The following is a 115,343-nucleotide window of genomic DNA, read 5'->3' on the forward strand; positions in this document are numbered from 1 at the left end:
TGGCCAAGAGCACTGTACCTGTTAAGAGACCAAGTCCGAGGTCTGTATAACCTGAGCGCGGCAAAGAGGACAAGGCTTTTTTGATCTCATTCTTTTTATCTTTCACGGAGATTGCTGTTAAAGCCTTTGTTTTGACAATTTTGTGATTATAGGCAACAAAACCTACCCTTGTACGATCCGCATTGCTCATATCCATAAATAGCCTGACTACTTCTGCTGCTATCCCTTCTTTATCCGTATCCCTCATGGAATAACTGGCATCCAATACAAACATGGCATCATTACCCCGATTAGGATCAGCCTTGGCTAAGGCTTGGGGAGCTTCTAGCAGGCAAGAGAAGGCGATCCCTAAAAGCAAAGCGCATATGGCAAGATACATGGTGGAATTACGCATGGATTTCCTCATCTTGACTTTTTACACATCCTTTTACAAGATATGATCTCAAAATAAGAATCGGTCACATTGTCCTAAAAATGAAGAGAAAAAATGGAAAACAGGAAAATAGAACCAAAAAAAGGTGGAAATAATTGATTTTCACAACGTAAAACAGGGAATGGAGGTAATAAGTACCAATTTAAATTTTTTGAAAACGGAAAATAAAGGCATAAAGTCCTGATTTTTTTAAATGATTGACAGTGACGAAAAGAGTTGATTAATATAAATTGCGAAAGGCGATAGGGGAATTATGGTAAAAAAATAGATTAATCTGGGAAATTGGATAGATTAATCCGGTAGAAAATGGGTTAATTTTACAATTAAGTTAAATTAATGCTGTTTCGTTAGGGCCGATTATCCCTTATGATTAAGACTTTTTATGCACGTACCATTATTCACATGTAGGTCTACTTTTTGTACATACCTCAGTGAAACATAGAAAGGGGCAGATTATGGACATTATTTATCAAACCAACCGAACGATGCTTTTTGAAGAAATAAATCCAGAGAAGCTGGATCTAGTCACCATTGTAGGCGATGTCAAAGGCATAGATAGTCTAAGTGACGAGAAGGTAAAAGAAATCAATCAGCATCTTCTTGTTAAAAATTTCGATGAATTTTTGGACAAGTTCGAACCGACTGTTTATTCGTTTTACAATGCAGCGAACCAAAAAGTGATGTACACCCTCAAAAAACCAGAATCAATCTCAGAGGACTGCATCACGGAAATTAAGGTTAATCAGCATAATGATTTTCTGAAAATGCTATTTACCTTGATTGATACGAAGCGCAGTCAAGGAATTACCAATGTAGACTTTAAGTTCGAAAATTTGTTAGATATGATCTCTCCGAAAAAGGTCATGGACGATATTAGACAGGTTCGCAAAGAGATTCATTACATGTATAACGAGTACGAAAAATTGGATGATGGCGATCCAAAGAAGCTTGATATGGGTGACAAGCTCAATAGCATGTTTGAAGAGGCAAGTCAGAACTATAACAATGTCATGGCGATGCTTCCTCTAGCGATCGAGGATATTAAAACAAGGCTCTTACTAGGCGGTTCTGCTGAGGAGAACAAATCTGAGGCGATCCAAATCGGAATGCTTACCATTGGGGAGAGCGGTGAATTAAAGATCATCGAAGCACCTAAAAACGATAGCAATGAGCTTATGTTATTGGATGATAATACCGGTACTGGCTTGGTAACGGTTTTTGAAGAGGATTATGAATCTATTACGGAAACGCCTTCTTCTTACGTAAGAGACTTAGTAGTTCGCACTTTCTGCCCGCTACCAGCGGTTCAGTCGGAAGTGGATATGGAGACCGAGATCCAAAACTATAATACATATCTTGAATTCTACAAAAACGCAAAGGACGATTTTGTCAAAACGGTAAAACCGCTTGTGGAGAAAATTCTTGGTGTGAAAATGTTCTTTGATCAATATGCTACCAAGAATAAAGGGATGATGCCTACTCTCCTTATTACAAACACAAAGCTAGATATGTTAGTTAAGAGCAGCAATATTCCACGTTTGGAAACGTACCTTAACACTGTGAACTCCAAAAATGATTTCACAGATACTATCTGGTTCGGTATTGTTCCGTCCGTTGAATTAGAGACCGCTGGCCGAGTAAAAGTAAGCCGTGAGCGTTTCAAAGGAAACGAGAAGGTTGTTAAGCAGGACGGAAATACCTTGGAATCACTATCAATGCTTCTGAATGTAGTGAAAGAATACAAGCTGCAAGTCTTCTTTAGCTTTGAAACAGGTGAGGAGACCACCTTTAATAGCATGGCTACAGCCGGTATTGATAGATATATCGACAAGTGTAATCCGCTTATTCGCAAGGACTATAGTGAATTTGCGATACCTTGTGTACCTAACTTCACAGTCATTCCAAAGGATAAGTCTGGTGTAGTAATTGACAGTCGAATGCTGCAAACCGATTCAGGTGCGGAGCTTTCAAAGGAAAAAGAAGACATCTTAAAGCTCTGGATTGAAGGAGTTTATATTGGCTCTTCTTATGTGGCAGCAGGTGTGGTAGCTGCTTATCAATGCCCTGATTATATGCGCGAGCTATTTAAAAATATTAATAAAGAGTATCCAGGCGTACGCTTTGATATTGAAGCTGGAGATAACAGTTTACGCGCAGTCACTACAATGGCGAAAGAAATTTCAGGTTTTACTAACAACATCAAAGATTCGATTAACCGTAAAAATTTCGGCTTTGTCTTCTCATCAGAGAATGCACAGCTTCAAGAAAAGGATATTAAACGCATTACGGTTTACAAAGCAAGAAGCCTTGCTTTAGCCGAGGATGGTTTCGATCCTATTTATAAAACTCTCGTGAGTACGTATATCGAACGTATTCTTCGTTTCCAAACTGGAGACTTCAAACACGAAAATATCGTGAAATTCTTCAGTAACAATCCGAGCAGCCAGAAGAGCAAATGGATGAGTGGACGCGGGTACGTCAATTCCATCGTTCAGGATGGAGATGATATTAGCTACATCATCGATGATAAGAGCAATTTGTGCCACATTGATTTGGTCTTTAATGGAAACGTGAAGAACCTTGAAGTGATGATTACCAAGGGCACAACTCCTGTGAAATCGTGATGTCCTTTCTAAAACGTATGGTAGAGGCTGTCTTACAAAAGATTGCCTCTATACATAAATCTCCTCGTCCTAAATTGGGCGTGAGAGCCATTTTTTCTAATCCTAAGGAGGTTTTATTTATGGGTTTTCGACTAAAAGTTGAAGGTGCAGAAACAATTGAACTAGGTATGGATAATATCCAAACAGTTAAGTATGAAACTGACACTCCAGATGATTCCAATGCTAGATCAACAGATGTAGGAACTACGCTACGCATGACTGGTAAAATCATTACGTCTACTGATGGTGACAGCGCTGACGATACGATGAAACTAGCTCTGTGGTCTTTAGTTCCTGCTGAAAAGGCGGATTGCTACAGAAAAGTAACATTAGAAGTAATCTCGGCTGATCAAGTAGTGCGCAAAATCCACATGCCAAATGCTTTCGTGGTAGATTACACAGAACGTTTTGGCGATACAGAAGGTGTTGGAGAATTCACTCTATACATCAAACAGAAAAAAGACAAAACCGAATTTACCAAAATTGAAGGCGGCTATGCCGTTTAATAGATAGTCTTGTAGGCTATCGGAGGAGGATAAAATTTTAAGAGGTTCAAAGCCTCTTAAAATTTTGTCTCATCCGTTAGGGGGAAAAAGATAATGAAAAATTACTATGACATACTTGGTGTTTCCAAACATGCCTCTGAAGCGGAATTGAAAAAAGCGTACCGACAATTAGCAAAAAAATATCACCCGGATGTGAATCCCGGGAGCAGTGAGGCGGAACAACGCTTCAAGGAAGTACATGAAGCTTATACGGTGTTAAAAACCGAAGAGTCACGGAGAGCGTACGATGCAAAATTAGATCAGCGGACACAAAAGAGGGCTACATCCACCCAAGGGACAGGCCAGAAATCGACCCAACGTAGAACAACACAAGGATATCAGGGATTTGATCCCAGAGATATGGAGCGTAATTTCTCACAATTCTTTGGTTTTAATCCAAAAGATAAAAAGGGGAATCTTCATAAAAACGGATCAGCTTCTAAAAATCCTCTGGATGCCTCAGCGATCTTTCAGAGCTATTTTGGACCGCGAAAAAAATAAGGTGGAAGTGCTTGCTCCTCTCTTTGTAGGTGATTTGATGTCAGTGGACATACAACTTTCAAGGTATGGAGCCTTTTTTCTTTGCAAATAACGATCGGAATGGAAAGGAAAAACACCAGTCTATGGGGGATAGAAATATGCAGGATCAAACGAAAAAATACCGTTCCATTTGGGTCATAATCATTGATGTGCTGCTCTTTGTCATTGCAATTAATATCTTATATTTTGCGTTTTTCATTCAATCAGACCCGGTAATGAAATGGATGGTTAGTCTGTTAGGAATTTCTTTCATCATTTTTGGTATTACTGCACAAAAAAATCAGAAGCAACTGCCTAAGCAATCAAACAAGCAGCAAACAGGTATTACAAAATTAGTCCTACTGGATGAAGACGGCGAAAGAGTTAAAGAGTGGTTGATACAGGGGGAAACCTCTTTGGTGATCGGAAAGAACACCCGCAATGGCGAGGTTGATATAGATCTGTCAGATACGGAATACGCATCGCTTATCAGTACCCACCATGCGGTGCTTAACCACGTTGGAGGGACTTGGTTCATTGAGGACAACGATTCTCATAATGGGGTCGGCATAAAAAAGGCGAATAGCAATCGAACGAATAAGGTAGAAATCGAAGCAAGACAACAGATTGATATAAATGATCTCATTTACATAGCAAATACACGTATCTTAGTGAAATAAAGGGTTGCTACTAATCACTTGGGGGATGACCAAACATGAGTTTAACGAGATGTACGAATGGCCATATGTTTAGCACAAGAAAACACGGTAATACATGCCCCTATTGCAACATTGTTGTAGAGCAAGCAGCACGGGCAGAAAACAAGAGTCAGGTGCGCCCAGTCGATGAAGAAAAGACCATGCCTTATTTGGGTGAGACAACGGGGATTGAGCCTGTAACAGGCTGGTTAGTCTGTATCGAAGGACCTCAGCAGGGACAGGATTACCGAATTATGGCGGAAAAGAATTTCATTGGACGCTCTGAGGAGATGCATATTCGCATTATTGGTGATAATGCCATCTCAAGACGCAATCATGCGGTAATTGTCTATGACCCGAAAAAACGCAACTTTTTTCTACTGCCCGGAGATGCGTCTGGACTTGCTTATCACAATAATGAAGCTGTTTTTTCCCCAGTGGAGCTAACAGCGTATGATGTCATTCAGCTTGGTCAAAGCAAATTTATCTTTATCCCGTTGTGCGGCGTCCATTTTGAATGGGAAACCAAATGAGGGTAGGTTGATGAACATGCTGGAGGGACAGGAACTCGCGACATATTGTTTTGTGCTAGCTGGGTTTACGTTTATGTTATTGCTCTTTATGATACGCCAGAATCTGATGGCGCCTGTTAAAGAACCGGGCATTCAGATTGGAAACGGGCAAACGATCGGCAATCGAGATGAACAAGACGACTATTTTTCGACAGCAACAACTCCTATTGGCACACTAGCTGTTTTGGCGGATGGGATTAGTGGGCTTTCGCATGGACGGATGTCTAGCACTCTGGCGGTTACGCTCTTTATGCGGGAATTTTTGAATCTGGATGATGTACAAGACATTACTTCTTTTTTTACAAAAGCTGCTCGTAAAAGCAATGCTGAAATCCTGCAACAAATCGGGGGATCAAATGGTGGTACGACGCTTGTAGCAGCCGTGGTAACCGAGGATAAGCTCTATTGGGGCGCTGTAGGTGATAGCAGCATCATGGTGTTTCGCAATGGGGAATTTATCAAAATGAACCATAAGCACATCTTGGAGTCTGTGCTGGAGGAACGCTATCTGTCAGGGGAGATTACCAGGGAACAAGCAACAAATAACCCGATGGGCAAGCGACTGATCAATTATTTAGGCTATGAGCAGTTTCAAAATATGGAGATTTGCAACGAGCCGTTTCTGTTAAAAAAGAAAGACAAGGTTATTTTGTTAAGTGACGGTGTGTACAACACGCTCTCTGAAGTGGAAATGGAGCAGATTTTAATGAATGCCGGCTCTCCAAATGATGCCGCAGAAGAGATGGTGGCAGAGATTGAACGCAAGCAATTACGCAATCAAGATAACGCTACGGTCATTATTTTAGAGCAAGGCTGGTAAAACGAAGCGACTGGTTAGGCCTTTGGTAGCGAAGGAGAAGCGGAGGTACGGATGAGGAAGGAAAACAGCAATTTTCAGACCAGTTTCGTTTCCGAAGCAGGCACTTTTATAGAGAATCGGGATTATTTTGCTTTTGTAGAACTAGATGATGTTGCTTGTTGGGTCATTGCCGATGGGATTGACACGGATCAAGAAGTGAAAAGTGCGGAGATGGCAGTGCAAAGTATTTTACAAAGCTTTTTAGATAAGCCCACAATGTCTCGGCGCAGACTAAAAAAATACATACTCAATGCCCATCACTGGCTAAAAGAAGAAAGTACAAGAGTCCGATTAAAAGCTAGCATTATGATTGTCGTTACCGATTATAGCAAAATCATTTGGGCAGTGGCGGGTAATGCTAGATTGTATCATTTTCGACATGGGCGCTTGCAAACAAGGAGCCATGATCAGTCACTTGCTCAGCAGATGGCTGATGAGGAGCAAATCTCTTTCGCAGCAATAGACAGACATGAGGAACGTCATAATCTACTTTCTTATTTAGGGAAGCCTGATTTTTTTGAACCATATGTATCCAAAAAGATCGTACTCTCTGATGGAGATGTGATGATGCTTTGTACGCCCGGAGCTTGGGAAGAGGTTAGCTGCCAAGAAATGCTGGAAGCCTTAGAAGAAGCAAAAGGTCCGGAAGAGTTGGCCGATCAACTGGAGGAAGTGCTATTAAGCAAACAAAAGCAAGTGATTCATAATTATACGATAGCGGCTATTTATGCGAATAAAGTGTTTAAGGAAGATCCGAAAAAACATTGGAAAAGGATTAAAACAGCCTTATTTATCGGCATACCGGTTCTTCTGCTTGTAGGCGGATTAGTGTATATGAAGGTCCGTGCAGCAGAACGCTTTGCAGAAAATGTTGCTAGCATTTATGAACATGAGAAAAATGCGGACGCCTATGTTTCAGAAAAGGACTACGATAAAGCGCTCCTAGAATACAGTGAGGCGCGAAATGCTGCCAAGCGGATAGATGACAAGATATACAGACAATTGTTGAGCAAAAAACTAAAAATTACTGAGTTAATCGTAAATGGAGATAAGTTTGTAAAAGACGGGAAAGTAAAGCAAGCGCAGGAGAGCTATAAAAAAGCTTTGGAAGAAGCGAAGAATCATAAGGAATTTGATAAGAAAGAGATTCAAGAAAAGCTGGATCAAGCAGAGAAAATAGCTCAGGTGCAGCTTTTGGTTAAGGAAGGCGATTTACGCGCTAGCAGTGAGGATTATTCAGGCGCCATGGAGATGTACCAACAGGCCAAGCTGGCGGCAATCAATGCTTCCTATACTGAGGGCCAAAAAGAAATCAAGTCGAAAATAGATGAAACGCAGCTCAAACGTATCGGGGTGGAAAAAGGTACACAACAACTAGAAGGCGAGAAAATGGAGAAGGATGGAGATCGTTTTCTGGCGGAGAAGGATTTGGAAGGTGCGCTAGGCGCTTACTTACAGGCCCAATCCATCTATCAGGAAGCTGGAATGATGGAAAAAGCTCTAGGCATAGAGCGCAAAATTACCAAGGTGGATGGTTTATTAAATCCGTTGCCCGTGCCTGCAATAAATGGGGGAGATCAACCTGCTAACGGCAATATTCTTGCACCAGCCACAGGACAAGCATCTGGACAGACACCGGCAGCGCCTGTGAAGCAAGGCTCAGGGGCAGTTTCTACACCAGCAACTGGACAACAGTCCGGACAAGCAACACCTCCACCTGCAACAGCTACACAGCAATCACAATCGGTACAGCCTCCACAGCAGACAGTACCAAAAACAGCCGAGTCATCGCCACCGTCCGTCCCAACTCAGATGGATCACCAAACAAAAGAATCACCTCAGCATTCCCAGAAGGAAAGCTCTAAAACAGTTGAACTAGAGCAAGGTAACAAGCAGGCTCAAGCACCGCACACACCACCAAGCGATGAACAAAAACCAACGTCAGCTGTGACTAAGCCGCACCAGTAAGTTCTGACGGAAAGGAGGCTTCCCATCAACATGAAAGATATTATTCTGGATCGCTTAAACAAGCTGGAGGACTTAGAGCAACGCCGCCTGCTAAAGCAACTCATGACCGGCGTCTTCGTCAATCTCGTTGAATATCAGGAAGAGATGAACAAGAAATTGGAAAAACGGGTGTTTGGGGAGCTGGAGGATCAACAGGAGAAGCATGATGTGTACGTCACCATTTGCTCCAAGGATGACTGGGACCCTATCCATGATTTTTTGTACCCGATGCTGCCTGAAGATACATTGAATAGAACATGTGATATGAATGGTCTACTTACCCAACTGAAAAACAAGGAAGAAGCAAGGCTGTTTACACTTTTCCTACAATGTGATTATCCGACGATCAAACCGCTTTTAGATACGAAACATGTTTTTTCAGGCAAGCTGACTACAGCTTCTAAGACCAGATCAATTCATGTACGGCTAGAGCAAAATCGTACTTATATGCAACAAATCGAACAGCTCTACACGGTTTTTCAGAAGAATGGTGTACCGTGGAAGACTGTAAACAATCCTTATGCTTATAAATTTTTTGATGTTGTCTTAACAGGCTGTGATGAGGAATTGGATGAAACAGAGGAGATTCTCGAAATTACGGTCGATCTAGGGGAATGGGAGAGCTATAAACAGCTAGACAAAATTCCGCTATGGAATATTCAGCGTCTTCAGCTTAAAAATAGTGGATTTCCGACCCCGGCTATGGATCGGGTTAATTTTGAGCATGTCTTGTCATTGCGGAAAACAGGCACCGAACATGGATATTTGGTGGACGGAGAAGAGGAGAATATCCGCTACATCAAACGGACTCATGACGAGCTGACCATTGTTTCACCTCAAGAAAAGGCAGGAATATGGGATGTATTGAAAATCATGCAGCCGGTGGAATCTAAAATTGGCAAAATGGAATATCCGCTTGTTTCGAATAAGCGCATCGATAGTTTCATGGCTCGATATGCTAGGAAACAGGCGATGATTGTACGGGCAAAGGGAGAAATCATTCGAATTGTTCACTCGTTTGAAGCGGCGGAAATGCTGAAGCTGGTAGAGGTTGATATTTTGGAGGCTCAAAGGGCAAGAGGGCATACCTATGAGATGAATCCTTTTATCAGCGACAATGTTAGGGTGGAACAAGATAAAAAAATGATGCGTCTGCGGTTCCAGCATCGATCTACCCTAGGTCATACCTCCTTTATTTTACATGATCTCATGAGCTTTCTCGTTTCAGAAGTACAGATGAGCTTTCCTGAATACAAGTGTGAAGGAGAATGGGCTTGAATTACATTTGGGATTTGCTGATAAAGGCGGAGCGATCCGGTATAGAGAAAAAACGTGTCCAGTTTGCTTTGGCCAAGGTCTTTTCACCCTACATGGAGCTTAGTCTGGAAAATCTGAACGCAAAAGAGATTGACCAAATTGTTGAAATCAATCCCTACTATCGTTTCTACGAAATTTTTCGGGATTTATTTGACCCAAATATTGAGACGGATGTAGAGCTTCGCAATAACTTGTTTGATGTTTTGATTCATTTTTTAGCAGAAATTGATCTTATGCAGGGCATGAACAAACGGGAATATTACATCCGGTTTCTGCAACAGGATTTGGAGGCGGGTGTGTTTGGAAGCAGTGTGAAGGACAACATTTACTTGTTTACGAAAGAGGAACGGGAAATGATTGCTAGCAATCTATTGCGTCTGTATGAGACGGGTGAAGCTGTGTATTTATTAAAGGACACAACTAAAAAGGTATTTACTCGATCCACGATATACGCAAATTGCGAGGAAAAGGATGAACTGCTGTTTTATATCGGTCAACCAGAAACACCGATCGCCCGAGCTAAGATTGAATTGATTAAGGATTTGTTTTTGCCAGTTCGTTTTTCCACGGAACTATACTGGAGCTATCATTTTGGCATTATGGAAGTGGAAGAAACGATGCAAGTGGACTACATCGCTCTTTACTGACCGACAAGCAAGGAGGACAGAAACAATGAACGGATATTCGTATAGATTGCATACGGACAAAGGGCGAGATAGAAGTCGCTTACTGATCAGATTTTCGCGAGAAGAGCTGGAGGACATGACCACCTTCCAGTTGCGTAACATTTGTTATACGGAGCGATTAGTCGAGGGGATTGCCAGTAAGCTCGATCGGGAGGCTTTAATTGATACCATCCTAAAATTCCGTGGAGCAGCAGACAGCCTATTGATTCGGGGCTTTCACAAGGGGGGCTTTCAGCGAATTGAGGATGCGATCCATACTTATTTAAAAACCCCTTTATCTGATCAGGTAAGCATCAAGGTTCCAGCCAAAATCTCTTTGTATCGTGGACTCAAGGTAGACAAGCTAGATCAATATTTAATAGAAGCGATCGGTTTGCAGGAGTCTAATGTGCTACTGATTAATGACAGCATGGAACTGTGTGGAATTCTGCATCTGAAAAAGGACGAGTCGCAACCAGGGCTTTTTTACTTAGCAATGGATCGCAATGCTGAGCTGCGGAGAACGGCTAATCAAAATTACAGCCTGCTGTTTTTCAGAAAGCAGGATTCGGAATACCTGTATAGAGCCTACTATCAGGATGGTCCTTTGTTGCCAGCTAATCTGCACTATTGCAAGGTTCCTGTGACCGACTTGGAAATTTGCGAGGTAGAGGAAACGAATGCTGTGCTGGCGATCGATTTCGGGACATCTAACACAACTGCTGGAGCCTATCTGGATAGGGGATATATTTCCACCCCGCCAAGTCATGATTTGTTAAATGGACGAATCCGTCTGAATGAGATTAATTATGTAAAATTTCCTGATGAGACAGAGCAAACAACTGATTGGGTCGCGGTTGTGCCAACCATCGTGAGCGTAGCAGACTGCCGAGATCAAGAGAATATCCAGTATCATTTCGGCTATGAAGCGCTTTCTCATCGCAAAAAGAATGGCTTTAGCAGTCAATCCTCTCAATTCCAAGGTCTAAAAAGATGGGTAAATGCTTACACAAGGACAGAAGAAGTAGTGGATATGGAAGGCAACACTGCTTATGTCAAACGAAGCGACATCCTACGCGGCTTCCTGACCTATATTGTGGAGATGGCGGAGCATCAGTTCAAATGCCGCTTCACTCACTTGCATATTTCAAGTCCCGTTAAATTAAAAACGCAATTTATTGAAATGTTTCACGAGATTTTACCTCAGTACCAGATTGAAGCGAAGGATGCATTGGATGAAGGCATGGCGGTACTCTACAATACGATAGCTGATCAGATTGAGAAGAAACGATTTCTGGATGGCGAGGAATATAAGGCATTGGTCATTGATTGTGGAGGGGGTACGACTGATCTGTCCTCCTGCCGGTTTTCCATTTTAGATGGACATATCTCCTACCAGATTGATATACATACGACCTATGAGAATGGTGACACCAACTTTGGCGGCAATAACATCACCTATCGCATTATGCAATTTATGAAGATTGCTTTTGCCAATTACTATACAAAAAGGCGAACAAACACAGATATTGATGAGTTGATTCCTATCCCAGCTACCGATTTATATCGCTATGTGGACGAATATGGTGTAGGAGCTGTCTACGAAACTTTTGAGGCCAGCTATCAAGAGGCAGATCAAATCATTCCGACACAATTTAGGCTCTACGAAAATCGTTCACGTGAAGAATACCACCGCGTGCGCAACAACTTTTACTTCCTATGGGAACTCGCTGAAAACATGAAAAAAGAGTTCTTCCGCAAAACTGGTATCCTCCGAAATAGATTCCAGCCTATTAGCAGCGAGGATTCAGACAATGATTTAAAAATCACCAAAATCAATCGATGGTTTTTGTCCACACTTCATCAGGGAGCGTTTCGCGAGGAGTACGAATTCCCTAACGTGGTATTTACCATCAGGGAAATTAGTCAGCTCATCCGCGCAGACATTTACGAGATTGTGCGCAAGTTTTTGGATGAATACTACCAGGATGGCCGTTTACAGGAATTCTCCATTATTAAATTAACAGGTCAATCCTGCCGTATCGATGTGTTCCGTGAAGCACTAAAAGAATTTGTGCCGGGGCGCAGTATTGAATTTAAACAAAAAATAGAGGAAACGGGCAAGGTATCCGATCTTAAGCTGGCATGCTTGCGTGGCTCTCTTCGTTATTTGAGTGCTAAAAAATCAGGATTCATTGAGGCGAGCATAACCAACCATGCTCCAATCATTCCTTATTCGGTACGTGCATTTACCCATAATCAGCATGAAAAAACATTAATCAACAGCTTAGAGCGAGCCAATCAGGTACAAGGCTTCATTTCACGTCCGATTGCTGTTAGGGAGATTCAGTTCTATTTAAAGGATGCGAAAGGCAATCCGCGGCATCATTACGTGTTTATCAATCAGCCTGAGAGCTACAAACAGATGATCTATGAGCAGATCGCCAGCATCTATCCTGGGAAAATCCCGCAGGACGATACAGATTCGATCGTGAATGGGGAAGTTAAATTCTTTGTTTTTACAGACGAAAAGAGCTGGGGCTTTTACGTAGTTCCCGTTGCAAGGCAAAATGAACAGCTTTATCTCGGTAAGAAACAGTTCTTTGCGTTTGAAAACGACCTGTCTGAGCTGGATTTCTTTGATGGCCTGAAGTAAGTGAATGAGGAATCGGACAAGACGAAATCTCTTGTCCCTTTCAGACAGCTTGAAGCAGCACCCACGGCATGCATATAGGAGGTCGTCACTTGTTTACCCATCTGTATCCTAATTTTAATAAAGGACGCATTTTAAAAACGGACATGCTTGCCAATCTTCGGGATTATCCTCGCGATTTTCTCGATATTCAATACAAAGAGTATTCAGACGGGATTATTACTGGATCAGACATACGTATTGGAGAGCAACGTATCACGATTACACCCGGAATCGTGAAGCATTCTGGGCGTTTGTATGTATTAAAGGAAGAGCATGAGCTTATATATCACGCCACCAATCGAGAAACTGTTGTCAAAATCAGATTTCATGAACAGATGACAGACAGCGACTTTACGATCAGCAATTCTGAAATTGTACTGGATGAACGGGTGGAGCTTGGTCAGAACGAACTAGAATTAGGGCGTTTTAAGCTAAAGGAAGGGGCCAAGCTACGCTCGCATTATCAGAGCTTTATTGATTTGGCTACGGAATACAACACGTTTATCACCATTCATGTCCCCTATGCAAGTGAGTCCCAAAGCACGCTTGCTCCAAGCATCATGCGCTATTTTGCTAGAGAGCTAGTTCAAGGAACGAATCTGACAGCGTTTGATATTAGTTTTGCTCTGCTATGCCTTAACGAAGGAACAGTCAATCGCGAGGTCATTCTTACCTATCTCGCTAACCGATTGGGAACGGGGTATAAGGAGTATAGCAATGAACAGATTCATAAATATTTAGGGCGCATTTTAGATGAAGGGAGAGGGGCCGGCAAAGCAAGAGCCGATTTGCGTCAGGGCGGTTTTCAGCGAATGATTGTGGACTGACAAAAAAGCGGCTAACAGGTGAAAAGGCACACCGCGACATGCATGGACAAAGAAAGGAAGGTGACTGTTATGGAGCATATGGACGAGAAGATTATTGCGATGTTACAGGAGCAGGATGAGAAAAAGGACGAATCAGGACCAGATGCACAGTCAAAAAATACGCAGGAACTCGATCCCAAATGGGCGTACGATCTGCGAAAATCGTTAGTCAAGATTGACGGTGAGATGATTTCATTTGCAGAGCGTCGTTTATTAGAGGATAAACTAAGCATCCCGATGCCGAAAGCATTTACCCCAATGTCGCCTGAGACGGCGGCATTAAAATACCCTTCAGAACGCAGACCTACCCTGATTTATACCAATAGCACCGGTTCCATTAATGTAGCGATTAACCACACCCAAACCAGATTGACTGATGCTGAAATGAAAGAGTTTACTGCAGCGATGGTGCATTTGTTGCGGAAGACGCAGAAGCTTCTTCAATGGCACGGAGATGATGTAGTGGAAGTGAATGGAAAGCCGATCGGCTACTGTGAATTTTTGACCCCAGCCTACAATGTTAATCTTTATAATTTTATGTTTTTTACTGAGCTAGATGGCAAGGCTTTGCTATGTACGTTCAACTGCACAGAGGATGAGATGAACGACTGGCGGCTTGTAGCGCGAGGCATGATGGAAGCGGTAGTTATCCATAGTGACCACAGAGGAGGAGAGGAAGAGTGAGCTCAACGGTAATCGCATATCACAATCTTCAGGTTTCCCCTTATCAATTAGTCAATCTGCAAGAGCTAGTCATGATCAAAACCATCAACGAGCATGCCAAAGTTAGCTTTACAGGTATTGTGCCAGAGGAGCTAAAGGATAGCTACGTGGAAATGACGCAGGCTGAGACGCCGATAACGATTAGCCAGATTGACGAAAAGGGCGGAAGTACGCCTATCTTTAACGGACTCGTACTGCATATTGAAATTAAAGCAGTGCGGGGCATCTATTATATGCAGGTCGAAGCGGTCTCGCATTCCTACAAGCTGGACATAAAACGTAAAAAACGTTCCTTTCAAAATAAAAATATGACTTATTCTGCTCTGATCAAGCAGATTGCTGCCGACTACCCTGGGCTGGACGTGATGGACAGTATATCTAAAGGCGGTAAGCTCGGAGAATTTACCATGCAATATGACGAGACGGACTGGCAATTCCTTAAGCGAATGGCTTCTCGATTTAACGCAGGTCTTGCTCCAGCTTCCATTTTTGATAAGCCTAAGTTTTATTTCGGAATGCCAGAGGGTGGCTCGAAGGGAAAATTGGAGGACTATCACTATAGCGTAAAAAAACGCATGTCTGCTTTCCGCCATTCCTCAGAGAATCATATCCCGGGTATTGAGGAGAATGATTTTATCTATTATGAAGTGGAATCGGACAGAGTGCTGGAGGTAGGACATGGGGTACAGTTCCTAGGCAAAACGCTGTTTGTGGCCCAAGCCTATACCGAAATGAAAAAGGGATTATTAAAGCATGTTTACACGCTTTGCACCAAAAAAGGAATGAGCCAAAACAAACTGTTTAACTCGAAAATCGTCGGAGCCTCTGTGCAAGGAAAGGTCATTGAGGTTGCCAAGGACACGGTGAAGGTGCACCTCTCGATCGACGAAAGCCAGAATAAAAGCGAAGCGCATTGGTTCCCTTATTCATCCGTTTATACGGCAGAAGGAAACAGTGGCTGGTATTGTATGCCAGAGCTTAATGACCATGTACGCGTCTATTTTCCCGGCAATAAAGAAAGCGATGGGGTTGCTAGCAGCTCTGTTCGTCAGGATGTGGGAGAGGCGCAGCATAATAAGCTAGGCAATCCGGATATTAAATATTTCCGTACACCAAATGGCAAGGAGCTCATGATGAGCCCTAGTGAGATTGTAATCACTGCTAAGGACGGTGAGATTTTTATCAGGTTAAATGATCAGGATGGTATTCAGATCATGAGTAAGAAAAAAATCAAGATCATCTCTCAGGAAGACATCATGATGGACTCCGAGAAAAAAGTGATTATCTCAGCTAAGGAAGAGATCAGCATAACCTGCAAGGAAAGCAATATCAAGATGGATGGCAATACCATGATCATGGGGAATGAGACCAAGACAAACTAGTGGCCCTAGCTTTTATGAAAAGAGGAGGGGGAGAATGGACAGGACAGAAGCGATGCCGCATTTTATGACGAATGTAGTGGAGCCTGCAAGAGTGCTAGCATTGATGCGTCTGGAGAAGGATTTTCAGACACATAAAAATACATTAGCCACAGACTGGACAAGCGATTTTCAACGGATTTGCCATCAGCTAGGCACCGAGCAGATGCGAAAAAACAAACCGTTACTTGGGCATCTTACCTTTTCGTTGTTGCGAACCGAATTGGCAGTAGGGCGGGCGATTTATTTAGTGGAGGCGACCGATAGCTCCTGGTTTTTCGATCGGAATCCTTGCCAAACAGAATATGATGCTAGCTGGGCATTACGGTATTTAGACCAATTGAAGGACGAAATCAACAGCGGTAGAAAGGCATATATGGGCGCTATTACGCTACCTGATGTGGAGCAAATAGTCTTGAGAGAAGCGGTTCATTTTCATCAGTATGTAATTCAGTTGGCTAGATTTGCCTTGCCTACAGCGATTCAATCTCCGGAATTTGCAGCGTTATCCACAGAGGATATCGTTGAAGTACGTGTTGGAGAATACATGGATGTTAGCGAGGTCGTGTATAAAATAGATCGGCGAGTACGGGATGCCCAATCGGTTAGGGAGTGGATCGATGAAGGCAGTGAACAAGAATATGCCTATGAGGTTTTCGACCAGTTGGATTTGTCTAAGGGAGAATATTCCGAGCTGGATTTTCGCTATTCACGTTTTGAGCATAGTGATCTATCCGACGCTCGGTTGAAGGGTTGTGTACTCCTCGGCACAAGGTGGAATCATTCGCGACTAGTCCGGGCAGATTTCTCTTACAGCCTGCTATTTGGAGCTAATTTTGATCATAGCGATCTGTCAGGGGCAGACTTTGGGGGAATCCAAGCTTCTAAAGGATTGCTGGAGCCAGATAGTTGGGAAATGCCAGGCTTTTGGGAAATTTCCTTTGCTGAAGCCAACTTGTCAAAGGCTAGCTTCGTCGATGCCCAATTAGCAGAAGCCCAATTTCGTAAAGCTCATCTTGCGGGCGTGAATTTTGCTGGAGCTGATTTGACAAACGCCAACTTCACAGATGCTCATTTACGTGAAGCGGTGTTTGTTGGGGCTAGCGTAGCATCTGCTGATTTTACTGGAGCAGATGTAGATGGGGCCTCCTTTTCGGTAAAAGATCGAGACAAGCTCAACTTAGATGAGCGACAACAAGCCGCTGTTTTGTGGATAGAGGCAGAGAGCGAGGAGGCATATCTACATGAGCTATTTTATTCTGTCCCAAGATAATCGCCTACTAGACGCTGTAGAGCCTACGGGACTTACCGAGCTGCTAACCAAAGAGCTGTTAACTGAGGAGAAGGTGCATCTTTTAGATGAATTGGTCTTACAGGTTCCCATTCAGCGAAGAGAGCATGTCACTTACGTAGACTTTATTCAACGCCCTATTCCGTTGCTATCTGATCGCCTAAAACAGCTAGTTGTCAAATATGTGCCCAAAATGCTGTGCAAGGCTGTTGTACTCGCAGATCGGGAGCAGATGAGGCAGGATTTGTACTGGGTGTTTGTGCCCCCACGTATCAACTGCTTATCAGATAGGGCTGAGTTTTATCAGGACAATACAATAAAACGCCTCATATTAGATCAGAACAAGATTGGCAGACGAACATTTTTTCAGATAGATGGGATTCGTGAAGAGCATCTTGTAGTGAATGTAGGACTGGCGGAAAGTATTCTGCGCCGAGATTTTACAGGCATCCAGCTTCAAAAAGTCGAGCTGGAGGCTCATAGAGAGGATGAGATGTAAATGGCCATAGAAGACGTGGAAGTAGAAGGTGGAGAAGGAGCCAAGAAAAGCTATGTGGTAGCAGGAGCCATCCTCACCTGCACCTTTGGCACTCAAAAAAGTCGATTGAAAACGCCCCTAAGCCACGGGGTATTTATTAAAGACAAGGCGCAAATGAACATTAATGATTTTGTGCCAAATGTAAACATTATGCCCTTTGGCAGATGCGGTAATCTAGCTAATCCAGAGGTAGCAGCTGCGACGGAAGCAAATGGCGGCTATTTAAAGCGCATGCCATGCATGCCGATCGTAACGATGCCGTGGATTGGGGGCAAGGAGGACAAGCTGATCGAAGGTGCGCCCGTTCTACTCAACGATTGTACCAACATGTGCCTACATTGCGGCGGGCAAATAAGCATCATCGATGACGGACAGGAATTGGACTAAATCTAGAAGAGACCATACCACCCATCGGGAGGGGGGATTGTGTGTGAAAACGACAGCTAAAGTAGCGGGATATGGAAATATTCAAGTAGTATCTCCCTACGATATACAAACGCTGCAGGATTTACAGCTAGTCAAAGAAGCAAACGACCACGCTAAGCTATATCTGACCGGAATCATTCCGGAAGAGAAGAAGGATAGCTACATCGCAATGGCCACAAGTAGCGATACCATCGAGGTCAACGAGGTAGAGGATGGTCGAGTGGTCAGGAATCTATTTACAGGACTCGTAGAAAATATCGGAGTTCGAGCTGTTCGTGGCATCTACTATATCGAGATAGAAGGCATCTCGCTGACGAGCCAGCTCGATATAAAAGAGAAGACCAGATCCTTTCAAGATAAAAACATGACGTACACAGCTCTGCTAGATTTGATTTTAAAGGATTATCCAGGATCAGACTATCTCGATTACGCTACAAACAATGCAACATTAAAAGGCTTTACGCTGCAATATAAAGAGACAGATTGGGCGTTCATTAAGCGAATGGCGTCTCGTTTTGGTGCGGTTTTATTACCAGAAACAAGCTCTAAAACACCGAAGTTTTCACTTGGAGTTCCTGATGGGAAATTAGGACAACTGCAAGACTATCACTACGGTGTAGCAAGATCACTAGACAGGTACACGGAAGCCACCACGGGATATGGCAGTGAGCTAGATGAGACGGCTTTCACTCACTATACGGCAGAAAGCGGACAGTATTTTGCATTAGGGGACAAGGTGCTATTTCAGGAGAAGGAGCTGACCGTCGCGGCATCTTTAGCGCGCTTTACCGAAGGCGGCTTGCTCTATACCTACACCCTTTGCCAAGAGGAAGGCGTTTTGCAGAATCTGATTCGAAATGAACAGCTAACAGGTGTCTCGCTGGAAGGAAAGATTATTGAGATTCGCAGAGATACCGTCAAGGTGCATCTCGATATCGATAAAACCCAAGACAAGGGCAAGGCCTGGTGGTTTCCGTATTCCTCCGTCTATTCAACAGAAGGAGCTGACGGCTTTCACTGCATGCCGCAGGAGGGAGACGCTATCCAGGTTTATTTCGCAACCAGCCAGGAGGATGGAGCGGTAGCGATGAGCTCTGTTCGCAAAACAGGGCAGGATTCTCCAAAAATGGGCGATCCAAGCGTGAAGTATTGGGGGACCAACTTTGGCAAGGAGATGAAGCTAGGCGGCTCTGATTTTGTGCTCACTGCCAAGGACACGAAAGAAGGCAAGATGTTTATTAAGCTGGATGTAGAAGACGGCATCGAGATTCACAGCGATAAGGCGATTATGTTTTCCGCGGAAAAGGATTTGGAGATTGAGACAGATACCAAATTCGAGATTAAAGCGCAGGAAGCCATCTATCTGCTGTGTAAGGAAAGCAGTATTGTGCTGGATGGGGAGACGGATATTCAGGGAACGGTGCTACAGGTAGATGGTTTAATTAAATCGCCTGTCTCAGTGGCTGACCTAGAACCGGAGCCAGAGCCTGAGGACCCGGCACCGCCGCCACCGCCTCCGGAGGAAAAGAAAGGCTTTTGGGATAATCTGTTGGATGGTGTTCAGTTGGCGCTAGATGTAGTAGGGATGATACCTGGTGTCGGTGAAATTGCTGACCTTGCCAATGCGGGCATATCGCTTGCTCGTGGAGATTATGAGGGAGCGGCTCTATCATTGGCGGCATGCGTTCCGTTTGCAGGATGGGCAGCGACAGGTACGAAGTTTGTCAAAAAGGGTATGAATGCATTTGAGACAGGGAAAAAAATTGTTAAAGCAGCAGAGAATGTAATAGATACGACCAAAACTGCAATGAATGCGATTGGAGAAGTCGTGGGGAAAGTGTATACGTCGGCTCGAAATGTCATCGCAAATGGTATAGACAAGGTAGCAGATGCAGTTAAGCTCATGAAACAGCAGATGAAGAGCACGGTTATGGCAGCGAAAAAAGGCTTGCAGAAAAAGGTAGCTTCGATTAAAAAGAATCTGAAGCAAGGGCTGGATAATCTGAGAAATAAACTTCCTGGAACATCGAAAGAATTTGTGACTCCAGAAGGAATTAAAGTTAATATTAAAGAAGTAAAAGATCAGGCACATAAGATTGAGCTACCTAAAAACGAGGTTCAGCAGAATTACCTGAAGGTCATGAAAGAAATGGAAGAAGAGGCTGCTGCGAGAGCGGCTAAGAAATCGAAAAAAACTAAAACGGACTATGATAAATTAAAAGATAGGTTAAATGAAAGATATAAAGACTTTGCTTCTAAAAAGAATCAGACAGTTCCACAAACAAGTGATAAACTACTTCCAAATGAATTAAAACATGGTAAATTTGGCGAGTTGCCTAATATTTCTGGTGATAACCTTACGGGACACCATATGCCATCAAATAAATATATGAAGGAAAAATTTGGGCTGGATAGAGATGAAAGTTATGCAATGTTTTTGGAGCAAATTTACCCTGGAGTTGGTGGAAGACATAGAAGAACATATACTTATGGTTTAAATCCAAAAACTAGAACAGAAGATTACAACCTATATATGGATCTGTCTCCAAGGGATACTTTAGCGTTTGATGTAAATGACTTAAGGCGAATCTTGAAAGAGGATGGTCTTTATAATAAACAAACTAAGAAAAAAATAAAAGAGTATATAGATTACTATAGGGATTATAAGGTAGATAATAAAAAAATCTTTGAAAAACCATTAAAAGATTAGTAATACAGGAGGAATAAAAATGTCATTTGAAAACCATATTGAAACTTTGTATAAAATGCGTTTTTTAAATAATGAAGGCGATGATATTGATTTATTTACAAGCTTACTTAATGAACTAGCGTATAATGGTAATAATGAAGTTATTATAGATCTCTGCACTATTTTTGAAGATGATATTGAAGAGCCATCTGCTGCTGACGACATAATTGAAACTATTTTTTATATTGCTAATCGCAATGGTTTAGACGAAGGATTGTACGTACTAGCAAAAGGTATACCAAAAATGATACCACAAGCAAAAGGGTGGGCTAAAACTCTTTTAAAAACTATGATGAATGGAGATAGATTTATTAATCCTTTTATTAATGCGTTAAAGAAAATAGATATCGTCACAAAACAAGATATTACTGAAATGTTAATTGAGATAAAAAAAGGAGGATATGCAAAAAATAGTGAGAATATAGATAAGATCTTAGCGCAGATAATTGAATAAAAAATTAAAATAAATTATTGATGGGTGGGACTATGGAGACTTTGCCAAAAATTATCTTAGGGATTCCGGGACACTGGAAGAGTAGAGATGAATTCAAAGAGGCACTAACTCGAAATGGTAATGGTTATATTTATATGGGAAGCCATATCGGATGTTTAGAAAATCCTGATGAATTCTACGAGGTTGATATAAGTGATTATAACCCGTATATCACAGAAGCGATCGAAGTAGGTGGGCATGGATTATTCAGTAAAGAAGATATAAACCAACTTAAAACACATAATAGCGTAATATATTTAATTGGAGACGGGGGGAGTATTGACAAGGTTCTAAAAATAATGGATGTTGCAAGTGCTCTTCTTAATGCTGGTGGTATTGCAGTAAATGTTGAATCTTCTGGAAGAGCTAGGACGAAAGAAGATTGGTTGGATATAACCAAGAGTAAGGAAATATCAAGAGTGTTTACTGCGTTTATCCAGATGTCACGTACGGAAAATGCCTATTATACTACTGGAATGCATTGTTTTGGTTTTTGTGATGTAATTACTTCGACAGAAGGTATAACAGAAATGGAAGTCGCCAATCTATTTAAGTTATTCTGTTTATACATCTTGGAAGAAAATCCAAAAATTAATGATGGTGAGACTTTTAGTTTAGACTTGAATTCCCCATTTTATTTACTGAAACAGGGAAAATGTACAATGTTTGAGGAGGACGATCCATTTTTTAACCCATATGGAGTATGGCACATGTTGCGTCAGCATAGACCCAAAAATTAAAATGTTAGTTAAAAATTTCTTTTAAATGAAACCCAAATAATTGGACTAGGGACTGCCCCCCGTTTGTAGGACAGGGATCAAAACACCTTACACGTTTAAGCAGCCAGTCGTCGGAATTCAACCGGCGACTGGTTGTTTAGTTTTGTTTGATTCGAATTGAGTTATAGTAAGAGATATATTCTCGAACGGTCTGTTCAACGATTGTCGTCGTACTTGAGTTAGTATAGTTTCATGGATACCTCTTAGTTAAGTCCTTACAATGAAAACAAGAGGAGATGAGTCCGGATGGAACACAAAAAAACGAACAAGAGATACAATGAAGATTTTAAAAGAACAGTGGTAGATCTTTATCACTCTGGTTACTCTGTAAAGGAATTATCTAGCGAATATGGTATTTCAGAAGTCACCATTTACAAATGGATCAAAGAATTTACTCCTCTCGGAGAAGCAGGACAATCTATTGCATTTAAAGAGATCGCTGCTATGCAGAAGGAAATGCTTCGATTGAAACAGGAAAATGAATTCTAAAATGGCCATATTCGCGAAAAAGTAGAAATTGCAGAACTGAATCAATTTATTGCAGCAAACAGAGAAAAGTACTCTGTACAGACTATGTGTGAGGTACTCAATCTTTCCAGAAGTACATACTATCAATTCTAAAAGAAAGAGCACTCTACACGTCATAAAGAGAACCAACTGATTACAAAGAGAATGATTGAAATTTATCAGGATAGCAAGGGACGTTATGGTGCTCCCCAAGATTCACTATCTTTTGAATAGAGAAGGCTTTTCTATTAGCCAGAAAAAAGTGCAACGATTAATGATTAAGGCCGATATTCGATCCATTACGCGTAAGAAATTCCGCCCACAAGGAAGCAAAGACAGAGTTATGGAGAGACCTAATCTACGTCAGCAAGATTTTAAAACAACATCTATTAACGAGAAATGGGTAGCAGATATTACGTTATATTCATACTCTTCGGGATGGTTGGTGTTATTTGGCATCTGTTCTTGATCTACATTCTAAAAAAATAATAGGGTACTCTTTTTCACGTCATATGACAGTGGATGTAGTTTTGCATGCATTAAAAAATGCCAATGATACTCAAAAACCCGCAAGGAATTTGGTACTTCATACTGATTTAGGTGCCCAATATACGAGCAAGGATTTCACGCAATATGTTAAGCAACTTCACATTGTTCACTCATTTAGCAGAAAGGGCTGTCCCTATGACAATGCCTTTATCGAATCGTTCCATGCCATTCTGAAGAAAGAAGAAGTAAACCATGTGACTTACATTGATTATGAATCCGCAAAGCTTGCGCTTTTTACATATATAGAAGGTTGGTATAACCGAACCCGAATACATGGTAGTCTAGGCTACAAAACACCTCAAGAAGTAGAAGACTTGCAAAGAAAAGCATCCTAGTACTTAACTTAGTTGTGTCCAAGATATTGACTCAAATCCATAGATCATTATATATTTATGGTTTATTTACTTGTAGGAGGATTATTCTTGTGAGAGATAATTTGCCGAAGTTTAAGTATCACTCTAACGTATACAAACACGGTATTTTTGAGCAAGTACCTAAACAAAATTGTTCAGTTTGTAACAAAGAAACGACATATATTTATTCTGGTCCATTTTATTCCGTTGATGACGTGAATAATATTTGTCGATGGTGTATTTATGATGGAAGAGCTACTATGGAGTTTAAAGGGGTTTTACAAGGTGCGGTAGAATATAAAGATAAGCTATTGTCTGTTTCTTTTAATGATGAAAAAAACGAGTATATGTATTTTATGGGATATGATGAAGTTGAGCCTATACATGATGACAACTTAGAAGAATTGCTCTTCCGTACGCCTAGTTATATCTCTTGGCAAGAACCGCAATGGCTAAGTCATTGTAATGAATTTTGTTCATTTGTTGGATACCTGGATATAAGTGAACTAAATACGATGAGAAATGATTTACAAGAAGAGATAAGTCTTTTAGAGGAGAATTATGGATTATCTGTTGACCAATTAGGTGAAGATATAGGATTATACTTGTTTCAATGTAAAAAATGTGGAAAATATAGATTACATTCTGATCATACCTAATAATGAGACCCGAATAATGGATATTAACAAAGCTCTTATTCGGGTTTTCTTATGTGCAAATCATACGTATAAAGTGGTTTTATGGAAAAACAAAAAGGTATGCTTTTCATTGTAAAGCAATTACAAATAGCGATTGTCCCAAATTATAATGACTTTAATGAGTTAACCCAAAGACATCTCAAAAAGTGATTGAAATGTCCCTATAAGATGAAGCACCGTTGGGTAAAATTCTTGAAATGAGGTCAATGCCTTTTGAAAAAGAAATTCGATATAAGAAGAATTTTATACAAAATATTCGGAAAAAATTATTCGAAAAGGTACACGGTTCAAATGGAAAAAATGGGTAAAATTAGCTCTGCTTCCATTCAGATTAGGTTGTCGATATAATCGGCAACCTTTTGTAATGTGCAAGACACTTTCATTCCAGGCTGAAACGTTTCTTATATCAAGATATTATCCCCGACAGATCTCTATACTATCGATAACCCCGAGTCGATTAGAACAACTCGTGGCTATTTCACCGAGACGCAAAACGAACTCATCTCCCCTCACCAATTCAATGATATACATATCATTTTCCTAATAAAAAAACAAAAAAACTGTAACCATTTCCCGCTTGGTTCGACTAATAGAGGTTAAAAAAAGGGAGATATTGAGGAGAGATAAGATGAATACCTCCAAAAACAAAACGATGTCAGTACAACACAGATTTCTATCAATTGCTTCAGTCATAACACTACTTTCTGTACCGATCTCACCGGTTTTGGCTATAGATACGAAGACTACTGGGAAAAAAGCCACCTCTACACAAGGGGAGAGCACCCACCAAGCTGATATCAATCGTCAGGTAAAGAATGTGATAGATAAGCTGACGCTAGCCTTTCCCGAAATCAAGGAATATAAAAATCAGAAGATTGATCTTACAAAAAGGTGGAGTAAATTAATCAACGTAGAATTAAGCAAAAATGGTGTGGGTAACACGCCAATCGTCCATATTCAATTAGACAGACAAACCGGAGAATTATTATATTTCGGCTTTTTTGAACGAACAGAATATCCCAAGGGGACAAGTGTTTACACTTCCTTAAAGGGATCAGAAAAACAAATCACCGATGAAACAGCTAAACAACAAGCAGCCCTTTTACTAGAAAAATTGTATGGAGAAAAGGCAAAGAATTCCGTACCTATTTCTATATGGAGAGAAGTCAAAAAAGAAGGGGAAGGCAAGCTAATTTCAGCTAAAACCCTGCCGCCAGTCGTTAATTTCCGAATCAGCCTTCCAAATAAGAAAAATCTAGCAACTTACGTTTCGGTGCATTTCGGTGAAAATGGTAGAATTGAAAGCTTGAATGCTGCAACAAAACCAATTTTATTCGATAAATGGTATGCGGCTGACCTCGAAAATCGGGACATGCCAAATGACGAGCTGACAAAGCCGGCACAGGCTATGTTTGATCGGATGCACGTACTTTACCCGGAATTAAGAGAGTATCATGTAAAAGAAATTAGCCTATCTACATATAATACTTTTTATGATATTTATTTTAAAAGGTCAAAGACTGATAAAAAAGAAGAAGTCAGAATGCAAATAGACGAAGAAACAGGCAAGCTTGTCTATTTGCAGTTTGAAAAACGACCGTCAGGCAAAGGCGCATCCCCAGAGCTGGCCAAACAAAAGGCATTTGATTTCGTAAAGCGTGTCCAAGGAGGCAAAGAAACAAGCTACACAGTAGGAAATATCATCACGCCGGGAAGAAATGGGGTAACGCTAGTCATCCTAGATGGTTCAGCTCCTGAAAAAGAGCATTATGCCTTAGAGGTAGGGGCAGACGGTAAAATATACGGCTTCGATGGCTAATTGTAAAAATGATCAGTTAAATAAACAGCGGTAACCAAACGTTAGGAATAAAGCTAAGTACAGAGCTGCTTAGGTAAGCCTTATGACAAAAGCATTAAACAAAATCAGAGTAGCAGGACACTCAGCAATTGTTGCTCTTGTAGCCTGGGAGACTTATCAACAAAGAGATTTTGAATGGAGGAACTGCATTGTATGGCGAAGATGTAAAACAGCAGGTGCTGTTCATTTATGAGCAGTATTATTTGGATGTCTATCATTTTCTGCTCTATTATACTGGCAATCAAAATGATACAGAGGATTTGACACAGGAGGTTTTTGTCCGTGTAATCCGTGCCTTGGAACGCTATGAGAGCAGGGCAAATATGAAAACGTGGCTATTTGCGATAGCAAAGCACATTGCTATTGACTATCATCGTAAGAAAAGATGGAAAAGTCTGTTTTCCATTGATGTGCTTAAAAAGCATGTGTCTTCAGACGGTTTGCCAGAAAAAGAAGTAGAAAGCTGGGAGGAGGAACAGGAGTTGATCCGAGCGATCCAGAAACTCCCACAGCATTACAGAATGGTTGTCATACTAAGAGGAATTCAAGGATACAGCGTCAGAGAAACCGCCTCTATCATGGATTATTCGGAATCACAGGTGAAAGTGACCTTGCATCGAGCCTTAAAAAAGCTTGAAAAGGAATTAGCAGGACGGATCGGAGGGGAGCTGTACGATGGATTGGCAAAAAGATAAGGAAATGCTTGTTCGCTTAAGAAGATTACATACAAAAAACAAACCAAGTAAAGACTTTGTGGAAACGTTACGTGCCCGGCTAGAGTATCAGGCGAATGTTGCGGTGCACAAGAGAAGCCGATTATTTCGGCCCATTCAATACGGACTGGGATTAGCAAGCGTATTCGCACTTCTATTGTACCTATTTGCACCTTCAATGAATAAAGAGGCTTTGCCACCTATGTCCAGCTACCCTACAAAACAGGAGTTTATTGCGAAGCCCCCTGTTGAGATATCAGAAAAGCAAAAACAACAGCAGGAACAAAAACAACAGCCCGTATCGAAGCAACCGATTTCTCTAAAGGATTCCCCTACCCAGAAACAAACGACTAAAGGAAAAGAACAAAACGATGTGACAACTCCAAGATCAGCAACAAAAGAGAATAGAAAAGAAACGAACAATCCTACCCCGAAGGAAAAGGCATTGACCTATTTGCAAGAGCTCGGTGGCGAGGATGTAAAGGATTATCAAATAAATCCAGTACTGTCTGCTCCAGCACGCGGATACATTTTTATGAACCGGATGGTAAATGGAATCCCCTTTTTGGCAGACAGTTATAAAGTGGAATTAGATGAATCAGGGCAACTAAAACAATCAACCATTACAAAAAACACAGATACGAATCTGAAATTTCCATTGCCACAGCAAGCCATATCTAAAGCGAAAGCAACACAATTATTTATGAAAAACATGAGACTAGTTTACCAAGGAGATGAACAACCGCGTCTTACCTATGAATTTAATTTTTCAGGCTATATAGATGCAATCAGTGGACAAGTAAGAGAAGCGAAGGAAGAAGAGCAAGGTCAACAATCTAGTAAGCCTATTCCGATCGCAGCCCAGAGTAAAAAACTAACTGCTAATAGCCCAGAGGAGGTTGCGAGAATCCTTCAACAGGAATTTGGCATCGCTGTATTTGGACCTTATGCGACAGATGATGCTGTATCTACGGAGAACTACAAACAATATTCCTGGCAAATGGAAGAAGGAAAAATACTTAAGGTTGAGACCCTTGATGGACAAATAATGGGATTTAGGATTAATTCACCGGATATAAAGGATCCGAATGCTTCTACCAATGCGATTCACAAGGAATTAGCTGGAACGGCAACGAGGATCATCGAAAGATATATGGATGCTAATACGAAGGAGCTTCAATTGATAGACGTTAAAAAGGCAGGTTTGACTCAAACCTATCGATTTATAAGGTCGCATCAAGGAATACCCGTGATTAACCAAAGCTATTCGGTAACGCTTGATACCATAACAGAGAAGGTAATTGGACTTCATCTAGGCTACAGCGTGCAAGGCTCTGCTGCACTACCGGACAAATCGAAAGCAATGACACCAGAAGCTGCTGCTGCTATTTACTTGAAAGAACGGCCGCTATCTTTGGTCTATATCATGCTAGAGGATAAGAAGCAACAAAAAGTAACTCCTCACTTGGTGTATCAGATATATTATCATGACACACCTAGGCTATATGTTGACGCGGTGACTGGTGAAGTAATTTAGATAGTAAGGTGATGTTACCTTCTATACCCGTTTTCTTGTAAGTTCGCGTTCTTTCTCCTATAATTAAATACGATAGTTTCTTTTACGAGATAATTGCATTCTTTATGTCAGATGGAGGAAAGCAGTCCTCCCGTTCAAGAGGCGACACCATCCCTAATCCGTCTGTTTGAAGGATTAGGGATTTTTGGTACATATGATCGATTAAAATCAAGTGAAGAGAGGATATTTCCATGAACAAAATGAAACATCGTCTAACAGCATTGCTAACAGTGTGCTTAGCTGTTTCGCTAACTGCGTGTTCCGGTGAAACAACGCCAAAGGAAGGAGTAAAGCCTTCACCAAGTCAAAACCAAGCGACTGATTCTGCAACGGATCATCAGGCGTCGGATGCTTCTTTAAAAACCGTCTATCCGCTTAAGGTAAAAGATGTGACGGGAGAAGAATTCACCTTCGAAAAAGCGCCGGAGCGTATTGTATCAGTATCGCCTGCCGAAACGGAAACCTTATTTGCACTTGGACTTGAGCAACAAATTATGGGTGTTTCTGACTACGATGATTACCCAGCATCAACGAAGGATAAACCGAAAATGGGAAGCATTATGGCACCGAACGTTGAATCTATTTTGGCTGCCAAACCGGATATTGTCTTTACAGGAATTTCAATGAAAGAGGAAACAGTGAAGAAATTCCGAGAGCTTGGCGTAAAAATCTTTAAAGTAGAACCGAAGACGTATGATGACGTGATCGCCAATATTGAGTTGTATGGTAAAATCACCGATCATCAGGCTGAAGCAAAGAAAACCGTGGACGAGCTACAAAAGACTCGTGACGAGATTTTAGCTGTTGGTAAAACGATCAATCAAAAAAAGAAAGTTTATCTTGAATTTTCTCCTGGCTGGACGGTTGGTAGCGGAGAATTTTTGAACCAAATGATCGAGCTTGCTGGCGGAATAAACGTAGCTGGTGACACGAAAGGCTGGGTACAAATTAACGAAGAGACTATTATAAAACAAAATCCTGATGTAATTCTTTACACACAGGGTGTGGTAGACTCAAAAACCAACCAATCCTTAGAGGATATTATTCGCTCTCGTAAAGGCTGGAGTGGGATCGAGGCGATTAAAAACAACACAGTCGTAGGACTTGACCAAAATATCATTAGTCGTCCGGGACCTCGCCTTGCTCAAGGTCTGAAAGAAATGGCGAAAGCAATCTATCCTGATAAAATTAAGTAAGTGGGGCTGACCTCTAGGATGAGTACAAATAGCACTTACGGACAGATGAACGGGAAAAAAAGAATGGCAGCAGGAGCAGTGGGAATAATACTGCTCCTGCTGTCTGTTGTGGCTAGCTTGGCCATTGGTTCGGTTATGCTGCCGATGGATGAGATAACCCGCATTTTACTACACCAAATTCCTGGAATGCATTCCGTTATTCCCGTTACATGGGATGAATCCTCTACACAGATTATGCTAAACGTAAGATTGCCGAGGGTAATCCTGGCTTTGTTAGTCGGAGCTTCGCTTGGAATAGCGGGAGCGGCGTTTCAAGGTGTTTTACGCAATCCTCTAGCAGACCCTTTTACGTTAGGAGTATCCTCGGGTGCTTCAGTTGGGGCGGCGATACTTATCTATTTTGGCCTGCAATATGCTTGGTTAGGGCAATGGACAGTGCCATTGACTGCCTTTGTGACTGGAGTTTGTACATTAGTGATTGTGCTACAGATGGCAAGAGAAAACGGAAAGATTCCTATTGAAACCCTGATTTTATCCGGGGTAGTCATGCAAGCATTTCTAGGCTCAATCGTTTCATTTCTTGTGGCAATGTCCAAGCAGACCATCAATGAAATTTTATTTTGGGTGATGGGAAGTTTAGCTATGCGAGGCTGGTCCTATACGGGAATCCTCTTGCCATACCTAGCTATGGGACTTCTTGTTTTATTTGCATATGCTCGTCCCTTAAATATGCTTGCCTTAGGAGAAAGACAAGCGGGACACCTAGGCTTGCATGTAGAAAGGACGAAGTGGATTGTGCTATTGGCAGCCACTCTCGTAACGGCAGCCGCTGTATCCGTGTCAGGTGTGATCGGTTTTGTCGGATTGGTCGTTCCGCATCTGCTACGGATGATCATAGGAGCTGATTATCGTTTATTGATTCCTATGTCTGCTTTAGGTGGTGCTGTTTATGTGTTGTGGGCAGATACCATCTCCCGCACGTTGCTTGCTCCGACAGAAATACCGCTTGGAGTAGTAACAGCCTTTATTGGTGCACCGTTCTTTGCCATGCTACTGATCCGCAATAAACGGAAACGTAGGGGAGGATGATTGCTGATGACGAACAGAGGACAACAACAGGCAACAGCAGATAAACAACAGCAAAGCCGCGGCTTTTCCCGACACTTCAATAGCCAGCAGACCTTGCAAAAGGATCAGAATGCTCCGGTCATTTCAGTCTGTGATGTCTCACATCGATATGGAAATCAAGCGGTTTTACATCAGGTGAGTATTGAAATTCAAGCGGGTGAGTGGCTAGGTATTATTGGACCGAACGGTAGCGGTAAATCTACCCTGCTATCTTTGATGTCACGAGCGGAGACACCATCTGCTGGACAAATTCTTGTATATGGAAAAGAGATTACGTCATATGGGAGAAAAAAATTGTCCCAGCATATGGCTGTCCTCCAACAGGAAACAATTCCTCCGATTCATTATACGGTTCAAGAAGTCGTAGAAATGGGACGTTTTCCATATCAATCCTGGTGGGGAACAGAAGCAGAGGATAGCGGACCATTTATTGATAGTATCATGGAACGATTGCAATTAAAGAGGTTGGCAAACAAAAGGCTAGATCAATTAAGCGGCGGACAACGACAGAGAGCTGCGTTAGCTAAGCTCATGGCTCAGTCGCCAAGCATCGTTTTGTTAGATGAACCTACTACTTATTTAGATATTCATTATCAAGTGCAATTCATGGATGTAGTGCAGGAATGGCAGCGGGAGTGCGGGGTAACGGTCGTGTCTGTTTTACACGATCTGAATTTAGCTGCTCTTTACTGTGATCGGATTATTGTACTGCATGATGGAAGGATTTCGGCTGAGGGAACACCGACGGAAATGATGACCACGCAGCGACTTTCTGACGTTTTCCAAGTAAACACAGCGATTATCCGGCATCCTCAAACAGAGCGGCCTCAAGTGCTAGTTTGTCCGAAACAGCAAGCAGAAAAGCTGATAAATGAATAGGCACATCATAAGGAAACCCCCAGCAGAGTTGACGGTCTGCTTGGGGGTTTTTGTCTTATTTCTTTTGATATACGCAAACAACCATCTTCACAAAATACTCGCGGAACAAAGATGTTCTTGCTAAATTCGCTACCACATTGCGCAAAGGGATTTCCTTTTCATACACAGCAGGGTAGTGAACGCCTTTTTGAATGTTGCGGAAACGTCTGATCGTCATGCGATTGATATACGAGAAGTACTCGGAACCATCTGGACGTTTGCTGATACGAAAGCCTAAACGATCTTTCCCGTCTGGCAAATCCTGCACGAGCTTACGATACGCATCAATCAGGGTTTGTTCAGAAAAGAAGGAGTGAACCCAAGGGAATCCGATTGCATCTGACAAGTGAGCGCCGTAAGGATGATAATACGGTGGGAAGTTAATGTAGAGATGGCCGCCCTTTTTTAACACACGGAAGCATTCCTCCAGCGTTTTCTCTGGGTTATCTACATGCTCCATCGCATCGTTCATAATAATTGTATCGAACGTCTCGTCTTCAAATAACATTTTGGATGCATCGCCGGTCATGAAGGAAGCGATGTGATCCAGGCCTTTTTCCCGAGCAAAGGCATTACCTTCTTCTGCATAATGAGGGACAATGTCAATTCCGATAATCTTTTCTGGGCCAAATGTAGCGTAGTAGCAGGTTTTACCACCACCGCCACAGCCGATATCTAGCACGGTCTTATTTTTGAACATTTCTTCCTGAGAATGGAATGGCAGGAAGAATTGAATGGTCTGATCACCCTTGCGAAATTGCCATTCGGTATAGCTCATTTTACCGTCATTCGCTAGATTGAACGGATGGACCGGCAAAGGAAACATTTTGTTTAATGCGATAAGTAATGACGAAGAGAGTGACAAGGTATTTTGCCTCCTTACAAACAAACGACAGTTATTTCTTGCTGGCTAACGCTTGTAATACGAGCTCACTACTTTTCATAGCTTCCGCTTTGAGCAAGTCAGCTTTTTCACGGATGATGGCTTGCTCCCGATCTAGATGTTGCATGCGATCGTCAAGTAGTGTAAGCAACTGCTCTGATGTTAAATCCTTGATATGGCCCGCACAGGTCATGCCTGCACGTTCCACAAAACGATCAATTTTAGGATCATAGGAAATCCCGATAAACGGAATGTGAAGCATACAAGCAAGGATCAAAGAGTGAAGCCTCATCCCCACCACGTAATCTGCTTGCTTGAGGATGCACATAATGTCATGAAAAGAGACATGGTCCTTGAGCATTGCCGCACCCTTATGCTGCATCGCCTTCAGAATATCCTCAGAAGGGGCGATATCGCTTGGAAAATGCATGGGTAGAAACAAGACGTTCCAACCGCGTTCCTGATAATAATCCGCGGCATCGGCAATCACCTGTTTGAAACGCTCTTCCGTTTTCCAATCACGAACAGAAAAGATCACAAGCGGTCGGGATGAATCTTCGAACATGGGTGATATCAGCTCGGCCCCTCGTTCATCCGAAATGTCCTCAGGATGAATAGTGAGGGCAGGGTCCGCTGTAACATATAACGGAGCCTTGGTTACCCCACAAGCTTTAAAATCTTCACCTGATTCATGATCGCGTACAGTAATGACATCTACATGATTCACGACTGTTTTAATCATGGAACGGCTAAAGGATTTTAGGATAGGACCGAAGCCTTGCGCATAAAATACGACGGGCTTGCCTAATAATTTGGCAATGGTAACGATCCCGAGATAATAGAGTACACTGCGGGGGCTGGTAACGTCCTGCATGAGTGTACCGCCACCCATTACCAACAGGTCGCTTTGCTTTAATTCTCGCACAATCGTGGAGAGCTTCCAACGATTATGGGCGGATATCCCAAATAGCGATGTTGTCCGCTCAGGCGTATTTGACAACACGGATAGGGAAATATTCGGTTGTTCTCGTCTGAGCGAGGTAATGATTCCATATAACACAACATCGTCCCCGGCATTATTAAAGCCGTAATATCCGGAGATGAGAATTCGCGACATGAGAGAACCTTCTTTCTATTCAAACGTACTGGTAACGTAACTGATAAGTAGTATACAATCATAAGTGCCATTTTTCTAAATTGGGCACATCCTCAAGTATAATCGAGAGGCGATAGGTAAGTAAAGCGAAGGAGACACCAACTACATAATATAGTAGATTCCTGCGGCAACTAACAATACACTAAATACGATAAAGCTGATCATTACATACAGGATGCCTTTGTTTTTTCGTCTTCGATAGAAAAACTCATCAAACATCGTGTAGACCCCTCTCTTAAACACGCTCTAATACCGTTCATATTACCATGTCTACACTAGGATACGCTAGATTTTTGGAAGAAAGGAACTTGTTGCATGACAAAATATTGGATGAAATATACGCTTTCCCTACCAGGAGAATTAGAGGAGATATTTTCCTATACCATTATGGAAACCGAATACACATTAGGATGGATTGAACCTCAAGTAGAGGTCATTACGACTAACAACGGATACGATTATGCAGAACTGACTGAGAAACCGATGACGGCCTATTTGTTTGAGCCATTATCTACTACGGAGCAGGAACAGACAGTTCGACTGCAGAGATATCTTGATCAATGGGAAGGCAGAATTAAAGTCACAGCCACTGAACAAGTAGAGGAGGAGAATGAATCGTGGAAAGATGAGTTTACCTCCGTACAAGTAGGAGATTGGCTAATAGCTCCCTCATGGGAAGATGCACAGGTGCTAGAGCAAGCAGAGCATGTGCTCTACATAGATCCCGGTGCTGCCTTTGGAACGGGCTATCATGGAACAACACAGGATATTTTACGGTTTTTACAGGAGAGCGAATTAACTGGCAAAACCATTTTGGATGTAGGAGCAGGTTCAGGAATTCTCTCTATTTTCAGCTTGTTAAATGGAGCCGCATATCCTGTCTATGCCGCAGATATCAACCCGGAGACTGATTATCAGCTAAAGCAAAATCTGGCTCTCAATCAATTATCTGATCAATCTGTGAAGGTGCTGATAGGTGATGCATCCGTCGACGATCATCTATTATCCTTGGAAAAATATTTTGATTTTATCTTCATTAATATTGGCGGAGAAGAAGTGATACAAATGCTGCCGCTAGTAAGACGTACCTTTAAGCCTACTGGCCGCTTAATCCTATCAGGAATAGTAGAATGGATTTTGCCAAAAGTAGTAGAAGCCTATGAACAAGCAGGATTTTATGTGATGGAACAAAAACAGAGCGAAGAATGGGTGACACTCTTATTGGAATTGTGCGACAATAAAGGAAAATAGTTGCATTCCAAAGGAGGAGTAGCATGGCAGAGCCTATCGTAATTGTCGCAGCAAAACGGACGCCCATTGGTACATTTGGCGGTATGTTTCAGGATGTGTCAGCACGTAAATTAGCTGAACTAACGATTCGTGACATCATGGATACAACAGGGATCGACCCCAAAGAAATTGATGAGGTTATTCTAGGAAATTGTATTCAACGTACAGATGAGCCGAATATTGCGAGAACAGCTCTTCTAGACGCTGGTCTGTCCCAGCAAGTGACAGGATTGACTGTTCAGCGACAATGTTCCTCCGGTATGCAGGCAATTGTTTCAGGTCTGCAACAGATAGCTTTGGGAGATAGCGAAGTTGTAATCGCGGGCGGTGTGGAGAACATGAGTCGTGCTCCTTATATCTTGAAGCAGGCCCGTTTTGGCAAAAGGCTCATGCATGGTGAAATGACAGACGCTTTATGGGAGCTGCTTACAGACCCGCATCACGATATTTTAATGGGGGAAACAGCGGAACGTTTGGCGGATCGCTATAAGATCAGCCGGGAGGAGCAGGATGAAATAGCTTATTTGAGTCATCAGAAAGCGGCGCATGCCACGAAAGAGGGGCTTTTTAAGGACGAAATCATCCCGATTGTTTTGAGCAAAAAAAATAAAACGAACACGCTCACCGCAGATGAGCATATTCGCCCAGACATTACGCTCGATGCCTTAGCTACCTTAAAGCCAACCTTTCGTGAGGAGGGAACGGTTACAGCGGGGAATGCTTCAGGCTTAAATGATGGTGCATCTGCCGTGCTGTTAATGAAAGAGAGTAAAGCTAAAAATCTTGGACTTACCGTACTAGGCCGAATTGTATCTTATGCATGGGCCGGAGTCGAGCCTGACTTAATGGGATATGGACCAGTGCCAGCGACACAAAAAGCCTTGAAGAAAGCAGGGCTTCGTTTACAAGACATACAACTGATTGAGGTTAATGAAGCATTTGCTTCTCAGTATTTGGCGGTCGAAAAGCTATTGGAATTGGATCGAACCATTACGAACGTAAATGGCAGTGGGATATCGCTTGGTCATCCAGTCGGCTCAACAGGCTGTCGCTTAATCGTCACCCTCCTGCATGAAATGAAACGCCGCCAGTTACATAGAGGGTTAGCTACTTTATGTGTAGGTGGCGGACTGGGTATGAGTATGATTGTTGAACGATAAAATGAAGCGAAGGCTGGGAGGGGATAATCCTGAGAGCAGATTAGACTTGGTAGCTATTGCATAAATCGTGCATTTTTTGAACATAGTATAAAGGACCCTGTATAGGGTTCTTTTTTGTATACACTGTGATGAGGTAAGGGGAAGATCAGATGCAAGTCAAGCAAAAGGAAACCGTCAAAAAAGTGATCGTCATTGTCCTTTGCGTCTTATTTTTAGCGTTATTAGCCTATCTAGGTTCTGCTTTTCAACAATACAAGCAGATGACGCAAGATTGGTATGAGCCGCTTCCTCAGGTGAGCGGCTCTTCATTTCCACACAACACCTCCATTTTGCAGACGCCAGGGGTTCCCTTGGATCAGTCCCCCAATCTTACAGCCGAAGAGCTTTATCACAAAGAACAAACCCTTCAGCCCTTTAGCATGATGCTAATCGGTACGGATAGTCGAAAAGGGGAGCGGGCACGCTCTGATACCCTGTTGATAGCTACCATTAATCCCATAACGCAACAAGCACAATTGATCTCAATTCCTCGTGATACCTATATAAAAATTCCGGGTAAAGGCTTTGATAAAGTAAATCACGCTACTGCCTTTGGCGGACCGGCTCTGTTAAAAAAAACCTTGGAAGACTACTTATCAATTAAGATTGACCGTTATGCCACGATTGATTTTGATGGCTTCCGAAAGCTTATTGATGAATTGGGCGGTGTAGAAGTAACTGTCAAAAAACGTATGAAATATACTGACCCTAGTGATGGAACCAATATTGATCTATATCCGGGCAAGCAGGTTTTGAACGGGAAGCAAACGTTAGATTATGCACGCTATCGCAAAAGTGATGTAGGCCATGAAGATAGTGACTACGAACGAATTGCTCGTCAGCAGGAAATTATCCGAGCCTTAGCTAATAAAGGAGGCTCCATGGATGCATTTTTAAGGGCTTTTAAATTAATGGAGATCTTAGGCAAACATATTAAGACAGACCTCACACAAAATGAAATTTCCTCGTTGCTTGTCACCTACTATGATCCTAAACAAAATCACATCACGACAGAAACCATTAGAGGACGTGATGAACGCATCTGGAATCATTCAACACTTGGCTGGTACTATTTGGTTTCTTCCGACGAGAGAGAACGAATCCAGGAAAAAATAAAAAAAGTATTGAGTGCGAAAGCAGAAGAATAAATAGAGATGATGCTCTCTTATTTTTATACAGCTAAAAATAGGAAAACGAGAGATGTGGGGGAGGAAAGGCATAACTATGAGTTGGAGCAGTCAATTCTGTTTCGTTTTGCCTTTCCTGGCTGGAAAGATTAGTAAAAAAATCTGGAAAAGTCTATCTATTTAGAATAAAATAGTCAAATAAGGAGAGATTGTGAATGTGAAGATGGGAAAGATGAGGTATCAAAGGTTGGAGGGAAAGCGATGTTAATTGCCAAGCCTTGGTTATCTTGTTACCCAGCAGAAGTCCCCGCTACAGTGGAATACCCCCGTGTTCCATTGACGTACTTTTTAGAAAAATCAGCACAAGATTATCCACAAAATTATGCTCTTTCTTTTATGGGAAAGCGCATGACCTATCAAGAATTGCTCACCCAATCCTATCGTTTTGCTCATGTATTACGATCGCGAGGCGTACAAAAGGGAGATCGCATTGCCATAATGCTTCCAAATATTCCACAAACCATAATCGCTTTTTATGGAGCGATGTTTGCTGGAGCGGTGGTTGTTATGACCAATCCTTTGTATACAGAACGTGAATTAACGCACCAGCTAAACGATTCTGGTGCAGCTGCCATAATCACCCTCGATCTTTTATACAACCGAGTGCAAAATGTGAGGTCAAATACCAAATTACTTCATGTATTTCTAACCAGCATACGAGATTTTTTACCCCCTATGAAGAAAGCGCTTTACCCGATTGCCCAGAAATTTGATAAAAAAGCGGTGCCAGTGCCAGCCATTCTCTATCAGGATGGGGTAGAGAATTTTGTGCGTGCTCTAAAACAGGCACCAACGGATCCTATCCATATTGAAGCAAATTGGGAGGAAGAATTAGCCCTATTGCAATATACAGGTGGAACAACAGGTCTTGCCAAGGGAGTGATGCTTACCCATCGAAATCTTGTGGCAAACGCTGTTCAATGTAAGGCTGTTCTTTACAAAATGAAGCAAGGACAAGAGAAAATTCTGGGAGTCCTCCCCTTATTCCATGTTTATGGGCTGACTACCGTTATGAATTGCGGCCTTCAGATGGGCGCAGAAATCTTACTTGTTCCCCGTTTCGACGTTAAGCAAATTCTACAATTAATACAGAAGGAGCGGCCTACAATCTTTCCAGGGGCTCCTACGATGTATATCGGTCTGATTAATCATCCAGACATTAAACAATACGATTTGTCCTCTATTGAGGCCTGTGTCAGCGGTTCGGCTCCCTTGCCTTTAGAGGTACAGGAGCGATTTGAAGAAATTACAGGCGGAAAGTTGGTAGAGGGCTACGGTTTAACCGAGACCTCTCCTGTTACCCATTCAAATAACCTGTGGGGAAGACGCATTAATAGCAGTATTGGGCTTCCATGGCCAGACACTGAAGCTTGTATTATCGACCCAGCAACAGACGAAGCAATGCCTCCAAATCAAATTGGTGAACTGGCTGTTCGTGGTCCGCAGGTCATGAAGGGGTACTGGAATCGTCCTGAAGACACGGCTATGGTTCTTAAGGATGGCTGGCTGTTGACGGGAGATATAGCATATATGGATGAAGAAGGGTTTTTCTACATCGTTGATCGAAAAAAAGATATGATTATTGCTGGTGGATTTAATATCTATCCGCGTGAGGTAGAGGAAGTTTTGTTTGAACATTCTGCCATTCAAGAGGCTGCGGTAGTCGGTATACCAGATCCATATCGGGGAGAGACAGTGAAAGCCTTTGTTGTACTAAAAGATTCCTATCAGGTAACGGAGGAGGAATTGAATGCTTTCTGTCGTCAGCGATTAGCTAGTTATAAAGTACCGCGTTCCTATGAGTTCAGGGAAGAATTGCCTAAAACGATGGTAGGCAAGGTACTTCGCCGTCATTTGCAAGAAGAAGAAAAGAAGCGTATTGAATTAGAAAGTACAAGTAAATTGGGGTAAATCAAGAAAATGTGTCTAAAATGCGACAAAATTAGACATCTGAAACGATTTCAGCACTTTTCTATCTAGGAAGAATTGCCTATCTATTCAAATAGAGTTACAATTATAGCAACGGTTTACCCTGACATGGGGTAAGCCGTTTTTTATTTATCCAATGCTTGACAGAGCCGGTTCTGTATTATAAACTTTTCTTGAATGAATATTCATTCATTTCTAACAAAAAATAAGGACATCTAAGAAAGTAAAATGGAGGGTAACATGGCCAAAAAAACGGGGGAAAAGTATCAAGCCATTATAAATGCAGCCGTCACGGTGATTGCCAAGCACGGTTATCATAACGCGCAGGTATCGCGGATCGCGAAAGAAGCCAAGGTAGCGGACGGCACCATTTATCTCTATTTTAAAAACAAGGATGATGTTCTTATCTCGTTGTTTAACGAGAAGATGGGACAGTTTGTAGAGAATTGCCGCGAGTTGACTTCTCAGGCTCAAGATGTTTCTGAGAAGGTGCGTATCCTCATTCAGAGTCATCTCAGCCAATTGGCGCAGGATCATAACTTAGCGATTGTGACACAAATTGAGCTGCGTCAGATTAATCCGGAAGTAAGTCAGGGTATTGGAGAAGTATTAAAATCATACTTTAACCTGATTGATGCAGTCGTTCAGGAAGGAATGGACTGCGGTATCTTCCGTTCAGATATTGATGTACGGATGGCACGCACAATGATTTTTGGTACGTTGGATCAGACGGTAACCTCTTGGATTATGAAAGAATGTAAGTATGATCTCGTCTCTCTTGTGGATCCCATTCACAATCTCTTCCTAAAGGGACTCTGCAAAAACTAGACCCCATTCAACCTAGGAAATCTCCATACAGCATTTTGCAAAAGGTCTTCATTATTTCACATCAATAAAACTTGTAAAAACACTTTTGTATAGGGATTTCCTCTGATACAATGTTGCCTAGGTTCTATTTTGTACAAAGCTGATCGGGCGCTCATTCACTCGTTCGGTGTAAAAGGGGGACAAAGCATGTCGTATCCAAATCTTACGCTTGTAACAGAAGGAACTATCGCTATATTGACGATTAACCATCCGCCAGCGAATGCGTTAAATCAAGCTACACTCACCAGTTTGGCTCAGGCTTTGGATGATTTGGAGCAAGATGATCAGGTAAAAGCCATTGTTATTACTGGCGAAGGGCGCTTTTTTATCGCAGGTGCTGACATTAAAGAATTTACTGCACTGGCTGAACAGAGTCCGCAGCAGGTGGCGGAGCGAGGACAACAATTGTTTCTGCGAATGGAGACCTTTTCTAAGCCGATCATTGCTGCAATAAATGGAGCTTGCCTAGGCGGAGGATTGGAGCTTGCCATGGCTTGCCACATCCGTTATGTAGCAAAGGAAGCAAAATTAGGCTTGCCTGAGCTTAATTTGGGACTAATCCCTGGATACGGTGGTACGCAACGTTTGCCGCGTCTGATTGGACGAGGAAAAGCTACACAACTCATACTGACTTCCGATATGATTGATGGAGAAGAAGCTCTTGCGATTGGTTTGGCAGAAGCTGTTTATCCAGTGGAACAGTTATTGGAAGAAAGTAAAAAGCTAGCTCATAAAATTTCAGAAAAGGGTGCGATTTCTGTCAAATACGCACTGGATGCCATTCACAGCGGTGTTGAGCTGGGATTATCTGCTGGAATGAAACGTGAAGCTGAATTGTTTGGGCAGGTATTTACTACTGAAGATATGAAAGAAGGCGTAACTGCTTTTCTTGAAAAACGTAAACCGCAATTTTCCAATCGATAGGAGGTTTCAACCATGAAAATCTTAGTTGCGATGAAGCAGACCTTTGACACCGAAGAAAAGATCATTATTCAGGACGGACTCATTAGTGATGATGGCGTAGAAACGATTATTAATCCTTATGATGAATATGCCATTGAAGAGGCAATCAAGCTACGAGATGATCTTGGCGGCGAGGTTATTGTAATGACCGTAGGCAAAGATGGTGCCGAAAAAGAGTTGCGCACCGCTCTAGCTATGGGAGCCGATCGAGCAGTGCTAGTAGATGATGAATCATTATTTGGTGATGAATATACAACAGCAAAGGTACTAGCGGCCGTTGCCAAAAAAGAAGGATTCGATCTTATCCTAGGTGGACAAATGGCTGTGGATTCGGGCGCAGGTCAAGGTGGTCCTCGTTTAGCTGAAGAGCTATCTATCAACCATGTTTCAACAGCGGTGAAAATTGACATTGAGGGTACGACGGTCCGCGTAGAACGCGATGTGGAAGGAGACACGGAGGTAGTCGAAACCTCCCTGCCGGTCCTAATCACGGCACAGCAAGGCTTAAATGAACCGCGTTATCCATCATTACCAGGCATTATGAAGGCGAAAAAGAAACCATTGGATCGTCTGTCCGCAGATGATTTGGGGCTTACAGCAGAAGAGGTAGCAAGTAAAACCGAGATCGTGTATCAATATGTACCGGAAAAGAAAGAAGCAGGTCGTATCTTGTCAGGTGATATTCCAAGCCAAGTGGCTGAATTAGTGCAACTACTGCGTAACGAAGCAAAAGTGATCTAAGGGAGGACTTCCAAATGGAAAAAGTACTCGTACTAACTGAAGCACGTGATCATCAATTGCGTAACGTTTCCTTGGAGGCATTGGCTGCCGCCCAGATCATAGCAGAGGGTGGCGAAGTAGTAGCTGCTGCATTTGGCAGCGATGCAGATACATATGCCAATGCGCTGGGTGAATACGGAGCGACTAGCCTTTATGCAGTAAAAAATGCAACATTGGACCAATATGCTCCAGATGCTTATGCACAGGCTTTGGTAAAGGTCATTCAAGAGGTGAATCCAGACGCTATCGTAGCAGGGCATACAGCGATTGGACGTGATATCGCACCACGAGTTGCTGCTCGATTAGGATTGGGTCTGATTTCAGATGTGACTAGTGTGGAAGCAGGTCCAGTTTTTACACGACCTATTTATGCAGGGAAAGCCTTTCAAAAGCGTATCTTCTCCGATGACAAAATATTCGTAACGATCCGCCCGAACAACATTGCGCCAGGCGAAGCAAAGCCAGGACAATCCGCTACAGTGGTCGCGGTAGACGTAGAACTAAAGGATCTACGCAGTGTTATTAAAGAAGTCGTTCGCAAAACATCTGGCAAAGTAGATTTATCTGAAGCAAAAGTTATTATCTCTGGTGGTCGCGGCGTGAAGAGCAAGGAAGGCTTCCAGCCGCTAGAAGAACTAGCTGAGGTTCTAGGCGCAGCAGTTGGTGCTTCCCGTGGAGCTTGCGATGCAGATTATTGCGACTATGCACTGCAAATTGGTCAAACAGGTAAAGTGGTAACACCTGATTTATATATCGCTTGCGGAATTTCTGGGGCTATTCAACACTTGGCAGGAATGTCAAACTCCAAAGTGATTGTGGCTATCAATAAAGACCCAGAAGCTCCTATTTTCCAAGTAGCTGACTTTGGAATCGTGGGTGACTTGTTTGAAGTAGTACCGTTGCTAACCGAGGAATTTAAAAAGGTAGTAGTGGGTTAAAACATAACAAATTTGATTGCTTAGACTACGGTCGCTTGAGATGGGACCGTAGTTTTTTGCTTTTGTTGGGAAATTATTTTAGGAAATGGATATGCCGATCATTTCACATAGTCAAACGCTACAACATATTAAGGAACTAATGGATGTAACCTGGACAGATTGTGTTTTGGATAAACGTATTAAACTCGGAATTGAAATACCGTTTTGTGCAAAGGCAATCAAAAGGAACTGGGAATGAATCGAGATACCACACTGTGTTTACCTGAGCTTGCATTTGAAAGTCGAATGACGATTGATTTAGGTGGGGTCGGCTGTGTGATTGAACATGTGGGTGGGATCATTCATCTGATTCCAGTCTAATCTATATTTCTGAAGAAAAAATCTTATTGTAGGCGATTGCTTGTATCCAAATATCTATGCGAGCAAGTGGAATTACACGATTGAGAAATCACGAAGATTAGTAGAACAGCTTGAAAAATATGATGCGGACATTATTTTTCTATCTCACCAAGAGGCCCCTTTAACGAAAGCCGAGTTTGAAGAAGAACTTCTGCTGCTAAAAAATACAGCTTTTCTCGGCGAAAAGTTCCAGGGCGATCAGGAAAAATCAGGAAAGAGATGGCGGCACACCTCCAAAGAGAGTTTAACTGAGGATGAGGAAGAAACGATTTGCTTTTTTGTTCATGGATTTGAGCAACTGTAACGAATGGATTCAACCATTTTGTAGCAGGATAAGATAGAAATAGGAATTATTTTTTCAAAGTATAATGAAAGTATTTTGAGTCATGGTCAATTTTGGCTATAGATGATATACTTTCAGAAGGCTTTAAGTTATTTTTTAAGAGTAAAGGAGGATTTTATCCTATGGCTATTACAAATGCAACCGATCAATCTTTTGCACAAGATATCGAACAAGGTACAGTATTGGTAGACTTTTGGGCTCCATGGTGTGGACCTTGCAAAATGATCGCTCCTGTGCTTGAGGATATGGATAAAGAAGTAGGCGAAAAGCTTAAAATCGTGAAAGTGAATGTTGACGACAATCCAGAATCTGCTGGTAAATTTGGCGTTATGTCCATCCCAACTTTGATTCTTTTCAAAGACGGTCAACCTGTGGACAAAATGGTTGGATTTAAACCAAAAGATGCTTTGATGGAAACAATCAACAAACATCTGTAAGATTGCTGAAAAGAACAAGTGCCGTCTGAGTCGAAATGTACAGCATGCGTTCTAAAAGCCCGGCTCCTGAAAAGGGGTGCGGGTTTTTTTGTTTCCCATCCCAATCTTTATAAGTAGGAAAAAGAGAACAAGTGTGCTAGGATAAAGGATAGGCGAAAAAACTTTGGATTCGGAAGAAATGGATTGAGTACATACTACTAGGAAGGGAGAACGCGACGTGAGTCAGATCAAAGATAAGCTTGCGATATTGCCGGATAAGCCAGGCTGTTATCTAATGAAAAATGCGAATGGCGACATTATCTATGTGGGAAAAGCTAAGGTATTAAAAAATCGCGTTCGTTCCTATTTTACTGGCAGTCATGATGGCAAAACTCAGTTATTAGTAAATGAAATTGCTGATTTTGAATATATTGTCGTCTCTAGCCCGATTGAGGCGCTTATTTTAGAATGTAATCTGATCAAAAAATATGATCCTAGGTACAATATCTTATTAAAAGATGATAAGACATACCCCTATATTAAAATTACCAATGAGGCGCATCCGCGTTTGGAGATCACGCGTCGCCTTTTAAAGGATAAGGCGAAGTATTTTGGACCGTATCCCAATGCGACCGCTGCCCAAGAAGTGAAGAAGCTGCTGGATCGTTTATACCCGCTGCGTAAATGTAAAAATATGCCGAAGCAGGTATGCTTGTATTACCACATGCATCAATGTATGGCACCCTGTGTGTTCGAGGTGGATAAGGCGGAGAATCTACGCATTGTTGATGAGATTGCTAGATTCCTAGATGGCGGCCATAAGGCGACGAAGGAAATCTTAACAGAGAAAATGATGATGGCTGCCGAGAATTTGGAGTTTGAACGAGCAAAGGAATTTCGTGACCAAATTCATAATATTGAAGCAGTCATGGAGAAGCAAAAGATTACATTGACTGATACAGTTGACCGCGATATTTTTGGTTATCATACCGATAAGGGCTGGATGTGCGTTCAGGTCTTTTATATGCGGGGAGGTAAACTAATCGAGCGTGATACAAGCTCGTTTCCTTTTTACGGAGATGCTGTAGAGGATTTCATGTCGTTTGTAGCGCAGTATTATTTTGACAAACAGCAAGCTCTGCCAAAAGAGATTTTACTGCCTGAGGAAAGTGAGCCGGAGCTGATCTCGGAATGGCTAGGAGTAAAAGTGCTGACTCCAAAACGAGGGAAAAAGCATGAATTAATTGATATGGCAAACGAAAATGCTCGCATTGCCCTAGCTGAGAAATTTGCCCTATTAGCAAAGGATGATGCCCGTACTGTGCAGGCTGTCCATAATTTAGGCAACATTATGGGAATAGGAACCCCTCATCGTATTGAGGCCTTTGACAACTCTAACATACAGGGAACAGAACCTGTCTCGGCCATGGTTGTCTTTACCGATGGGAAACCAGACAAGAAGGAGTACCGAAAATATAAAATAAAAACAGTAGAAGGCCCTGATGATTACGGTTCCATGCGAGAGGTTATTTTACGTAGATATTCTCGCCTGTTAAAAGAAAATCAGCCATTGCCAAATCTAATTGTGATTGATGGAGGCAAAGGTCAAATTAGTGCGGCGATGGATGTGTTAGAAAATGAATTAGGGCTGTTCATCCCAGTCTGTGGACTCGCTAAGGACGAGAAGCATAAAACAGCGATGTTACTCTATGGTGACCCGCCTATGCCTGTAGAGCTTAAGCGGGACAGCCATGAGTTTTATTTGTTGCAACGCGTCCAGGATGAGGTACACCGCTTTGCTATCACGTTTCATCGTCAGGCACGTTCGAAAACAATGCTTTCTTCACAATTAGATGAGATACCAGGTATAGGAGAGAAGCGACGGAAGAAGCTGTTTCAGCATTTCGGCTCATTGAAAAAGATGCGGGAAGCAACAGTGGAAGATTTCCGCCAGCTTGGCATTGGTGATAAATTAGCAAGAGATATTATTACGCACTTAAGAGGATTGAAGGATGAGAAATGAGCTTATTTCTTCATAATTTTGTGTAATTGCTTTTTTACAAGCAGCTCTATGAATCTCCAGGGTAATATTTTTTTACTAAAGAGTAAGCTTTTGATGCTTTTTCCAACCGGATAACGGAAGGACGGATTAGAAGCTTTTACAATACGTAATACGGTGTGGACTACTTCTTCTGGATCGCCAGAGTGCATGGCGTTGTGCTTGGCTTGCTGTTGCAAATACTCTAAAAAGGTATGATAGGGAGACTCAGGTGAGAAAGCTGCTGCTTCTATGCTTTTTTCCCATATATCAGTTCGATATGGCCCAGGCTCTATTAGGACCACCTTGATGCCAAATGGGAGCATTTCTAAGCGTAGGGATTCACTGAAGCCTTCTAGTGCATGTTTGGAGGCGGTATAGGGACCAAGCATAGGGAAGCCAAATTGTCCGCAAATGCTGCTCATATTGATAATGAGACCGCTCCTTTGCTCACGCATGGGCTTTAAAACCGCTTGAGTGGTGGCTACCGCTCCAAAAAAATTGGTTTCAAACTGATTGCGCCAGTCCTCTAGGGGGATTTCTTCAGTAAAACCGCCAGTCGCATAGCCAGCATTGTTAATCAATATGTCTATCTTGCCAAATAGTTGTAGCGTTTGGTCGATGGCCTGCGCAATACTATCTTGTTTCGTAACATCTAAGGGGATAATGTGTAAACGATCCTCAATGCTACGGGCTGAAGCCTCTTGAAGAAGAGGCTCTTTTTTTGTTACATCACGCATTGTGGCGATTACTTGATAGCCAGCTTCTGCAAGAGCTATACTAATTTGTTTTCCAAAGCCGCTTGAGCACCCAGTGATAAGAACAACAGACGAGGTGGATTTTGAGTTCAAATGTACAGAGGAGGGAGCTTTATTGTCCGTGTATGCCTCGGTTTGGTTCTGCAAGGTTTTATTATCTTTCATTAGAAAGCCTCCTTTCATATCCTTTTAAAAAGATACGAAAACTATGCTCATTGTATCACGCTAATATCTTCTTATATCCCTTAACAAAAAGAATTGTAACTGAGAAAGTAACGTGATATAATTCTGAATAATCTCATAAGCAACAACCTCACTTCCCTATACAGGAGTGAGGTAGAGGCGCAAAAACCAAGAGTACCCTCCGGAGATATGGGAATCTATGATGGAGCTGGGGAAGGGGAATTTGCCGAAGTGTGCACGCGATACCCAAGCGGTGCATGCTGGGCTTACGTTGAATAAGCGTAAGACTGTCATTTGCATGTCCTACCCGTCATGCAAATGGAGAGCTATCTCACCGGGCTGCTAGAGCTATTATTACTTGCTTTGGCATTTCCGTGAATCAGGGGAAGGAGGGACCGTGTATGTCCAGTTAGGGCAACGACTAGGTATTTCCTTTGTCGTTGCCTTTTTTGTATCTTCAATTCGTAAAAAGCTTTCATTATAAATGAACCAAGGAAGGCATATGATCCAGACTAGCAGAATATACCAGAGGAGAGATTCAAAATGGAAATTGTGGTGCAAAAATACGGGGGAACATCCGTAGGCTCTGCGGAGCGTATTCAAGAGGTAGCACAGAGAATTATCCGTTATAAGGATGCCGGGTATGCCATGGTGGTTGTGGTATCTGCTATGGGAAAAACAACAGATGTGCTTGTCGATTTAGCAAAGGAATTACATGAGAGCCCACCTGCTCGTGAAATGGATATGCTGCTTGCCACAGGAGAACAGGTTTCCATTGCGTTACTTAGTATGGCTCTACAGAGCAGAGGGTACGAGGCTGTGTCCATGACAGGCTGGCAAGCTGGCATTTTAACGGAAGAGAAGCATGGAAAGGCACGCATTAGTACGATTAACAGTCAACGGATTGAGCAAGAATTACAGCAGGGGAAAATTGTCATCGTAGCAGGTTTTCAAGGAGCTAGCGAAAACGGAGAAATTACAACATTGGGACGGGGCGGGTCTGATACTACAGCGGTAACAATTGCGGCTAGTCTCCAGGCTACCTGCTGTGAAATCTACACTGATGTATCAGGGGTATTTACAGCCGATCCGCGCATTGTTTCTCGTGCACAAAAGTTAAGCTCCATTTCATATGATGAGATGCTAGAATTAGCAACTCTAGGAGCTGGTGTATTGCATCCGCGTTCTGTGGAAAGTGCAAAAAAACATCGAGTTCGACTTGTGGTTCGTTCCAGTTTTACAGAAGAAGAGGGAACATTGGTTGAGGAGGAGACAAACATGGAGTTAGGCAAAGTAATCAGCGGAATAGCTCATGACAAAGATGTAGCTTCTATAACGGTTATCGGAATGCCTGTAAAAGTAGGCATGTTATCTTTATTATTTAAAGCATTGGCGGACGCTTCTATTAATGTAGACATCATTATTCAAAGCACCTATCATGACAAAGCAAATAATGTTTCCTTTACGATCTCCGCTGATGATTTACATAGAACGCTGGAGACCTTGGCGGCTCATCAGGAGGAGTTAGGCTTTGAGCATGTGGAATATGAATCTGGCCTTGCAAAAGTTTCAATTGTAGGAGCTGGTATGATAACCAATCCGGGGGTGGCAGCCGATATGTTTAGTCATTTATCCAGCCAGGATATTCTCATTCGGATGGTATCTACCTCTGATATTAAGGTATCTTGTGTTATCCCAGCAGAAAAAGTTGCGCAAGCTGTAGCTACACTGCATACGGCGTTTGGATTGGATGTTTCTGCGGATGCTGTCGTATACGCTTAATTTGTTTTAGATAAAACAGCATGTAGAGTGCTTCAAATGGACAGGGATAGGATTGGATTAATCAAGGAGCCTGGTGGAGAGACTTCCACCGGGCTTTATGTGTTTTTTCTGAATTCTATTGACAAATAGTACACTTTTTCAAATAATGGAGGGAAAAACTTTTGGAGAGGGAATTGCCAAATGATCCGAAAACTAACAGAAGCAGATTATGAAGCATTTATGGAATTGGTATCAAAAGAGAGAAGCTTGAACTTATTTCTTATTGGTGATGTCGAAAATTTTGGCTTCTCTACCCCTTTTCAAGAGTTATGGGGAGAATGGTCAGCGAGTGACCAGACAAAACTCTCTGCGGTGCTCCTGCGGTATTATCACTCATACGTATTTTATGCTTTGGATAGGTTTGATATGGAAGGGTTCAGTGAAATTATCCTTGCTGACAAGAAGCTGGAGGTTTTATCAGGAAAACAAGATTCTTTGCAGGCCTTTGCAAGCCATCTGCCGAAGCATGAGATCAAAACTACCTATTTTGCAGAATTAGAAGATGACTCTCGATTATCTCAGGATGACATCAAGGGATTTGAGGTAAAAAAAGCCACCGTTCATGATGTAAAAAAAATCGTCAGCCTACGTGATCAGATTCAAGAGTTTGGCAGATCTGCTGATGCAGAAGAAGCATTGAAACACACACTGGAAAGCGGTACGGGGAGAACCTATTATGTCGAGGTGAACACAGAAACGGTAGCCTGTGCTTCGACAACAGCCGAGTGTTCGATGGCTGCCATGATTGTTGGTGTTTGTACTCATCCCATTTATCGCAAGCGGGGGTATGCTAGTGCTTGCATGGCAGCGCTGTGCAGGGATGTTTTAGCGGAAGGGCGAAGCTTGTGCTTATTTTATGATAATCAAGCGGCTGGAGCTATTTATAAACGTTTGGGCTTTCAGGACATTGGAATGTGGACGATGTATCAAATAAAAAGAGAAGAATCCTTTTCATTGAAATAGATTGACAATTCTTACTCGAAAGAAGTATGATAAACATAATTATATAGAAATCTCTTATCAAGAGTGGTGGAGGGACTGGCCCGAAGAAACCCGGCAACCCCGCAAGAAGCGGAGAGGTGCTAAATCCAGCAGGCACACATGAAGTAGTCTGGCAGATAAGAGCGGGTCTAGTCGATACGATCAAACCCCTCTTCTCCGGAAGAGGGGTTTTTTAGCACATAGGTACCTGCACTTTAGGGCATCAAGTGGAAATAGGAGGAATTGCATTGAGAAAAGCAACGATTCACAACCTAGAGTTGGAATGTGGCGAGGTGCTCCGTCAAGTGGAAATCGGTTATACAACAAGCGGTACGTACAACTCTGAGCAATCGAATGCAATTTTGGTTTGCCACGCATTAACTGGAGACAGTCAAGTGGTAGGTGATGGTGAAAAGCCAGGCTGGTGGGATGGGCTGATTGGGCCAGGAAAAGCAATTGATACCAATTATTATTACGTGATTTGCACAAACGTCTTAGGTGGCTGTTACGGAACAACAGGTCCTGCAAGTATGAATGCGGAAACTAAAGAGCCATATGCAACTCATTTTCCTGTTGTGACGATCCGAGACATGGTACGCGCCCAATACAAGCTCATTGAGCAACTGGGGATTTCTCATCTTTATGCGGTCATTGGCGGTTCGATGGGTGGTATGCAGGTTTATGAGTGGGCGGTTGAATATCCCCAAATGATGGATGTAGTGATCCCAGTGGCTACCTGCGCTCAGTTATCAGCTATGGCCATTGCTTACAATGATGTGGCAAGGCAAGCGATTTGTAATGATCCAGATTGGAATAATGGACATTATTATCCTCAGTTAGGTCCTATTCGCGGGTTGGCAACAGCGCGTATGGTTGGCATGATTACATACCGGACAGCCGAATTATTTGAAGAACGATTTGGCAGGGCCCATCAAGGAACCGTGCATGCCGACTTAGTGGATACCACATTTGAAGTGGAAAGCTATTTACGTTATCAAGGCGATAAGCTCGTGCAGCGCTTTGATGCAAATAGCTATCTGTATCTCCTAAAAGCAATGGATACACACGATATTGGTAGGGGAAGGGATGGGATTGAAAACGCATTGTCGCGTATCAAAGCCAAGGTAGTCTGTATAGCTATTTCCAACGATTTGTTGTATCCAATTCCTCATCAGCTTTGGCTATCCTCTACGTTAAAACAACAGGGGAAGGATGTTGATTTTTTTGCAATTGACTCCGTATTTGGACATGATGGTTTTTTAGTTGAAATGGATAAAATGGCTCAGCTAGTAGGGCCTTATTTTCCTGTAACAGTAAAAGAGCAACAAACATCATTGATTGGATAACCAGCTTATCAGATGATGAAGAGAAAGCAGACAGGTAGGAAACCATGACAATGACAACTAGTAATGATGTAAACGTATATAAGAGCTCTGCACGTAAAAACAGGTTGTTACCCTGAGATAACAACCTGAATGTGTGCAGTTGGTTCTTTTTTTTTGTCCTTTCCCAGAAGAGTGAGTGTGGCATTTGACTCACGCTCTAACCACTTGCCAATAGATCCGGCAATAAAGCCTGTCTCAAACTGTAGGGTGCGTTCTAGTCGATTTGTAGTCTGCATGGTAAGATGAGGATGTGTCAGGAGATATTCAATTTGTCCAGCTGTACTCAAGGTTAATTCCAGCTTTCCTAAGCCGAGCTGGATGAAGGCTAATATCAGATCTTCTGCCGCATCTATATGATAGGTCTCACCTATCTCTTTCCCCATCCAATAAAGAATAGGAGCTTCGCAATCTCCCAGTAATTCCTGAGTGACTACATTTCGAAAAAAGAGATGACCGGCAAAAGGCATGTTCATTTGTTGCATGCGCTGACGATCATATACTGAAAACTCAGGTAAAAGCTGTTGTAGGATATCAGTAGCTTGTCTCACTCTTGCTCGTCCTCCTTTTGTGTATGATTTCTATTCTATGAAAGAAAAAAACAATTATGCTAAGACTAGGGAAATGATAGGAGTAAATGAGGGATGAGTCAGATATATCTGATAGATACGTGGTCATAATAAGAATAAATGACAAGAAAAGCTAGGAATGATATAGATTACAATTAATCTAAGAATGTATTAAGTCTATTCAATTGCTTGACGCTACTAAGAGGTAGGAGTACAATTGGTTTTGGTCACATAATTTCCAATCTTTATTCTTTATTTAGACACAACTCGTTTGCGCCCGCGGTTTTTTATGCGTTGGATTGACAGACTTTTGAAACCATTTCGCAAACTGGAAACATTTTGTGTTTCCCTATTGAGGGGTTGGTTTTTCGTGAATAGAGGATGTTCTTCCAAAGTGGAAGCGGAGCGGAACATGTGTCTTGCTTGAACCTGCATGGTGATGGCATAGGTATTGTAAGATAACATTTTCCACACATCAATGAAGGGGGGACCCAAGGCATGGCAAGTAAGAAAAACTTCGCTTTGCACAAGCTTCACACTCTACTCGGGTTGTTTCCGATCGGGTTGTTTTTACTGTTCCATTTAACGGCGAACTTTCAAGCAACCAAAGGGCCGGAAGCATTTAACGAAGCGGTTGGCCTAATTGAAAAGGCACCGTTCTTATTGTTTTTGGAATTTGCATTCATTTATCTCCCACTGTTGTTCCACGCCATTTACGGTCTATATCTTGCATTTCAAGCAAAACCGAACAATGGCAACTACTCGTTTTTCCGCAATCAAATGTATCTCTGGCAGCGTATTACAGGTGTTTTCACGCTGATTTTCGTAGCGTGGCATGTATGGCAAACACGTATTGCCAAAGCACTTGGTACTGTCGAAATTAACTATGACCTCATGCATGATATTTTCACTAACCCAGTAATGATAGCGTTTTACGCTGTAGGTGTTCTATCCGCTGTGTTCCACCTTTGCAATGGTGTATGGTCGTTCTTAGTGCATTGGGGCATTACAGTAGGGCCGCGTTCACAACGTATGGCAACTTATTTCACCATGATCCTGTTCGTAGCATTATCCTACGTAGGCTTGCGTGCCGTATTCGCATTCGTGTAAGAGAAGGGGGAATAAAACATGGCGAAGGGTAAATTAATTATTGTCGGCGGTGGCCTAGCTGGACTAATGGCGACAATTAAAGCAGCAGAAAAAGGGGTAGCCGTAGAACTTTTTTCCCTAGTTCCGGTTAAGCGCTCTCACTCAGTCTGTGCGCAGGGCGGTATTAATGGAGCTGTTAATACCAAAGGGGAAGGCGACTCTACTTGGGAACACTTTGATGACACGATTTATGGCGGTGACTTCCTAGCGAACCAACCACCAGTAAAAGCAATGTGTGATGCTGCACCTGGTATCATTTATATGCTAGACCGTATGGGAGTTATGTTCAATCGTACTCCGGAAGGATTGCTAGACTTCCGTCGCTTTGGGGGAACGAAGCATCACCGTACTGCATTTGCTGGAGCAACCACAGGACAGCAATTACTGTATGCACTAGATGAGCAAGTACGCCGTTATGAGACGGAAGGACTTGTGAAAAAATATGAGTACTGGGATTTTCTCGGCGCAGTTCTTGATGATGCGGGTGTCTGTCGTGGGATAACTGCACAGAGCATGCGTTCAGGTGAAATTAAAGCCTTCCATGCGGATGCAGTTATCATGGCGACTGGTGGCCCTGGTATTATCTTTGGTAAATCTACCAACTCTATTATTAACACAGGTACAGCGGCATCTGCGTTGTATCAACAGGGTGTTATTTACGCAAACGGAGAATTTATCCAAATTCACCCAACTGCTATTCCTGGCGATGATAAACTACGCCTCATGTCTGAATCAGCTCGTGGAGAAGGCGGCCGCATTTGGACGTATAAAGATGGGAAACCATGGTACTTCTTAGAGGAGAAATATCCCGCATACGGAAACCTTGTGCCACGCGACATTGCGACTCGCGAAATTTTCCATGTCTGTGTAGATATGAAATTGGGTATCAACGGTGAAAACATGGTGTATTTGGACCTGTCTCATAAAGATCCAAAGGAATTGGATGTAAAACTAGGCGGTATCATTGAAATTTATGAAAAATTTGTTGGGGAAGATCCACGAAAAGTACCAATGCGCATATTCCCAGCAGTTCACTATTCCATGGGCGGTATGTGGGTAGATTACAACCAAATGACAAATATCCCGGGCCTTTTTGCTGCAGGTGAGTGCGATTATTCTCAACATGGCGGTAATCGTCTGGGTGCGAACTCGCTGTTGTCTGCTATTTATGGCGGTATGGTTGCTGGTCCGAATGCAATCAATTACATCAACTCGTTGGATAAGCTCTCAGATGATCTTCCAAGTAGCTTATTTGACAGCTATTCCAAGCAAGAACAAGAGAAGTACGACAACATCTTAAAAATGGACGGTACAGAAAATGCGTACGTAATCCATAAAGAGTTGGGCGAGTGGATGACTGATAACGTAACAGTGGTTCGCTACAATGATCGATTGCAAAAAACAGATGATAAGATTTTGGAGCTCATGGAGCGCTACAAAAACATCAACATTCAAGATACACAGCAATGGAGCAACTCTGGAGCACAGTTTACACGTCATTTGTGGAACATGCTTGTTCTAGCTCGTGCCATTACAATTAGTGCCCTAAAACGTGATGAAAGTCGCGGCGCACACTACAAGCCTGATTTCCCTGAGCGTGATGACGATCGCTTCATGAAAACAACAATGGCGAAGTATAATCCAGAAACAACAGCGCCAGAAATCTATTATGAGGATGTAGACGTTTCCTTAATCAAACCACGTAAGCGTGACTATACCAGTGATAAAAAAGGAGGGAAATGATCATGGCTGATCGTTTAATCCATCTGATCGTTACCCGACAAGACACACCTGATTCCACGCCTTATAAAGAAGAGTTTAAAATTCCATATCGTCCAAATATGAACGTAATTTCAGCGTTAATGGAAATTCAACGCAACCCGGTTAACTCTCAAGGGCAGAAGACTAAACCTGTCATTTGGGAATCTAACTGTTTAGAAGAGGTGTGCGGTGCTTGCTCGATGGTCATTAACGGAAAACCACGCCAAGCCTGTTCCGCTCTAATTGATAAGTTAGAACAACCAGTGCGTATCGAGCCGATGAAAACGTTCTCTGTACAACGCGATTTAACTGTAGATCGCAGCCGTATGTTCGATGCTTTAAAACGGGTGAAAGCATGGATTCCGATCGATGGTACCCATGATTTAGGACCAGGACCACGAATGGCGGAAGCAGATCGCCAATGGGCATACGAACTATCTAAATGTATGACCTGCGGTGTGTGTTTAGAAGCATGTCCGAACGTAAATGATAAATCTCCGTTTATTGGTGCATTTGCCATTTCACAGGTGCGTCTGTTTAATGAGCATCCGACAGGAAAAATGAACAAGCATGAGCGTTTAGATTCCCTGATGGAGGAGGGTGGAATTAGCTACTGCGGTAACTCGCAAAACTGCGTACAGTCTTGCCCGAAAGGCATCCCGCTTACTACTTCCATTGCTCATATGAACAAAGAGACAACGAAGCATGCTATTAAATCCTTCTTCTTCTCGTAAGAAGATGCCTTCTTACCTTTTTATACGACATGAATTCAGAAAAAGCCTTCTCAATAGTGAGAGGGCTTTTTTTTATTTTGAAAAAATTGGTAGTATGCTTTCCTTCCCTTGTAATGGTACGGGTGTATACCCATAAGCTTCCTTTGGCAAACTGATGAAGATACTACATGAAGAATTTTCACCAGGAGGGGGCTGCGTATGAAGAAACAAATGATCAAAGTGCTTGTTACCGGTGCAGTTGTACCGTTGCTATATTATCCGGTCAGTTACGTTGGAGCAGATACCGTTTTACATAACCACAAGACGATTGATAACACGCAGCAAATCATTTCACGTGAACAAATTCAAAAGGATATTCGGGAGGCGACTAGTGCTTCTTTTCCAAAAAAAGCAGGCGGTCATTCCCCGGGCAATCTTTTTAACATGCTTCAGAATCAAGCAAACGAATGGAATGCCTTGAAGCATGTGATGAAAGGAGAGTCTGTGGCTAAAGCTGGAAAATCTACTTTGTCGATGATCGAGGCAGATAGAGCCTGGCAGGAGTTGGGTGTAAAAGGGGAAGGGATGCTGATTTCCATTGTGGATACAGGCATTAATCATAAACACCCTGATTTTCCAGCACCTCACGATAAACAAGCAGCACAAAAAAAGTCTGGAACATCGCAAAAGGTTATTACCGGATATAATTGGGCTGATCGCAATCAAATAACTCAAGATGTAGGGGAATCTCAGCATGGTGTGCATGTAGCGGGAATAGTAGCTGGAAATGGCAAAGTAAAAGGGGTTGCACCCGAAGCTCAATTGCTTAGCGAAAAAGTTTTTAGCAATTATCAGGGTAGCATTTCTGGGCTTAGTGAATCCATTTTATTTGCAATGACCGATTCTATTGCTAAAAAAGCAGATGTGATTAATCTTAGTCTGGGGTCTTCCGCTGGATATGTAGATGAGACGAATACCGAACAGTATGCGGTCAAAAATGCTGTCGACAGTGGTGTTATCGTAGTCGCAGCAGCTGGGAACGATGCTTATTTTGGTAGTGATAAAGTAAAGCGAGTCAATCCCGATTACGCCATGATCGGGTCACCTGGACTGGCTCCAGATGCTTTTAGCATTGCATCGGTTAATGCAACTACGTTTGCTGGCAATAGTTTTGCACTTGAGGGTGTCGATCAGTTGCCGCGAGTGGTCTATTTGACGGGAGTTCCAATCAGTGGAAGCCCGTTGCAACCTGAGCAGTATTTATCCCAGTCACATGAAATGGCGTATGTTGGGAAAGGGAAGAAAGAGGATTACAATGTTAGTGTTAAAAATAAAGTCGTTTTAATTGAACGCGGGGATATCACCTTTGATGAAAAGCTGCGTCTAGCTAAGGAAGCGGGTGCGGCTGGTGCTCTTATTTATAACAATCAAGCAGGTCCCTTTTTGATGAGTGGAAATGAGAGTAAAAATATACCAAGCGCATCTATTTTAAAATCAATGGGCGAAGCAATGGCAGAGAAATTGAAAAAGGGAAAAAAGGTAAAAATTACTTTCGATGGCCAGTTTGCACAAAATGAATTGCCATATCCAGAAGGGGGAACCATGTCCTCCTTTTCCTCATGGGGACCAACGCCGGATTTACAATTTAAACCGGAGATAGCTGCACCTGGTGGTGGAATCTTATCCACCGTTTCGCAAGACGGATATGGAGTGAAAAGTGGTACATCAATGGCAACTCCGCACGTTGCAGGAGCAATGGCCTTACTCAAGCAGTATTATCAAAAACAAGGATATTCCTTAGAAGGACGAGAGCTGGTTGAAACTCTAAAAGCAGTAGCCATGAACACAGCTCAGCCTGTACTTGATCCACGTACGTCTAAGACAAAGAATGAAAAGCTCCCGCCCCTTCCTTATTCGCCTCGTGTGCAAGGGGCAGGCATCATGCAGGTGGTAAAAGCTGCAAAATCTCCCGTTGTTATTACTAATAAAGAGGGAAAAGCAGGTGTATCCTTAGGGCAAATCGGTGAGAAACGAACGTTTAGCCTCATCATTTCTAACAAATTCGGCAAAGAGCCACTCACGTACACACTCAGTGATGAATTCGGTGTGTTAACTGATCAGATAGAGAATGGATACTTTAGCATGAGAGAGACCCGATTGCCTGGGGCGAAGATTCAATTCCAAACCCCAAGCGTCACAGTAGCTCCCGGTCAAAAACAAGAAGTTCAGGTAACCGTAACTGTGCCAAAGACTGCTCCTAAACAAAGATTTGTGGAAGGATATTTACTATTTACCCCCAAACAAGCTCAGGTACCTGCTTTGCGGGTTCCCTATTATGGTTTTTATGGAGAATGGAATGAACCAAGAATCATGGACGCTCCTATGTGGAGCGCTGAGAGTCAGGAAAAGCTAACCAGTGTCAAAACAACATGGTATCACGATAAAGAAAGTGACAAATGGCGTTTCCGGGACGCACTGGGTGTAAATGGTGTAGATGAGAATGGCCATGTATTAATCAACCCAGACCATATTGCTTTTTCACCCAATGGAGATGGTCATTATGATAAGGCAGCGCCATCTATTACGTTCTTACGTAATGCGCGAGAGCTTTCTATTAATGTTACAGATTCAACAGGTCAAGTTGTTCGATCTCTCGTCAAAGATGGGAAGGTAAATAAATTTGACCAGTCAAGAAAAGGCGATTCCTTTTTCTTCACGGAGAAAGAAGAGTGGGCTTGGGACGGAATGATTTATTCCTCAGATAAAGGGGCCTATGTACCAGCGCCTGATGGGTCATATCGATTTGTCATCCGTGCGAAAAATGATGGAAGCAACGCCAAGTGGCAGACGCTTACCCTACCTGTACGCGTGGATCGTCAAGCGCCGCACATCACAGCGCAGCTAAATAAAAATAAACTTCAGTGGCAGACAAAAGATAAGGATATTCAAGGGTATCTGCTGTATGTAGATGGGAAAAAAACAGGTGGACCTTATGCCCCGACGATTACACAAGCAGTAGTTAGTCAGCCACACAAAAAAATGACGCTGGTTGCCTATGATTACGCGGGTAACATCTCCTATACTCATATCAATGGACAAAGTGATTTTACACCGCCGGGCATCGAGTTTCCTGATCAGATTTTTCACCAAATCATGGTTAGCAATCAAAATCATGTTGCTATTCGTGGCAAGGTGACAGGCGAAGACATGATGGATCGGGTTAAGCTTACGATCAAAGAGCAATCGGTAAAAGTGGAACCAGACGGTCGATTCCAGACTGTACTAGACTTGCCAGAAGGAATACAATATGTACCTTATAAAGTGACAGATGCATTTGGAAACACCCGTGAATTTACACAACGGATTATCGTGGATAAAACGCCGCCTATTTTGCAATTTGTAAACGATGGTAACGAGGATATTGTGTTTGACGCGACCAGTAAAAAGATCGTGGTCCCTCTGCGCTGGATGTATCGTGATATGAATTACAAAGGAAGATTGAAGGTTAATGGTGAAATAATTGCAAGCTGGGAAGAGGATCAGATTGAGAAGCCTGTTCATAAATACTTTTCACATCAAATTGCTCTTAAGCATGGTGAAAATAAGGTTTTAGTTGAGGCGATGGACGAAGCGAAGAACCTGACAACACAATCTGTTATATGCTATGCAGATGCAACGACAGGATCAGTGGTTGTTATGCAGGACCAAAAACGTATTACGTACAAGGCACTTCCTGCTAAGCCGCTTTCTGTAGGTTTTGCAAAGCCAAGCTATGACGATACAGCAGGTTCTACACTCCATGTGAGAGGACGGGTCATTAAACAATCTGATACAGAGCTGTCCTTTTACTATGGCGATCAGCGTTTGTACGGTGATGTAAGCGATCAGGGAGATTTTCTGTTAGAAATTCCACGGGTAAAAGAAGGCAGAGAAACGATCACCGTAGTGGCACACGATCTATTAGGGCGAGAAACAAAGGCTCAGGCTATAGTGACAGGCAGTAAATTACAATCAAAGCGGCTAAAGCCTAATCGGCAAGAATAAGTGAATGTTTTTATACCTATAAAAAAGAGTGGCCATCAAAGGAATGGTCGCTCTTTCTTTCATCATGAAGAGGTGAGGCTTGTGTTTTATCATGGCATTCATGACAAATATGTTATTGAGCATTACCCAATCCTATCGCCGCGACGAACGGCTCCCTATAAGCATGGCAAGGATTTAGCCGACAGAATGCATTTAATTGAGCAGTTTGGTCTTGAACCAATTCATTTATTAGAAGAGAGCAGGGAGTATTCTCAAGACATTTGCTTACAAGAGTGTCGCCGCTTCGGAAATATGGTGTTTTCCTTCCAATCTTTACCTACTCCCGTATGGCAATTAAGCAAGCATGAAATTGGGGTTCCCATTCTTGATTTGCGAAAAACAGTAGCTATTTATGCTACACAGGAGCACGAGTTAATCAAAAATTTATTTCCATCCATCCCCTATGTAATCATGTAATTCTAAGTAAAAGCTTGTTTTTACTAGGAATTATCGTTTGTCAAGAGCCTTTGAAAATGAGAGCAAAAAAGCTATTGATAATGATTATCATTCGTATTATAATGTGGTACGAACTTATTTCTATTTCTAACAATTAAGGGGAGTACTTCATGAAAAAGTCTATTTTTACACTATCAACAATATTTGTAGTGGGTGCATCACTTCTTGGATGCACGCAGCAATCTCAACCAACACAAGCAGATAACAAGGTTGCCCAAACAGATGCTGCACAAAAGGTAGAAGAGAAAAAAGATGCGAAAGATACCTTAAAAGGTGTAGCTGAAGCATATCGAACCTATTCTATTGATCAGATCGATCAATTTGTGGTTTCTACTGAAAAATTCGTAACTGCAGTAAAAACAGGCGATATGGAAACAGCGAAGAAATTATATGCTCCATCACGCATGTACTACGAGCGCATTGAGCCAATTGCAGAATCCCTAGGAGATTTGGACCCTAAAATTGACGCTCGTGACGGTGATGTACCAAAAGAAGAATGGGGCGGCTTCCATAAGATAGAGCAAGGTCTATGGGTAAACAAAACAACAAAAGGCTCTGAAAAAGTGGCTGATCAGTTGCTAAATGATGTAAAGCTATTGCGTGCTAAGGTAGAAACAGTAGAAGTGACACCAGAGCTTCTGGTAACAGGTGCGGTTGATTTGTTAAATGAGGTATCATCCTCTAAGGTAACAGGAGAAGAAGAGCGTTACTCTCACACTGACTTGTATGACTTCGCTGCCAACGTAGAAGGAGCGCAAAAAATATATGAGCTGTTGCAACCAGCCTTGGTAGCAAAGGATCAGAAGTTATCAGATGAAATCAAAAAACGTTTTGATGATGTATTTGGATTATTGGCACCTTTCAAAAAAGGGGAAGATTACGCTTCTTATACTGAATTAAAACCAGATCAGGTCAAAAAACTTAGCCAAGCCATTGATGCACTTGCCGAGCCACTGTCTAAAATTGGTGTTGTGCTGGAGGGATAGGCATCTATGAAAGAAGAACGTGAGAAAAAACATCACGAGCAACAACAGAACACAACTTCTGATCAAAACGAAACAAAGGTTTCGCGCCGAGATATGCTTAAAATGGTTGGGGTTGGAGGACTTGGACTTTTAGTCGGAGCTAGTGGAATGGGCGGTGTCATTGCTGCAGCTAACCACTTACAGGGTAAATCAGACAAGACAAAGGATAAATCAGGTCGTATGAAAGCTGATACTGTTCCTTTTTACGGAGAATATCAAGCAGGCATTACTACAGAAACGCAAAACTTTGTCTATGTAGCAGCTTTTGACTTAACGACAACCAAACGCTCTGATGTCATAGCGCTTTTTAAAGATTGGACCAAAGCTACAGAAAATATGACACAGGGCCTGCCAGTGGAGGATACGAAAACAAGTCAGTATCTCCCGCCGGTGGATACGGGGGAAGCAGAAGGACTGTCTGCTTCCCAGCTTACCATTACATTTGGTGTTAGCGCTCAGTTTTTTGTCAAGGACGGCATTGATCGTTTTGGGATTAAATCGAAACGTCCGCAAGCTTTAATCGAGCTGCCACACTTTGCACAGGATGCTCTTCAGCCCGAATGGACAGGAGGAGATATTGTTGTACAGGTATGTGCAGATGACCAGCAGGTAGCGTTTCATGCATTGCGCAATCTGATTAGACGAGCGAGAGGAGTCGCGACGATGCGTTGGAATCAAGCCGGTTTCCAACGTACCAAGCAGGCTGATCTAAAGGGTGAAACGGTGCGTAACCTGTTTGGTTTTAAGGATGGCACAGGTAATCCTAATGTGAACGATCCGGCACAGCTTAATCAACATGTCTGGGTACAGCCTAGTGATGGGCCAGATTGGATGGCAGGCGGTTCCTATATGGTTTATCGCCGCATTCAGATGCGTCTTGAAGTTTGGGATCGTACGAATTTGAGTGATCAAGAACTGACATTTGGCCGACATCGAGATAGTGGTGCTCCCCTAGGAGGAACAGACGAGTTCGAACCGCTACAGCCCGAGAAATTGCCGGATGTTTCCCATGCCCGAATTGCGCATGGAGATGGTTCCATCAAAATTTTACGCAGATCCTATTCTTATGCAGATGGTATGGATGCGAAAACGGGAACTCTTAACGCCGGCCTCTTGTTTATATGCTACCAGCGAGACCCGATTAAGCAATTTATTCCGATGCAGCATCGTTTGGCGAAGAATGATAAGTTAAACGAGTATATTGTTCATCGCGGAAGCGGGTTGTTTGCTTGCTTCCCAGGGGTAAAAAAGGGGAGCTATATAGGTGAGGGCTTGTTCCAGTAGTAACATAGATCTATAAGGAGTAGGAGTTGTGAGCCCTATGTGGTTTTTAAAGAGTAAACAGCGTATGATAGCCATGTTTATGATGGCTACTTTTTTGATGGCTGTAAGTATGCCAGCTTGGGCTACAGAAGCGACAGATCGCCTTTTTGTCACGATGTCTGATGCCTTCTTGAAGACAAAAGAGCAGGATTGGCCTCATGTAGAAGCGACGATCACCACGTTTGCAGGGGAATGGACGAAAGAGAGAACCGATATTCCTCAAGCCAAAGAGGTTGACAATGCAATAGCGCACGTACAGGCAGAGTTACAGAAAGAAACAAAGGATGATAAGGCCATTTATGCTGGTCTGCAACAACTGTCCAAAGCCCTGAGAACTTACGAAGAAACGATAGCTCCTCCCAAACAGGAGAATCAACAGAAGCTAAAGGATGTTCTTGCCCAACTGGAAAAATGGCAAAAGGATGTCAACCAGCAAAGCCAACCAGAGATGCTTAAGGCTTATCAAGCCTTGGATAGAAATTGGACGAGAGCAGAATTAATTGTCCGCAATAAAAGTATCGTGGCATACGGTGATATTGAGAAACAAATGGCTTTTGTACGCATTGCGTTAAATGCCGAACCGCTGGATTTGAAAAAGGTAGCTGAAAAAATGGACGGACTCCACCAATCTATCCAGGCATTTTTAGATGGAAAAACAAGTGGAGACGCCCCAGCAGAAGGGACTTACTCTGTTCAAAGCTTGTTGGATTTGCTTTCGACCACAATCTCTGCTATAGGAGCCAATGATAATGCTACGGCTATTGATACCCTTAATCAATTTTTAACGATTTGGCCACTGGTCGAAGGTGAAATTATGACGAGGGCACCTAGCTTGTATGCAAAAGTGGAGAATGAAATTCCATTAGCTATTAGTGAACTTAGCTCTAAGGTTCCCAAGACTTCACAGGCTACTGATCGCTTGACTCAGCTACAGATTGATCTTGCTCCCTATGTGTCGAGCGGCTCTTATCATATGTGGGATGCAGCGGTGATTTTATTACGCGAAGGATTTGAGGCTTTAATAATCGTAGCAGCCTTACTTTCCTTTCTGAAAAAAACCAACCACGCCCATCAACAGAAATGGATTTGGGCAGGTGTGATTGTCGGAATTATATGTAGTGGTTTGCTGGCTGTTGGTATCCAGCTATTCTTTTCTCAAGCGACAGCAGGTGCAAGCCGTGAATACTTAGAAGGCGTTTTCGGAATTGCGGCTGTTATCATGATGGTGCTGGTAGGGAATTGGTTGCACAATAAGTCCAACATTCATAATTGGAATGTTTATCTTAAAGGTCAGGTAGAATCGGCAGTTGCTAAGGGCGGGCTATGGGCCATGGCAACCGTTAGCTTTCTAGCAATCTTCCGTGAAGGTGCGGAAACCGTTATTTTCTATATTGGTTTAGCTCCATCCATTACGATGAAGGAATTGCTAGCAGGGATTGCCCTTGCGTTAGCTATCTTGTTGGTTGTCGGATTTGTGCTGATTCGTTACAGTGTAAAACTGCCGATTCGCTTCTTCTTTACGACAGCCACAGTTGTTATTTATGCGCTAGCCTTCAAAATTGTCGGAGTCAGTGTGCATGCATTGCAAATCACTAAATCCTTACCTGTTCATCCGATAAGCCAACTACCATTGTGGGAAGGAATTGGATTATTCCCAACCATGGAAACTGTGCTGTCACAGGCTGTTTTATTGATAGTTGTATTTGGGGTGTTTGCTTGGACTCACAAACGAGCTAAAAAACCCGTGATTCCTGCATAAGAGTAATAGGATAAAAAAGAGTCCGATCAAATTGATGATCGGGCTTTTTTCTCTCTTTTCATTTTCCATTGACCTCTGCTGAAAAGAAAGGTACGATCAAAAAAAAATCAGGAGCGATTGTAATAAGCATTTGGTTTATCCTAAGGGAGGATCGTCAGCATGAAAATAGCCAAGGTTATTAACAACAATGTGATCAGTGTATACAACGATCAAAATAAAGAACTGGTGATAATGGGCAGAGGAATTGCCTTTCAGAAGCGACCAGGCGATAAGGTTGAAGAAGACAAGATCGAGAAAATTTTCAAACTAGAAAATAAGGATATCTCCGAGAAGTTTAAAACACTGCTTTATGAAATTCCGATGGAGTATATGGAAATCTCTGAGGATATCATTAACTATGCCAAAATGAGCTTGGGCAAAAAGCTAAATGAAAGCATTTACGTCTCCCTTACGGATCATATTTATTTTGCCATTCAGCGTAACAAGGACGGATTAGATATTAAAAATGCTTTGCTTTGGGAGATCAAAAGGTTGTATCAAGATGAGTTTTCTGTAGGACAAAAGGCAATCAAACAGATCAATCAAAAATTAGGAATTACACTACCAGAAGATGAGGCCGGTTTTATTGCTTTACACATTGTAAATGCCGAATTAAACGAAGAAATGCCAACGATTGTTACAATTACGAAGGTAATGCAAGAGATTTTAAACATCGTTAAATATCATTTCAATATTGAAGTGGACGAGGAATCCTTGCATTATTACCGGTTTATTACTCATTTAAAATTTTTCGCTCAACGCTTGTGCAAAGAAACCCACATGGAGAGCATCGACGATTTCTTATACGAGATGGTCAAAAGCAAATATAAGGAAGCTTATGAGTGTACGAAGAAAATCAAGCGATACATTCAAAAGGAATATAAGCATGAGCTAACAAATGAAGAAGTGCTTTATCTAACGATCCACATCCATAGAGTGGTAAATAAAAAGTAAAAATGAAAGCGTTGACATTATCAAAAGGGCATGATATTTTATAAGTAACTTAATAAGACAAGTTCTTATTGATTAGGATTGTTACTGGTTAAGCAGGCAAAACCTAAATGGTTGTCTATTTATATGGACAGCGATTTAGGTTTTTTTTAATTTCATACTACTAGGATTGTTACTGGTAAGCAGGCAAAACCTAAATGTTTATTCATGTACAGACATGGTTGTCGATACGTGGGTAGATGTTTGGGTTTTTTTTATGAGATGATGCGAAACTTTTGATCAATTGGGCCCATTTGAACAAGTGCATTGCTTTTATCTCAGTCATGTTAGAAAAAGGATGTGTTTTCTATGGATCAAGAAAAAGTAGCAAAGGAAATAGTAGCGCTTGTTGGAGGAAAAGAAAATATTGCACACGTTACCCATTGTATGACCAGATTACGCTTTAACTTGCATGATGATCAGCTTGCTGATAAAGAGAGGCTGGAGAAGACAAAGGGTGTCATGGGTACCATGAAGAGTGGAGGTCAGTTTCAGGTCATCATTGGAAACGATGTGGCGCAGGTTTATAAAGAGATAATGAAGAGCACTGATATAGCTGCAAACATACAAGGAAAAGAGAAGGGTCTGCAAAAGAAGCAAAATCCGATAAGTGCGATTTTTGATGTCATTGCAGGGGTGTTTACGCCGATTCTACCAGCGATAGCTGGGGCAGGGATGATTAAAGGTCTCTTGTCTTTAGCGGCAACGTTTGGCTGGATGTCGCCCGAGGATAGTACCTATCAGATACTAAATGGGATCGGAGACGGTGCTTTCTACTTCCTACCGCTTATCTTGGCTTTTAGTGCGGCCAATAAATTTGGAAATAATCCTTTTGTTGCTGTTGCAGTTGCAGCCGCCGTTCTCCATCCGCAATTGACGGCCCTGTTAGGTACAGGGCAAAGTACGAGCTTTATGGGGATACCGGTAACAGCCGTTACCTATGCTTCGTCGGTTATTCCAATCGTCATTACGATCTGGCTGGCATCTTATGTGGAAAAATTCATAGATAACCTAATTCATAAATCAATGAAGTTGATTTTAGTACCCATGCTTACCTTGCTCATGGTAGTACCACTTATGCTTATTGCCATTGGACCAATTGGAACTATTATTGGAAATGGACTTGCCTCAGGCATTATCGCGTTGTTTGATCATGCAGGATTGTTTGCGGGAGTGCTGCTTGGCGGAACAATGTCTCTTATTATCATTACCGGCATGCACTATGCGCTGATACCAATTATGATTGGTTCCGTAGCTCAGCTTGGCTACGATTACATTCTTCCGATTATGTTCGTAGCTAACTTAGCTCAAGCAGGCGCAGCCTTTGGAGTATTCTTAAAATCACGGAACAAGGAATTTAAATCAATTGCTATGTCTACAAGTATAACAGCAACGATGGGTATTACGGAGCCAGCGATGTATGGGGTCAATATGAGATTGAAGAAACCGTTCATCGCGGCGTTAATCGGTGGAGCAGTCAGTGGAGCCTTTATCAGCTTATTTAAAACAAAAGCTTATATTGTAGGCGGAAATGCAGGATTGCCTGGTTTGCCGATCCTCGTTGGGGAGACGTTCTGGTATGCGATTATTGGTCTTATCATTGCTTTTATTGTTGGAGCAGTTATGACATATATTCTAGGCTTTATTGATATTCCAACCAATGAAGCTCAGGAAGAAACAGAAGAATTCATAGGATTAGAAAAAGAAGTAACAACAGAAAATACGCTTGTTCAAAATGAACAGATTTGCAGCCCGATAGCTGGTGTTGTTCATCCTCTACAAGCAGTCAGTGATCCTACCTTTTCTCGAGAGATTATGGGAAAAGGACTAGCGATTGAACCCGCAGAGGGACGTGTTGTTTCGCCAGTGAATGGAACTGTCGTCTCAATTTTTAATACGAAGCATGCTATAGGGTTAATCAGTGATGCAGGAGCAGAGGTATTGATTCATATTGGAATCGATACCGTTAAATTGGGGGGCAAACACTTTACCGCTCATGTAGAGACAGGTCAGCAGGTCAAGGTAGGGGAGCTGCTCATTGAATTCGATCTACAGGAGATTAGACAGGCAGGCTTTGAAACGATAACACCTGTGATCATCACGAATACAGATCAATACCCAGAGATCGAACCTTCGAGCCTGGCTGAAGTAAAAGAAAAAGAGCTTTTGCTTACCCTGCGAGTCTAAGGAATATGAATTGTGGATCCATCACCTATGTTTATATCGAAATTTTGCATAGATGCAATTCTACTTATAAGGAGGAAACAAGTTATGACGCAAATCGTGAAGAAATTTCCAGAAGGCTTTCTATGGGGAGGAGCGGTCGCAGCTAATCAGCTAGAGGGCGCTTATCAAGAGGGTGGCAAAGGTCTTTCAACAGCAGATGTGTCACCAAGAGGCATTATGTACCCGCATGATGAATCAATGGAAGGCTACTACCCTTATCATGAAGCGATTGATTTTTATCATCGCTATAAAGAAGATATTGCCTTGTTTGCAGAAATGGGCTTTACATGCTTCCGCACTTCGATTGCTTGGACAAGAATTTTTCCGAATGGTGACGAGCTTGAGCCAAACGAAGAAGGCTTGAAATTCTATGATCAATTGTTTGATGAAATTAGAAAATACGGTATTGAGCCGGTAGTAACGATCTCACATTATGAGATGCCGCTTTATCTGGTGAAACAGTATGGCGGATGGAGAAATCGGAAGTTAGTTGAATTCTATGAGCGTTTTGCCAAAACACTCTTTAAACGCTACAAGGATAAAGTGAAATACTGGATGACGTTCAATGAGATTAACGTTGTGCTGCATGCACCATTTACGGGTGGTGGACTTGTATTTACAGAAGGTGAGAACGAGAAGAACGCGATGTATCAGGCGGCTCATCATCAGTTCGTGGCAAGCGCTTTGGCTGTAAAAGCATGCCATGAAATCATTCCTGATGCTCAGATTGGTTGCATGCTGGCTTATTTGCCAACCTACCCACTAACAAGTCATCCAGAAGATGTATGGAAAGCATTTACTACAGATCGGGAGACCTTATTCTTTACCGATATTCAAGTGAGAGGCTACTATCCATCCTATACGAAGCGCTATTTTGCTGAAAATGATATTCAAATCGTCATAGAGGAAGGCGACGAAGAGCTATTGCGCACGTACAAAGTAGACTATCTAGGCTTTAGCTACTATGTAAGTAGAACGGCAACAGTAACCCCTGAAAAAGCTGGAGAGACAAATGGAAATCTCATCATGGGTGGAGTAAAAAACCCGTATTTGAAAGCAACGGATTGGGGATGGGAAATCGACCCGAAAGGTCTGCGCATTGCCCTTAATATCTTGTACGATCGTTATCAGGTGCCACTGTTTATTGTGGAAAATGGATTAGGAGCAGTTGATGTTGTAGAAGACGGGGACGTCATTGTGGATGATTACCGCATTGCATACTTAAAGGATCACATTGCGGAAATGAAAGAAGCGATTGCAGATGGTGTTGACCTGATTGGTTACACAACATGGGGACCAATTGATTTAGTTAGTGCCTCCACTGCGGAGATGAAGAAGCGTTACGGATTCATTTATGTAGATAAGGATAATGAAGGAGGAGGAACTCTGCGAAGATTGAAAAAGAAAAGCTTCTACTGGTATAAAAATGTCATTGCTAGTAATGGAGAAGTATTAGATTAAAATGATAGAGGCGCTAGGTTTTTTATAACCTTTTGCGCCTTTTTTATTTTTGACAGTAACGATTTATAAAACAACAGGTGTCCGTCTACTTACCATCTCACCGTTAAGTAAGGATTTTTCAAGAATCTGGTTTCCAATCCTGGTCTTGTCGATTGGCCCCATGCTGTATTTAGTGAAGCTAGTCGATTTGAAATACAAGCAGGTGGGAGGAGAAGATTAGATACGAACTGCCGTTGCTAAGGGACTCGGCGGATTCCATGTTCAATTGCCCCACATGTATAAAAATATAAAGCCGTTTTTTATTGCCGATCTTAAGAAAGCAATCTCGATTTCCGTAACTAATTTGTTTATTGTGGAATACCTACTAAATGTATCTGGAATCACAAGATTTATTTTTAAGCACCTACCAATTTAATATAGTTGTGATTGGATTGTGTATGTTAATACTGATTGCAGGTCTGGTCTATGCGATTATTCGTTTGCTCCTATATCTGTTCGAGCGAGGGTTTATCTATGAATACGCAAAGAGGAAGAATTTCATTGTGGTTAGGCTTCATTATCGTATCTGTTTTATTCATCGTTGCCATTTTTGGACCGATGGTTGCTCCCTAGCAGTGGATTTTCTTTGCTTCACTAACCGCTTTTATGCTTGCAGTTCTAGGTTTTACTCAATTGGAAATGCCATGAAGAAGCGATATGAAGAGGCTTATAATCGAACACCTTATGTCTAAAGAATGAAAAAATCCCCCCTTCTCTTCAAGTATTTGAAGAAAAGGGAGGCAGTTCACCTGAGCGGTCAAATTTTTAATTCGCCAAGCCTTACCAATTCTACTACGGCTTGTGACCGCCCTTTCACGCCCAATTTCTGCATGACGTTACTAATGTGATTTCTGACTGTTTTTTCGCTAATGAAGAGCTGTCCTGCTATCTCTTTTGTGGTCTTGTCTTGGACCAGGAGTTCAAACACTTCTCTTTCGCGATTAGTTAATAACGGTTTACTTTGGTCGCTACTCTTCAAAACGTGCCACCCCTCCTTGTGGGCTCTACAGGAACAAGGTTGAGGGATACAGTCACCTTATCCTATGTCAGGGGGAGTGTGTTGGTGCCGAAGTAGCAGGCTTTTTAGGCTTTTGCCTTACATACTATTCATAGGATAAGTGGGGGGTACCTCGACCCACTCAATTTCTGGTTTTTTCCCATATCTTGTAAAAGATTTAGCTTGTTTCAACTGATTTTTCGCTTTTGTTAGATGCAAAGTTATAGAACGTACGATTGAAAAAACAATTATAATGAAGCAAATGACGCTTCAAAGAAGTACTTTGCAAAATAGTAGTAATATGTTATGGTATTATTTGAATTTGTAACATTGAAAACGAAATAAGCATGTACTAAACGGGGGCCGGGCAAATGCGGCTGAGATTGTAACAGAATGCGTTACTGACCGTAGAACCTGAACTGGGTAATGCCAGCGGAGGGAGAGGTAGCTGACTTCAAGTGCGAAAGCTGTAGCTCTATCGTCGAGATAGGGGTGTATCGCCGCGTTGACAACCATCCGTCTAGGGTGGTTTTTTTGTGTGTAAAACATGAAAAATACTCTTCTTAATCAACTGGGTGATACAATTTGCTCTAATTTGTATTTATAGTCTATATAAACTTGAGTTGGACCCTTTCTATTTCTGCTGCTTACATACATACTGCATCAGAATGAGGAGGAATCGAAATGTCACGAACACGACTGGTTATCATGATGGAAATAGCAATCATGGCAGCAATAGCTGTTATTTTAAGTAAGGTAAAGCTGTTTGCCATGCCTCAAGGGGGGAGCGTATCCCTGGTAATGGTACCGATAGCTCTCTTGGCGTTTCGCCGCGGTTGGGTAGCAGGCTTAATCACAGGCGGGCTAGTAGGCATGGTTAAATTCTTTTTTGGTGGCGAGATGGTCCATCCGATTCAAATGGTGTTAGATTATCCTCTATCCTATGCCGTGCTAGGCTTTGGTGCATTCCTGTACGCTAGTAAGACGCAAAGCAAAGCAACAAAAATTGCCTCCATCTGGGGAGGATTGCTAGTTGGAATTGCGCTATGCTTGGGCATTCGCACGACTTCAGGAGCTGTTTGGTTTGGGAGCTATGCCCCGGAAGGAACACCTGCAACCCTTTATTCCTTCAGCTATAATGCAACTTATTTGATACCTGAGTATGTGATTACGGCTTTGGTAGTTACATTACTAGCAAATGGGGCACCTCAATTGTTTCAGCAGAATCCGGGCGCTTATCGACGTGCATAATAAAGTAGTTTAAAAAAGCTAAGAGAAGGGAGCTGCTTCCTCTCTTAGCTTTTTTACTATTAGTGAAAATAAGAGTGGTTTATTACAAAAAATATTTGTAAGAACGTGAAAAAGCACGGTTTTTTGTTATGGAAAAAGTTACATAATTGTGAAATTAAGAAAAAACTATCGAAATTTTGCTCTTTCATTCCCAGTTGCTTACTAGAAGTAAAAACATTACGTTATACTGAGGATTGAAGGCTAGGAGGGATCGTGGATGAAAGAGGAGTTCTGGAAGGCGATAGTAGAATGCGATCCAAATTATGATCAACTATTCTTTTATGGCCTTAGCACGACGGGTATCTTTTGCAAGCCGTCATGCAAATCAAGGACACCCAAAAGAGAGCATGTGAAGATTTATTATGCGGCGTCCGATGCCATTGCTGCAGGTTTTCGTCCTTGCAAGCGTTGTAGACCATCTGAACCGACCTGGAAATCAGCGGAAGAAGATGCGGCGACCCGTTTGCTAGAGATGATTCACGATTGCTATAACCAACCCGTAACTCTGCGTGAAATGGCGTCACGTCTCTATGTGAGTCCTTTTTATTTGCAGCGTTGTTTTTCTCGTTGTATGAAGATAACGCCAGGGAAATATTTAACGCGCATCCGAATAGATGAAGCGAAGAAGCAGCTACTAGAAACAGATCGAAATGTTTCAATGATTGCAAGCAGAGTAGGTTTTCGTAATAGTGCCTATTTTGCCGCTGTTTTTCAGAAAGAAACAGGTTGTACACCTACTCAATACCGCTTACAGCAGAAGAAACAGGGAAAAACAGGGACGACACGCTAAGTGCATCTGCTGTAAAACGGGAGAACATACATATAAAAAAGAATGGAAGAACAGTTGAAGCGTTTCTGTAGCTGGCAGAAACGCCTTTTTGTACGAGGAAAAGACAGATAAAAAGCACCTTCTGTCATGTTGCGAAATTCGCAAACTAAGAGGTGCTTTTTGTCGTGTCTGCATTTTTACCTTCTCTCACCCATGATGCGCTCTAAAAAATAATCGACTGTTACAGCTAATAAGCCAACAAATAAAGGAGTTAATGGTGTTAACAAGACATCAGGAATCCATGTGGTGTGCACGAGATAAAAAATGAAGGTCGTTGCTAAAATTTCAGGTATCAATTTCCAATTTCTTGAGATATGTAGTCTTTGCATTATGTATAAAAGGACTGGTTCAAGAATTAGTTCGTACAGCATTAACATGAAAAAGGAGACGACTGCAAAGGAAACGAGTGTCCAGAAATCAGATTTGTCGACAAACATAGGAAATAGAGTGCCGACTGTCCAGAGAATCGTAACCAATAAGAACACGACGATGGCGCTTGAGAATAAAACCAGCAAAGTTGCAATAGCGATAGCTAGACCATTAATCCAGAATCCACCTTGCTGTCGATCTCCACTCGTCACAGCGCGTCGAAATAAAAAAAGTCCCGCTGTCGCACACAAGCCCACCAGTATGGCAAAAGTCATGTGGTTTGTCATATGTATCATCACCTACTATAAAAATAATACGTAGCAGGTGAGGAAAATGTTACAACAAAGCGGGGAAAAATGTAACCTTTTTGTAACCTTTCGAAATATACCAAAGCTTTACTCAACCCAGGTTGTTTTTTGCGTGAAAGGCTTTCGAGCAGTTCGAGGTGTGGCTTCATCAGTTGGATAGCCAATAAATAAGGAACCAATCACTTTTTCTTGATCAGATAGGGACAAGAAGGCTTTGAGACGTTCATCTCTAGCTAAACCTACACCACGCGTACGCCACACAAAACCTAGACCTAGCTCAGAAGCCATCAGCCACATCGAATGAATAGCGCAGCTTACAGCATAATCATTATCAAGCGAAGAAGCTTCGTCGCCTTCTATGATTTGTGATGTAGCGACTATAATGAGAGGGGTAGCCAGAACATTCTTCATGGACTCTTCTACTAAATGAGGTTTGGTAGGAAAGCGTTCAAGCAAGAAATCCTGAGCTAGCTGGTTAAACCGTTCCTTAGCAGCACCTTGAATGACATAGAAGTGCCAAGGCTCTCGCAAGCGATCATTAGGTGCTAATATAGCTGCTTCCAGTAGCTTTTCAATCTTTTCTTTTTCTACAGGGCGACCATCGCAGGCGCGTATAGCTTGACGTTGTTGTAAGGTGTGTAAGAGGGACATGTTTTAACAACCTTTCTATAATATGTTAATTATGATACTGTATATTCAAATATATTTTCCTCTATGCATAAAAAAAGAAGATTTCTAATAGTATGTCAGTATACGATCTTCTTTGACCACTTGTCCAGTCCCGTGTGGGCTAGACAGAAAAGTATGGACAATAAAATGCAAATTGGATTATGATAGAAGTAATCACATAAGCTTGGGAATAAAGGAATTGTTACATGAGAAACGATTCACAAGGGGAAGTTGGTGAAAATCCAACACGGTCCCGCCACTGTAATTGGAGAGCCCGTTTTTGTCACTGGATATTACAAATTTTCAGAAGACGAAAAGGAGCAGGATATTCCAAGAGTCAGGCTACCCTCTTTATTCTAACAACACCGTCAGACCTACGGCAGATGGGGAGGTGTTATGAGAGCAGTTTTGCTGCAGAAGGGGATACTCCTTTTCAAAAAATAACAAGCTCATCATAACAGCACTTCTCACGTAAGTCAGACGGGGAAGCGCTGTTTTTTTTATTGTATAAAAATGTAAGGTCGATTGCAAATAAGGATAGGGGGCTTGGAGTAGATGGAGAAAGGAAAAATTCTACTAATTGGCTTTGGACCAGGACATCATGATCACATTACGCATCGGGCAAAAGAGGCTATCCTGGAATGCGAAGTGATAATTGGCTACAACACTTATGTAGATTTAATTCGAGAGCTTATTTCAGACAAAAGTGTCGTGCGTACTGGGATGACAGAAGAGGTTAGCCGCGCTCAAGAAGCGGTAAGATTGGCTGAGTTAGGTCAAGTTGTTGGCGTTATTTCTAGTGGGGATGCTGGGGTATACGGCATGGCCGGACTAGTTTATGAAGTCCTAGTAGAAAAAGGCTGGACGGAATCTGCTGGGGTGAAGGTAGAGGTTGTACCTGGTATTTCATCCATTCAGTCTTGCGCGTCTTTATTGGGTGCTCCAATCATGCATGACGCTTGCACAATCAGCTTGAGTGACCATCTTACACCGTGGGCAACGATTGCTAAGCGTGTAGAAGCAGCCGCTTCTGCTGATTTTGTCATTGCGCTGTATAACCCGCGCAGTGGTCGCCGTACACGACAAATTGTAGAAACACAGCAAATATTATTAAAATATCGTTCTCCAAAAACGCCTGTAGGAATCGTAAAGAGCGCCTATAGAGATCGAGAGCATGTTGTAATTACAACACTTGCAGACATGCTGCAGCATGAAATTGGAATGCTGACAACAGTAATCATCGGGAACTCGACTACCTTTGTTTACGACCAAAAAATTATTACTCCGCGCGGATATCAACGTAAATATACGTTAAATCGCATGGATCAACCGTTAAAACCTCATGAACGCTTGCAGGAGAAGGCAGAGCCTTGGGCGCTTCACAGCCAGCCTCAGAGTGGAAATCCGGTATCTGAGTCATCTTCTGTGCAAGAAGTGGCTGTAGCGACTTCACCGAAGGCTACAATACAAGAAGCTCAGGTTTCTGATTCCGCACCATCAGCGGCAATGGAAGCCCTTTCAAATCCCAGGCGATTCTCAGGGGAAGTAGAACAGAATTCTTTTCAGGCAGAGGCAGAGAGCTTTCAAGCTCCTAAACAAGCGGTAAAGGCCTTTCAATTAGCGATGGAAGCGCTTGCGTGCGTTGATGAAAAGACAGCATTAGAGTTAAATCAGGGTATCACTCCACCACCTCGCCCGTTTAGCGGAGTTGTTGATATTTTAGAGCTAGGAGTTTCGCCTGGTGTAGCTCGTAAGAATTTTACCTCTGAGCAAATGCGTCTACTGGCCGATTTGACCAAGGATGGCGGAGAAATGATGTACAGCATTGAGCATCAAATTATTCTTCGCTTACCGCAGGTAGATCCAGAGCAGGTCACGCAACAATTAAGAGCAGTCGGCTTTCAATTGTTTCCGATCGGGGCTAGTGCGCAGGTGAAAGCTTGTGATTTTTGTGATTTAGAAAAGGATGAATCGATCCCTGTAGCTGAGGAATTAGGCAGACGATTAGATGGTCTAGCTGTGCCAAAGGATTTAAAAATTGGCTTTAACGGCTGCGGAATGGCTTGCTACGGTGCAGTTATGGAAGACATTGGTCTTGTATACCGACGTGGCGCATATGATGTGTTTTTAGGTGGCAAGCGCATCGGACGTAACGCTCATCCTGGACAACGTATAGCTGAGGGAGTTCCAGAAGATCAGATCATTGGACTTGTAGAACGGATTGTGGATGAGTACAAGGCAAAGGGTCATATCGAGGAACGATTCCATAAATTCTTTAAACGTACAGGGCAGGTACTTGAATACCGCTATCAGGAATTCGTAGCTCCATTGCAGATCGAAGAACCGTGTGGAGATTAAGGGGGGGGAATTTTTTGAACGGAATACTTTTTATCGGTCATGGTAGCAGAGATGCCGAGGGAAATGAGCATCTTCTACAGTTTACACAGCGAGTTACGGAATTGTTACAGGAACAAACAGACGTGACACTGTATGAGACTTGTTTCTTGGAGTTAACCAGACCAACCATTATGCAGGGCGTGCAAAAAATAGTAGAACGTGGCGCTACCACTGTAGCAATGGTACCTTTAATGCTGTTTCAAGCAGCCCATGCTAAACTGCACATCCCTCATGAAATAGACGAAGCTAAGGCGAAATATCCCCATGTAGATTTTCGCTATGGGCGTCCCATAGGTGTTCACGAGGATATGGTGCAAATTTTGCGGGATCGTCTACAACATACAACTACCTATACACCGCTAGAACCGGCTAACAAGGATAGTGCCATTCTTTTAGTAGGTCGTGGTAGCAGTGATTCAGATGCAAACAGCGATCTTTGTAAAATAGCCCGCTTGTTATGGGAGAGTACAGGGGTAGGTAACGTTGAAGTGGCGTACATGGGCGTTACCTATCCGACAGTGGAAGAAGGATTAGTCCGTTGTGTAAGACAGGGAGCTAAGCAGATTTATGTCCTTCCTTATTTGCTATTTACGGGTATCCTGTTAAAACGTTTAGAAGAAAACTTACAACAGTTTCATCAGGACTTCCCTGATATACATGCCTCGATGAGCGAGGCATTAGGGTTCCATGAACTGCTAGAACAAATTGTAGTAGATCGTTCTATAGAAGCATTACAGGGACGGGCATTAGCCAACTGCGATCTTTGTCAATTTAGAAAACTTGCTGTATTCGATCATCACCACCACGACCATGATCACCATCATGACCATGATCACCATCATGACCATGATCACCACCACGACCATGATCACCACCATGACCATGGCCACCACCATGATCATAATCATCACCATGCAAACGGACACAGCCATACCCCTGTAACCCAAGAGGAGCAAACAGCCTGTAGCAAGGAGTCTCAGGCTACAGAAGCTGACGATAAACGGGGGGTACGTGTATGATCCTGTTTTTGGCAGGGACAAGTGATGCACGCGAATTGGCTGTCCTTTTGAAATCTACTGGTGTTGATCTACTGGCAACGGTTGTTACCGATTCTGCCGCTAAAAGCTTAGAGGACGAGGGAATTACGACGCGAGTAGGAAGACTACCACTAGCGGATATGATTGCCTTAGCCAAGGAACAAAAGGCTACAACCATTGTGGATGCAAGTCATCCTTTTGCAGAAGAAGCATCTAAAAATGCTATGGCTTGCTCAGAAGAATTACAGCTTCCTTACATTCGGTATGAGAGGGAGACCCGCAGTTATGTTGACCATCCTAATGTGCTCATAGTGGAAAATTATGAACAAGCAGCATTGGAAGCAAAACAAAGAAAAGGCGTAGTGATGCTAACCACAGGAAGCAAAACGCTTGGTACGTTTACTAAGCATTTGCTAGGTGATCCTGAGATTCGTTTGATTGCACGAATGCTGCCACGCAAAGACAATATGGAAAAATGTGAAGAGTTAGGCGTAGAGCAAAAAAATATTATTGCCATGCAAGGTCCTTTCTCGAAAGAATTGAATGCCGCTTTGTATACACAATATGGTGTTACTACAATGATTACAAAAGAAAGCGGTAAGGTAGGAGCTGTAGATGAGAAGCTGGCGGCAGCCCTAGAGCTTGGCATCTATACCATTATGATCGACAGACCTAAACTCGTGTATGGAGAGACGCATCACACATTTGATAGCGTTTTGAAAGCGTTAAGAACACAGGCTACGGTCTAAAAAATAACGGAACCAAAGAGGGGAGAAATCATATGTCATCGCAATTTCATACGGAGTTTAAACCACTAACGATTCAACCACAAGAAATTGAATCAAAAAGTTTTGAAATGATTACAGAGGAGCTAGGTCCACATCCTTTTACGGATGATCAGTATCGTGTGGTGCAACGCGTTATCCACGCAACAGCCGACTTTGATTTAGGGCGTAGCATGAAGTTTCATCCTGATGCAGTAGAAGCGGGCATTCGCGCTATTCAAGCTGGTGAACCAATTATTGCAGATGTTCAAATGGTTCAAGTAGGCATCAGTAAGCCACGTCTAAAGGCGTTTGGTGGAGATGTGCATGTTTATATTTCTGATGCTGATGTCATGGAAAAAGCGAAAGCCGAGAATACAACTCGTGCTATTATCTCTATTCGCAAAGCTACGAGCCAAATTAAAGGTGGTATCTACGCGATTGGGAATGCTCCTACTGCTCTGCTTGAATTGATTCGTCTTGTGAAAGAGGGTAAGGCCAACCCTTCATTGGTTATTGGCGTACCAGTTGGATTTGTATCTGCAGCTGAATCCAAAGAGGAATTAGCGAAGTTAGATATTCCATTTATCACGAACTTGGATCGCAAAGGCGGTAGCCCAGTTGCTGTGGCCGCGGTTAATGCGTTGTCCATTCTAGCAACAGAACGGAGCGAGCGTGCATGACTAATGCAAAGGTAGCGGAGGCAGAAAATGAGAAGCCACTTCGTCACGGATATACAACAGGTTCCAACGCTACCGCCGCCACGAAAGCTTCCCTGCTAGCCTTACTTAGCGGGGAAGAAGTTTCGGAGGTGGAAATTCTTTTGCCTAATAAGGATCGGGTCACGTTTCAAATGGTATCTCAGGAACGAGGAGAAAATTGGGTGGAGACTGGTATCATCAAGGATGGTGGAGATGATCCAGATGCCACCCATAAGGCCCTAATTTTGTCACGTGTTTCTTGGCGTGCAGATAGCGGAATTCATTTGGATGGCGGAATAGGTGTCGGTAGAGTTACAAAGCCCGGATTGCCGATTCCGGTAGGTGAAGCAGCTATTAATCCTGTTCCACGAAAAATGATTAAGGGCGTTGTCCAAGAGCTTTTAGATCAATATGAAATAGAAGATCGTGGAGTCAGCGTTGTCATTTCAGTGCCGAATGGAGAAGAGATTGCTAAGAAAACGCTGAATGGACGGTTAGGAATCGTTGGAGGTATCTCCATTTTGGGGACCCGAGGAACGGTCGTACCATTTTCAACAGCTGCTTACAAAGCATCGGTAGCTCAAGCTATTCAAGTAGCAAAGGCAAGTAACTGCCAAGCTATTGCCATTACAACAGGTGGACGCAGCGAAAAAACAGCGATGGAACTGTATCCGGATTGGCCAGAAGAATCGTTTATTCAAATGGGAGATTTCGTGGGCTTTAGTGCACTTATTGGCAAAAAGCAAGGATTTACCCATATTTCGATGGTTGGAATGATGGGAAAACTGTCTAAGGTTGCTCAAGGAGCAATGATGGTGCATTCCAAGGGATCTTCTGTTGATTTTGAATTTTTGGCGGAGGTAGCCAGAGAAGTCGGTGCAAGTGAAGAACATATTGCAGAAATACAGAGAGCCAACACGGCCATGCAGGTGGGCGAAATCATGAGCCAAGCGGGACACTCCGCTTTTTTTAACTTATTGGCATACAAATGCTCCGAACAAATCAATAAGCACGTCGGCGGAGGCATGGTTATAGAAACTGTGCTCACCACATTGAAAGGCGAACTGTTGGGAAAGGCGGTAGTAGATGACACAGGTAACGATAATCGGGATCGGGGATGACGGGGCTCAAGGTTTATTTCCCCAAGCTATTGAACTGATCAAACAAGCGCAATTGCTGGTAGGGGGAGAGCGACATTTAGCCTTTTTCCCAGACCTTGACTGTGAACGCTTTGCTTTGAAAAGTGGTGTGCTAGCGGCAATTGGCGAAATAAAACAAGCGGTAGCAGCAGGTAAAGAGGTTGCAGTGCTTGCTTCTGGAGATCCATTGTTTTATGGGATTGGAGGTTTACTCACCCGCAAACTCGGTCGTGATGTCGTGCAAGTGGTACCGCATTTGAGCAGCTTACAGCTTGCTTTTAGCAAAATGAAGGAAGCTTGGCAAGATGCTCATATTGACAGTGTACACGGTCGTCCAATGCTTGGATTAGCACAACGTATGAATGGCAGGTCTAAGGTGGCTCTATTAACGGATAAGGAAAATACTCCGGCAAAAGTAGCTCAGTATTTACTGCGTTTTGGTATGGATGAATATGAAGCGTTTGTGGCGGAGCGGTTAGGAAATAAAGAAGAACGTTGTCGGTGGTTTACGCTTGTGGAATTGGCAGAGACAGAGTGCGACCCTTTAAATGTCATGATTCTCAAAAGAAAAGAGAATGCCTCACCTGTGAATTGGACCTTGGGCATTCCTGATGAAGAGTTTGCTCAACGTAAACCAGATAAGGGACTGATTACGAAAAAAGAAGTGCGGGTAGCAAGCCTTGCTGAGTTGCAGATAAAACCTGATAGCATCGTCTGGGATATCGGAACAGCGACTGGTTCGGTAGCGATCGAAGCAGCGAAACTAGCCCCTTTAGGAGCTGTGTATGCTGTAGAAAAGAATGAGCCAGATTTAGAAAATGCTCGCGCGAATATGTACAAGTTTCGGACGGATATAACATTTATCCATGCGAAGGCCCCTGTTGGATTGGATGAATTCCCTGATCCAGATGCGATCTTTGTTGGAGGAAGCGGTGGCGAACTGACAGAGCTAGTCCAGTTATTTGCTAAGCGCCTGCGTCCAGGTGGGCGTGTAGTAATCAATGCTGTTACCATCGAAAATTTAGCAGATGCAATGCAGGCTTGCAAAGCGGCGGGTTTTGACGTGTCAGTCACAATGCTGCAGGTGTCGCGGAGTAAACCAATTTTGCATTTGACCCGGCTTGAAGGGTTAAATCCTGTCTATATCATAACTGCTAAACACAAAGCCAAGGAGGAGAATAAAGATGAGCAACATGACTAATACAACTCTTGAAAATCATGAAAATACACTGACAAATAATCAGGTGAATACCTCTGTTGGGACTTTATATGGAATTGGAATTGGACCTGGGGACCCTGAGCTTATCACAGTCAAAGCGTTTCGTCTGATGAAGGAAGCGGATGTCATCGCGTATCCTAAAAAGCGTAAAGGCGGCAAAAGCTATGCACTAACGATCGTGGAGCAGTATACGGATGGTCTTGCAAAAGAGCTGTTAGGATTAGTGTTCCCGATGACGAAAGAGGAAAGCGTTCTAAAGAAACAATGGGCTCAGACAGTAGCTCAGGTTTGGGAGAAGCTTTCTCAAGGTAAAAATGTTGTATTTGTAACAGAAGGAGATCCAAATTTATATAGTACGTTTATTCATATGGCTCGTCTAATGAATCAATTGCATCCAGAAGTGCCAGTGGTATCAGTTCCAGGTATTTCCTCAGTGCTGGGAGCGGCTGCCCAATTAGGCATTCCATTGGCTGATGGAGATGAGCAGGTTGGTATCATACCGGCAACGGAAGATCGAGAATCTATGCGTAGAGTTTTGGAGCATCATGATACTGTCATTTTCTTGAAAGTAGCTAAGGTGTTAGATATGATGATTGGCTTGCTAGAGGAGCTAGGTATGGCAGACTGTGCGTCTGTAATTACCAAGGTGACATCCGGTGAAGAGACGATCTGGAAGGACGTTCGCCAGTTAAAAGGGAAAGATCTTGAGTATCTTACACTAATGGTAGTACGGAAGGGATGAATGACATGAACAAACCTAGCGAACAAATGACAAATACAGGGCTTGAGCCTATGGTTTATATTGTAGGAGCAGGACCAGGCGATCCAGACCTAATCACTGTAAAAGGATTAAACATTCTTCAAAAGGCAGATGTAGTAATTTATACCGACTCTTTAGTAAACGATGAATTAATTGCTCGTGCTAAACCCGAAGCAGAAGTAATCAAAAGCGCGGGACTTGCGCTTGATGAAATGGTCGAAATCATGATTGAGCGAGTTCGGGCGGGAAAAAGCGTTGCTCGCGTTCATACAGGCGATCCGGCAGTGTACGGAGCCATTTTGGAACAAATGGTGCTAATGAAAAAGGCGGAGGTTTCCTTTACCATCGTTCCGGGAGTAAGTTCTGTATTTGCAGCGGCGGCAGCACTACAAGCAGAGTTAACGGTTCCTGAATTAACACAAACACTGATTTTAACACGAGCAGAGGGACGCACACCTGTACCAGATCGAGAGCAGCTTAAGGATTTGGCTAGTCACCACTGTACAATTGCACTGTATTTAAGTGCTACGCTGACCAAAAAAGTTGTACGTGAGCTGGTTGAAGCTGGCTGGAGTGAACAAACTCCTGTAGCTGTTGTACAAAGAGCATCATGGCCGGATCAAAAAATTGTCCGTACAACGCTTGAACATTTGGACAAAGATATGGCGGCAAATGGAATTCGTAGTCATGCCATGATTTTAGCTGGCTGGGCACTTGATCCAATGCTTCATGACTCCTCTGAGCATCGCTCCAAGCTATATGATAAGACCTTTACGCATCGATTCCGTAAAGGAGTGACTAACGGATGAGTGAGGGTACAGGAGTAGGAAGGCAGACAGGAGTCGAGGTAAATACCACCGTACCTGCTGGACGTACCCCAAGCGAGATCGTGCAAAATCCGGAGCAACTACCATACGCTATAGTTGCGATTACCAAGCATGGGGTGGAGAAAGCTCGTCACTTGCATCAGGTATTACCTGGTTCACATTTATATTACATGGAAAAATTCATGGTAGGAGATGAGCAAGAGCGAGATATTCGTACGTTTACAGGCTCTGTACGTCTATTGTTTGCTGATTTTTTTAAGAAATATAACGGCCTCATCTTTTTCATCTCGCTCGGCGCTGTTGTCCGAATGATGGCTCCGGTATTGCAGGATAAAAAAGTAGACCCAGGTGTTGTAGTCGTAGATGACCGAGGAGAGAATGTCATCAGCGTATTATCAGGACACCTAGGCGGAGCGAATGAGCTAACTCGTGAGATTGCGAGATTACTAGATGCCAATCCAGTGATTACTACGGCATCAGATGTGCAAAAAACGATTCCTGTAGATTTGTTTGGACGTGGCTTTGGCTGGGAGTTAGACAGCTTTGAAAAGGTTACTCCCGTAAGTGCTAGTGTGGTCAATGAAGAAAAGGTAGCTATTATTCAAGAAGCAGGGGAAAGCGGCTGGTGGCCTTATCCAGATAAGCCACTGCCGGGGCATTTTCAAGTGTATCATTCCATGGCCGAGGCTTGGAATGATACCTTTCAGGCAGCTTTGGTCATTACGCCGCGTGTATTAACAGCAGAAGAGCAGACCCGCTTTTTAGAAAATGGAGTCGTCTATCGTCCAAAAACCATTGTACTTGGCATTGGTTGCAATCGTGGGACATCTGCGGAGGAAATCGAACAAGTCATTTTACAAACCTTAGAGCAACAGGGTCTTTCGGTTAAAAGCGTACGCAATATCGCAACCATTACATTAAAGCAGGACGAAGAAGGACTTTTAGCTGTTTGTCAGAAATATGGCTGGGAGTTAATCGCCTATACACCAGAGCAATTAAACGAGATGCCAATGACAGAACGTTCGGAAACAGTGTATAAATTTACGGGTGCCTATGGTGTCAGTGAGCCTGCCGCATTACGTTCCGCTAAGGCAGAGGCTCCCCACTTAGCGAAACAAAAAAGCGGAAATGTAACCTTGTCCATCGCTTTGGTTAACGGAGGAGGCATTTTACATGGAGAGTAAGGAACAGACTTATCAATGTCCACGAATCGTATTGGGAGGAACCAGTAGCGGCGCAGGGAAAACAACATTATCGATCGGATTAATGGCGGCCTTGCGCAAGCGCGGGCTCCAGGTTCAAGGGTTTAAGGTTGGTCCTGACTACATTGACCCTACGTACCATACGGCTGCAACTGGCAGAATATCTCGTAATCTCGATACATGGATGATGCCGCCGCAAGTCATGCATGAGGTGTTTCTGCGTGGCAGCAAGTCAGCGGATATCAGCTTGATTGAAGGGGTCATGGGTTTTTACGACGGTAAAGATCCACTTAGCAATCAAGGAAGTACAGCCGAAATAAGTCTATTATTACAGGCTCCGGTCATCCTTGTTCTTGATGTCAAAGCTATGGCTCGTAGTGCGGCGGCGATTGTCAAAGGATTTCAAGAATTGGAACCATCTGTAAAAATTGCCGGTGTCATTGCAAACCGATGTGGAAGCGCGAATCATTTTAAGCTAGTAAAAGCGGCTGTTGAGCAAATGTGCAATGTACCCGTTATTGGATATTTACCTAATGATCCTTCCTTGAAAGTGCCTGAACGACATCTTGGGCTAATTCCAGCGATTGAGCGCGGGGAGATGGAACCTTGGTTTGATCTGTTAGCCGAGAAAATCGAAGAGACAGTTGATTTAGATCTATTACTGGCACTGGCAAATGGCGCACCAGCCCTAGCAGAGCCTACAGAAAAATTGTTAGCTGGTCCATCTCCTACATCATCCGATCTATCCCCAGTAAAATTAGCTGTGGCAAAGGATGAAGCGTTTAACTTTTATTATCAGGAAAATTTAGAGCTACTGGAAGCGTATGGAGCCGAGCTCTGTTATTTTAGCCCGTTACATGGGGAGCTTCCCCCTATGGATGCTGATGGACTGTATATTGGCGGCGGTTTTCCTGAAGAATTTGCTGAACGCTTGTCGCAATGGACAAAAGAACGGCAAACCTTGCATGGCATGATAGAAGCTGGATTACCTACTTTTGCAGAATGTGGCGGGTTCATGTATCTATGCCAGTCGATCACAGATCGTGCAGGACAACAGCATGAGATGGTAGGCGCCATCCCTTATAAAGTAGAGATGCAACAGAAGTTGGCTGCACTGGGTTATCGAGAAGCGCTAGCTGAACGGGATTCTTTGTTACTTTTAGCAGGTGAAACTGCTCGTGGGCACGAGTTCCACTACTCCAAAATAACGGAGGAGACTACTGAGAATCATGCTTATCAGGTAAAAGGAATGCGAGGCGTGAAAAAGGAAGGCTACGCCAAAGGTAACTTGTTGGCCGGCTATACACACTTGCATTTTGCTTCTCAGCCAGGAATGATTAAGCGTTGGCTAGATTCATGCAGGGAGTATGCAGCGCATAGATCAGCAGTGAACAAAGCTTTTCATTAACTCAGTTTTATTACATTGTAAAGAACTTGCCTACTGTACAAGGGTTAAAAGTGAATCATCAGGAGGGAAGCAAAGCATGTCACATCGAAATGACGTGAATCAAGGACAGGCACACAGCCAAGAGCAAAATGAAAATGGATCTACTGTAGCGGTTCCAGTGGAATCTCTTGATGAATTACAGCAAAAGGACAGTCCAAAAGAAAGAGCCGAGCGACGTGGTTTGTTTTTAATGTATACCGGTGATGGTAAAGGGAAAACAACAGCGGCATTGGGTGTTAGTCTGCGCGCCTTGGGACGGGGGATGAAGGTGACGTTTTTACAATTTATCAAGTCCCCGCAGCGATCCTATGGTGAGTCATTGTCCATGCGTAAATTAGGAATGGAAATGCAACAGCTAGGAATAGGATTTACTTGGACCAAAACCCCAGAAGAACATCGTGAGGCTTTAAAAAAAGCATGGTCATTGACGAAAGAGAAACTAAGCGACCCAACTATTGATTTATTAGTATTAGATGAATTAAATAATGCGTTAGCAATCTCTACATTTCCGATTGAAGATGTTCTACCACTAGCAGAGGTAGTAGAAGCGATCAAAAATCGTCCAACCAATATGCATTTGGTAATCACAGGTCGCAGTGCGAAAACGGAACTGATCGAACTAGCAGATTTGGTCTCTACCATTGAGCCGTCTAAGCACTATTATAATGAAGGAATTCCAGCAGTAAAAGGTTTGGAATTTTAGAGAGGAAGTGCTTACATGCAAGGAAAAGCCATCATGGTAGTCGGCACAGCCTCAGATGTAGGGAAAAGTTTAATTTGTACAGCTTTGTGCCGTATCTTTGCCAATCGAGGATATCGGGTAGCACCGTTTAAATCACAGAATATGGCGCTTAATTCCTATGTAACAAAAGATGGGAAGGAAATCGGACGTGCTCAGGGCGTACAGGCAGAAGCAGCACGAACAATAGCCACTACAGACATGAATCCTATCCTGTTAAAACCAAAGCAGGATATGGTTGCCGAAATCATTGTACATGGAAAGCGTTACGCTGATATGGATGCAAGAGAGTATCGAGAAAGTTATGTAGAACAAGCCATGCCAATTGTAAAGGAAGCCTTAGAACGTCTACAAAATGAGTATGATGTTCTCATTTTAGAGGGCGCAGGCAGTCCAGCAGAGATAAATCTGAAAGATCGAGATATTGCTAACTTGCGGATGGCTCATTTAGCGGATGCCGATGTAATTTTAGTGGCAGATATTGAACGCGGTGGAGTATTTGCCTCTATTATAGGGACACTTGAGCTGCTCGATGATGAAGAACGGGCAAGAATTAAGGGATTTATCATTAATAAATTCAGAGGAAGACGCGATTTGTTAGACGATGGAGTGGAATGGCTGGAAAAAAGAACGGGAATACCTGTTTTGGCTGTTTTGCCCTATATGGCTGTTGAAATTGAGGCGGAGGATTCACTAGCACTGTCATCACTTCGCTTTAAACAACCCCAATTAGCTGAATTCCCTATTGATATTGCAATTCTTCGTTTGCCACGTATTTCGAACTTTACTGATTTTGATCCGTTGTTTGATGAACCAGAAACAGGCGTGCGATATGTACGTAACCGACATGAGCTAGGAAACCCTGATCTGGTTATTATTCCAGGTACAAAAAATACCTTGGACGACCTGGCATGGCTTGAACAGGAAGGGCTTGTAGATGCCCTGCGCCAGTTGCATCGCTCAGGTACAAGATTGTTTGGCATTTGTGGAGGCTTTCAAATGCTGGGCGAGAAGTTACTCGACCCTGACGGTGTAGAAGGAGACGGAACAGTACAAGAGCGGGCTGGGCTAGGCTTTCTGCCTGTTGAAACCACATTTTGCCAGGAGAAACGAACTGTGCAGGTCACCGGAGAGCTACATCCAAAGGCACAGGAAATGCTGGGATTATCGAGTGATAAAGCAGGCCAGCAGCAAGAGCACACGATGGAACCAACAAAGGACAATCAGAATTCGTTGACTGAGGTAACAGGATATGAAATCCATCTAGGAGAGACCTTTATGACTGATCACTCCGGTTCTCCTTTCATTGTCTTACAGGATGGAAAACAGGATGGTGCCATTTCTAAAGATGGAAGAGCTAGTGGAACGTACCTGCATGGGATTTTCCACAATCGACATTTTACCAGACAGCTTATTAATCTGTTACGTCAGGAAAAAGGGTTACCGATCTTTACAGAAGAGGTAGTCACCGAACAGATGAGACGCGAAAAAGCTTATGATCAATTAGCACATCACGTGGAAAGTCACTTAAATATTAGTCATCTTGAAGCATGGTTTCAAAAGAAGGATACTAATTAATTTCCAAAGGATGATGAAAATGAATCGGAAATGGATTGCAAGTAGTCGTTTGTTATGGTTACTTCCTGTGTTTGCTCTGTATTTTCTAGTGAACTCGCCCGAAAGTGCCTACGCGATGCATATTGCAGAAGGTTTTTTACCTTTCGGATGGGCGATCTTTTGGTGGGTAGTGTTTGTACCATTTTTTGTCTGGGGACTTCGCTCTTTAATACGTTTGACGAATGATAAACCGCAAGTGAAGCTGTTACTAGCGTTGGCTGGTGCGTTCAGCTTTGTATTGTCGGCGCTTAAAATTCCGTCTGTTACAGGTAGTAGCTCGCATCCTACAGGTACAGGACTTGGAGCAGTGCTATTCGGACCACAAATTATGAGCGTTTTAGGTAGTATCGTTCTGTTATTTCAAGCGATTTTACTTGCCCATGGAGGATTAACCACATTAGGAGCCAATGCTTTTTCTATGGCAGTTGTAGGGCCGTTTGTAGGCTATGGGATTTATCGTTTACTAAGCGGTATGCAGGTAAAGCAAGGAGTCAGCATTTTCTTTGCTGCTGCTTTGGCTGATTTAGCTACTTATATCACTACATCTGTTCAATTAGCATTAGCTTTTCCAGCGGCTTCTGGTGGTTTTGCTGCTGCGTTCATGAAGTTTGGAACTATTTTTGCAGTTACCCAGATTCCGTTAGCTATTTGTGAGGGGTTACTTACTGTAGTTGTTTGGAACTGGATTAGCGCGTATAACCGTCAAGAATTGCAGATGTTGCTTAGCTTGCGGGGAGGTGCCAAATAATGAAAAGAGCAGCTAAATGGAAAAACTTGTTGTTACTTGCCCTTGTGGTAGTGATCGCGGTCATTCCACTGATGTTGATCAAGGACTCTGAATTTGGTGGAGCAGATGGCCAAGCGGAAGAAGCGATCCAGGAGCTGGCCCCAGAATATGAACCATGGTTTCAGCCGTTAATGGAAGTGCCAGGCTCTGAAACAGAGAGCTTGTTGTTCGCAGTTCAGGCAGCTTTTGGAGCGGGTGTGATTGGTTACGCAATTGGATTTTTTAAAGGTCGCAAAAAAAATGAAGCGACACACGAAGTACAAGAATGAATCTCTGGATAGACCGAATAGCGTATCAAAATCGACTACGTGATGTATCTGCTCGTTTCAAAGCTGGTTTTGCGGCAGGAATGCTTGTTCTTGCTTTATGTGCAGATATGGAAATCCAAATGGGCATTTTTATTTGGATGAGTATCTGGATTGTAGGGTATGCCAGTGTTCCCTTGCGTAGCTATCTTATGTTTATCGGGGTAGCCTGCTTGTTTTTCATTAGCAGTACACCTGCCCTGCTCATCGACGTACACCGCTTGTCAGGTTCAGTCAGCATCGGGCTGGAATCGAGCTGGCATTTACTTACCATAGGTGATTGGTATGTCTATATTGATCAACGTAATTTGTTTGTGATCGGTAAGCTGTTTACCCGCACATTGGGTGCTAGTGCTTGTTTTGCTTTTTTGCTGCTAACGACCCCTTTAGTTCAATTGCTTGACGTATTACGCGCATTACGAGTGCCTCCCATCATTGTTGAACTTATTATGTTGATGTATCGATTTTTATTTGTATTTTTCCAAACGGCACATGATTTATGGATTGCGCAAAAAGCACGCGGTGGGCATGGAAGTTTTTCAGCCCAATTGAAGGACATGGGCCGACTAGTCAGCTTGTTGTTTGCTAAAAGTATGCAACGGTATCAGCAATTAAACCATGGCCTGCTAGCGCGTGGATTCGATGGAGATCTGCAAGTGGTTACTATGGAAAAAGAGAGATATATAAAGCGTTATCTCATCGAAGCTACGATGGGGGGAGCTTGCTGTGTAGCACTGATCTTTTGGCACTCCCTTTTATAAGAGATAAGAACCGATAACCTGAGAGACTTGGCAATCGCCAAGTTTTCTTTACTACTAGGAAGGGGCGTGGCTCTTGTGGAAACCTTGATCAGTCTGGAAAAAGTAAGTTATGCCTACGAACACAAGACAAATAGCCTCGCTCTAAAGGAAATCAATTTACGTATCCCAAAAGGTAAAAAGATCGTACTTCTCGGACATAATGGTTCAGGGAAATCTACGTTGTTTTTGCAGGCAAATGGTATTTACCGCCCAACAGAAGGAAAGTTGTACTACAAGGGAGAACCATACCGCTATGATCGCCGATTTTTACAAGAGCTGCGCAGCAAAGTAGGATTGGTGATGCAGGACCCAGAGCATCAATTATTGGCGGCTACGGTGGCTGAGGATCTCTCCTATGGCTTATGTAATCAAGGCCTATCTACTGATAAGGTTCGTGAGCGTGTATTGGCCACAGCAGAAGCTTTTCAAATAAAAGAGTGGTTACACCTACCATTACACCAGTTAAGTTTAGGACAAAAAAAGCTAGTCACTCTAGCTGGAGTTGTTGTATTGCAACCGGAATTACTCCTGCTTGATGAGCCAACAGCTTATCTGGATAGCTATCATACACAGCTATTTCTGACGCAATTGGAACAAATTTATCAACAGGGTACGACCGTTGTTATGTCTACACATGATTTGGAGCTTGCTTACTCTTGGGCCGATTGGGTCTTTATTATGCATAGAGGTTCGCTTCTTTTAGAAGGAACTCCTCAAGAGGTTTTTTGTCAGAGAGAGCTTTTAAGCCAAGTGCAGCTTGGGGTTCCTCTGCTCTATAGTGTCTGGGAAAGTATCCAGCCACTTTTAAATGAGGAGCAGCGTGCAACGTGGACAGCGCCTAGAACCGTACAAGAATGGTGTGGCTATGCAGACCGAATAGGTGTCAAGGAAAAGGAACTAATGCTCGTAACGAACATTAACGGGCACAGAACATAGAGGATAGCGTATAGATGGGCATTTCATCGGCAGGTAGCAATTTGATTATTATTTCATTAGAAAAAGGCTAGCAAACAACCTTTGGTCATTTGCTAGCCTTATTTGTCTCTTCTTATGTAGGAAGAATGATTACTTAACAGCTTCTTTTAGTTCTTTACCTGCTTTGAAAGCTGGTAGCTTGCTTGCTGGGATTTCGATTTCTTCGCCAGATTGAGGATTGCGTCCTTTACGAGCAGCGCGTTCGCGTACTTCAAAAGTACCAAAGCCCATCAATTGAACTTTTTCTCCACCTTTTAGTGCGCCAGTGATTGCTTCGAATACGGCGTCAACCACTTGTCCAGCATCTTTTTTTGTTAATTCAGCTGTTTCAGCTACTTTTGCAATCAATTCTGTCTTGTTCATTTTCTTACCTCTTTTCTTTAAAAAACTACTACTCATCATACCAAAAAATCCGTTATTAGAACAGTAAAAAAGCAGAGAAACCCTTAAAAAATCACCTTTTTTTTCGAAAAGGGACAAAACAAAGGACAAAATTTTTTGTTTGCTCCTATATTTGCCAAATTTTACTTTTTCCAAACCTAAAAATCAACGAAAAGAAAACCAAATCAGGAGAAAAGAACGATAGAAAACAATTCGGAAGAGCTTGCTTACTCTACAAAGAATCATTTTAGGTTCCAGATATCTATCCCTACTTTACGAGAATAAAATGAAAGATGGTAAAAGAGCAAGCGGGTCATCCGCACTCGCATGCTCTTTTTGCATACTCGGTAGGAATCATCCTCATATTTTCTTGATTATCTTGAATATGTCATATATTTCTCATGCATTTGATATGTTTTTCTCAAGGACTGGGGAGTATCATCATAGACAGTAGAGTACAGCCATACAGGTTAATATGGTTTCCAGCGTAGACGGCTTGCTTGACGGAAGCGATTTTCTACCTCTTCCCAGTTGACGACGTTCCACCATGCTTTGATATAATCAGCTCTATTGCTGTGGTAGGAAAGAAAGTAGGCATGCTCCCATACATCTAAGACTAGTAATGGAACTACATCCCACTGCGATAAATTTTGGTGTTTTTCTGCTTGTAAAATTTCCAAGCGGTGGGAGCGCGGAGACCAAACAAGAATAGCCCAGCCACCGCCTTCAACTTTTTCAGCAGCTTGTGAGAAATGTTGCTTGAATTTATCAAAGGAACCGAAAGAGCTATTAATTTGGGAAGCTAGTTCTCCAGTTGGCATACCGCCGCCATCTGGACGCATAACAGACCAAAAAATGGTATGCAGGTAGTGCCCAGCACCATTAAAGGCTGCCTCCCCTTCCCAGAACTTAATCAGCTCAAAATTTCCTGTTTCACGAGCTTGAGCCATCATTTTTTCAGCCTTGTTTAAGTTGTTCACATAATTGCGATGCAGGATATCATGGTGAATACGCATTGTTTCTTCATCAATGTATGGTTCTAATGCATCATAAGAATAGGGAAGGGGTGGAAGGGTATGACCACCAATCGGAACGGCTTTATTAGAATAATTTGCTTCTGACATCACCGGAATGATAGCTGGTGTCGCGGGTTGCTCTACTCTAGGATGCCGTTGAAAGCGACCTCTTGTTTTCGAGTTGGTTTGCTTTTCTTCCTCTTTGTTCTCTTCCTCTGTTTTTTGATTTTGGACGAGACGGAGTAGTTCATGGAAGTGCCGCTGAATGTCTTCAGCTTGGGAGGCTAATTTCGAAATTTGTTCCTCGCGATCCTCTTTATCCTGGTAATAGTTGGCTTTGCGCCCTACTTCGCTAAAGGCCACATGGAATTTGTGCAAATCCCGCTTCATTTCAGCACAATGAGGATTTTGACGCAGGTAATCGACCCATTGCCGACCCCATTCGCTCCAATCTAGGAGATGCTGTATTCGGTGGTTCAAGGTAATTCCTCCTTCAACTTTCCTGCTGTATACTTTATGATGATAAATGCCTACAGGTTCAAAATTTTTTAGCTGGTTCATCCTCTTTGTCTTTACATAGGATCTGGGAACAGCATATGGTAAAAAAGGGACTCTGACTTCAAAGGAGCTAACATCAATGAATGGAAAAGAAACCATCGGGATTATAGATTCAGGAGTAGGCGGATTGACCGTTGTAAAAGAAGTAATGCGGCAATTACCGCGTGAAAAGATTGTCTATTTTGGCGACAATGCCCGCTGTCCATACGGTTCACGCGATTCCGAAGAAATTCGCACATATACGAATCAAATGATTCAATTTGTTTCTCAATTTCAACTAAAGGCGCTGGTAATCGCTTGTAATACGGCTGCATCGGTGGTGTTGCATGAAGCGAAGGAACGGATGAATTCGCCCGTTATCGGTGTAATTGAACCAGGAGCACGTGCCGCCATTTCGGCATCTCGCACGGGGCGCATTGGTGTTATTGGTACAGAAATGACGATTCGTACAGGGGCTTACCTACAAGCGATGAGTCGTATTAATCCAGAGCTGTACACAGTGGGCATGGCATGTCCGGCGTTTGTTCCATTAGTTGAACAACAGCGCCTACATACAGAAGAGGCCCGGCAAATCGTAACCAAGACCTTAGAGCCTTTCCGCCATGAAGAACTGGATACATTGATTTTGGGCTGCACCCATTATCCTTTGCTTGCCCCACTCATTCAGGAGGCAATGGGAGATAGCATCACCTTGATTAATTCTGCAGAAGAAACGGCGCGTGAACTCAGTGCAATGCTGTCTATGCAGGGGCTATTGAACGAGCAACAAGAAATCGAGCCCAAGCACCATTTGTTTTATACAAGTGGCAGTAAACAGGTATTCCAGCAAATTGGCGAAGAGTGGCTAGAGTGCCCGTTGAATGTACAGCAGCAGGTGCTTGAGCATGCGGCCCCCCTTATTTTAGAAATTATGGATAGGCTATAATCCGTGCGTGTAACGAGTCAGTTCCTTGAAATACAGAGAACTGACTTTTTATTTTATAGGTATTTTTTAAAAAAGTTCTGTCTCCCTTGACAAAAAGCTTACGTTAACGTAAATTGTTACTTGTTAAATATAGTTGTATATCAAACCATTTGAAGGGAGGAGATACCATGACGTTCTTTAAAATCGACGAGGTAACCAAGCAGATTGGAGTAACGAAACGAACATTACGTTATTATGAGGAAATAGGTTTAATTAAACCCCCAATTCGTACGGAAGGTAAAATTCGGCTGTATTCCTCAGACGATATACGTGATATCAAAAAAATTTTGGAGGCACGCGAGGTACTCGGCTTTTCTTTAACAGAGCTTCAACATTTTATCAGTTTAAAGGAAGAGATGGAGCGAGCGTATGAAAATGAAGATGTGCAAGCATCAATCCATGCTGATCGACTCCATACACTTCTAGAGGAGCAGGTGGATATGTTAACGGAAAAAATGAAACGTATGGAGTCTTTTCGTCAAGACCTTCAGCATATGCTTCTCGAAATAGAGAAGCTCCGGCAGAAAGACAAGTAGACAACATAAATTCTATAAAAGATGTATATGCAACTTGATGCAGGAACAAGGATAAAAAATAGGGGTGTATGGTAAAGATGCAGCTTAAACCAAATAATCGAAAACGTGCACGGATCATTACGGTGCAAGCCACTTTTTTTGCGTTTATGGGAATAGGAGTAGTTGATCCTATTCTTCCAGTCATTGCTGAACAAATCCATGCGACACATTGGCAAGTAGAGATGTTATTTACTGCTTATATATTTACCATGGCGATTATGATGCTGCCATCCGGTATTTTAGCTGTGCGTTTAGGGGATAAAAAATTAATGCTGATCGGGCTAGCGATAGTTACTGTTTTTTCATTGCTATGCGCTATGTCCTCATCCATTGTAGGATTATCTTGGTTTCGAGCAGGATGGGGATTGGGAAACTCAATGTTTTTTGCCACAGCGATGACGTTATTGATTGCCCTATCTGATGAGGTTAGTGGCGCAGTTGGAATGTATGAAGCGGCGATTGGGCTAGGCATGGCAGGAGGTCCCTTAGTAGGTGGACTTTTAGGTGGATTCGCATGGAATTATCCTTTTTTCGCTACTTCTTTCTTTATTTTTTGTGCATTGCTTCTTGTCATTTTCTTTGTTCATGAACCATCCAAAAAACAAGAACGCCAAACAGCGGGTCTAAAAGAACTTCTCAGTCTCTTAACCTTCAGGCCATTTATGCAAGGTGCTTTGTCTGGCATGTTGTATTATTATTGTTTCTTTGTTATTTTGGCATACTCCCCACTCATCTTACACTTAACTGCTATCCAATTAGGTTTTGTGTTTTTTGGATGGGGATTAATGCTGGCGTATGGATCGGCGGTTCTTTCCCATAAGCTAGAAGCGCGACTTCCTTATAAAGTGTTGATACGCTATGGATTACTTGCTCTAGTGGTTATTTTACTCGGCTTATTTGCTATTCCTAGCAGTACGGCTAAAATAATACTGATTATCGTCTCAGGCCTAGTACTTGGTTTAAATAATGCTCTATATTCAAGCTATGTTATGGAAATCTCTCCATATGAACGAGCAATTACTTCTGGCGTGTATAACTTTGTACGCTGGCTAGGAGCAGCGCTAGCTCCCTTATTATCAGGAGTAATTGGTCACGCGATTGCTCCACAAGCTCCATTTGCAGTGGCTGTTATCCTGTCACTTGCTGCGATTATTATCATTAGTATAAACATTGCTTCTAAAGAGAGGACAGTCTAAGACAGCTTAAACTGGAGATTTCTTTTACTCTGGAGGAATAAACCCAAGCCCTGCTCGTATACATGGTAGTACAAAGTGTCAACGAGGAGGATATGGGATGAAAAAAAGACCTATCGGTAAAATGACAGCGGTTGTTGGGCTGAGTGCGATACTCATGACAGGATGCGGGCTGTTTGGTCCATCCAAAGAAACGAGTGCCCCTATACAGACTCCATCCATTACAGGTGCAGATCCTAATCCATTACAGATAACGGAAGAACAGACGGGAGAAGAGACGCAGGAAGCGGTTACCCAAACGACAAAGCGTACAGTTTATCTGCAAGATACCAATGGTTTTGTCGTCCCAGTCTCCTTGATTTTACCCAAAGCAGAAGGACCCGCTAAACAAGTGCTAAGCTATATGGTAAAGGGCGGTCCTGTGGAGACGCTGAAGCCGCAGGGATTTGAGGCTCTGTTACCCGAAGGTACGAAAATTCTGGGGATGTCTATTAAAGAAGGAAAAGCAACAATAGAATTCTCATCTGAGTTTAAAAATTATAAAGCGGCCGATGAACAAAAAATTCTCGATGCAATTACTCGTTCTATGACAGAATTTGATACGGTGAAGGACATTGCGATTTGGGTAAACGGGCAACCGTTAAGCGAGATGCCGGCAAACGGTACACCTATCTCATTGTTAAACCGTCAACAGGGCATTAATACGGAACTGGTTGAAGGGGCGCATCCTGGCAGAACTTCTGCGGTAACGATTTATTTTCAAAGTCAGCTAGATGATAAACGAACCTATTTTGTTCCGGTGACACGTTTGATTCCAGAGACGCAGGATATGTCGAAAGCGGTTGTTGAAGAGCTGATAAAAGGGCCGAAAGAAGGCTCACCATTATTTAGCTCCTTACTGCGAACTACAAAGGTACTTGGCGTTGAGCAACAAAAAGATACGGTGGTTGTTAATTTAAGCAACGATATTTTAAAGTATGATAAGGGAAAAGAAGCAAACCCTGAAGCGATGGAATCACTCGTGCTGTCCTTAACGGAGAATACAGGTATAAAGAAGGTGCAGGTTCAGGTAGAGGGAAAACCGTTAACTCAAGCAGGTTCAATGAAATTTGACCTGCCTGTATCAAGACCGGTTCAAATTAATGCCTTCGAATTGTAAGCTAACATCCACGTCTAGGGGCGTGGATGTTTATTTATAGTACATGTCTGTATGGTCTACAGCCTTCAGAGGTGGTTATTTAGTATGATTCGCGGTGCTTTTTGATAAAATGAACACGTCCTTGCAAGAATAAGGTTGAAAAACTAGCAGTTCATGGTGTGCCTTGGTATACTAGTTGAAGGCTTTGTGATTAAACGTTATCATTCCACAGACAACAGCAAACAAGCACAGCGACATAATAACGAATTTGAAAATATGTAGGAGGTCTTTTATGAGATTGGATGGACGTTCGAGCGATCAATTGCGTCCCGTTAAAATTACCCGCAATTACATTAAGCATGCAGAGGGTTCTTGCTTGATTGAGGTAGGCGATACCAAGGTAATTTGTACAGCGACGTTAGAAGAAAAAGTACCTCCGTTTATGCGGAACGGTGGAAAAGGCTGGATTACAGCTGAATACTCTATGCTACCGCGTGCCACAGAAACACGAAATGCCCGAGAATCCTCCAGAGGCAAGGTCGGAGGACGTACGATGGAGATTCAACGTCTGATTGGCCGCGCCCTTCGTTCGGTCGTAAAATTAGAGGCGATGGGAGAGCGTACAATTTGGTTGGATTGTGACGTTATTCAAGCAGATGGAGGTACGCGTACTGCGTCTATTACGGGTGCATTCGTAGCGATGGTGGATGCTATGAATACATTAGTAACGGCTGGCACATGGAAGGAATTACCGATCACGGATTTCTTAGCTGCTACTTCCGTAGGTGTAGTAGAGGGAGTACCAGTATTGGACCTGAATTATAAAGAGGATTCTTCCGCAATTGTTGATATGAATGTTATTATGACAGGCGCTGGCAAATATGTAGAGCTGCAAGGGACGGGGGAAGAATCTCCTTTCAGCATGGAGGAGCTAATGCAATTACTGGCATTGGGACAAAAAGGGATTCAAGACCTCATCGGACTACAAAAAGAAGTGCTAGGAGAAGTGAAGCTTCATAGTAAAGCGTAACTTTTTAGCTCTCAATAGGCCTACATAGGTGGTAAAACCCGAAAGCGGACATCTTCACATGTCTGTTGTTCGGGTTTTATCATGATATGTACGTAAAAATAAGGCATGGATGAAACATCAAAAAGGATAACTACGTCTAAGATTTACCAGGGTTACATAGGAAAGGTGAATTTTTACAATGCTTGCGTTATAATGTGGGGTAATACATAAGCAATACAGAAATTGGATTGTAAAGTAGCTTTTATCACGAAAGCGAGGGACGAGCATGAGTGAACAAACAGCAAAGAAAAAAGTGGTATTAGCCACTAGAAATCAAGGAAAAGTTCGCGAGTTCAATAAATTGTTTGAGGTATTGAATCTGGAGGCAGTTAGTGTTTCTGAATTTCCAGATGCACCCGAGGTAGAAGAAGATGGAGAAACCTTTGAAGCCAATGCACTCAAAAAAGCGAAAACAATCTCAGAGGTGTTAGGATTACCAGCAATCGGCGATGATTCTGGTTTAGAGGTAGATGCGTTACATGGTGCTCCAGGAGTTTATTCTGCACGGTTTGCAGGAGAAAAGGCTACAGATGAAGAAAACTATCAAAAACTATTAACCAAACTGGCAGATGTTCCGATGAAGGAGCGAACAGCCCGATTCCGTTGTACACTCGCTTATGTTGAACCAGGACAAGAGCCCGTGATTGCGACAGGGGCTTGCGAAGGTGCTATCGCACATGCTCCATCTGGTTCGAACGGCTTTGGTTATGATCCAGTCTTTTTTGTACCAAGTCAATTATGCACCATGGCTGAGTTATCACCAGAACAGAAGAACACGATTAGTCATCGCGCCATGGCGATGAAGGATTTGCTAGAAAAACTGAAGGGGAGATAGGCGTGAGCATTCTCATCATCAGCGATACACATGGGCAAATCAAAGAGGTGCAAGAAGTAGTGGATCGTCACCCAGCAGATTTCATTTTGCATTGTGGAGACTTCTGTGTCGACCAGAAGCAAGCGCCATTTTCAAAAATGCAACTCGTACAAGGAAACTGTGATTTTGAGCCAGTTGCTAAAGATCGGGTTACACGCTGGAAAGATTTAATCATTTACCAAACACATGGACATTTGTACGATGTTAAAAGCTCACTTATGAAGTTGCACTATCGTGCCGAAGAAGTTGGAGCGAACGTTGTGTTGTTTGGACATTCTCATTTTCCAGTATGTGAAGCCGAGAGAGATATTTTGTTCATTAACCCAGGCAGTTTGATGATGCCGCGTGGTTTTAGAACTCCTACATACGCTGTTCTGGAACAAATAGGTACTGATGATTTCCATATTAAGGTGCAGGTGCGCTTCTACGATCGACAAGGACAAGAAATTTCTGAACGTGGTGGTCAATTTTTGGTGCGACGGTGATTTCTTGAAATTTATTTGTTATGTGATATACTGAAATGGTTATAATGGCAGGTAAATTGCTTCTTAATGACATAGATTGTTTCTGTGTGGGTGAGGCAATGTTTTCTGGATTTAATCTAGGAGGGGAAGTTTAAGTGGTAGCAAAATGGGAAAAGTTAGAGAATAACCAGGGGGTTTTGACGGTAGAGGTTGATGCCGATCAAGTAAACCTTGCTCTGGATGAAGCATTTAAAAAGGTAGTAAAAAAAGTAAACGTACCTGGATTCCGTAAAGGTAAAGTGCCTCGCAAAATGTTCGAAAATCGCTTCGGCGTTGAGTCTTTGTACCAAGATGCATTGGACATCATTCTTCCAAAGGCATACGGACAAGCTGTTCGTGAAACAGGTATCGAGCCTGTTGATCGTCCAGAAGTTGACGTAGAACAAATGGAAGCTGGTCAAAAATTGGTGTTCAAAGCAACTGTTACTGTAAAGCCTGAAGTAAAACTAGGCGACTACAAAGGTCTTTCTGTAGAAGAGAAGGATTTCACTGTAGGCGAAGAACAAGTTGCAGAAGAACTAAAACGTATGCAAACTCGTCACGCTGAATTGGTAACAGTTGAAGAAGGCCCAGCTGAAAACGGCGACTCTGCAAACATCGATTTCGAAGGATTCCAAGATGGAGTTGCATTCGAAGGCGGTAAAGCGGAAGACTACTCTTTGGAACTTGGAACTGGCACATTCATCGCTGGTTTTGAAGAGCAAGTAGTAGGTATGAAAATCGGGGAGGAAAAAGAAATCACGGTTACTTTCCCTGAAGAATACCACTCTCCAAACCTTGCAGGTAAAGAAGCTATGTTCAAAGTGAAATTGAACAGCTTAAAACGTAAAAACCTACCTGAGTTGGATGATGAGTTTGCAAAAGATGTAAGCGAATTTGACACTTTGGAAGAATACAAAGCTGATCTGAAAGCTAAATTAGAAGAAAAAGCTGAAGCGGAAAAGAAAAACTACATCCGTGAGCAATTGGTTCTAAAAGCTACAGAGAATGCTGAGATCGATATTCCAGATGTTATGGTAGAGTCAGAGCTTGATCAAATGGTTAAAGAATTTGAGCAACGCCTACAAATGCAAGGTATGAACCTAGAGTTGTACTTCCAATTCTCTGGTACAGACGAATCTGCTCTTCGCGATCAAATGCGTAAGGATGCAGTGTTGCGTGTTCGCACAGCATTGGTTCTTGAAGCGATTGCGAAAACAGAAACCCTTGAAACAAAAGAAGAAGATGTGGATCAAGAGCTTGAGCAATATGCGAAGATGTATGGTCGTCCTGCTGACGAGCTTAAGAAAATCTTTGCTGCACAAGACGGGCTTGCTGGTTTGTACCGCGAAATCTTGACTCGTAAAGTTGTAGATTTGTTGGTTGCAGAAAGCAAATAAACTGCATAACCTTAGATATGGGCGCAAGGCACGAACGTTTTTTCGTGCCTTGTTTTCTCAGATAAAGAAAGCAGAAATTAGTGAAGGAGGCCATCCCTTATGCTGATCCCTATGGTCGTAGAGCAAACTAACCGCGGAGAACGTGCGTACGATATTTATTCTCGTCTGTTAAAAGACCGTATCATATTTCTGGGAAGTGAGATTGATGATGAAATAGCAAATGCAGTAGTAGCGCAATTGTTATTCCTTGAATCTGAAGAGCCAGGAAAAGACATTAGCCTATACATAAATTCTCCAGGCGGTTCTGTAACCGCTGGCATGGCGATTTATGACACCATGCAATATATCAAATCGGACGTTTCCACGATTTGCATCGGCATGGCGGCCAGCATGGGTGCGGTACTTTTGGCTGCAGGCGCGAAAGGTAAACGTTTTGCATTGCCAAACAGTGAAGTGATGATTCATCAACCGCTGGGTGGTGTTCGTGGTCAGGCGGAGGATATTCGTATTCACGCTGACTGGATTATCAAAACAAAGCGTCAATTAAATGAGATTTTGGCAGAAAGAACAGGTCAACCTTATGAAGTGATTGACCGCGATACAGATCGCGATAACTTCATGTCTGCTGAGGAAGCGAAAAACTACGGGTTAATTGACAGTGTGATCGAACGCCGTTAAGGGGCCATCCTGTGCTTGGCTGAAAAAATCATCGACGTGAGGTGAAAAACATGTTCAAGTTTAATGACGATAAAGGTCAATTAAAGTGCTCGTTCTGCGGAAAGTCTCAAGAGCAGGTACGCAAGCTTGTAGCTGGTCCAGGTGTTTACATTTGTGATGAGTGCATTGAGCTTTGCAATGAGATCGTACAAGAAGAGCTAGGGACCGATGAAGAAATCGATATGAAGGAAATTCCAAAACCATTGGAAATCCGTAATATCCTAGATGATTATGTTATTGGACAAAATCAAGCTAAGAAATCCTTGGCTGTTGCTGTATATAATCACTACAAACGAATCAATTCAGGTGCGAAGATTGAGGATGTGGAATTATCCAAATCCAATATCGTACTAATTGGACCAACAGGTAGCGGTAAAACGTTGTTAGCTCAAACGCTAGCCCGTATCCTAAATGTACCGTTTGCGATCGCTGATGCTACATCGCTAACTGAAGCTGGATATGTTGGAGAAGATGTTGAAAATATCTTGCTGAAGCTTATCCAAGCTGCTGATTATGATGTAGAAAAAGCGGAGAAGGGTATTATCTATATTGACGAGATTGATAAAGTTGCTCGTAAATCTGAAAACCCTTCTATCACGCGCGATGTATCAGGTGAGGGTGTACAACAAGCATTGTTGAAAATTCTAGAGGGTACAGTAGCGAGTGTGCCACCTCAAGGCGGGCGCAAGCATCCTCATCAGGAATTTATCCAAATTGATACCTCCAATATCTTGTTCATTTGCGGTGGTGCATTTGACGGCATCGAGCAAATTATCAAGCGCCGTATTGGTAAAAAGGTAATCGGTTTTGGTTCTGAAATGGTGGAAGGTGTTAAATCCGACTTAAAACAAGGCGAATACCTAAAATACGTATTGCCTGAAGACCTGCTCAAATTCGGTTTGATACCGGAATTTGTAGGTCGATTGCCGGTACATGCAACACTTGAGCCATTAGATGAAGAGACATTGGTGCGAATTTTGACAGAGCCAAAAAATGCTTTGATCAAACAATACCAAAAGCTACTTAGTCTAGATGGAGTAGAGCTTGAGTTTACAGAAGGCGCTTTGACTCAAATTGCAAAAGAAGCAATTAAGCGTAACACTGGTGCTCGTGGTCTACGTGCAATTATTGAACAAATCATGCTGGATATGATGTATGAGCTTCCTTCGCGTGAGGACGTGGAGAAGTGCCTAATTACTGAGGAAGTGGTTACCGAAAAGGTGAAGCCACAACTAAAGAATAAAGAAGGCGACATCATCCAATCAGCGTAAAAAACTCTCGATCAAGCAGGCTGACACCTGTTTGGTGAAAATGATAAGAAAAAGGTGCTTCGTTCTTTGGAACAAGCGCCTTTTTTGTGTCAAAGGATAAGCTTACTCTATACAAAGGATTGATGGCGATCCAGATTTCGATGGATGTAGGGATAGATGAAAAAACAAGGTCCTCGATCCATAAGAGCTTACATGATACCCAAAAGGTTGTGTAATGATCCTGTTTACTCTCCCATGCACTAGGTAATACTACTTTTATATCGTTTTGGAGGTATTACCAGCATTACTTGGGAGGGTATAGAATTGGAATATACAACAGTCATAGTAGGGGCTATTGAGCTTGTCGTTGGGATCATTATAGGCATCTACTTTTTTAATCTGTTAAAGATGCAAAGAACAACAAAGGTTTCAACGGAAAAGGAATCCCGTAAAGAGGTAGATCATTTACGCAAAATGAAAATGGTCGCATTGACTGAGCCATTATCTGAGAAAACACGACCTAGTAAGCTAGAAGATATTGTTGGACAGCAGGACGGGTTAAAAGCATTACGAGCAGCGTTATGTGGGCCTAACCCGCAGCATGTTATTATTTATGGCCCCCCAGGGGTAGGGAAGACAGCTGCTGCCCGTGTCGTGCTGGAAGCTGCCAAAAAAAGCTCGCTTTCCCCCTTTAAGCAGGACGCTAAATTTGTGGAGATTGATGCAACTATTGCCAGATTTGATGAACGCGGCATTGCTGATCCGCTAATTGGTTCCGTTCATGATCCAATTTATCAAGGAGCGGGCTCTATGGGGCAAGCTGGTATCCCACAACCCAAGCCAGGTGCCGTTACCAAGGCACATGGAGGGATTTTATTTCTAGATGAAATAGGCGAGCTACATACGGTACAGATGAATAAACTGCTAAAAGTGTTGGAAGACCGAAAAGTAATGCTGGAGAGCGCTTATTACAGCGAAGAGAACACTCAGATACCTGCCCATATCCATGAGATTTTTCAATATGGACTGCCGGCTGATTTTCGTTTAGTCGGAGCTACAACACGCACACCGGAAGAAATTCCCCCCGCCTTGCGTTCGCGGTGTTTAGAGATATTTTTCCGTCCTCTACAGCCTAATGAGATTGGAAGTATTGTTTCTAAGGCCATGAAAAAAATGCAAATTAAGGTGGAGAATGACGCGATTGCAGTGATAGAGCGTTATGCTACCAATGGACGTGAAGCAATTAATACATTACAGATAGCCGCAGGAATATGTATGACAGAAGGACGTGAGATCGTAACCACTCAGGACGTGGAATGGGTGGTACATAGCAGTCAAAAATCGCCTCGTCAAGAAAAACAAGTACACGAGCAAGCTCAAATTGGCGTCATCAACGGGTTAGCTGTCTATGGTCCTAACATGGGCACCGTGATGGAAGTGGAGGTAACGGCCTCATTAGCCCCTATTAAAGGTGCGGGCAAACTTACTCTGACTGGTTTAGTGGAGGAAGAGGAGTTAGGGGGGCCGAGCCGAACCATTCGCCGTAAATCTATGGCGAAAGGCTCCATTGATAATGTATTAACGGTTCTTCACCGCCTAGGCATTCAGCCATATGACTATGATTTACACATTAATTTTCCCGGTGGTGTGCCCGTGGATGGCCCTTCCGCAGGCTTAACAATCGCAATCGCTATCTATTCGGCTATTAAAGAAAGACTTATTGACAATTTATTGGCAGTTACAGGCGAGGTTAGTATCCATGGAAAGGTAAAGCCAGTTGGCGGAGTGGTTGCTAAAGTAGAAGCAGCTCGTCAAGCAGGGGCTAAACGTGTTTTCATTCCAGCGGAGAATTGGCAGACGATCTTTGCGGATATAGAAGGAATTGAAGTAATCGTAATCCATCATGTAGAGGAAGCCATCCAAATGGCATTTGTAGACCAAGGTGTTTTAACTCAAATTGACGAAACAGACCAGACCGAAGACACTTACTTGCCGCCGTTTAGTGTACCTGTACAAGTGGAGGGCATTCAGCCAGGCACTTTACCGTTATAGCATAAGATGATAGATGCATTTGTTTTACACATAGGCTCCGTTCCTATATGGCTAGGCGGAGCCTATCTCTATCCCATATTTTTTTAATCAAAGTGTACGAAGAAGCAGAAGCTTCTATGAAAGATTAGGAATTTTTGGGTATAATAAAAACGGCTTCATCATCGTATGTGTGTTACAAATGTCGCAATGAACGGCATGTAATATAAGCAAATGCATGTGGTCATTAGACATTGGGTATCATTTTGCGATACAATGAGACGATACCGTCTTTCAGACATTATAAAAGAGAGATATCGTGGCCTTAGAAATGGGAGGTGCTTGGTCATGAGTGAACATACAGGATCCCGTGAAATACCACTGCTGCCGCTTCGTGGTTTATTGGTTTATCCAAGCATGGTGTTGCATTTGGATGTAGGACGTGAGAAATCCGTAAGGGCTCTTGAAAGAGCGATGGTAGATGATAATTATATTCTGCTATCAACGCAAGAGGATGTGCAGGTGGAGGAACCGGATTCAGAACAAATTTATTCGGTGGGTACAGTTGCACGAGTGAAGCAGATGTTAAAGCTACCTAATGGAACAATTCGTGTACTAGTGGAAGGCTTAGAACGTGCCTCTATTAACGAATATCTACAAAGAGATGATTATTACTACGTTTCGATTACATATTTACCGGAAACCAGGGAAAATGAAAATGAAATCGAAGCTATGGTGCGAACTGTTTTACAGCAGTTCGAGCAATATATCAAAATTTCTAAGAAAGTATCCCCTGAGACGCTAAGCTCAGTTAGTGATATTGAAGAAGCGGGGCGTATGGCAGATGTCATTGCATCCCATCTACCGCTTAAAATAAAGGATAAGCAAGATGTATTAGAAGCAGTAGATGTTCATCGTCGTCTAGAAATCTTGCTCAATATCTTAAACAACGAACGAGAAGTACTGGAGCTAGAACGACGTATTGGTCAGCGCGTTAAAAAGCAAATGGAAAAAACGCAAAAGGAATATTACCTGCGCGAACAGATGAAGGCCATACAAAAGGAGTTAGGTGAGCGTGACGGGCGCAATGGGGAAATGGATGATTTACGTGAGCAATTGCTCCAATCCGACGCCCCAGAGCGTATCAAGGTTAAGCTGGAGAAAGAACTCGATCGCCTAGATAAGATGCCAGCTACTTCTGCAGAAAGCAGCGTGGTTCGCACTTATATTGATACATTGCTCTCCTTGCCATGGACGAAAAAGACAGAGGATAATCTAGATATTGCCCATGCGGAAACGATTTTAAATGAAGATCACTATGGCCTTGAAAAACCAAAAGAGCGCATTCTAGAGTATCTTGCTGTACAAAAATTAGTAAGTGATTTAAAAGGACCGATTCTATGCCTTGTAGGTCCTCCAGGTGTAGGTAAGACCTCCTTGGGTAAATCTATTGCAAGAGCGATGGGCCGGAAGTTTATCCGTATCTCGCTTGGTGGTGTGCGTGATGAAGCAGAAATTCGTGGACATCGTCGCACCTATGTAGGAGCGATGCCAGGCCGAATCATTCAATCCATGCGCCAAGCAGGTACTGTTAATCCTGTTATTCTGCTTGATGAGATCGATAAGCTTGCGAGTGATTTCCGCGGAGATCCAGCGTCAGCCTTATTAGAAGTGCTTGATCCAAATCAGAATGAAAAATTTAGTGATCATTATGTAGAAGAAGTTTATGATTTGTCCAACGTTATCTTCTTAACAACGGCAAATACGCTTCATACCATACCAAGGCCATTGCTTGATCGAATGGAGACGATCGAAATTTCCGGCTATACCGAGCTAGAGAAATTCCATATTATGCAGGATTATCTCCTTCCTAAAAATATAAAGTCCCATGGTATCACAAAAGAGAAGCTCCAAGTGGCCGATGAAGCCATGATGAAGGTGATTCGTCAGTATACACGAGAAGCAGGGGTACGTAACCTGAACCGTGAAGCAGCGAATCTGTGCCGTAAAGCTGCAAAAATCATTGTCAGTGGAGAAAAGAAACGCGTAGTTGTAACACCTAAAACCTTGGAAAACCTGCTAGGTAAACCACGATTCCGCTATGGTCTAGCAGAGAAGGAAGACCAGGTGGGTTCTGTTACAGGATTAGCATGGACCCAGGTGGGGGGAGATACCTTAAATGTTGAAGTAAGTGTTTATCCTGGTAAAGGTACTCTCACCTTAACTGGTCAACTAGGTGACGTGATGAAGGAGTCAGCACAAGCTGCCCTCAGCTATATTCGTTCGCGTGCTGGTCAATGGGATATTACTCAGGATTTCCTAGAGAAAAATGATATTCACATTCACGTGCCAGAAGGAGCAATTCCAAAGGATGGTCCTTCCGCAGGGATTACAATGGCAACAGCCTTGTTATCTGCTTTGACAAATATTCCTGTGCGAAAAGAAGTGGGTATGACAGGTGAGATTACATTACGTGGCCGTGTATTGCCGATTGGCGGTTTGAAGGAAAAGGTACTGTCTGCCCATCGTGCCGGCCTAACTACCATTATCTTGCCAATTGAAAACGAGAAAGACTTAGAAGATATTCCAGACAGTGTGAAAAATGATATGACGTTCCATCCGGTAGAACAGATGGATGACGTGATTAAATATGCTTTTGTGCAAGAGAAAATGGTGAAAAAGAAATGAAGATTACTTCAGCAGAATTTATTATTAGTGCCGTAGGGCCTCAACAATACCCAAAGGATCGCCTGCCAGAGATTGCTCTGGTGGGTCGTTCCAATGTAGGGAAATCATCTTTAATCAATAAAATGTTAAGTCGAAAAGCAATTGCTCGGACAAGCTCGCGTCCCGGAAAAACTCAGACACTTAACTATTTTAAAGTAAATAATCAAATGTACTTTGTGGATTTTCCCGGCTACGGATATGCGAAGGTTTCCAAGTCCATTAAGTCGACCTGGGGCAGTATGATTGATACTTACCTGAGCAAGCGAGAAGAGCTTAAATTTGTTGTTCAGCTAGTGGATATTCGCCATGCTCCCTCTAAAGATGACGTTAGCATGTATGAATATTGCAAGGAGCTTGGAATCCCTACTATCGTGGTAGCAACGAAAGGCGATAAGATTTCTCGCGGAAGATGGCTACAGCATTTAAAAGTTATTCGTCAGACTTTGAATTTCCAGTCAACAGATGCTCTCATTGTTTTCTCTACCGAAATGGGACAAGGCAGAGATGAATTATGGGGAGAAATTTTACGCAGGCTAAAAGGCAAGCAGGAATCGCCCGAAGAATCCGCTCATATACTGGAAGGTAATGAGTAAATAAATCAGGCTACGTTAGTAAGACACCAGCAGCTTAGATAGACAAACAGCTTCCCGAGGAGGAGAAAGGATGTCTTCACAAGGATTTGCATTACGGGGACTTATTGAAGGATTTTACGGTAAGCCGTGGTCGCATGAGGATCGGATTGATATGCTGCACTTTATCAGTCAGCATGGCTTTAATGCCTATTTTTATGCGCCCAAAGATGATGCGATCCTGCGAGATGATTGGCAGATGCATCATTCTCCCGCCCAAATGCGTCTCATTTCGGAGCTGATTTCAGAGGCACATTCGGTGGGGTGTGCCTTTTATTATTGTCTCAGTCCGGGAATGAGCATGCAGTATGCCAACTCGAAGCATGTAGATAGATTGATAGAAAAGTACGAGAACCTCCTTGCCTGCGGTGTGACGAAATTTGGTCTGTTGTTTGACGATATTCCACAGGAATTAATGCACAAAAGTGATCAAGAGGCATTCGTTCATTTAGCAGAGGCGCATGTACAGGTTACTCTTTTGGTCTGGAACAGGCTAAAAGAGACTAGTAAGGATGACATCCATCTCGTGGTATGCCCTACGGTTTATCATGGGAGAGGTGATGAAGCGTATATTACCTATCTGGGACAGCATTTACCAACGGAAATTGATCTGTTTTGGACGGGGAGGTTTGTCTGTTCTCCTTATCTAACGGAAGCAGACTCCCAATACTTTTTTGAACAAACACGACACTACCCGCTTTATTGGGATAATTATCCAGTTAATGATCTGGCGATGTCGAGCGAGCTACACATTGGTCCTTTGCAAAATAGGGATGCTACTCTGTTCCGTTTTGCTACGGGGTATGTAGCTAACGCAATGGAATATCCGGAAAGCTCCAAGATTCCTATCATGACGATCGGTGAATATTTAACCCATCCTGATTCCTATGATCCTGAAGAAGCCTTTCAACGTGCAGTGAAAGAGATAGCGGGGCCTGAAGATTTTGATGCCTTTCTTTTGTTTGCCGATCATGTGCGGGCATCGTTTTTGTGTGACGAAGAAGCGCCGCAGCTCCTGGAAAAATTACATCAGTTTCGCTACCATTTTTTTCACGGCGATCAACAGAAGGCTGTGGAAATCCTAGAGCATACCTTTTCTGAAATGGAGAGTTCTGCAAGGCACCTATTGAACGGTATGCAAAATGAAAGGTTATATAAAGAAATAAAAGGCTGGCTGAAAAAGTATGCATACTGGGCTAAATTAGGCAAAACGGCAACACGTTTAATTGATGCTGGTCGGAAGGGACAAACGATTCGAGCAATCTTTTATTTTTTACGAATGAGGCGAAGGTTACGGCAAGCGGAAAAGCTTCCTGAGAAGGTAAGTAGCAATGTCATGCGGTTAATGGTAGAGGCGCTTAGCTTGGAAGTGCGAAATTATCGAACTTAGAAACGTCGTGTATAGGATTGGAAGCAAAATCAAACAGGCACCTTTCTATTCGCAAGGAAGACGTCTGTTTGATTTTTTACGTACAAAAGCTAACTCTATAGAGATAAGACTGTGGAAGGTTAAGCAGATATTTTCGCTTTTAGATTGCGTAGCCAGAATAGAATAGGCAGTTCTGAAAACAGCATACCACTTAGGATAAAAGCACAGCCGATCAATTGTTTCATCGTCAACAGCTCGTGAATCCATGGGTAGGAGGTGAATGCTGCAAAGACTGGTTCTAAAGCAAAGATCAGTGCCACATGCGTTGGAGAGGTGTCCTTTTGAAAAGAGGTTTGCACTAAGAATGCGAGGGCAGTAGCTGGAATTGCCGTGATAAATAGCGCCCATAGAACCTCAGGGTGACCTATGATGAAAGGGTCATATATCGCTTGCCAATCCTCTAGGATAAGGGCGTAGCACATACTGAAAAATGAGACAGTGAACAATTGAATGATCACTAAGGGCATCGTAGGAAACCGAGGAGAATATCGACCGGTCAACACAATCTGCATGGCAAAGCAAATCGCACAGCAAAGCACTAAAAAATCGCCAAATGTAAGAGAGAGAGTACCATTCATTGTTAATAAGTAAAGTCCAATTACGGCCATGCAGACGCCGATAAAGGCAGAGGCTTTCACTTTATGCTTAAGTACAACAATCGAGAGTAAGGGCACAAGCACAACCGACAGACCTGTAATAAATCCTGCCTTTGATGGTGAGGTATACAAGAGTCCTACTGTTTGAGTTGCATAACTGACAAACAGCCAAAAGCCTAGAAATACACCGCTGCGAACCAAAGAAAAGTTACAGGTTTGCCAAGCCCTTGGATTTCGAATAAAGTAGATAAGGGACAAGAATAACGAAGCGCTAAAAAAACGGATCGCATTAAACGTATTGGGAGGAAGCATGTGAACCGCATTCTGAACGACCACAAAGGTTGCTCCCCAGATAAAAACGATACATAACAATAAACAGTCAACCATCAATGCTTTTTTCACCCTACTACCTCGTTTCTAGAAAAGATGTTGGCCGATTTTGAGCTATAGTACTCATTATAAGAGTAGATAAACAGGGAAGGAAGGAGTTTTTTGATAGTTCCGAAAGAAGCATGAATAAGTAAAAACGAGACAAACTAAGATAGTGAAAATCTGGATAAAATTAACAAGGTGAATAAATGTTAATTCATGGAAAATGATGTGAAATCCTGAGAGTAATTTGTCGAACCAGTGAATAGCACATTTGACAAGGTTTTTTGGATAACTTTAATCAAATTTTCACATTTTAAACTACTTGCTTACGGACATAATGTTATAATAAAGAAGCTAAAATCCGTATTTGAATGACACGGGAGGAAGGCTATGGAAATCTTACTGCTCGGCCTAAATTATAAGACAGCGCCTGTCGAAATTCGTGAAAAATTCACGTTTAATGACGACAGCACGCCGAGAGCACTTCATATTCTATCTCATACCAAAAGCATTCTAGAATGTATCATTGTAGGAACCTGTAACCGGACTGAAATCTATGTGGTTTGCGATCAGTTGCATACCGGTAGATTTTATACACGGAATTTTCTTGCAGAATGGTTTGGCGTAGAGAAAGAGTCGCTTCTCGATTATATGTACGTAAAGGAAAATGACGAAGCGATTGAGCACTTGTACCGTGTAACCTGTGGACTCGATTCCATGGTAATGGGAGAGACACAGATTATTGGTCAAATTCGCAACGCTTTTCTCCTGGCACAACAACATGAGACTACTGGAACCATTTTTAATACACTGTTTAAACAGGCTGTAACCCTTGCAAAACGGGCTCATACAGAGACTTCTGTAGGCCAAAATGCTGTATCTATCAGCTATGCCGCGATTGAGCTTGGCAAAAAGATTTTTGGAAGCTTTGCTGATAAGCATGTACTGATCTTAGGTGCAGGTAAGATGAGCTTATTAACAGCTAAGCATTTGCACGCAAACGGAGTGGCTCATGTGACAGTAGCAAACCGTACGCTGGAACGTGCACAGACCTTAGCTGAACAGTTCCGCGGTGAAGCCTGTACCATGGAGGATCTGCCCCAGAAGCTGGCTAAAGCAGACATCGTCATCAGTTCGACGGGAGCAACCGGTTTTGTGTTAACAAAAGCACAATTAAAGCCGATTATGAAGCAGCGTCCTCATAAGCCATTGTTTATGATTGATATCGCCGTGCCGCGTGATCTTGATCCTGATATTCATGGGCTAGAAAATGTATTCCTGTATGACATAGATGATCTGGAGGGCATTGTTCAGAGCAATCTAGCTGAACGCTCCAAAGAAGCAGAGCGTATTGAACTTATGATTGAGGAAGAAAAGCAGGAGTTCATTAACTGGAAACAAACGCTGGGCGTTGTGCCTTTGATTGCGGCATTGCGTGAAAAAGCATTTTCCATTCATGGAGAAGCAATCCGCAAAATTGAAAACAAGTTGCCTCATTTAAATGAGAAGGAAATGCATATTATTCGCAAACATACACGAGGGATTATTTCCCAATTACTGCATGATCCAATCGTACAACTGAAGGAGTTGACCGTCCAAAAGAAAGGAGAAGAGGTACTCGATATCTTCTCTACAATTTTTGCTTTGGATGAAATATTGGAAGGTAAAAAACAGGAAGCATTATGGGAGCAACAAAAGCGTGAAAGCTTAAGACGTGAAAAAGCTGTTTCATTACAATCACGTGAACAGCGTTTCTAGCAAGAGGCGAGGAAGAAATGGATTTCTTCTTGCTCCGCCTGTTTTCACAGGCAATTGAGAAAATGGGCGTGATCTAGATAGTAGGGAAAGGTGAGCGTGTATGGCAAATGCAAGATGGCTCTATGACTTGACCATCTTTCTCTATGCAGCGGGTGTACTTTGTTACTTCAATGATTTTTTGCAGAGTAACCGGCGAATGAAGCAAATTGCGCTAGGATTACTCTCGATTGTCTGGTTGTTACAAACCATCTTTTTTGTTTACCAAATGATCGTAAAGTCATATTTGCCCGTTGTTACCTTTTTTGAAACCTTAGTTTTTTATTCTTGGGTATTGGTGACCCTTTCTTTGATCATACATGCTGTAGCTCGCATTGATTTCTTACTATTTTTTACTAATGTGATCGGGTTTGGAGTTCTCACCTTATCCATGTTCTTTTCAGAGCCAGCAACTCCGCAGCACAGCGGAGTTATCTCTGATTTTATTTTTATTCATGTGACAATTGCTATCATTAGTTACGCATTACTGGCCGTGTCCATGATATTCTCAGGTATGTATCTTGTGAATCTACATATGCTGAAGCAAAAAAAATGGACACCGCTGTGGCAACGGCTCCCAAGTTTGGAGAAATTGGATGCGTTTTCTTTTAAACTAAACATTTTTGGTGTGCCGCTGCTTTTGTTGTCAGTCATTTTAGGCAGTATTTGGGCACAATTGATTTTTTCACATGGATTTTGGATGGACGCGAAAGTGTGTATGTCGATCGTCGTTCTGATTTTATATAGTATGCTGTTGTATCAAAGGGTTCGGAATCAATGGTTGGGAAAAGTGGCAGCATGGATAAACATCATTGCATTTGTATGTTTATTGCTTAATTTTTTGCTGATTGATCCCTACTCACAATTTCATCAATGGTCGTAGAGAGGTGGGGCAGATGAATCCGCATTATCCAATTCACGTTAAAATGGAGGGAATGCTCTGTGCAGTTATTGGTGGTGGAGAAGTAGCTCAACGCAAGGTAGGTTCTCTACTGGAATGTGGGGCAAAAATCACCATTATTTCTCCTGAGATAACGCCATTGTTAGCTGAATGGACCGAGCAGGGGAAGATCAATTGGAAACGTGAGCTGTATCAGGGACAGGATTTAAGTCCGTATTTTTTTATCGTAGCTGCGACCAATCATCGGCATGTCAACTATTCAGTATATGAACAAGCGAAAAGAACCAAGGCTTTTATAAATATTGCAGACCGACCAGACCTATGCAATTATATCGTTCCCTCTACGGTCAAGCGAGGAAGGCTAGTGATTTCTGTATCTACCTCGGGTGCAAGCCCTAGTTTGGCAAGTAAACTGCGTAGAAGGCTAGAACGAGAGTTTGGTCAGGAATATGAGGGCTATGTTGACTTTTTAGCTCAGATGCGATTAAAGGTTTTACAGGAGATTAAAGATGCCACCGTGCGCAAACAAATCTTTCAAGAGTTGCTTGATGATAGATATGTAGAGGCGCCTTCCCTGCAAAGAGAGCAGATGGCAGATGCTTTACTACAACAGGTGAAACAAAGAGAGCAATTATAGGGAGGCAGACATGAAAGAGTGGAAAGTTGGATCGCGTAAAAGCATGCTGGCACTTACCCAAACAAAATGGGTGCTGGCTCGTTTGCGTGAAATAGACCCTGCATCAAGTTTTAGCATCACAGAGATTGTTACAAAGGGAGATCGCATTCTGGATGTTACACTTTCCAAAGTGGGCGGTAAAGGTCTGTTTGTTAAAGAAATCGAACAATCCCTGTTGGAAGAGCAAACTGATATGGCTGTCCATAGTTTAAAAGATATGCCTGCTGTCTTACCAGAAGGTTTGACGATCGGTGCCATTCCAAAAAGGGAAGACCCGAGGGATGTGCTGATTTCTAAGGATGGTAAGACGCTAGATAAGCTAAAACAGGGCGCTGTGGTAGGAACGAGCAGTTTGCGCCGCTCCTCCCAATTGCTGCATTACCGACCTGATCTCATTATTAAACCGATTCGGGGAAATATTGATACACGAATCCGCAAGCTAGAGGAAGAAGATTTTGATGCAATTATTCTGGCTGCTGCTGGCCTTAAACGTGTGGAGTGGAAGGGCACGATCACGCAGTATCTTGATCCGCAAATCAGTCTCCCTGCGGTGGGGCAGGGGGCGCTTGCTATTGAGTGCCGTACACATGATGCTGAAATGATGTCACTTTTACAACGGTTTGATCATCTGGAGACCCGGTATGCGGTCGAGGCAGAGCGAGCTTTTCTTCACAAGATGGAGGGAAGCTGTCAAGTGCCGATTGGCGCTTTTGCAGAAGTGCAGCTTGATGCAAATCAAAAGCCTTCCATTAGCATTACAGGGATGGTAGGGTCTCCTGATGGAAGCCAATTGTTTAAAGCAACATTGACTGGAGACAATCCTCAAGCATTGGGTGAAAATTTGGCAGAAGAGCTGCTCCGTCAGGGGGCGCGAGAAGTGCTTGCTAAAGTATTGGAGGAGAACCGTCAATGAATAAAGGAAAAGTTTTCTTAGTAGGTGCTGGGCCTGGTGACCCTAAGCTAATTACGGTGCGTGGTTTGGAAACGATTCAAATGGCTGATTGCATCGTGTATGACCGCTTGGCAAGTCCACGATTGCTAGCTCATGCAAAACCGGACGTAGAGTTAATCTATTGTGGAAAACTGCCTGATCGTCATACCCTCACTCAGGAAGAGATCAATCAGGTATTAGTCGATAAAGCATTAGAAGGGAAAGTAGTTACTCGTCTAAAAGGCGGGGACCCTTCTATCTTTGGTCGTGTTGGAGAAGAAGCTGAGGAATTGGCTAAGCACGATATTTTATTTGAGATTGTACCAGGGATCACTTCAGGGATTGCTGCTCCGGCGTATGCAGGCATCCCCGTGACCCATCGCGATTTTAATTCCTCGTTAGCGATAGTGACAGGACATGAGCGTCCAGAGAAAACAGAATCAAGCATTAACTGGGAAAAATTAGCCACGGCTGTTGGCACGATCATCTTTTACATGGGAGTAGGCAATCTCCCTTATATTACGGAACAATTAATGAAGAATGGTCGCTCTCCACAAACACCGGTAGCTCTGGTGCGTTGGGGGACTTTAGTCGAACAGGAAACCTTGGTCGGAACCTTAGAGGACATTGTAGAGAAGCGTGAGCAGGCAGGCTTAACGAATCCTTCTATCATTGTGGTTGGTGAAGTGGTTACGCTTCGTGAAAAATTACAATGGTTTGAGAAAAAGCCGTTGTTTGGGAAGCGTGTACTCGTTACCCGTGCTAGAAGTCAAGCCAGTGAACTATCGAATCAAATCAATGAATTAGGCGGGGAGGCATATGAATTCCCGCTGATAAAGATGGTTGAGCCACAAGCTCTACCGCAATTGGATATCGCACTGCAACAGCTATCAGCTTATGACTGGGTCATGTTTACTAGTCCAAATGGGGTTCAATTCTTCTTTAAACGCTTGCGTGAGTTAAAGATTGACATTCGTACCTTAACTGGTAAGATCGCGGCCGTCGGTCCGAAAACCGCTTCCATGCTAGAAGAAAGAGGCCTGACGGTAAATGTCTTACCTGGCGAGTTTCTTGCAGAGGGCTTGGTAGAATCCCTTAAGGATGAGTTACAGCCAGGCTCTAAAGTCTTGCTTCCACGTGCGGATATAGCGCGCGAAACATTGCCGCGAGAGCTGAGAACTCTCGGCATGGAAGTGACGGAAGTAGATACCTATGATACAGTTATAGATGCACAGAACATTGGGGAAACGGTTTCCCTGTTGGAAGAAAAGGCGATACAGATCATTACATTTACCAGCTCCTCTACGGTCAAAAACTTTGTGGAAGCGCTGAAGGAATACGATCTTACCCAATTACTTCAGGGTGTACAGATTGCTTGCATTGGACCGATTACAGCGGATACGGCAAGACAAGCAGGCTTGCAAGTGGATATCATGGCAAGTGAATATACAATTGAAGGACTAGTCAATGCACTAATTACCAGGTAAAAGGGGAAGTAGACTATGATTAAATTTGACCGTCATCGTCGTTTGCGCCGAAGCCAAGCGATGCGTAACCTTGTACGAGAAAACCATGTGCGTGTAGAA

At 42.7% G+C, this 115,343-nt stretch carries 101 protein-coding genes, 2 pseudogenes and 4 riboswitches (1 of these 107 running past the window's edge); of the genes and pseudogenes, 91 read left to right on the forward strand and 12 right to left on the reverse strand.

Annotation, left to right across the window (positions count from 1 at the left end; genetic code table 11):
- Nucleotides 1-394: VWA domain-containing protein (locus AYJ08_RS10925; protein ID WP_157452851.1), on the reverse strand; the 394-nt coding region annotated here is incomplete at its 3' end.
- Between the two features lie 494 nt (nucleotides 395-888).
- Between AYJ08_RS10925 and AYJ08_RS10930 the strand changes: the two genes are divergently transcribed.
- From AYJ08_RS10930 to AYJ08_RS11020, 19 genes are all read left to right on the forward strand, one after another.
- Nucleotides 889-3,057, forward strand: coding sequence for a hypothetical protein (locus tag AYJ08_RS10930; RefSeq protein ID WP_031410871.1), 2,169 nt, complete (start codon nucleotides 889-891; stop codon nucleotides 3,055-3,057).
- Between the two features lie 119 nt (nucleotides 3,058-3,176).
- Nucleotides 3,177-3,602, forward strand: a complete 426-nt coding sequence (locus AYJ08_RS10935; protein WP_064017748.1) for a hypothetical protein — start codon at nucleotides 3,177-3,179, stop codon at nucleotides 3,600-3,602.
- 93 nt (nucleotides 3,603-3,695) lie between these two features.
- Nucleotides 3,696-4,142 (forward strand): DnaJ domain-containing protein, encoded by a 447-nt coding sequence (locus AYJ08_RS10940; protein WP_064017749.1) that lies wholly within the window; start codon nucleotides 3,696-3,698, stop codon nucleotides 4,140-4,142.
- Nucleotides 4,143-4,279: 137 nt separating this feature from the next.
- Entirely contained in the window at nucleotides 4,280-4,840 is a 561-nt protein-coding gene (locus AYJ08_RS10945; RefSeq protein WP_064017750.1) for an FHA domain-containing protein, read from the forward strand.
- Nucleotides 4,841-4,875: 35 nt separating this feature from the next.
- Nucleotides 4,876-5,391, forward strand: coding sequence for an FHA domain-containing protein (locus AYJ08_RS10950; RefSeq protein WP_064017751.1), 516 nt, complete (start codon nucleotides 4,876-4,878; stop codon nucleotides 5,389-5,391).
- 10 nt (nucleotides 5,392-5,401) lie between these two features.
- Nucleotides 5,402-6,250 (forward strand): PP2C family protein-serine/threonine phosphatase, encoded by an 849-nt coding sequence (locus AYJ08_RS10955; protein WP_031410866.1) that lies wholly within the window; start codon nucleotides 5,402-5,404, stop codon nucleotides 6,248-6,250.
- A 51-nt stretch (nucleotides 6,251-6,301) separates the two neighbouring features.
- Nucleotides 6,302-8,257, forward strand: a complete 1,956-nt coding sequence (locus AYJ08_RS10960; RefSeq protein ID WP_064017752.1) for a PP2C family serine/threonine-protein phosphatase — start codon at nucleotides 6,302-6,304, stop codon at nucleotides 8,255-8,257.
- A 30-nt stretch (nucleotides 8,258-8,287) separates the two neighbouring features.
- Nucleotides 8,288-9,574, forward strand: a complete 1,287-nt coding sequence (locus tag AYJ08_RS10965; RefSeq protein WP_064017753.1) for a hypothetical protein — start codon at nucleotides 8,288-8,290, stop codon at nucleotides 9,572-9,574.
- Nucleotides 9,565-10,260, forward strand: a complete 696-nt coding sequence (locus AYJ08_RS10970) for a hypothetical protein (RefSeq protein WP_064017754.1) — start codon at nucleotides 9,565-9,567, stop codon at nucleotides 10,258-10,260. Before AYJ08_RS10965 ends, AYJ08_RS10970 begins: the two co-directional genes overlap by 10 nt.
- A gap of 25 nt (nucleotides 10,261-10,285) precedes the next feature.
- Nucleotides 10,286-12,934, forward strand: coding sequence for an acetate and sugar kinases/Hsc70/actin family protein (locus AYJ08_RS10975; protein WP_064017755.1), 2,649 nt, complete (start codon nucleotides 10,286-10,288; stop codon nucleotides 12,932-12,934).
- Nucleotides 12,935-13,023: 89 nt separating this feature from the next.
- Entirely contained in the window at nucleotides 13,024-13,800 is a 777-nt protein-coding gene (locus AYJ08_RS10980; protein ID WP_064017756.1) for a hypothetical protein, read from the forward strand.
- Between the two features lie 69 nt (nucleotides 13,801-13,869).
- Complete coding sequence (locus AYJ08_RS10985; protein WP_064017757.1) at nucleotides 13,870-14,523, forward strand: hypothetical protein; 654 nt, start codon at nucleotides 13,870-13,872, stop codon at nucleotides 14,521-14,523.
- Nucleotides 14,520-15,944 (forward strand): contractile injection system protein, VgrG/Pvc8 family, encoded by a 1,425-nt coding sequence (locus AYJ08_RS10990; protein WP_064017758.1) that lies wholly within the window; start codon nucleotides 14,520-14,522, stop codon nucleotides 15,942-15,944. The genes AYJ08_RS10985 and AYJ08_RS10990 overlap by 4 nt, the downstream gene beginning before the upstream one ends.
- A 34-nt stretch (nucleotides 15,945-15,978) precedes the next feature.
- Complete coding sequence (locus AYJ08_RS10995; protein ID WP_064017759.1) at nucleotides 15,979-17,253, forward strand: pentapeptide repeat-containing protein; 1,275 nt, start codon at nucleotides 15,979-15,981, stop codon at nucleotides 17,251-17,253.
- Nucleotides 17,225-17,770, forward strand: coding sequence for a hypothetical protein (locus AYJ08_RS11000; RefSeq protein ID WP_064017760.1), 546 nt, complete (start codon nucleotides 17,225-17,227; stop codon nucleotides 17,768-17,770). Before AYJ08_RS10995 ends, AYJ08_RS11000 begins: the two co-directional genes overlap by 29 nt.
- Nucleotides 17,771-18,196, forward strand: a complete 426-nt coding sequence (locus AYJ08_RS11005) for a DUF4280 domain-containing protein (protein WP_031410856.1) — start codon at nucleotides 17,771-17,773, stop codon at nucleotides 18,194-18,196. It begins immediately after the preceding gene.
- A 43-nt stretch (nucleotides 18,197-18,239) separates the two neighbouring features.
- Nucleotides 18,240-20,945 carry a hypothetical protein gene (locus AYJ08_RS11010; RefSeq protein ID WP_231929086.1) on the forward strand — a complete coding sequence of 902 codons (2,706 nt, stop codon included), beginning with the start codon at nucleotides 18,240-18,242 and terminating at the stop codon, nucleotides 20,943-20,945.
- 19 nt (nucleotides 20,946-20,964) lie between these two features.
- The gene (locus AYJ08_RS11015; RefSeq protein WP_064017761.1) at nucleotides 20,965-21,438 is read left to right on the forward strand and encodes an Imm30 family immunity protein; all 474 of its coding nucleotides are present in this window, start codon (nucleotides 20,965-20,967) and stop codon (nucleotides 21,436-21,438) included.
- 32 nt (nucleotides 21,439-21,470) lie between these two features.
- A complete protein-coding gene (locus tag AYJ08_RS11020; protein WP_064017762.1) occupies nucleotides 21,471-22,217 on the forward strand; it encodes a DUF4261 domain-containing protein in 747 nt (248 codons plus the stop codon).
- Between the two features lie 136 nt (nucleotides 22,218-22,353).
- Here the strand turns inward: AYJ08_RS11020 and AYJ08_RS25045 are convergent.
- Nucleotides 22,354-22,425, reverse strand: a pseudogene (locus tag AYJ08_RS25045) (IS3 family transposase); the annotation flags it as partial.
- Nucleotides 22,426-22,502: 77 nt separating this feature from the next.
- Between AYJ08_RS25045 and AYJ08_RS22970 the strand changes: the two are divergent.
- From AYJ08_RS22970 to AYJ08_RS11065, 8 genes and pseudogenes are all read left to right on the forward strand, one after another.
- Nucleotides 22,503-23,647, forward strand: a pseudogene (locus tag AYJ08_RS22970) (IS3 family transposase).
- Between the two features lie 89 nt (nucleotides 23,648-23,736).
- Nucleotides 23,737-24,324 carry a CbrC family protein gene (locus AYJ08_RS11035; RefSeq protein WP_064017763.1) on the forward strand — a complete coding sequence of 196 codons (588 nt, stop codon included), beginning with the start codon at nucleotides 23,737-23,739 and terminating at the stop codon, nucleotides 24,322-24,324.
- A gap of 667 nt (nucleotides 24,325-24,991) precedes the next feature.
- The gene (locus AYJ08_RS11040; protein ID WP_064017764.1) at nucleotides 24,992-26,182 is read left to right on the forward strand and encodes a hypothetical protein; all 1,191 of its coding nucleotides are present in this window, start codon (nucleotides 24,992-24,994) and stop codon (nucleotides 26,180-26,182) included.
- Between the two features lie 188 nt (nucleotides 26,183-26,370).
- The gene (locus AYJ08_RS11045; RefSeq protein WP_064017765.1) at nucleotides 26,371-26,916 is read left to right on the forward strand and encodes an RNA polymerase sigma factor; all 546 of its coding nucleotides are present in this window, start codon (nucleotides 26,371-26,373) and stop codon (nucleotides 26,914-26,916) included.
- Entirely contained in the window at nucleotides 26,897-28,471 is a 1,575-nt protein-coding gene (locus AYJ08_RS11050; RefSeq protein WP_064017766.1) for a PepSY domain-containing protein, read from the forward strand. The genes AYJ08_RS11045 and AYJ08_RS11050 overlap by 20 nt, the downstream gene beginning before the upstream one ends.
- Nucleotides 28,472-28,701: 230 nt before the next feature.
- The gene (locus AYJ08_RS11055; protein WP_064017767.1) at nucleotides 28,702-29,706 is read left to right on the forward strand and encodes an ABC transporter substrate-binding protein; all 1,005 of its coding nucleotides are present in this window, start codon (nucleotides 28,702-28,704) and stop codon (nucleotides 29,704-29,706) included.
- Between the two features lie 18 nt (nucleotides 29,707-29,724).
- The gene (locus AYJ08_RS11060; RefSeq protein WP_082890927.1) at nucleotides 29,725-30,795 is read left to right on the forward strand and encodes a FecCD family ABC transporter permease; all 1,071 of its coding nucleotides are present in this window, start codon (nucleotides 29,725-29,727) and stop codon (nucleotides 30,793-30,795) included.
- Nucleotides 30,796-30,801: 6 nt separating this feature from the next.
- The gene (locus AYJ08_RS11065; RefSeq protein WP_064017768.1) at nucleotides 30,802-31,713 is read left to right on the forward strand and encodes an ABC transporter ATP-binding protein; all 912 of its coding nucleotides are present in this window, start codon (nucleotides 30,802-30,804) and stop codon (nucleotides 31,711-31,713) included.
- A 55-nt stretch (nucleotides 31,714-31,768) separates the two neighbouring features.
- Here AYJ08_RS11065 and AYJ08_RS11070 read toward each other — a convergent pair whose 3' ends face one another.
- Together AYJ08_RS11070 and csaB are read right to left on the reverse strand one after the other, a co-directional pair.
- Nucleotides 31,769-32,617: a class I SAM-dependent methyltransferase gene (locus AYJ08_RS11070; RefSeq protein ID WP_064017769.1), complete on the reverse strand. Its 849-nt coding sequence runs from the start codon at nucleotides 32,615-32,617 to the stop codon at nucleotides 31,769-31,771.
- Nucleotides 32,618-32,648: 31 nt separating this feature from the next.
- Nucleotides 32,649-33,752, reverse strand: a complete 1,104-nt coding sequence (gene csaB, locus AYJ08_RS11075; protein ID WP_064017770.1) for a polysaccharide pyruvyl transferase CsaB — start codon at nucleotides 33,750-33,752, stop codon at nucleotides 32,649-32,651.
- A gap of 354 nt (nucleotides 33,753-34,106) precedes the next feature.
- Between csaB and AYJ08_RS11080 the strand changes: the two genes are divergently transcribed.
- From AYJ08_RS11080 to uvrC, 12 genes are all read left to right on the forward strand, one after another.
- Nucleotides 34,107-35,042: a 50S ribosomal protein L11 methyltransferase gene (locus AYJ08_RS11080; RefSeq protein ID WP_064017771.1), complete on the forward strand. Its 936-nt coding sequence runs from the start codon at nucleotides 34,107-34,109 to the stop codon at nucleotides 35,040-35,042.
- Nucleotides 35,043-35,065: 23 nt separating this feature from the next.
- Entirely contained in the window at nucleotides 35,066-36,241 is a 1,176-nt protein-coding gene (locus tag AYJ08_RS11085; RefSeq protein ID WP_064017772.1) for a thiolase family protein, read from the forward strand.
- Nucleotides 36,242-36,390: 149 nt separating this feature from the next.
- Complete coding sequence (locus AYJ08_RS11090; protein WP_064017773.1) at nucleotides 36,391-37,428, forward strand: LCP family protein; 1,038 nt, start codon at nucleotides 36,391-36,393, stop codon at nucleotides 37,426-37,428.
- Nucleotides 37,429-37,668: 240 nt separating this feature from the next.
- Nucleotides 37,669-39,378: a long-chain-fatty-acid--CoA ligase gene (locus AYJ08_RS11095; RefSeq protein WP_064017774.1), complete on the forward strand. Its 1,710-nt coding sequence runs from the start codon at nucleotides 37,669-37,671 to the stop codon at nucleotides 39,376-39,378.
- 258 nt (nucleotides 39,379-39,636) lie between these two features.
- A complete protein-coding gene (locus AYJ08_RS11100) occupies nucleotides 39,637-40,224 on the forward strand; it encodes a fatty acid metabolism transcriptional regulator FadR (protein ID WP_064017775.1) in 588 nt (195 codons plus the stop codon).
- Between the two features lie 186 nt (nucleotides 40,225-40,410).
- Nucleotides 40,411-41,187, forward strand: a complete 777-nt coding sequence (locus AYJ08_RS11105) for an enoyl-CoA hydratase (protein WP_064017776.1) — start codon at nucleotides 40,411-40,413, stop codon at nucleotides 41,185-41,187.
- Nucleotides 41,188-41,199: 12 nt separating this feature from the next.
- On the forward strand, nucleotides 41,200-41,967 hold the full coding sequence (locus tag AYJ08_RS11110; protein WP_031410824.1) for an electron transfer flavoprotein subunit beta/FixA family protein: 768 nt from the start codon (nucleotides 41,200-41,202) through the stop codon (nucleotides 41,965-41,967).
- Between the two features lie 14 nt (nucleotides 41,968-41,981).
- Entirely contained in the window at nucleotides 41,982-42,944 is a 963-nt protein-coding gene (locus AYJ08_RS11115) for an electron transfer flavoprotein subunit alpha/FixB family protein (protein WP_064017777.1), read from the forward strand.
- A gap of 234 nt (nucleotides 42,945-43,178) precedes the next feature.
- Nucleotides 43,179-43,304: a hypothetical protein gene (locus AYJ08_RS24755; RefSeq protein ID WP_255365461.1), complete on the forward strand. Its 126-nt coding sequence runs from the start codon at nucleotides 43,179-43,181 to the stop codon at nucleotides 43,302-43,304.
- Nucleotides 43,305-43,344: 40 nt separating this feature from the next.
- Nucleotides 43,345-43,647, forward strand: a complete 303-nt coding sequence (locus AYJ08_RS11120; RefSeq protein ID WP_064017778.1) for a hypothetical protein — start codon at nucleotides 43,345-43,347, stop codon at nucleotides 43,645-43,647.
- A gap of 161 nt (nucleotides 43,648-43,808) precedes the next feature.
- Complete coding sequence (gene trxA / locus AYJ08_RS11125) at nucleotides 43,809-44,123, forward strand: thioredoxin (protein WP_003334951.1); 315 nt, start codon at nucleotides 43,809-43,811, stop codon at nucleotides 44,121-44,123.
- A 274-nt stretch (nucleotides 44,124-44,397) separates the two neighbouring features.
- Nucleotides 44,398-46,125 carry an excinuclease ABC subunit UvrC gene (uvrC, locus tag AYJ08_RS11130; protein ID WP_064017826.1) on the forward strand — a complete coding sequence of 576 codons (1,728 nt, stop codon included), beginning with the start codon at nucleotides 44,398-44,400 and terminating at the stop codon, nucleotides 46,123-46,125.
- Nucleotides 46,126-46,127: 2 nt separating this feature from the next.
- Here uvrC and AYJ08_RS11135 read toward each other — a convergent pair whose 3' ends face one another.
- Nucleotides 46,128-47,063 carry an SDR family oxidoreductase gene (locus AYJ08_RS11135; protein ID WP_082890929.1) on the reverse strand — a complete coding sequence of 312 codons (936 nt, stop codon included), beginning with the start codon at nucleotides 47,061-47,063 and terminating at the stop codon, nucleotides 46,128-46,130.
- 164 nt (nucleotides 47,064-47,227) lie between these two features.
- A riboswitch (Lysine riboswitch) is annotated at nucleotides 47,228-47,418 on the forward strand.
- Between the two features lie 206 nt (nucleotides 47,419-47,624).
- On the opposite strand from AYJ08_RS11135, the gene AYJ08_RS11140 reads away from it, so the two are divergent.
- From AYJ08_RS11140 to metX, 3 genes are all read left to right on the forward strand, one after another.
- Nucleotides 47,625-48,863 carry an aspartate kinase gene (locus AYJ08_RS11140; protein ID WP_064017779.1) on the forward strand — a complete coding sequence of 413 codons (1,239 nt, stop codon included), beginning with the start codon at nucleotides 47,625-47,627 and terminating at the stop codon, nucleotides 48,861-48,863.
- A gap of 180 nt (nucleotides 48,864-49,043) precedes the next feature.
- Nucleotides 49,044-49,865, forward strand: coding sequence for a GNAT family N-acetyltransferase (locus AYJ08_RS11145; RefSeq protein WP_064017780.1), 822 nt, complete (start codon nucleotides 49,044-49,046; stop codon nucleotides 49,863-49,865).
- Nucleotides 49,866-49,916: 51 nt separating this feature from the next.
- Nucleotides 49,917-50,027, forward strand: a riboswitch (SAM riboswitch).
- A 104-nt stretch (nucleotides 50,028-50,131) separates the two neighbouring features.
- The gene (gene metX, locus AYJ08_RS11150; protein WP_064017781.1) at nucleotides 50,132-51,229 is read left to right on the forward strand and encodes a homoserine O-acetyltransferase MetX; all 1,098 of its coding nucleotides are present in this window, start codon (nucleotides 50,132-50,134) and stop codon (nucleotides 51,227-51,229) included.
- Nucleotides 51,230-51,336: 107 nt separating this feature from the next.
- Here the strand turns inward: metX and AYJ08_RS11155 are convergent, their stop codons facing one another.
- Nucleotides 51,337-51,816, reverse strand: a complete 480-nt coding sequence (locus tag AYJ08_RS11155) for a DUF2507 domain-containing protein (RefSeq protein WP_064017782.1) — start codon at nucleotides 51,814-51,816, stop codon at nucleotides 51,337-51,339.
- 516 nt (nucleotides 51,817-52,332) lie between these two features.
- Here AYJ08_RS11155 and AYJ08_RS11160 point away from each other — a divergent pair.
- From AYJ08_RS11160 to bglH, 11 genes are all read left to right on the forward strand, one after another.
- Nucleotides 52,333-52,944: a succinate dehydrogenase cytochrome b558 subunit gene (locus tag AYJ08_RS11160; RefSeq protein WP_064017783.1), complete on the forward strand. Its 612-nt coding sequence runs from the start codon at nucleotides 52,333-52,335 to the stop codon at nucleotides 52,942-52,944.
- A gap of 18 nt (nucleotides 52,945-52,962) precedes the next feature.
- The gene (gene sdhA, locus AYJ08_RS11165) at nucleotides 52,963-54,726 is read left to right on the forward strand and encodes a succinate dehydrogenase flavoprotein subunit (protein WP_031410805.1); all 1,764 of its coding nucleotides are present in this window, start codon (nucleotides 52,963-52,965) and stop codon (nucleotides 54,724-54,726) included.
- Between the two features lie 2 nt (nucleotides 54,727-54,728).
- On the forward strand, nucleotides 54,729-55,478 hold the full coding sequence (gene sdhB / locus AYJ08_RS11170; RefSeq protein ID WP_064017784.1) for a succinate dehydrogenase iron-sulfur subunit: 750 nt from the start codon (nucleotides 54,729-54,731) through the stop codon (nucleotides 55,476-55,478).
- 198 nt (nucleotides 55,479-55,676) lie between these two features.
- Nucleotides 55,677-59,501 carry a S8 family serine peptidase gene (locus AYJ08_RS11175; protein WP_064017785.1) on the forward strand — a complete coding sequence of 1,275 codons (3,825 nt, stop codon included), beginning with the start codon at nucleotides 55,677-55,679 and terminating at the stop codon, nucleotides 59,499-59,501.
- Nucleotides 59,502-59,582: 81 nt separating this feature from the next.
- Entirely contained in the window at nucleotides 59,583-59,957 is a 375-nt protein-coding gene (locus AYJ08_RS11180; protein WP_064017786.1) for a hypothetical protein, read from the forward strand.
- Between the two features lie 149 nt (nucleotides 59,958-60,106).
- Nucleotides 60,107-60,982, forward strand: a complete 876-nt coding sequence (efeO, locus tag AYJ08_RS11185) for an iron uptake system protein EfeO (RefSeq protein ID WP_064017787.1) — start codon at nucleotides 60,107-60,109, stop codon at nucleotides 60,980-60,982.
- A gap of 6 nt (nucleotides 60,983-60,988) precedes the next feature.
- Nucleotides 60,989-62,305 carry an iron uptake transporter deferrochelatase/peroxidase subunit gene (efeB, locus tag AYJ08_RS11190; protein ID WP_064017788.1) on the forward strand — a complete coding sequence of 439 codons (1,317 nt, stop codon included), beginning with the start codon at nucleotides 60,989-60,991 and terminating at the stop codon, nucleotides 62,303-62,305.
- A gap of 37 nt (nucleotides 62,306-62,342) precedes the next feature.
- Nucleotides 62,343-64,103 carry an FTR1 family iron permease gene (locus AYJ08_RS11195; protein WP_064017789.1) on the forward strand — a complete coding sequence of 587 codons (1,761 nt, stop codon included), beginning with the start codon at nucleotides 62,343-62,345 and terminating at the stop codon, nucleotides 64,101-64,103.
- A gap of 159 nt (nucleotides 64,104-64,262) precedes the next feature.
- Complete coding sequence (licT, locus tag AYJ08_RS11200; protein ID WP_064017790.1) at nucleotides 64,263-65,096, forward strand: BglG family transcription antiterminator LicT; 834 nt, start codon at nucleotides 64,263-64,265, stop codon at nucleotides 65,094-65,096.
- Nucleotides 65,097-65,441: 345 nt separating this feature from the next.
- Nucleotides 65,442-67,319, forward strand: a complete 1,878-nt coding sequence (locus tag AYJ08_RS11205) for a beta-glucoside-specific PTS transporter subunit IIABC (RefSeq protein ID WP_064017791.1) — start codon at nucleotides 65,442-65,444, stop codon at nucleotides 67,317-67,319.
- An 84-nt stretch (nucleotides 67,320-67,403) separates the two neighbouring features.
- Nucleotides 67,404-68,819, forward strand: coding sequence for an aryl-phospho-beta-d-glucosidase (bglH, locus tag AYJ08_RS11210; RefSeq protein WP_064017792.1), 1,416 nt, complete (start codon nucleotides 67,404-67,406; stop codon nucleotides 68,817-68,819).
- Nucleotides 68,820-69,615: 796 nt separating this feature from the next.
- On the opposite strand, the gene AYJ08_RS11215 is transcribed toward bglH, so the two are convergent.
- Complete coding sequence (locus AYJ08_RS11215) at nucleotides 69,616-69,837, reverse strand: helix-turn-helix domain-containing protein (RefSeq protein WP_003334928.1); 222 nt, start codon at nucleotides 69,835-69,837, stop codon at nucleotides 69,616-69,618.
- 364 nt (nucleotides 69,838-70,201) lie between these two features.
- Nucleotides 70,202-70,313, forward strand: a riboswitch (TPP riboswitch).
- Nucleotides 70,314-70,539: 226 nt separating this feature from the next.
- Between AYJ08_RS11215 and thiT the strand changes: the two genes are divergently transcribed.
- Both thiT and AYJ08_RS11225 read left to right on the forward strand, forming a co-directional pair.
- Nucleotides 70,540-71,106, forward strand: a complete 567-nt coding sequence (thiT, locus tag AYJ08_RS11220; protein WP_064017793.1) for an energy-coupled thiamine transporter ThiT — start codon at nucleotides 70,540-70,542, stop codon at nucleotides 71,104-71,106.
- 256 nt (nucleotides 71,107-71,362) lie between these two features.
- Nucleotides 71,363-71,935 (forward strand): bifunctional transcriptional activator/DNA repair enzyme AdaA, encoded by a 573-nt coding sequence (locus AYJ08_RS11225; protein WP_003334925.1) that lies wholly within the window; start codon nucleotides 71,363-71,365, stop codon nucleotides 71,933-71,935.
- Nucleotides 71,936-72,111: 176 nt separating this feature from the next.
- Here AYJ08_RS11225 and AYJ08_RS11230 read toward each other — a convergent pair whose 3' ends face one another.
- Both AYJ08_RS11230 and AYJ08_RS11235 read right to left on the reverse strand, forming a co-directional pair.
- The gene (locus tag AYJ08_RS11230; RefSeq protein ID WP_231929087.1) at nucleotides 72,112-72,630 is read right to left on the reverse strand and encodes a hypothetical protein; all 519 of its coding nucleotides are present in this window, start codon (nucleotides 72,628-72,630) and stop codon (nucleotides 72,112-72,114) included.
- Nucleotides 72,631-72,738: 108 nt separating this feature from the next.
- Complete coding sequence (locus AYJ08_RS11235; RefSeq protein WP_064017794.1) at nucleotides 72,739-73,302, reverse strand: nitroreductase family protein; 564 nt, start codon at nucleotides 73,300-73,302, stop codon at nucleotides 72,739-72,741.
- Nucleotides 73,303-73,496: 194 nt separating this feature from the next.
- A riboswitch (cobalamin riboswitch) is annotated at nucleotides 73,497-73,688 on the forward strand.
- Between the two features lie 187 nt (nucleotides 73,689-73,875).
- On the opposite strand from AYJ08_RS11235, the gene cobJ reads away from it, so the two are divergent.
- The 16 genes from cobJ to AYJ08_RS11315 all read left to right on the forward strand — a co-directional run bounded on the left by cobJ (nucleotide 73,876) and on the right by AYJ08_RS11315 (nucleotide 89,997).
- Nucleotides 73,876-75,678, forward strand: a complete 1,803-nt coding sequence (gene cobJ, locus AYJ08_RS11240; protein ID WP_064017795.1) for a precorrin-3B C(17)-methyltransferase — start codon at nucleotides 73,876-73,878, stop codon at nucleotides 75,676-75,678.
- Nucleotides 75,679-75,692: 14 nt separating this feature from the next.
- Nucleotides 75,693-76,736, forward strand: a complete 1,044-nt coding sequence (locus tag AYJ08_RS11245; protein WP_064017796.1) for a sirohydrochlorin chelatase — start codon at nucleotides 75,693-75,695, stop codon at nucleotides 76,734-76,736.
- Nucleotides 76,733-77,503 (forward strand): precorrin-6A reductase, encoded by a 771-nt coding sequence (gene cobK / locus AYJ08_RS11250; RefSeq protein ID WP_064017797.1) that lies wholly within the window; start codon nucleotides 76,733-76,735, stop codon nucleotides 77,501-77,503. The genes AYJ08_RS11245 and cobK overlap by 4 nt, the downstream gene beginning before the upstream one ends.
- 32 nt (nucleotides 77,504-77,535) lie before the next feature.
- A complete protein-coding gene (locus AYJ08_RS11255) occupies nucleotides 77,536-78,201 on the forward strand; it encodes a precorrin-8X methylmutase (RefSeq protein WP_031410760.1) in 666 nt (221 codons plus the stop codon).
- Nucleotides 78,198-79,340, forward strand: coding sequence for a cobalt-precorrin-5B (C(1))-methyltransferase (locus AYJ08_RS11260; RefSeq protein WP_064017798.1), 1,143 nt, complete (start codon nucleotides 78,198-78,200; stop codon nucleotides 79,338-79,340). The genes AYJ08_RS11255 and AYJ08_RS11260 overlap by 4 nt, the downstream gene beginning before the upstream one ends.
- Nucleotides 79,306-80,559 (forward strand): bifunctional cobalt-precorrin-7 (C(5))-methyltransferase/cobalt-precorrin-6B (C(15))-methyltransferase, encoded by a 1,254-nt coding sequence (locus AYJ08_RS11265; protein ID WP_064017799.1) that lies wholly within the window; start codon nucleotides 79,306-79,308, stop codon nucleotides 80,557-80,559. Before AYJ08_RS11260 ends, AYJ08_RS11265 begins: the two co-directional genes overlap by 35 nt.
- A 43-nt stretch (nucleotides 80,560-80,602) precedes the next feature.
- A complete protein-coding gene (cobI, locus tag AYJ08_RS11270; RefSeq protein ID WP_197490627.1) occupies nucleotides 80,603-81,319 on the forward strand; it encodes a precorrin-2 C(20)-methyltransferase in 717 nt (238 codons plus the stop codon).
- Nucleotides 81,320-81,324: 5 nt separating this feature from the next.
- Nucleotides 81,325-82,146, forward strand: a complete 822-nt coding sequence (gene cobM, locus AYJ08_RS11275; protein ID WP_064017800.1) for a precorrin-4 C(11)-methyltransferase — start codon at nucleotides 81,325-81,327, stop codon at nucleotides 82,144-82,146.
- Nucleotides 82,143-83,348 (forward strand): cobalt-precorrin 5A hydrolase, encoded by a 1,206-nt coding sequence (locus AYJ08_RS11280; protein ID WP_064017801.1) that lies wholly within the window; start codon nucleotides 82,143-82,145, stop codon nucleotides 83,346-83,348. Before cobM ends, AYJ08_RS11280 begins: the two co-directional genes overlap by 4 nt.
- Entirely contained in the window at nucleotides 83,338-84,774 is a 1,437-nt protein-coding gene (locus tag AYJ08_RS11285) for a cobyrinic acid a,c-diamide synthase CobB (RefSeq protein ID WP_064017802.1), read from the forward strand. The genes AYJ08_RS11280 and AYJ08_RS11285 overlap by 11 nt, the downstream gene beginning before the upstream one ends.
- A 76-nt stretch (nucleotides 84,775-84,850) precedes the next feature.
- Entirely contained in the window at nucleotides 84,851-85,516 is a 666-nt protein-coding gene (locus tag AYJ08_RS11290) for a cob(I)yrinic acid a,c-diamide adenosyltransferase (RefSeq protein ID WP_064017803.1), read from the forward strand.
- 15 nt (nucleotides 85,517-85,531) lie between these two features.
- Nucleotides 85,532-87,130: a cobyric acid synthase gene (locus tag AYJ08_RS11295; RefSeq protein ID WP_064017804.1), complete on the forward strand. Its 1,599-nt coding sequence runs from the start codon at nucleotides 85,532-85,534 to the stop codon at nucleotides 87,128-87,130.
- Nucleotides 87,131-87,149: 19 nt separating this feature from the next.
- On the forward strand, nucleotides 87,150-87,917 hold the full coding sequence (locus tag AYJ08_RS11300) for an energy-coupling factor ABC transporter permease (RefSeq protein ID WP_031410751.1): 768 nt from the start codon (nucleotides 87,150-87,152) through the stop codon (nucleotides 87,915-87,917).
- Nucleotides 87,917-88,225: an energy-coupling factor ABC transporter substrate-binding protein gene (locus AYJ08_RS11305; protein ID WP_064017805.1), complete on the forward strand. Its 309-nt coding sequence runs from the start codon at nucleotides 87,917-87,919 to the stop codon at nucleotides 88,223-88,225. Before AYJ08_RS11300 ends, AYJ08_RS11305 begins: the two co-directional genes overlap by 1 nt.
- Nucleotides 88,222-89,022 (forward strand): cobalt ECF transporter T component CbiQ, encoded by an 801-nt coding sequence (gene cbiQ, locus AYJ08_RS11310; RefSeq protein ID WP_064017806.1) that lies wholly within the window; start codon nucleotides 88,222-88,224, stop codon nucleotides 89,020-89,022. Before AYJ08_RS11305 ends, cbiQ begins: the two co-directional genes overlap by 4 nt.
- Nucleotides 89,023-89,097: 75 nt before the next feature.
- Nucleotides 89,098-89,997, forward strand: a complete 900-nt coding sequence (locus AYJ08_RS11315) for an energy-coupling factor ABC transporter ATP-binding protein (protein ID WP_064017830.1) — start codon at nucleotides 89,098-89,100, stop codon at nucleotides 89,995-89,997.
- A 129-nt stretch (nucleotides 89,998-90,126) separates the two neighbouring features.
- On the opposite strand, the gene AYJ08_RS11320 is transcribed toward AYJ08_RS11315, so the two are convergent.
- Together AYJ08_RS11320 and AYJ08_RS11325 are read right to left on the reverse strand one after the other, a co-directional pair.
- Nucleotides 90,127-90,399, reverse strand: a complete 273-nt coding sequence (locus AYJ08_RS11320; RefSeq protein WP_003338869.1) for an HU family DNA-binding protein — start codon at nucleotides 90,397-90,399, stop codon at nucleotides 90,127-90,129.
- 488 nt (nucleotides 90,400-90,887) lie between these two features.
- On the reverse strand, nucleotides 90,888-91,913 hold the full coding sequence (locus tag AYJ08_RS11325; protein ID WP_064017831.1) for a superoxide dismutase: 1,026 nt from the start codon (nucleotides 91,911-91,913) through the stop codon (nucleotides 90,888-90,890).
- A 157-nt stretch (nucleotides 91,914-92,070) separates the two neighbouring features.
- On the opposite strand from AYJ08_RS11325, the gene racE reads away from it, so the two are divergent.
- The 14 genes from racE to AYJ08_RS11395 all read left to right on the forward strand — a co-directional run bounded on the left by racE (nucleotide 92,071) and on the right by AYJ08_RS11395 (nucleotide 108,448).
- Nucleotides 92,071-92,916 (forward strand): glutamate racemase, encoded by an 846-nt coding sequence (racE, locus tag AYJ08_RS11330; RefSeq protein WP_064017807.1) that lies wholly within the window; start codon nucleotides 92,071-92,073, stop codon nucleotides 92,914-92,916.
- 167 nt (nucleotides 92,917-93,083) lie between these two features.
- Nucleotides 93,084-93,491 (forward strand): MerR family transcriptional regulator, encoded by a 408-nt coding sequence (locus AYJ08_RS11335; protein WP_064017808.1) that lies wholly within the window; start codon nucleotides 93,084-93,086, stop codon nucleotides 93,489-93,491.
- Between the two features lie 77 nt (nucleotides 93,492-93,568).
- Nucleotides 93,569-94,726 carry an MFS transporter gene (locus tag AYJ08_RS11340; protein ID WP_064017809.1) on the forward strand — a complete coding sequence of 386 codons (1,158 nt, stop codon included), beginning with the start codon at nucleotides 93,569-93,571 and terminating at the stop codon, nucleotides 94,724-94,726.
- A gap of 97 nt (nucleotides 94,727-94,823) precedes the next feature.
- Complete coding sequence (locus tag AYJ08_RS11345) at nucleotides 94,824-95,882, forward strand: GerMN domain-containing protein (RefSeq protein ID WP_064017810.1); 1,059 nt, start codon at nucleotides 94,824-94,826, stop codon at nucleotides 95,880-95,882.
- Nucleotides 95,883-96,153: 271 nt separating this feature from the next.
- Nucleotides 96,154-96,891 (forward strand): ribonuclease PH, encoded by a 738-nt coding sequence (rph, locus tag AYJ08_RS11350; RefSeq protein ID WP_064017811.1) that lies wholly within the window; start codon nucleotides 96,154-96,156, stop codon nucleotides 96,889-96,891.
- A 265-nt stretch (nucleotides 96,892-97,156) separates the two neighbouring features.
- A complete protein-coding gene (locus AYJ08_RS11355) occupies nucleotides 97,157-97,765 on the forward strand; it encodes an XTP/dITP diphosphatase (protein ID WP_031410731.1) in 609 nt (202 codons plus the stop codon).
- 2 nt (nucleotides 97,766-97,767) lie between these two features.
- Nucleotides 97,768-98,289, forward strand: coding sequence for a metallophosphoesterase family protein (locus tag AYJ08_RS11360; protein ID WP_064017812.1), 522 nt, complete (start codon nucleotides 97,768-97,770; stop codon nucleotides 98,287-98,289).
- Between the two features lie 134 nt (nucleotides 98,290-98,423).
- Nucleotides 98,424-99,707 carry a trigger factor gene (gene tig / locus AYJ08_RS11365; protein ID WP_064017813.1) on the forward strand — a complete coding sequence of 428 codons (1,284 nt, stop codon included), beginning with the start codon at nucleotides 98,424-98,426 and terminating at the stop codon, nucleotides 99,705-99,707.
- Between the two features lie 99 nt (nucleotides 99,708-99,806).
- A complete protein-coding gene (clpP, locus tag AYJ08_RS11370) occupies nucleotides 99,807-100,385 on the forward strand; it encodes an ATP-dependent Clp endopeptidase proteolytic subunit ClpP (RefSeq protein WP_031410725.1) in 579 nt (192 codons plus the stop codon).
- Between the two features lie 50 nt (nucleotides 100,386-100,435).
- Complete coding sequence (gene clpX / locus AYJ08_RS11375) at nucleotides 100,436-101,695, forward strand: ATP-dependent protease ATP-binding subunit ClpX (RefSeq protein WP_064017814.1); 1,260 nt, start codon at nucleotides 100,436-100,438, stop codon at nucleotides 101,693-101,695.
- A 303-nt stretch (nucleotides 101,696-101,998) separates the two neighbouring features.
- Nucleotides 101,999-103,726, forward strand: a complete 1,728-nt coding sequence (gene lonB, locus AYJ08_RS11380; protein WP_064017815.1) for an ATP-dependent protease LonB — start codon at nucleotides 101,999-102,001, stop codon at nucleotides 103,724-103,726.
- A gap of 324 nt (nucleotides 103,727-104,050) precedes the next feature.
- Complete coding sequence (lon, locus tag AYJ08_RS11385; RefSeq protein WP_064017816.1) at nucleotides 104,051-106,390, forward strand: endopeptidase La; 2,340 nt, start codon at nucleotides 104,051-104,053, stop codon at nucleotides 106,388-106,390.
- Nucleotides 106,387-107,022: a ribosome biogenesis GTP-binding protein YihA/YsxC gene (gene yihA / locus AYJ08_RS11390; RefSeq protein WP_064017817.1), complete on the forward strand. Its 636-nt coding sequence runs from the start codon at nucleotides 106,387-106,389 to the stop codon at nucleotides 107,020-107,022. Before lon ends, yihA begins: the two co-directional genes overlap by 4 nt.
- Before the next feature lie 70 nt (nucleotides 107,023-107,092).
- Entirely contained in the window at nucleotides 107,093-108,448 is a 1,356-nt protein-coding gene (locus AYJ08_RS11395; protein WP_064017818.1) for a protein O-GlcNAcase, read from the forward strand.
- A gap of 119 nt (nucleotides 108,449-108,567) precedes the next feature.
- Here AYJ08_RS11395 and AYJ08_RS11400 read toward each other — a convergent pair whose 3' ends face one another.
- A complete protein-coding gene (locus AYJ08_RS11400) occupies nucleotides 108,568-109,485 on the reverse strand; it encodes a DMT family transporter (protein ID WP_369799678.1) in 918 nt (305 codons plus the stop codon).
- A 360-nt stretch (nucleotides 109,486-109,845) separates the two neighbouring features.
- On the opposite strand from AYJ08_RS11400, the gene hemA reads away from it, so the two are divergent.
- The 6 genes from hemA to hemB form a co-directional block, all read left to right on the forward strand.
- Nucleotides 109,846-111,213, forward strand: a complete 1,368-nt coding sequence (gene hemA, locus AYJ08_RS11405) for a glutamyl-tRNA reductase (RefSeq protein ID WP_064017819.1) — start codon at nucleotides 109,846-109,848, stop codon at nucleotides 111,211-111,213.
- 100 nt (nucleotides 111,214-111,313) lie between these two features.
- Nucleotides 111,314-112,132: a cytochrome C assembly family protein gene (locus AYJ08_RS11410; RefSeq protein WP_003334885.1), complete on the forward strand. Its 819-nt coding sequence runs from the start codon at nucleotides 111,314-111,316 to the stop codon at nucleotides 112,130-112,132.
- 13 nt (nucleotides 112,133-112,145) lie between these two features.
- Entirely contained in the window at nucleotides 112,146-112,787 is a 642-nt protein-coding gene (locus tag AYJ08_RS11415) for a precorrin-2 dehydrogenase/sirohydrochlorin ferrochelatase family protein (protein ID WP_031410709.1), read from the forward strand.
- 10 nt (nucleotides 112,788-112,797) lie between these two features.
- Entirely contained in the window at nucleotides 112,798-113,739 is a 942-nt protein-coding gene (hemC, locus tag AYJ08_RS11420; protein ID WP_064017820.1) for a hydroxymethylbilane synthase, read from the forward strand.
- A complete protein-coding gene (gene cobA, locus AYJ08_RS11425; protein ID WP_064017821.1) occupies nucleotides 113,736-115,244 on the forward strand; it encodes a uroporphyrinogen-III C-methyltransferase in 1,509 nt (502 codons plus the stop codon). Before hemC ends, cobA begins: the two co-directional genes overlap by 4 nt.
- Nucleotides 115,245-115,259: 15 nt before the next feature.
- Nucleotides 115,260-115,343: the 5' portion of a porphobilinogen synthase gene (gene hemB / locus AYJ08_RS11430; protein ID WP_031410703.1), read on the forward strand. It continues 897 nt past the right edge of the window; 84 of the gene's 981 nt are visible here — the first part of the coding sequence; its start codon is at nucleotides 115,260-115,262; the stop codon falls past the right edge of the window.

The organism is Brevibacillus sp. SKDU10, assembly GCF_001645205.1.
GTDB classification, from domain to species: Bacteria; Bacillota; Bacilli; order Brevibacillales; family Brevibacillaceae; genus Brevibacillus_B; species Brevibacillus_B halotolerans.

Excerpts from the sequence above, each read along its gene's own strand:
- AYJ08_RS11340 (WP_064017809.1), top strand. The coding sequence starts at position 93,569 with ATGCAGCTTAAACCAAATAATCGAAAACGTGCACGGATCATTACGGTG.
- csaB (WP_064017770.1), bottom strand. The coding sequence starts at position 33,752 with ATGTCGCGAATTCTCATCTCCGGATATTACGGCTTTAATAATGCCGGG.
- AYJ08_RS11415 (WP_031410709.1), top strand. The coding sequence starts at position 112,146 with ATGAATCCGCATTATCCAATTCACGTTAAAATGGAGGGAATGCTCTGT.
- AYJ08_RS11080 (WP_064017771.1), top strand. The coding sequence starts at position 34,107 with ATGACAAAATATTGGATGAAATATACGCTTTCCCTACCAGGAGAATTA.
- clpP (WP_031410725.1), top strand. The coding sequence starts at position 99,807 with ATGCTGATCCCTATGGTCGTAGAGCAAACTAACCGCGGAGAACGTGCG.
- AYJ08_RS11100 (WP_064017775.1), top strand. The coding sequence starts at position 39,637 with ATGGCCAAAAAAACGGGGGAAAAGTATCAAGCCATTATAAATGCAGCC.
- clpX (WP_064017814.1), top strand. The coding sequence starts at position 100,436 with ATGTTCAAGTTTAATGACGATAAAGGTCAATTAAAGTGCTCGTTCTGC.
- AYJ08_RS10935 (WP_064017748.1), top strand. The coding sequence starts at position 3,177 with ATGGGTTTTCGACTAAAAGTTGAAGGTGCAGAAACAATTGAACTAGGT.
- AYJ08_RS11230 (WP_231929087.1), bottom strand. The coding sequence starts at position 72,630 with ATGACAAACCACATGACTTTTGCCATACTGGTGGGCTTGTGTGCGACA.
- AYJ08_RS24755 (WP_255365461.1), top strand. The coding sequence starts at position 43,179 with ATGAATCGAGATACCACACTGTGTTTACCTGAGCTTGCATTTGAAAGT.
- thiT (WP_064017793.1), top strand. The coding sequence starts at position 70,540 with ATGTCACGAACACGACTGGTTATCATGATGGAAATAGCAATCATGGCA.
- AYJ08_RS10960 (WP_064017752.1), top strand. The coding sequence starts at position 6,302 with ATGAGGAAGGAAAACAGCAATTTTCAGACCAGTTTCGTTTCCGAAGCA.
- AYJ08_RS11345 (WP_064017810.1), top strand. The coding sequence starts at position 94,824 with ATGAAAAAAAGACCTATCGGTAAAATGACAGCGGTTGTTGGGCTGAGT.
- sdhB (WP_064017784.1), top strand. The coding sequence starts at position 54,729 with ATGGCTGATCGTTTAATCCATCTGATCGTTACCCGACAAGACACACCT.
- AYJ08_RS11115 (WP_064017777.1), top strand. The coding sequence starts at position 41,982 with ATGGAAAAAGTACTCGTACTAACTGAAGCACGTGATCATCAATTGCGT.
- AYJ08_RS11135 (WP_082890929.1), bottom strand. The coding sequence starts at position 47,063 with ATGAAAGATAATAAAACCTTGCAGAACCAAACCGAGGCATACACGGAC.
- racE (WP_064017807.1), top strand. The coding sequence starts at position 92,071 with ATGAATGGAAAAGAAACCATCGGGATTATAGATTCAGGAGTAGGCGGA.
- AYJ08_RS10930 (WP_031410871.1), top strand. The coding sequence starts at position 889 with ATGGACATTATTTATCAAACCAACCGAACGATGCTTTTTGAAGAAATA.
- efeO (WP_064017787.1), top strand. The coding sequence starts at position 60,107 with ATGAAAAAGTCTATTTTTACACTATCAACAATATTTGTAGTGGGTGCA.
- AYJ08_RS11005 (WP_031410856.1), top strand. The coding sequence starts at position 17,771 with ATGGCCATAGAAGACGTGGAAGTAGAAGGTGGAGAAGGAGCCAAGAAA.
- AYJ08_RS11290 (WP_064017803.1), top strand. The coding sequence starts at position 84,851 with ATGTCACATCGAAATGACGTGAATCAAGGACAGGCACACAGCCAAGAG.
- AYJ08_RS11105 (WP_064017776.1), top strand. The coding sequence starts at position 40,411 with ATGTCGTATCCAAATCTTACGCTTGTAACAGAAGGAACTATCGCTATA.
- yihA (WP_064017817.1), top strand. The coding sequence starts at position 106,387 with ATGAAGATTACTTCAGCAGAATTTATTATTAGTGCCGTAGGGCCTCAA.
- AYJ08_RS11020 (WP_064017762.1), top strand. The coding sequence starts at position 21,471 with ATGGAGACTTTGCCAAAAATTATCTTAGGGATTCCGGGACACTGGAAG.
- AYJ08_RS11040 (WP_064017764.1), top strand. The coding sequence starts at position 24,992 with ATGAATACCTCCAAAAACAAAACGATGTCAGTACAACACAGATTTCTA.
- AYJ08_RS11145 (WP_064017780.1), top strand. The coding sequence starts at position 49,044 with ATGATCCGAAAACTAACAGAAGCAGATTATGAAGCATTTATGGAATTG.
- AYJ08_RS11410 (WP_003334885.1), top strand. The coding sequence starts at position 111,314 with ATGGCAAATGCAAGATGGCTCTATGACTTGACCATCTTTCTCTATGCA.
- uvrC (WP_064017826.1), top strand. The coding sequence starts at position 44,398 with ATGAAAAATGCGAATGGCGACATTATCTATGTGGGAAAAGCTAAGGTA.
- AYJ08_RS11225 (WP_003334925.1), top strand. The coding sequence starts at position 71,363 with ATGAAAGAGGAGTTCTGGAAGGCGATAGTAGAATGCGATCCAAATTAT.
- AYJ08_RS10975 (WP_064017755.1), top strand. The coding sequence starts at position 10,286 with ATGAACGGATATTCGTATAGATTGCATACGGACAAAGGGCGAGATAGA.
- AYJ08_RS11395 (WP_064017818.1), top strand. The coding sequence starts at position 107,093 with ATGTCTTCACAAGGATTTGCATTACGGGGACTTATTGAAGGATTTTAC.
- trxA (WP_003334951.1), top strand. The coding sequence starts at position 43,809 with ATGGCTATTACAAATGCAACCGATCAATCTTTTGCACAAGATATCGAA.
- AYJ08_RS11110 (WP_031410824.1), top strand. The coding sequence starts at position 41,200 with ATGAAAATCTTAGTTGCGATGAAGCAGACCTTTGACACCGAAGAAAAG.
- AYJ08_RS11065 (WP_064017768.1), top strand. The coding sequence starts at position 30,802 with ATGACGAACAGAGGACAACAACAGGCAACAGCAGATAAACAACAGCAA.
- AYJ08_RS10970 (WP_064017754.1), top strand. The coding sequence starts at position 9,565 with ATGGGCTTGAATTACATTTGGGATTTGCTGATAAAGGCGGAGCGATCC.
- AYJ08_RS10965 (WP_064017753.1), top strand. The coding sequence starts at position 8,288 with ATGAAAGATATTATTCTGGATCGCTTAAACAAGCTGGAGGACTTAGAG.
- AYJ08_RS11095 (WP_064017774.1), top strand. The coding sequence starts at position 37,669 with ATGTTAATTGCCAAGCCTTGGTTATCTTGTTACCCAGCAGAAGTCCCC.
- AYJ08_RS11140 (WP_064017779.1), top strand. The coding sequence starts at position 47,625 with ATGGAAATTGTGGTGCAAAAATACGGGGGAACATCCGTAGGCTCTGCG.
- AYJ08_RS11085 (WP_064017772.1), top strand. The coding sequence starts at position 35,066 with ATGGCAGAGCCTATCGTAATTGTCGCAGCAAAACGGACGCCCATTGGT.
- AYJ08_RS11015 (WP_064017761.1), top strand. The coding sequence starts at position 20,965 with ATGTCATTTGAAAACCATATTGAAACTTTGTATAAAATGCGTTTTTTA.
- AYJ08_RS11355 (WP_031410731.1), top strand. The coding sequence starts at position 97,157 with ATGAGTGAACAAACAGCAAAGAAAAAAGTGGTATTAGCCACTAGAAAT.
- AYJ08_RS11260 (WP_064017798.1), top strand. The coding sequence starts at position 78,198 with ATGACTAATGCAAAGGTAGCGGAGGCAGAAAATGAGAAGCCACTTCGT.
- rph (WP_064017811.1), top strand. The coding sequence starts at position 96,154 with ATGAGATTGGATGGACGTTCGAGCGATCAATTGCGTCCCGTTAAAATT.
- AYJ08_RS11055 (WP_064017767.1), top strand. The coding sequence starts at position 28,702 with ATGAACAAAATGAAACATCGTCTAACAGCATTGCTAACAGTGTGCTTA.
- AYJ08_RS10995 (WP_064017759.1), top strand. The coding sequence starts at position 15,979 with ATGGACAGGACAGAAGCGATGCCGCATTTTATGACGAATGTAGTGGAG.
- AYJ08_RS11205 (WP_064017791.1), top strand. The coding sequence starts at position 65,442 with ATGGATCAAGAAAAAGTAGCAAAGGAAATAGTAGCGCTTGTTGGAGGA.
- cobK (WP_064017797.1), top strand. The coding sequence starts at position 76,733 with ATGATCCTGTTTTTGGCAGGGACAAGTGATGCACGCGAATTGGCTGTC.
- AYJ08_RS11050 (WP_064017766.1), top strand. The coding sequence starts at position 26,897 with ATGGATTGGCAAAAAGATAAGGAAATGCTTGTTCGCTTAAGAAGATTA.
- cobA (WP_064017821.1), top strand. The coding sequence starts at position 113,736 with ATGAATAAAGGAAAAGTTTTCTTAGTAGGTGCTGGGCCTGGTGACCCT.
- AYJ08_RS11320 (WP_003338869.1), bottom strand. The coding sequence starts at position 90,399 with ATGAACAAGACAGAATTGATTGCAAAAGTAGCTGAAACAGCTGAATTA.
- AYJ08_RS11305 (WP_064017805.1), top strand. The coding sequence starts at position 87,917 with ATGAAAAGAGCAGCTAAATGGAAAAACTTGTTGTTACTTGCCCTTGTG.
- cobM (WP_064017800.1), top strand. The coding sequence starts at position 81,325 with ATGAACAAACCTAGCGAACAAATGACAAATACAGGGCTTGAGCCTATG.
- AYJ08_RS11195 (WP_064017789.1), top strand. The coding sequence starts at position 62,343 with ATGTGGTTTTTAAAGAGTAAACAGCGTATGATAGCCATGTTTATGATG.
- cobJ (WP_064017795.1), top strand. The coding sequence starts at position 73,876 with ATGGAGAAAGGAAAAATTCTACTAATTGGCTTTGGACCAGGACATCAT.
- AYJ08_RS11295 (WP_064017804.1), top strand. The coding sequence starts at position 85,532 with ATGCAAGGAAAAGCCATCATGGTAGTCGGCACAGCCTCAGATGTAGGG.
- AYJ08_RS11000 (WP_064017760.1), top strand. The coding sequence starts at position 17,225 with ATGAGCTATTTTATTCTGTCCCAAGATAATCGCCTACTAGACGCTGTA.
- AYJ08_RS11265 (WP_064017799.1), top strand. The coding sequence starts at position 79,306 with ATGACACAGGTAACGATAATCGGGATCGGGGATGACGGGGCTCAAGGT.
- AYJ08_RS11090 (WP_064017773.1), top strand. The coding sequence starts at position 36,391 with ATGCAAGTCAAGCAAAAGGAAACCGTCAAAAAAGTGATCGTCATTGTC.
- AYJ08_RS11335 (WP_064017808.1), top strand. The coding sequence starts at position 93,084 with ATGACGTTCTTTAAAATCGACGAGGTAACCAAGCAGATTGGAGTAACG.
- AYJ08_RS10955 (WP_031410866.1), top strand. The coding sequence starts at position 5,402 with ATGAACATGCTGGAGGGACAGGAACTCGCGACATATTGTTTTGTGCTA.
- AYJ08_RS10940 (WP_064017749.1), top strand. The coding sequence starts at position 3,696 with ATGAAAAATTACTATGACATACTTGGTGTTTCCAAACATGCCTCTGAA.
- AYJ08_RS10985 (WP_064017757.1), top strand. The coding sequence starts at position 13,870 with ATGGAGCATATGGACGAGAAGATTATTGCGATGTTACAGGAGCAGGAT.
- AYJ08_RS11060 (WP_082890927.1), top strand. The coding sequence starts at position 29,725 with ATGAGTACAAATAGCACTTACGGACAGATGAACGGGAAAAAAAGAATG.
- AYJ08_RS11280 (WP_064017801.1), top strand. The coding sequence starts at position 82,143 with ATGAGTGAGGGTACAGGAGTAGGAAGGCAGACAGGAGTCGAGGTAAAT.
- bglH (WP_064017792.1), top strand. The coding sequence starts at position 67,404 with ATGACGCAAATCGTGAAGAAATTTCCAGAAGGCTTTCTATGGGGAGGA.
- hemA (WP_064017819.1), top strand. The coding sequence starts at position 109,846 with ATGGAAATCTTACTGCTCGGCCTAAATTATAAGACAGCGCCTGTCGAA.
- AYJ08_RS11175 (WP_064017785.1), top strand. The coding sequence starts at position 55,677 with ATGAAGAAACAAATGATCAAAGTGCTTGTTACCGGTGCAGTTGTACCG.
- lon (WP_064017816.1), top strand. The coding sequence starts at position 104,051 with ATGAGTGAACATACAGGATCCCGTGAAATACCACTGCTGCCGCTTCGT.
- AYJ08_RS11285 (WP_064017802.1), top strand. The coding sequence starts at position 83,338 with ATGGAGAGTAAGGAACAGACTTATCAATGTCCACGAATCGTATTGGGA.
- sdhA (WP_031410805.1), top strand. The coding sequence starts at position 52,963 with ATGGCGAAGGGTAAATTAATTATTGTCGGCGGTGGCCTAGCTGGACTA.
- AYJ08_RS11235 (WP_064017794.1), bottom strand. The coding sequence starts at position 73,302 with ATGTCCCTCTTACACACCTTACAACAACGTCAAGCTATACGCGCCTGC.
- AYJ08_RS10945 (WP_064017750.1), top strand. The coding sequence starts at position 4,280 with ATGCAGGATCAAACGAAAAAATACCGTTCCATTTGGGTCATAATCATT.
- hemC (WP_064017820.1), top strand. The coding sequence starts at position 112,798 with ATGAAAGAGTGGAAAGTTGGATCGCGTAAAAGCATGCTGGCACTTACC.
- efeB (WP_064017788.1), top strand. The coding sequence starts at position 60,989 with ATGAAAGAAGAACGTGAGAAAAAACATCACGAGCAACAACAGAACACA.
- licT (WP_064017790.1), top strand. The coding sequence starts at position 64,263 with ATGAAAATAGCCAAGGTTATTAACAACAATGTGATCAGTGTATACAAC.
- AYJ08_RS10950 (WP_064017751.1), top strand. The coding sequence starts at position 4,876 with ATGAGTTTAACGAGATGTACGAATGGCCATATGTTTAGCACAAGAAAA.
- AYJ08_RS11255 (WP_031410760.1), top strand. The coding sequence starts at position 77,536 with ATGTCATCGCAATTTCATACGGAGTTTAAACCACTAACGATTCAACCA.
- cbiQ (WP_064017806.1), top strand. The coding sequence starts at position 88,222 with ATGAATCTCTGGATAGACCGAATAGCGTATCAAAATCGACTACGTGAT.
- AYJ08_RS11300 (WP_031410751.1), top strand. The coding sequence starts at position 87,150 with ATGAATCGGAAATGGATTGCAAGTAGTCGTTTGTTATGGTTACTTCCT.
- AYJ08_RS11160 (WP_064017783.1), top strand. The coding sequence starts at position 52,333 with ATGGCAAGTAAGAAAAACTTCGCTTTGCACAAGCTTCACACTCTACTC.